General features: G+C 37.9%; 135 protein-coding genes, 1 pseudogene, 2 riboswitches and 1 other annotated feature (1 of these 139 cut by a window edge). Of the genes and pseudogenes, 103 read left to right on the top strand and 33 right to left on the bottom strand.

The window, feature by feature from the left end; translation table 11 throughout:
- A protein-coding gene (locus tag CD31_RS21060; RefSeq protein WP_036080884.1) for an ABC transporter permease crosses the window boundary here: on the top strand, window positions 1-129 show its 3' end. 621 nt of this gene lie to the left of the window's left edge; only the last 129 of its 750 coding nucleotides appear in the window; its start codon lies beyond the left edge, outside the window; the stop codon is at window positions 127-129.
- 79 nt (window positions 130-208) lie between these two features.
- On the opposite strand, the gene CD31_RS21055 is transcribed toward CD31_RS21060, so the two are convergent.
- A complete protein-coding gene (locus CD31_RS21055) occupies window positions 209-445 on the bottom strand; it encodes a DUF362 domain-containing protein (protein ID WP_036080882.1) in 237 nt (78 codons plus the stop codon).
- Between the two features lie 11 nt (window positions 446-456).
- Window positions 457-966, bottom strand: coding sequence for a YwhD family protein (locus tag CD31_RS21050; RefSeq protein ID WP_036080879.1), 510 nt, complete (start codon window positions 964-966; stop codon window positions 457-459).
- A gap of 601 nt (window positions 967-1,567) precedes the next feature.
- On the opposite strand from CD31_RS21050, the gene CD31_RS21045 reads away from it, so the two are divergent.
- From CD31_RS21045 to CD31_RS23625, 3 genes are all read left to right on the top strand, one after another.
- Window positions 1,568-1,918 (top strand): PadR family transcriptional regulator, encoded by a 351-nt coding sequence (locus tag CD31_RS21045; protein ID WP_016994532.1) that lies wholly within the window; start codon window positions 1,568-1,570, stop codon window positions 1,916-1,918.
- Window positions 1,905-2,903 carry an HAAS signaling domain-containing protein gene (locus CD31_RS21040; RefSeq protein ID WP_036080876.1) on the top strand — a complete coding sequence of 333 codons (999 nt, stop codon included), beginning with the start codon at window positions 1,905-1,907 and terminating at the stop codon, window positions 2,901-2,903. The genes CD31_RS21045 and CD31_RS21040 overlap by 14 nt, the downstream gene beginning before the upstream one ends.
- Before the next feature lie 143 nt (window positions 2,904-3,046).
- Complete coding sequence (locus CD31_RS23625; RefSeq protein WP_016994530.1) at window positions 3,047-3,187, top strand: hypothetical protein; 141 nt, start codon at window positions 3,047-3,049, stop codon at window positions 3,185-3,187.
- A 129-nt stretch (window positions 3,188-3,316) separates the two neighbouring features.
- Here CD31_RS23625 and CD31_RS21035 read toward each other — a convergent pair whose 3' ends face one another.
- Window positions 3,317-3,727 carry a DUF3888 domain-containing protein gene (locus CD31_RS21035; RefSeq protein ID WP_036080873.1) on the bottom strand — a complete coding sequence of 137 codons (411 nt, stop codon included), beginning with the start codon at window positions 3,725-3,727 and terminating at the stop codon, window positions 3,317-3,319.
- A 358-nt stretch (window positions 3,728-4,085) separates the two neighbouring features.
- Window positions 4,086-4,724 (bottom strand): hypothetical protein, encoded by a 639-nt coding sequence (locus tag CD31_RS21030; protein ID WP_036080870.1) that lies wholly within the window; start codon window positions 4,722-4,724, stop codon window positions 4,086-4,088.
- A gap of 133 nt (window positions 4,725-4,857) precedes the next feature.
- Here CD31_RS21030 and CD31_RS21025 point away from each other — a divergent pair, with 133 nt between their 5' ends.
- On the top strand, window positions 4,858-5,739 hold the full coding sequence (locus tag CD31_RS21025; protein WP_036080867.1) for a gluzincin family metallopeptidase: 882 nt from the start codon (window positions 4,858-4,860) through the stop codon (window positions 5,737-5,739).
- Here CD31_RS21025 and CD31_RS23620 read toward each other — a convergent pair.
- Both CD31_RS23620 and CD31_RS23125 read right to left on the bottom strand, forming a co-directional pair.
- Entirely contained in the window at window positions 5,729-5,905 is a 177-nt protein-coding gene (locus CD31_RS23620; protein ID WP_167334373.1) for a hypothetical protein, read from the bottom strand. The two genes, CD31_RS21025 and CD31_RS23620, sit on opposite strands and share 11 nt — an antisense overlap.
- Before the next feature lie 159 nt (window positions 5,906-6,064).
- Window positions 6,065-6,187 carry a YjcZ family sporulation protein gene (locus tag CD31_RS23125; RefSeq protein WP_081977540.1) on the bottom strand — a complete coding sequence of 41 codons (123 nt, stop codon included), beginning with the start codon at window positions 6,185-6,187 and terminating at the stop codon, window positions 6,065-6,067.
- A 206-nt stretch (window positions 6,188-6,393) separates the two neighbouring features.
- On the opposite strand from CD31_RS23125, the gene CD31_RS21020 reads away from it, so the two are divergent.
- From CD31_RS21020 to CD31_RS23385, 15 genes are all read left to right on the top strand, one after another.
- Window positions 6,394-6,729 carry a hypothetical protein gene (locus tag CD31_RS21020; RefSeq protein WP_036080863.1) on the top strand — a complete coding sequence of 112 codons (336 nt, stop codon included), beginning with the start codon at window positions 6,394-6,396 and terminating at the stop codon, window positions 6,727-6,729.
- 16 nt (window positions 6,730-6,745) lie between these two features.
- Entirely contained in the window at window positions 6,746-7,168 is a 423-nt protein-coding gene (locus CD31_RS21015; protein WP_036080860.1) for a hypothetical protein, read from the top strand.
- A 293-nt stretch (window positions 7,169-7,461) separates the two neighbouring features.
- Window positions 7,462-8,262: an alpha/beta hydrolase gene (locus tag CD31_RS21010; protein WP_244904995.1), complete on the top strand. Its 801-nt coding sequence runs from the start codon at window positions 7,462-7,464 to the stop codon at window positions 8,260-8,262.
- Window positions 8,263-8,454: 192 nt separating this feature from the next.
- Window positions 8,455-8,718: a hypothetical protein gene (locus CD31_RS21005; protein WP_052125418.1), complete on the top strand. Its 264-nt coding sequence runs from the start codon at window positions 8,455-8,457 to the stop codon at window positions 8,716-8,718.
- Window positions 8,719-8,877: 159 nt separating this feature from the next.
- Window positions 8,878-9,108 (top strand): hypothetical protein, encoded by a 231-nt coding sequence (locus CD31_RS21000; RefSeq protein WP_036080857.1) that lies wholly within the window; start codon window positions 8,878-8,880, stop codon window positions 9,106-9,108.
- Between the two features lie 363 nt (window positions 9,109-9,471).
- Window positions 9,472-9,966 carry an RNA polymerase sigma factor gene (locus CD31_RS20995; RefSeq protein WP_036080854.1) on the top strand — a complete coding sequence of 165 codons (495 nt, stop codon included), beginning with the start codon at window positions 9,472-9,474 and terminating at the stop codon, window positions 9,964-9,966.
- Window positions 9,953-10,612 carry a zf-HC2 domain-containing protein gene (locus tag CD31_RS20990; protein ID WP_036080851.1) on the top strand — a complete coding sequence of 220 codons (660 nt, stop codon included), beginning with the start codon at window positions 9,953-9,955 and terminating at the stop codon, window positions 10,610-10,612. Before CD31_RS20995 ends, CD31_RS20990 begins: the two co-directional genes overlap by 14 nt.
- A 210-nt stretch (window positions 10,613-10,822) precedes the next feature.
- Complete coding sequence (locus CD31_RS20985; protein WP_140423000.1) at window positions 10,823-11,365, top strand: hypothetical protein; 543 nt, start codon at window positions 10,823-10,825, stop codon at window positions 11,363-11,365.
- Window positions 11,366-11,716: 351 nt separating this feature from the next.
- The gene (locus CD31_RS20980; RefSeq protein WP_036080848.1) at window positions 11,717-12,589 is read left to right on the top strand and encodes a hypothetical protein; all 873 of its coding nucleotides are present in this window, start codon (window positions 11,717-11,719) and stop codon (window positions 12,587-12,589) included.
- Between the two features lie 429 nt (window positions 12,590-13,018).
- Window positions 13,019-13,924, top strand: coding sequence for an NAD(P)/FAD-dependent oxidoreductase (locus CD31_RS20975; RefSeq protein ID WP_036080845.1), 906 nt, complete (start codon window positions 13,019-13,021; stop codon window positions 13,922-13,924).
- A 248-nt stretch (window positions 13,925-14,172) separates the two neighbouring features.
- Entirely contained in the window at window positions 14,173-14,670 is a 498-nt protein-coding gene (locus CD31_RS20970; RefSeq protein ID WP_036080842.1) for a P-loop nucleotide/nucleoside kinase family protein, read from the top strand.
- 158 nt (window positions 14,671-14,828) lie between these two features.
- Window positions 14,829-15,080 (top strand) — a binding site (T-box leader).
- Between the two features lie 79 nt (window positions 15,081-15,159).
- Complete coding sequence (locus CD31_RS20965; RefSeq protein WP_036080840.1) at window positions 15,160-16,521, top strand: amino acid permease; 1,362 nt, start codon at window positions 15,160-15,162, stop codon at window positions 16,519-16,521.
- Window positions 16,522-16,672: 151 nt separating this feature from the next.
- Window positions 16,673-17,143, top strand: a complete 471-nt coding sequence (locus CD31_RS20960; RefSeq protein ID WP_036080839.1) for a peptide-methionine (S)-S-oxide reductase — start codon at window positions 16,673-16,675, stop codon at window positions 17,141-17,143.
- Window positions 17,144-17,580: 437 nt separating this feature from the next.
- Window positions 17,581-17,961 carry a DUF4830 domain-containing protein gene (locus CD31_RS20955; protein WP_036080834.1) on the top strand — a complete coding sequence of 127 codons (381 nt, stop codon included), beginning with the start codon at window positions 17,581-17,583 and terminating at the stop codon, window positions 17,959-17,961.
- A 151-nt stretch (window positions 17,962-18,112) separates the two neighbouring features.
- Complete coding sequence (locus CD31_RS23385; protein WP_156113267.1) at window positions 18,113-18,274, top strand: hypothetical protein; 162 nt, start codon at window positions 18,113-18,115, stop codon at window positions 18,272-18,274.
- 186 nt (window positions 18,275-18,460) lie between these two features.
- On the opposite strand, the gene CD31_RS20950 is transcribed toward CD31_RS23385, so the two are convergent.
- A complete protein-coding gene (locus CD31_RS20950; protein WP_036080832.1) occupies window positions 18,461-18,958 on the bottom strand; it encodes an MATE family efflux transporter in 498 nt (165 codons plus the stop codon).
- 173 nt (window positions 18,959-19,131) lie between these two features.
- On the opposite strand from CD31_RS20950, the gene CD31_RS20945 reads away from it, so the two are divergent.
- The 5 genes from CD31_RS20945 (at window position 19,132) to CD31_RS20920 (ending at window position 22,683) form a co-directional block, all read left to right on the top strand.
- Complete coding sequence (locus CD31_RS20945) at window positions 19,132-20,163, top strand: S66 family peptidase (protein ID WP_036080830.1); 1,032 nt, start codon at window positions 19,132-19,134, stop codon at window positions 20,161-20,163.
- A gap of 613 nt (window positions 20,164-20,776) precedes the next feature.
- Window positions 20,777-21,064, top strand: coding sequence for an RNA polymerase alpha subunit C-terminal domain-containing protein (locus CD31_RS20935; RefSeq protein ID WP_036081577.1), 288 nt, complete (start codon window positions 20,777-20,779; stop codon window positions 21,062-21,064).
- A gap of 14 nt (window positions 21,065-21,078) precedes the next feature.
- On the top strand, window positions 21,079-21,639 hold the full coding sequence (locus CD31_RS20930; protein WP_036080825.1) for a DUF4256 domain-containing protein: 561 nt from the start codon (window positions 21,079-21,081) through the stop codon (window positions 21,637-21,639).
- 134 nt (window positions 21,640-21,773) lie between these two features.
- Window positions 21,774-22,007: a DUF3953 domain-containing protein gene (locus CD31_RS24130; protein ID WP_016994512.1), complete on the top strand. Its 234-nt coding sequence runs from the start codon at window positions 21,774-21,776 to the stop codon at window positions 22,005-22,007.
- Window positions 22,008-22,482: 475 nt separating this feature from the next.
- Window positions 22,483-22,683 (top strand): hypothetical protein, encoded by a 201-nt coding sequence (locus tag CD31_RS20920; protein ID WP_036080822.1) that lies wholly within the window; start codon window positions 22,483-22,485, stop codon window positions 22,681-22,683.
- Between the two features lie 168 nt (window positions 22,684-22,851).
- Here CD31_RS20920 and CD31_RS20915 read toward each other — a convergent pair whose 3' ends face one another.
- On the bottom strand, window positions 22,852-23,109 hold the full coding sequence (locus CD31_RS20915) for a hypothetical protein (protein WP_244904994.1): 258 nt from the start codon (window positions 23,107-23,109) through the stop codon (window positions 22,852-22,854).
- A gap of 577 nt (window positions 23,110-23,686) precedes the next feature.
- Between CD31_RS20915 and CD31_RS20910 the strand changes: the two genes are divergently transcribed.
- The 15 genes from CD31_RS20910 to CD31_RS20835 all read left to right on the top strand — a co-directional run bounded on the left by CD31_RS20910 (window position 23,687) and on the right by CD31_RS20835 (window position 33,501).
- Window positions 23,687-24,085, top strand: coding sequence for a hypothetical protein (locus tag CD31_RS20910; RefSeq protein ID WP_036080818.1), 399 nt, complete (start codon window positions 23,687-23,689; stop codon window positions 24,083-24,085).
- A gap of 167 nt (window positions 24,086-24,252) precedes the next feature.
- On the top strand, window positions 24,253-24,441 hold the full coding sequence (locus CD31_RS23615) for a hypothetical protein (RefSeq protein WP_167334372.1): 189 nt from the start codon (window positions 24,253-24,255) through the stop codon (window positions 24,439-24,441).
- Window positions 24,442-24,837: 396 nt separating this feature from the next.
- Window positions 24,838-25,110 carry a hypothetical protein gene (locus CD31_RS20900; protein WP_016995307.1) on the top strand — a complete coding sequence of 91 codons (273 nt, stop codon included), beginning with the start codon at window positions 24,838-24,840 and terminating at the stop codon, window positions 25,108-25,110.
- A 338-nt stretch (window positions 25,111-25,448) separates the two neighbouring features.
- Entirely contained in the window at window positions 25,449-25,739 is a 291-nt protein-coding gene (locus CD31_RS24195) for a hemoblobin-interacting domain-containing protein (RefSeq protein ID WP_128568376.1), read from the top strand.
- 473 nt (window positions 25,740-26,212) lie between these two features.
- On the top strand, window positions 26,213-26,464 hold the full coding sequence (locus tag CD31_RS20890) for a hypothetical protein (protein WP_140422998.1): 252 nt from the start codon (window positions 26,213-26,215) through the stop codon (window positions 26,462-26,464).
- A 147-nt stretch (window positions 26,465-26,611) separates the two neighbouring features.
- Window positions 26,612-26,812 (top strand): hypothetical protein, encoded by a 201-nt coding sequence (locus CD31_RS23900; RefSeq protein ID WP_244904993.1) that lies wholly within the window; start codon window positions 26,612-26,614, stop codon window positions 26,810-26,812.
- A 36-nt stretch (window positions 26,813-26,848) separates the two neighbouring features.
- Window positions 26,849-27,280 carry a BrxA/BrxB family bacilliredoxin gene (locus CD31_RS20880; protein ID WP_004228455.1) on the top strand — a complete coding sequence of 144 codons (432 nt, stop codon included), beginning with the start codon at window positions 26,849-26,851 and terminating at the stop codon, window positions 27,278-27,280.
- Window positions 27,268-28,056 carry a class I SAM-dependent methyltransferase gene (locus CD31_RS20875; RefSeq protein ID WP_036080806.1) on the top strand — a complete coding sequence of 263 codons (789 nt, stop codon included), beginning with the start codon at window positions 27,268-27,270 and terminating at the stop codon, window positions 28,054-28,056. The genes CD31_RS20880 and CD31_RS20875 overlap by 13 nt, the downstream gene beginning before the upstream one ends.
- Before the next feature lie 64 nt (window positions 28,057-28,120).
- Window positions 28,121-28,675, top strand: a complete 555-nt coding sequence (locus CD31_RS20870) for a hypothetical protein (protein ID WP_036080803.1) — start codon at window positions 28,121-28,123, stop codon at window positions 28,673-28,675.
- 4 nt (window positions 28,676-28,679) lie between these two features.
- On the top strand, window positions 28,680-29,171 hold the full coding sequence (locus CD31_RS20865; RefSeq protein ID WP_036080801.1) for an immunity 22 family protein: 492 nt from the start codon (window positions 28,680-28,682) through the stop codon (window positions 29,169-29,171).
- 102 nt (window positions 29,172-29,273) lie between these two features.
- Window positions 29,274-30,035 (top strand): ANT(4')-I family aminoglycoside nucleotidyltransferase, encoded by a 762-nt coding sequence (locus tag CD31_RS20860; protein WP_036080798.1) that lies wholly within the window; start codon window positions 29,274-29,276, stop codon window positions 30,033-30,035.
- A 495-nt stretch (window positions 30,036-30,530) separates the two neighbouring features.
- Entirely contained in the window at window positions 30,531-31,325 is a 795-nt protein-coding gene (locus CD31_RS20850; protein WP_036080796.1) for a nucleotidyl transferase AbiEii/AbiGii toxin family protein, read from the top strand.
- Window positions 31,326-31,487: 162 nt separating this feature from the next.
- Window positions 31,488-31,967, top strand: coding sequence for an RNA polymerase sigma factor (locus tag CD31_RS20845; protein WP_016995320.1), 480 nt, complete (start codon window positions 31,488-31,490; stop codon window positions 31,965-31,967).
- Complete coding sequence (locus CD31_RS20840) at window positions 31,967-32,473, top strand: hypothetical protein (protein ID WP_244904992.1); 507 nt, start codon at window positions 31,967-31,969, stop codon at window positions 32,471-32,473. The genes CD31_RS20845 and CD31_RS20840 overlap by 1 nt, the downstream gene beginning before the upstream one ends.
- Window positions 32,474-32,724: 251 nt before the next feature.
- On the top strand, window positions 32,725-33,501 hold the full coding sequence (locus CD31_RS20835; RefSeq protein WP_036080789.1) for a basic amino acid ABC transporter substrate-binding protein: 777 nt from the start codon (window positions 32,725-32,727) through the stop codon (window positions 33,499-33,501).
- Between the two features lie 60 nt (window positions 33,502-33,561).
- Here CD31_RS20835 and CD31_RS20830 read toward each other — a convergent pair whose 3' ends face one another.
- The gene (locus CD31_RS20830) at window positions 33,562-34,011 is read right to left on the bottom strand and encodes an SRPBCC family protein (RefSeq protein WP_036080787.1); all 450 of its coding nucleotides are present in this window, start codon (window positions 34,009-34,011) and stop codon (window positions 33,562-33,564) included.
- A gap of 200 nt (window positions 34,012-34,211) precedes the next feature.
- Entirely contained in the window at window positions 34,212-34,655 is a 444-nt protein-coding gene (locus CD31_RS20825) for a MarR family winged helix-turn-helix transcriptional regulator (protein ID WP_036080786.1), read from the bottom strand.
- A gap of 150 nt (window positions 34,656-34,805) precedes the next feature.
- On the opposite strand from CD31_RS20825, the gene CD31_RS20820 reads away from it, so the two are divergent.
- From CD31_RS20820 to CD31_RS20810, 3 genes are all read left to right on the top strand, one after another.
- Window positions 34,806-35,210, top strand: coding sequence for an Ohr family peroxiredoxin (locus CD31_RS20820; RefSeq protein WP_004228436.1), 405 nt, complete (start codon window positions 34,806-34,808; stop codon window positions 35,208-35,210).
- 22 nt (window positions 35,211-35,232) lie between these two features.
- Window positions 35,233-35,859 (top strand): nitroreductase family protein, encoded by a 627-nt coding sequence (locus tag CD31_RS20815; protein WP_036080784.1) that lies wholly within the window; start codon window positions 35,233-35,235, stop codon window positions 35,857-35,859.
- Window positions 35,860-35,926: 67 nt separating this feature from the next.
- Window positions 35,927-36,286, top strand: a complete 360-nt coding sequence (locus CD31_RS20810) for a DUF1304 domain-containing protein (RefSeq protein ID WP_036080780.1) — start codon at window positions 35,927-35,929, stop codon at window positions 36,284-36,286.
- A gap of 178 nt (window positions 36,287-36,464) precedes the next feature.
- On the opposite strand, the gene CD31_RS20805 is transcribed toward CD31_RS20810, so the two are convergent.
- The gene (locus CD31_RS20805) at window positions 36,465-36,701 is read right to left on the bottom strand and encodes a hypothetical protein (RefSeq protein WP_036080778.1); all 237 of its coding nucleotides are present in this window, start codon (window positions 36,699-36,701) and stop codon (window positions 36,465-36,467) included.
- A gap of 225 nt (window positions 36,702-36,926) precedes the next feature.
- Here CD31_RS20805 and CD31_RS20800 point away from each other — a divergent pair, with 225 nt between their 5' ends.
- The gene (locus CD31_RS20800) at window positions 36,927-37,646 is read left to right on the top strand and encodes a hypothetical protein (RefSeq protein ID WP_052125417.1); all 720 of its coding nucleotides are present in this window, start codon (window positions 36,927-36,929) and stop codon (window positions 37,644-37,646) included.
- A 726-nt stretch (window positions 37,647-38,372) separates the two neighbouring features.
- Here CD31_RS20800 and CD31_RS20795 read toward each other — a convergent pair.
- From CD31_RS20795 to CD31_RS23115, 4 genes and pseudogenes are all read right to left on the bottom strand, one after another.
- Window positions 38,373-39,509, bottom strand: a complete 1,137-nt coding sequence (locus tag CD31_RS20795; protein ID WP_036080775.1) for a zinc-dependent alcohol dehydrogenase — start codon at window positions 39,507-39,509, stop codon at window positions 38,373-38,375.
- A 22-nt stretch (window positions 39,510-39,531) separates the two neighbouring features.
- A complete protein-coding gene (locus CD31_RS20790) occupies window positions 39,532-39,894 on the bottom strand; it encodes a spore coat protein (RefSeq protein ID WP_016993945.1) in 363 nt (120 codons plus the stop codon).
- A gap of 12 nt (window positions 39,895-39,906) precedes the next feature.
- Window positions 39,907-40,116, bottom strand: coding sequence for a hypothetical protein (locus tag CD31_RS20785; RefSeq protein WP_036080772.1), 210 nt, complete (start codon window positions 40,114-40,116; stop codon window positions 39,907-39,909).
- A 399-nt stretch (window positions 40,117-40,515) separates the two neighbouring features.
- A pseudogene (locus CD31_RS23115) lies at window positions 40,516-40,731 on the bottom strand (DUF3888 domain-containing protein); the annotation flags it as partial.
- Window positions 40,732-40,842: 111 nt separating this feature from the next.
- Between CD31_RS23115 and CD31_RS20780 the strand changes: the two are divergent.
- On the top strand, window positions 40,843-41,529 hold the full coding sequence (locus CD31_RS20780) for a hypothetical protein (protein WP_036080769.1): 687 nt from the start codon (window positions 40,843-40,845) through the stop codon (window positions 41,527-41,529).
- Window positions 41,530-42,275: 746 nt separating this feature from the next.
- A complete protein-coding gene (locus CD31_RS20775) occupies window positions 42,276-42,884 on the top strand; it encodes a YpjP family protein (RefSeq protein WP_036080766.1) in 609 nt (202 codons plus the stop codon).
- 406 nt (window positions 42,885-43,290) lie between these two features.
- Here the strand turns inward: CD31_RS20775 and CD31_RS20770 are convergent, their stop codons facing one another.
- Both CD31_RS20770 and CD31_RS20765 read right to left on the bottom strand, forming a co-directional pair.
- The gene (locus CD31_RS20770) at window positions 43,291-44,784 is read right to left on the bottom strand and encodes an SH3 domain-containing protein (RefSeq protein WP_036080763.1); all 1,494 of its coding nucleotides are present in this window, start codon (window positions 44,782-44,784) and stop codon (window positions 43,291-43,293) included.
- A gap of 1,399 nt (window positions 44,785-46,183) precedes the next feature.
- Window positions 46,184-46,597, bottom strand: coding sequence for a gamma-type small acid-soluble spore protein (locus tag CD31_RS20765; protein ID WP_081977529.1), 414 nt, complete (start codon window positions 46,595-46,597; stop codon window positions 46,184-46,186).
- 182 nt (window positions 46,598-46,779) lie between these two features.
- On the opposite strand from CD31_RS20765, the gene CD31_RS20760 reads away from it, so the two are divergent.
- The 4 genes from CD31_RS20760 (at window position 46,780) to CD31_RS20745 (ending at window position 49,414) form a co-directional block, all read left to right on the top strand.
- Entirely contained in the window at window positions 46,780-47,688 is a 909-nt protein-coding gene (locus CD31_RS20760) for a TetR/AcrR family transcriptional regulator (protein WP_036080760.1), read from the top strand.
- A 381-nt stretch (window positions 47,689-48,069) separates the two neighbouring features.
- Entirely contained in the window at window positions 48,070-48,384 is a 315-nt protein-coding gene (locus tag CD31_RS20755; RefSeq protein ID WP_036081567.1) for a hypothetical protein, read from the top strand.
- A gap of 48 nt (window positions 48,385-48,432) precedes the next feature.
- The gene (locus CD31_RS20750; RefSeq protein ID WP_036080757.1) at window positions 48,433-48,879 is read left to right on the top strand and encodes an HTH domain-containing protein; all 447 of its coding nucleotides are present in this window, start codon (window positions 48,433-48,435) and stop codon (window positions 48,877-48,879) included.
- A 157-nt stretch (window positions 48,880-49,036) separates the two neighbouring features.
- Window positions 49,037-49,414, top strand: coding sequence for a hypothetical protein (locus CD31_RS20745; RefSeq protein WP_036080756.1), 378 nt, complete (start codon window positions 49,037-49,039; stop codon window positions 49,412-49,414).
- Between the two features lie 82 nt (window positions 49,415-49,496).
- On the opposite strand, the gene CD31_RS20740 is transcribed toward CD31_RS20745, so the two are convergent.
- On the bottom strand, window positions 49,497-50,150 hold the full coding sequence (locus CD31_RS20740; protein ID WP_036080754.1) for a FusB/FusC family EF-G-binding protein: 654 nt from the start codon (window positions 50,148-50,150) through the stop codon (window positions 49,497-49,499).
- A gap of 1,069 nt (window positions 50,151-51,219) precedes the next feature.
- Here CD31_RS20740 and CD31_RS20730 point away from each other — a divergent pair.
- The 3 genes from CD31_RS20730 (at window position 51,220) to CD31_RS20720 (ending at window position 54,148) form a co-directional block, all read left to right on the top strand.
- Complete coding sequence (locus CD31_RS20730) at window positions 51,220-51,909, top strand: hypothetical protein (RefSeq protein ID WP_036080748.1); 690 nt, start codon at window positions 51,220-51,222, stop codon at window positions 51,907-51,909.
- Between the two features lie 618 nt (window positions 51,910-52,527).
- The gene (locus CD31_RS20725) at window positions 52,528-53,175 is read left to right on the top strand and encodes a class I SAM-dependent methyltransferase (RefSeq protein WP_036080745.1); all 648 of its coding nucleotides are present in this window, start codon (window positions 52,528-52,530) and stop codon (window positions 53,173-53,175) included.
- Window positions 53,165-54,148, top strand: a complete 984-nt coding sequence (locus CD31_RS20720; protein ID WP_036080742.1) for an HD domain-containing protein — start codon at window positions 53,165-53,167, stop codon at window positions 54,146-54,148. Before CD31_RS20725 ends, CD31_RS20720 begins: the two co-directional genes overlap by 11 nt.
- 15 nt (window positions 54,149-54,163) lie before the next feature.
- On the opposite strand, the gene CD31_RS20715 is transcribed toward CD31_RS20720, so the two are convergent.
- Window positions 54,164-54,460 carry a hypothetical protein gene (locus CD31_RS20715; protein ID WP_081977528.1) on the bottom strand — a complete coding sequence of 99 codons (297 nt, stop codon included), beginning with the start codon at window positions 54,458-54,460 and terminating at the stop codon, window positions 54,164-54,166.
- 181 nt (window positions 54,461-54,641) lie between these two features.
- On the opposite strand from CD31_RS20715, the gene CD31_RS20710 reads away from it, so the two are divergent.
- From CD31_RS20710 to thrS, 11 genes are all read left to right on the top strand, one after another.
- Entirely contained in the window at window positions 54,642-54,827 is a 186-nt protein-coding gene (locus CD31_RS20710; RefSeq protein ID WP_140422997.1) for a hypothetical protein, read from the top strand.
- A gap of 41 nt (window positions 54,828-54,868) precedes the next feature.
- Window positions 54,869-55,084, top strand: coding sequence for a hypothetical protein (locus tag CD31_RS20705; RefSeq protein ID WP_036080731.1), 216 nt, complete (start codon window positions 54,869-54,871; stop codon window positions 55,082-55,084).
- 86 nt (window positions 55,085-55,170) lie between these two features.
- A complete protein-coding gene (locus CD31_RS20700; RefSeq protein WP_016993932.1) occupies window positions 55,171-55,569 on the top strand; it encodes a MarR family winged helix-turn-helix transcriptional regulator in 399 nt (132 codons plus the stop codon).
- The gene (locus CD31_RS20695; protein WP_016993931.1) at window positions 55,569-55,916 is read left to right on the top strand and encodes a DUF3147 family protein; all 348 of its coding nucleotides are present in this window, start codon (window positions 55,569-55,571) and stop codon (window positions 55,914-55,916) included. The genes CD31_RS20700 and CD31_RS20695 overlap by 1 nt, the downstream gene beginning before the upstream one ends.
- Window positions 55,917-55,931: 15 nt before the next feature.
- Window positions 55,932-56,417, top strand: a complete 486-nt coding sequence (locus tag CD31_RS20690; protein ID WP_036080726.1) for a GNAT family N-acetyltransferase — start codon at window positions 55,932-55,934, stop codon at window positions 56,415-56,417.
- 46 nt (window positions 56,418-56,463) lie between these two features.
- The gene (locus CD31_RS20685) at window positions 56,464-56,928 is read left to right on the top strand and encodes a hypothetical protein (RefSeq protein WP_016993929.1); all 465 of its coding nucleotides are present in this window, start codon (window positions 56,464-56,466) and stop codon (window positions 56,926-56,928) included.
- A gap of 123 nt (window positions 56,929-57,051) precedes the next feature.
- Window positions 57,052-57,558: a hypothetical protein gene (locus tag CD31_RS20680; RefSeq protein WP_036080724.1), complete on the top strand. Its 507-nt coding sequence runs from the start codon at window positions 57,052-57,054 to the stop codon at window positions 57,556-57,558.
- A 120-nt stretch (window positions 57,559-57,678) separates the two neighbouring features.
- Entirely contained in the window at window positions 57,679-58,275 is a 597-nt protein-coding gene (locus CD31_RS20675) for a hypothetical protein (protein WP_016993927.1), read from the top strand.
- An 11-nt stretch (window positions 58,276-58,286) separates the two neighbouring features.
- Complete coding sequence (locus CD31_RS20670) at window positions 58,287-58,643, top strand: hypothetical protein (RefSeq protein ID WP_036080721.1); 357 nt, start codon at window positions 58,287-58,289, stop codon at window positions 58,641-58,643.
- Between the two features lie 14 nt (window positions 58,644-58,657).
- Entirely contained in the window at window positions 58,658-58,888 is a 231-nt protein-coding gene (locus CD31_RS20665) for a hypothetical protein (protein ID WP_036080718.1), read from the top strand.
- Between the two features lie 380 nt (window positions 58,889-59,268).
- Window positions 59,269-61,185: a threonine--tRNA ligase gene (gene thrS, locus CD31_RS20660; protein WP_036080715.1), complete on the top strand. Its 1,917-nt coding sequence runs from the start codon at window positions 59,269-59,271 to the stop codon at window positions 61,183-61,185.
- Between the two features lie 124 nt (window positions 61,186-61,309).
- Here the strand turns inward: thrS and CD31_RS20655 are convergent, their stop codons facing one another.
- Together CD31_RS20655 and CD31_RS20650 are read right to left on the bottom strand one after the other, a co-directional pair.
- Window positions 61,310-61,780 carry a hypothetical protein gene (locus CD31_RS20655; protein ID WP_016993924.1) on the bottom strand — a complete coding sequence of 157 codons (471 nt, stop codon included), beginning with the start codon at window positions 61,778-61,780 and terminating at the stop codon, window positions 61,310-61,312.
- A 172-nt stretch (window positions 61,781-61,952) separates the two neighbouring features.
- Window positions 61,953-62,123 carry an aspartyl-phosphate phosphatase Spo0E family protein gene (locus CD31_RS20650; protein ID WP_004230265.1) on the bottom strand — a complete coding sequence of 57 codons (171 nt, stop codon included), beginning with the start codon at window positions 62,121-62,123 and terminating at the stop codon, window positions 61,953-61,955.
- 944 nt (window positions 62,124-63,067) lie between these two features.
- Here CD31_RS20650 and CD31_RS20645 point away from each other — a divergent pair.
- Complete coding sequence (locus CD31_RS20645; protein ID WP_036080711.1) at window positions 63,068-63,625, top strand: histidine phosphatase family protein; 558 nt, start codon at window positions 63,068-63,070, stop codon at window positions 63,623-63,625.
- Between the two features lie 53 nt (window positions 63,626-63,678).
- Here the strand turns inward: CD31_RS20645 and CD31_RS20640 are convergent, their stop codons facing one another.
- Window positions 63,679-64,230 carry a GNAT family N-acetyltransferase gene (locus tag CD31_RS20640; protein ID WP_036080708.1) on the bottom strand — a complete coding sequence of 184 codons (552 nt, stop codon included), beginning with the start codon at window positions 64,228-64,230 and terminating at the stop codon, window positions 63,679-63,681.
- Between the two features lie 200 nt (window positions 64,231-64,430).
- Between CD31_RS20640 and CD31_RS20635 the strand changes: the two genes are divergently transcribed.
- The 3 genes from CD31_RS20635 to CD31_RS20625 are packed head-to-tail and all read left to right on the top strand — an operon-like array spanning window position 64,431 to window position 65,934.
- Window positions 64,431-65,018, top strand: a complete 588-nt coding sequence (locus tag CD31_RS20635; protein ID WP_036080705.1) for an SMI1/KNR4 family protein — start codon at window positions 64,431-64,433, stop codon at window positions 65,016-65,018.
- Window positions 65,019-65,020: 2 nt separating this feature from the next.
- Window positions 65,021-65,503, top strand: a complete 483-nt coding sequence (locus tag CD31_RS20630) for a GNAT family N-acetyltransferase (protein WP_036081564.1) — start codon at window positions 65,021-65,023, stop codon at window positions 65,501-65,503.
- Complete coding sequence (locus tag CD31_RS20625) at window positions 65,500-65,934, top strand: GNAT family N-acetyltransferase (RefSeq protein ID WP_036080702.1); 435 nt, start codon at window positions 65,500-65,502, stop codon at window positions 65,932-65,934. The genes CD31_RS20630 and CD31_RS20625 overlap by 4 nt, the downstream gene beginning before the upstream one ends.
- Window positions 65,935-65,948: 14 nt before the next feature.
- On the opposite strand, the gene CD31_RS20620 is transcribed toward CD31_RS20625, so the two are convergent.
- Window positions 65,949-66,686: a class I SAM-dependent methyltransferase gene (locus tag CD31_RS20620; protein WP_036080699.1), complete on the bottom strand. Its 738-nt coding sequence runs from the start codon at window positions 66,684-66,686 to the stop codon at window positions 65,949-65,951.
- Between the two features lie 342 nt (window positions 66,687-67,028).
- On the opposite strand from CD31_RS20620, the gene ccsB reads away from it, so the two are divergent.
- Complete coding sequence (gene ccsB, locus CD31_RS20615) at window positions 67,029-68,198, top strand: c-type cytochrome biogenesis protein CcsB (RefSeq protein WP_036080696.1); 1,170 nt, start codon at window positions 67,029-67,031, stop codon at window positions 68,196-68,198.
- Between the two features lie 266 nt (window positions 68,199-68,464).
- On the opposite strand, the gene CD31_RS20610 is transcribed toward ccsB, so the two are convergent.
- Window positions 68,465-69,655, bottom strand: a complete 1,191-nt coding sequence (locus CD31_RS20610; RefSeq protein ID WP_036080693.1) for an amidohydrolase — start codon at window positions 69,653-69,655, stop codon at window positions 68,465-68,467.
- Window positions 69,656-69,668: 13 nt separating this feature from the next.
- Entirely contained in the window at window positions 69,669-71,198 is a 1,530-nt protein-coding gene (locus CD31_RS20605; protein WP_016993914.1) for an AbgT family transporter, read from the bottom strand.
- Window positions 71,199-71,348: 150 nt separating this feature from the next.
- On the opposite strand from CD31_RS20605, the gene CD31_RS20600 reads away from it, so the two are divergent.
- Window positions 71,349-72,647, top strand: a complete 1,299-nt coding sequence (locus CD31_RS20600; protein ID WP_036080690.1) for a hypothetical protein — start codon at window positions 71,349-71,351, stop codon at window positions 72,645-72,647.
- Window positions 72,648-72,750: 103 nt separating this feature from the next.
- On the opposite strand, the gene CD31_RS20595 is transcribed toward CD31_RS20600, so the two are convergent.
- From CD31_RS20595 to CD31_RS20585, 3 genes are all read right to left on the bottom strand, one after another.
- Window positions 72,751-72,951 (bottom strand): cold-shock protein, encoded by a 201-nt coding sequence (locus tag CD31_RS20595; RefSeq protein WP_004230248.1) that lies wholly within the window; start codon window positions 72,949-72,951, stop codon window positions 72,751-72,753.
- 228 nt (window positions 72,952-73,179) lie between these two features.
- The gene (locus CD31_RS20590; RefSeq protein WP_036080687.1) at window positions 73,180-73,806 is read right to left on the bottom strand and encodes a response regulator transcription factor; all 627 of its coding nucleotides are present in this window, start codon (window positions 73,804-73,806) and stop codon (window positions 73,180-73,182) included.
- Window positions 73,781-75,973 carry an ATP-binding protein gene (locus tag CD31_RS20585; protein WP_036080684.1) on the bottom strand — a complete coding sequence of 731 codons (2,193 nt, stop codon included), beginning with the start codon at window positions 75,971-75,973 and terminating at the stop codon, window positions 73,781-73,783. The genes CD31_RS20590 and CD31_RS20585 overlap by 26 nt, the downstream gene beginning before the upstream one ends.
- Before the next feature lie 190 nt (window positions 75,974-76,163).
- Between CD31_RS20585 and CD31_RS20580 the strand changes: the two genes are divergently transcribed.
- From CD31_RS20580 to CD31_RS20485, 20 genes are all read left to right on the top strand, one after another.
- A complete protein-coding gene (locus CD31_RS20580; RefSeq protein ID WP_036080681.1) occupies window positions 76,164-77,072 on the top strand; it encodes a hypothetical protein in 909 nt (302 codons plus the stop codon).
- 47 nt (window positions 77,073-77,119) lie between these two features.
- Window positions 77,120-78,097 carry a thymidylate synthase gene (locus CD31_RS20575; RefSeq protein ID WP_036080678.1) on the top strand — a complete coding sequence of 326 codons (978 nt, stop codon included), beginning with the start codon at window positions 77,120-77,122 and terminating at the stop codon, window positions 78,095-78,097.
- Between the two features lie 183 nt (window positions 78,098-78,280).
- Entirely contained in the window at window positions 78,281-78,466 is a 186-nt protein-coding gene (locus CD31_RS20570) for a hypothetical protein (RefSeq protein WP_036080675.1), read from the top strand.
- Window positions 78,467-78,512: 46 nt separating this feature from the next.
- On the top strand, window positions 78,513-78,719 hold the full coding sequence (locus CD31_RS20565) for a hypothetical protein (protein WP_036080672.1): 207 nt from the start codon (window positions 78,513-78,515) through the stop codon (window positions 78,717-78,719).
- Window positions 78,720-78,823: 104 nt separating this feature from the next.
- Window positions 78,824-79,237, top strand: coding sequence for an Rrf2 family transcriptional regulator (locus CD31_RS20560; protein ID WP_016992591.1), 414 nt, complete (start codon window positions 78,824-78,826; stop codon window positions 79,235-79,237).
- Window positions 79,238-79,307: 70 nt separating this feature from the next.
- Window positions 79,308-79,937: an NAD(P)-dependent oxidoreductase gene (locus tag CD31_RS20555; protein WP_036080669.1), complete on the top strand. Its 630-nt coding sequence runs from the start codon at window positions 79,308-79,310 to the stop codon at window positions 79,935-79,937.
- Between the two features lie 350 nt (window positions 79,938-80,287).
- Window positions 80,288-81,706, top strand: coding sequence for an aspartate ammonia-lyase (aspA, locus tag CD31_RS20550; RefSeq protein WP_016992590.1), 1,419 nt, complete (start codon window positions 80,288-80,290; stop codon window positions 81,704-81,706).
- A gap of 161 nt (window positions 81,707-81,867) precedes the next feature.
- On the top strand, window positions 81,868-83,112 hold the full coding sequence (locus CD31_RS20545) for a methyl-accepting chemotaxis protein (protein ID WP_016992589.1): 1,245 nt from the start codon (window positions 81,868-81,870) through the stop codon (window positions 83,110-83,112).
- 468 nt (window positions 83,113-83,580) lie between these two features.
- The gene (gene ureA / locus CD31_RS20540; RefSeq protein WP_036080666.1) at window positions 83,581-83,883 is read left to right on the top strand and encodes an urease subunit gamma; all 303 of its coding nucleotides are present in this window, start codon (window positions 83,581-83,583) and stop codon (window positions 83,881-83,883) included.
- A gap of 15 nt (window positions 83,884-83,898) precedes the next feature.
- A complete protein-coding gene (locus CD31_RS20535; RefSeq protein WP_036080664.1) occupies window positions 83,899-84,267 on the top strand; it encodes an urease subunit beta in 369 nt (122 codons plus the stop codon).
- Window positions 84,264-85,979, top strand: a complete 1,716-nt coding sequence (gene ureC, locus CD31_RS20530; RefSeq protein ID WP_036080661.1) for an urease subunit alpha — start codon at window positions 84,264-84,266, stop codon at window positions 85,977-85,979. Before CD31_RS20535 ends, ureC begins: the two co-directional genes overlap by 4 nt.
- A 53-nt stretch (window positions 85,980-86,032) precedes the next feature.
- Window positions 86,033-86,479, top strand: coding sequence for an urease accessory protein UreE (locus tag CD31_RS20525; protein WP_016992586.1), 447 nt, complete (start codon window positions 86,033-86,035; stop codon window positions 86,477-86,479).
- Window positions 86,421-87,161, top strand: a complete 741-nt coding sequence (locus CD31_RS20520) for an urease accessory protein UreF (protein WP_244904990.1) — start codon at window positions 86,421-86,423, stop codon at window positions 87,159-87,161. Before CD31_RS20525 ends, CD31_RS20520 begins: the two co-directional genes overlap by 59 nt.
- A gap of 17 nt (window positions 87,162-87,178) precedes the next feature.
- Window positions 87,179-87,808, top strand: coding sequence for an urease accessory protein UreG (gene ureG / locus CD31_RS20515; RefSeq protein WP_016992584.1), 630 nt, complete (start codon window positions 87,179-87,181; stop codon window positions 87,806-87,808).
- On the top strand, window positions 87,801-88,607 hold the full coding sequence (locus tag CD31_RS20510) for an urease accessory protein UreD (RefSeq protein WP_036081561.1): 807 nt from the start codon (window positions 87,801-87,803) through the stop codon (window positions 88,605-88,607). Before ureG ends, CD31_RS20510 begins: the two co-directional genes overlap by 8 nt.
- A gap of 28 nt (window positions 88,608-88,635) precedes the next feature.
- A complete protein-coding gene (locus tag CD31_RS20505; RefSeq protein WP_036080656.1) occupies window positions 88,636-90,222 on the top strand; it encodes an ABC transporter substrate-binding protein in 1,587 nt (528 codons plus the stop codon).
- A complete protein-coding gene (locus CD31_RS20500; protein ID WP_036080653.1) occupies window positions 90,212-91,180 on the top strand; it encodes an ABC transporter permease in 969 nt (322 codons plus the stop codon). The genes CD31_RS20505 and CD31_RS20500 overlap by 11 nt, the downstream gene beginning before the upstream one ends.
- On the top strand, window positions 91,177-91,989 hold the full coding sequence (locus CD31_RS20495) for an ABC transporter permease (RefSeq protein ID WP_036080650.1): 813 nt from the start codon (window positions 91,177-91,179) through the stop codon (window positions 91,987-91,989). The genes CD31_RS20500 and CD31_RS20495 overlap by 4 nt, the downstream gene beginning before the upstream one ends.
- Entirely contained in the window at window positions 91,982-92,731 is a 750-nt protein-coding gene (locus tag CD31_RS20490; RefSeq protein ID WP_081977526.1) for an ATP-binding cassette domain-containing protein, read from the top strand. The genes CD31_RS20495 and CD31_RS20490 overlap by 8 nt, the downstream gene beginning before the upstream one ends.
- A gap of 9 nt (window positions 92,732-92,740) precedes the next feature.
- Complete coding sequence (locus tag CD31_RS20485) at window positions 92,741-93,472, top strand: ABC transporter ATP-binding protein (protein WP_245188810.1); 732 nt, start codon at window positions 92,741-92,743, stop codon at window positions 93,470-93,472.
- Between the two features lie 36 nt (window positions 93,473-93,508).
- Here CD31_RS20485 and CD31_RS20480 read toward each other — a convergent pair whose 3' ends face one another.
- Window positions 93,509-93,904, bottom strand: a complete 396-nt coding sequence (locus tag CD31_RS20480) for a YhfM domain-containing protein (RefSeq protein ID WP_036080644.1) — start codon at window positions 93,902-93,904, stop codon at window positions 93,509-93,511.
- 101 nt (window positions 93,905-94,005) lie between these two features.
- Here CD31_RS20480 and CD31_RS20475 point away from each other — a divergent pair, with 101 nt between their 5' ends.
- The 4 genes from CD31_RS20475 to CD31_RS20460 all read left to right on the top strand — a co-directional run bounded on the left by CD31_RS20475 (window position 94,006) and on the right by CD31_RS20460 (window position 97,359).
- On the top strand, window positions 94,006-94,386 hold the full coding sequence (locus tag CD31_RS20475; protein ID WP_036080641.1) for a PH domain-containing protein: 381 nt from the start codon (window positions 94,006-94,008) through the stop codon (window positions 94,384-94,386).
- Window positions 94,387-94,482: 96 nt separating this feature from the next.
- The gene (locus CD31_RS20470) at window positions 94,483-94,833 is read left to right on the top strand and encodes a YkgJ family cysteine cluster protein (protein WP_036080638.1); all 351 of its coding nucleotides are present in this window, start codon (window positions 94,483-94,485) and stop codon (window positions 94,831-94,833) included.
- A gap of 572 nt (window positions 94,834-95,405) precedes the next feature.
- Window positions 95,406-96,017, top strand: coding sequence for a C39 family peptidase (locus tag CD31_RS20465; protein ID WP_036080635.1), 612 nt, complete (start codon window positions 95,406-95,408; stop codon window positions 96,015-96,017).
- A gap of 176 nt (window positions 96,018-96,193) precedes the next feature.
- Window positions 96,194-96,377, top strand: a riboswitch (cobalamin riboswitch).
- Between the two features lie 226 nt (window positions 96,378-96,603).
- Window positions 96,604-97,359 carry a hypothetical protein gene (locus CD31_RS20460; RefSeq protein WP_036080632.1) on the top strand — a complete coding sequence of 252 codons (756 nt, stop codon included), beginning with the start codon at window positions 96,604-96,606 and terminating at the stop codon, window positions 97,357-97,359.
- A 231-nt stretch (window positions 97,360-97,590) separates the two neighbouring features.
- On the opposite strand, the gene CD31_RS20455 is transcribed toward CD31_RS20460, so the two are convergent.
- Complete coding sequence (locus tag CD31_RS20455; RefSeq protein ID WP_036080630.1) at window positions 97,591-99,528, bottom strand: elongation factor G; 1,938 nt, start codon at window positions 99,526-99,528, stop codon at window positions 97,591-97,593.
- A 182-nt stretch (window positions 99,529-99,710) separates the two neighbouring features.
- Window positions 99,711-99,897: riboswitch (cobalamin riboswitch) on the top strand.
- Window positions 99,898-100,060: 163 nt separating this feature from the next.
- Between CD31_RS20455 and CD31_RS20450 the strand changes: the two genes are divergently transcribed.
- The 3 genes from CD31_RS20450 to CD31_RS20440 all read left to right on the top strand — a co-directional run bounded on the left by CD31_RS20450 (window position 100,061) and on the right by CD31_RS20440 (window position 103,842).
- On the top strand, window positions 100,061-101,053 hold the full coding sequence (locus CD31_RS20450; RefSeq protein ID WP_036080627.1) for an ABC transporter substrate-binding protein: 993 nt from the start codon (window positions 100,061-100,063) through the stop codon (window positions 101,051-101,053).
- Window positions 101,054-101,104: 51 nt separating this feature from the next.
- Complete coding sequence (locus tag CD31_RS20445) at window positions 101,105-101,782, top strand: precorrin-3B methylase (protein ID WP_036080624.1); 678 nt, start codon at window positions 101,105-101,107, stop codon at window positions 101,780-101,782.
- A 71-nt stretch (window positions 101,783-101,853) separates the two neighbouring features.
- A complete protein-coding gene (locus tag CD31_RS20440) occupies window positions 101,854-103,842 on the top strand; it encodes a S9 family peptidase (RefSeq protein WP_036080618.1) in 1,989 nt (662 codons plus the stop codon).
- 309 nt (window positions 103,843-104,151) lie between these two features.
- Here the strand turns inward: CD31_RS20440 and CD31_RS20435 are convergent, their stop codons facing one another.
- Both CD31_RS20435 and CD31_RS20430 read right to left on the bottom strand, forming a co-directional pair.
- Window positions 104,152-105,348: a class I SAM-dependent rRNA methyltransferase gene (locus CD31_RS20435; protein ID WP_036080616.1), complete on the bottom strand. Its 1,197-nt coding sequence runs from the start codon at window positions 105,346-105,348 to the stop codon at window positions 104,152-104,154.
- Between the two features lie 61 nt (window positions 105,349-105,409).
- Complete coding sequence (locus CD31_RS20430; RefSeq protein WP_036080614.1) at window positions 105,410-106,327, bottom strand: alpha/beta hydrolase; 918 nt, start codon at window positions 106,325-106,327, stop codon at window positions 105,410-105,412.
- 160 nt (window positions 106,328-106,487) lie between these two features.
- Between CD31_RS20430 and CD31_RS20425 the strand changes: the two genes are divergently transcribed.
- Window positions 106,488-106,964 (top strand): dihydrofolate reductase, encoded by a 477-nt coding sequence (locus CD31_RS20425; protein WP_036080610.1) that lies wholly within the window; start codon window positions 106,488-106,490, stop codon window positions 106,962-106,964.
- A gap of 44 nt (window positions 106,965-107,008) precedes the next feature.
- Here CD31_RS20425 and trhA read toward each other — a convergent pair whose 3' ends face one another.
- Window positions 107,009-107,644, bottom strand: coding sequence for a PAQR family membrane homeostasis protein TrhA (gene trhA / locus CD31_RS20420; protein ID WP_016993322.1), 636 nt, complete (start codon window positions 107,642-107,644; stop codon window positions 107,009-107,011).
- A 275-nt stretch (window positions 107,645-107,919) separates the two neighbouring features.
- Between trhA and CD31_RS20415 the strand changes: the two genes are divergently transcribed.
- From CD31_RS20415 to msrB, 5 genes are all read left to right on the top strand, one after another.
- Complete coding sequence (locus CD31_RS20415; RefSeq protein ID WP_036080608.1) at window positions 107,920-108,762, top strand: DegV family protein; 843 nt, start codon at window positions 107,920-107,922, stop codon at window positions 108,760-108,762.
- Between the two features lie 534 nt (window positions 108,763-109,296).
- Window positions 109,297-110,226, top strand: coding sequence for a GDSL-type esterase/lipase family protein (locus tag CD31_RS20410; protein WP_244904988.1), 930 nt, complete (start codon window positions 109,297-109,299; stop codon window positions 110,224-110,226).
- A gap of 4 nt (window positions 110,227-110,230) precedes the next feature.
- Window positions 110,231-110,812, top strand: a complete 582-nt coding sequence (locus CD31_RS20405; protein ID WP_036080601.1) for a YpmS family protein — start codon at window positions 110,231-110,233, stop codon at window positions 110,810-110,812.
- Window positions 110,813-110,824: 12 nt separating this feature from the next.
- The gene (gene msrA / locus CD31_RS20400) at window positions 110,825-111,358 is read left to right on the top strand and encodes a peptide-methionine (S)-S-oxide reductase MsrA (RefSeq protein ID WP_016993318.1); all 534 of its coding nucleotides are present in this window, start codon (window positions 110,825-110,827) and stop codon (window positions 111,356-111,358) included.
- Window positions 111,351-111,779, top strand: coding sequence for a peptide-methionine (R)-S-oxide reductase MsrB (gene msrB / locus CD31_RS20395; protein WP_036080598.1), 429 nt, complete (start codon window positions 111,351-111,353; stop codon window positions 111,777-111,779). The genes msrA and msrB overlap by 8 nt, the downstream gene beginning before the upstream one ends.
- The last annotated feature ends 1,928 nt before the right edge of the window (window positions 111,780-113,707 follow it).

Raw genomic sequence — 113,707 nt, 5'->3', positions numbered from 1 at the left:
GCGATTCGTGCTCTCTTATATGAAGGCTCTGTTAGTAATGATATCTGGCTCGCTCTTATGTGGTGCATCGGCATCATGGTCATCGCTTATTTTTTCGCCATTAAACAATTTAAACGCCAGTTAGGCTAATACGAACAAGTCGATTTCTTATTGTATAGGAAATCGACTTGTTCTCGCTTCTATTCAATTTATATGGATAAAGACAATGCTAATTTCGAAAATGATTTCGTACTAGAAGGGTTGCTGACTGATATTCAGATGGCAACTCATCCTCAAAATAAATCGCTTCTACTGGACAAACTAATTCACAAGCTCCACAATCAATGCAAAGATCTGGATCAATTACATATTGGGTATCTGTCATAACAATGCAATTTACTGGACAGACATCCAAACAGACAGCCGCTTTTTCATCCCTACATAATTCTGTAATGACAAATGCCATGCTAAATCCTCCTATACAGACAACTGGTGTTTTAATTCTTCGGGTGAGTGTTTCCAATACGCTTCATCAAATTCAGATAAAAACTGATAAAGTAGCTTTTTTGAATGACTATCTATATGCTGCAAGAGAAATTTCCCTTTCAGTGCCTTATCTAAATAATTTACCTGTTCTGGCAAAGATTTATAGCCAAGTTTAATACGGCGTTCTTCTTTTGATACCCGTACTTCACTAGCGGTACATCCCGCATAATAGGGGCCATTTTGATTAACCTGAATCGCTACCCAAACTATCCAGTAACGATAATAATCATTGCTAGCATGAGCTAGGTCAGGAGAAAAACGAACTTTTTTTTCAATTTTACTTCGTCCGTGTAAGGCTTCTAAATCTATAAACACGTGCTCTTTTTCACAATCTATAATAATTGACGTTACATTATTTAGATCAAGGGTACCTACTCCGTAACCGCCATCCCCGTCAGTTGAATCGTTACTTAAAATTGTAAAATGCATTTTCTCTTTCATAGAAGTCACCTCTAGGCTTTTTATACCGATGTACTTTTTTATAATCAACAATAATTGAATCAAAACAATGGTCTGAACATACAGTTTTGCTCCTAGCAAAAATCGCATAAAAAACATCACTGTACGCTACGTTGTACAAGCTGTTATACCTGTTGGTAATTTTTCAAGTACAAATCTAACAAACACATTACGTATAGTTTTATAAATTAAGATACTTGAACGTTTCGTAGTCATTTTTTTCTATACGTAATGGTTGTCTAGGATTTTTCCTCTACTTTTATCGTTAAAAAGTATACATACAATATACCGTGTGACGTCAAAGATTGTCTTCAGACGAATGTCTGAAATGTTATGTATTGGAAATTTGACGCTAATACAGTGATTGGACCTTTAATTAACCGAACATTGTTGCTATCAATTTTGCCTTTCCGATTTAACTGCTTGAAACCAAGCACCTAGCATAATTTCGTGAAATAGGGATGGGACACAAGCTTGACTAGAGGAAAATAAAATTGCTTGTTGTTGTAACAACAATAGTGTATGATACATAGTATAAGTTATACAGTGTATATCATATAGTAAGCGAAATAGAGGTGAACGAATGAGTACGTTACTGAATTCATTAATGACTGAACTTAGGAGAGGAACACTGACATTAGCCGTTTTAAGTCAATTACGAACACCGCAGTATGGATATTCACTTGTTCAATTATTAGAAGATTCGGGCATTAACATCGATCAAAGTACCTTATATCCATTGCTTCGCCGTTTAGAAAAACAAGAGTTAGTGACAAGTAGCTGGGAAACCTCTGAGAGTAGACCCCGCAAATACTATGTATTAAGTGAATATGGATTAGACGTCTTTTTACAATTGAAACGAGAATGGATTAATAATTCAAAAGAACTCTATGAGCTACTAAAAGGAGATGAGGATAAAGATGAATCTGACTGAAATTTATATTCAAGAAGTCACGCGGAGGCTGCCTGAAAAAAATCGTGAGGATATCGCACTTGAGTTACGATCAACCATTGGGGATATGCTGCCTGATGATTACAATGAGCATGATGTAAAGGAAGTGCTGGAAAAGTTAGGGAACCCAGCAGCGTTAGCGAGCGGTTATCGTGATCAACCAATGCATTTAATCGGCCCTCGCTATTTTGATGTATACCTCTCGTTACTAAAAATGATTATACCAATTGCCGCTGTCATTGCGGTAATCTCAATGATTGCTGAATATTTTATTAGTTTTGGTGGGGAAGAAGCGGTTATGAATGCTGTCCTCAATATGATGGGTGAAGGAATATGGAGAATCATCGAAGTAGGCATACATGTCTTCTTCTGGCTAACGGTCGTATTCGTCATTTTGGAACGTACTGATAAAGGAAAAGAGCAGCATCCATTATCAGCAAGCCTAAAAAAATGGACTCCCGAAGATCTGAAAACCGTCATTTATATTCCTAAGAAAAAAGCAATTACGAAGCTTGAAGTATTTGGCTATTTAATGTGGACGGCCATTTGGGCAACTTTTTATTTTTATGCAAATCATCTTTTAGGTATATATGAAGATGGTGGAGAGGGTCTCAAGTTCGTAATGCCAGCTTTAAATCAGGATGTTTTACTTCATTATTGGCCCATTGTAATCGTTGTCATTGCTCTCGAAATAGGGTTAGCTCTCTACAAATTACTGAAAGGACAATGGACGAAAAAAGTGGCAATCTTTAATACAATTGTGGAGCTTTTCGCAACCGTTGTATTCATTGTGATAGTAAGTAATCCGAATTTAATAAACCAAGAAAGTATCACGTACATGAGTGATTTATTTACCACCTCTGCTAAGCAATTTGAAATATGGCTAATTGGCGGCATAATCATTATATTTGTTGTATCTGCGGCAATCAGTATATTCGACGGCTTCCGTAAGGCAAGAATCCGTTAATTCATTATCAACACACTTTACTTCAAGATGGCCTCCATAGTGAGCCATCTTTTTTTCAACTAATGGAGTTTTGTAACTTTCATACTTTTGAAACGTATATAGTATAAAGTGAAATTACATAAATAAGCAGCGGGGGAATTAAAATGGATTTACTAATTGGAATAGCGATTGTACTAATTGTGTTTTTCTCTTCAAACATAATAGAGAGAAAGTTAAAATCGATTGAAAGGCAAAACAATCGCATAATAGAAATACTAGAAGAAATAAGAGATAAAAATAAATAGATAGTCCACGAACAGCGAAGTTTAGTATAACGATCAATACCCCATCAAAGTAAATCTAGCTTTGACGGGGTATTTTTATGATTAAATCTACTACAGATGACAAAAATTATTCAATAAAGGGACAGCATATTATTCAGGCGGATATTTATACGTTTTGAGGTGCGTGTGATGAATCAATTTAACCTCAGGTCCGACAGAAATTTCATAGGTCATTCGATCCTTTCCAATAGGAATCCACTGTCCACCATCCGTAGGTTCAATTTCAAATGTAATTTGCATTTTAAAGCCTCGGAAATGATTTCTTTTTGTTTCAATCACTTCAATTTTCCAAGGCGTAACATGTGGGGAAACATCCTTTATAATCTTTGAATAATAATTGGTCAACTCTTCTTCAATATAAGGAGTAAGCAATAGCATGAGCATATCCTGTAATCTCAGCTCGTTAGAATCCTCTGTTGGTTCGGCTGTTGAAGCGGATATTGTTTGAAATACAGGAACTAGTACAAGGGAAAATATAAAAACGAGTAACATCTTTTTCATTTTCTTCCAAACACCTCTTTGTGATCTTTCCTAATGCATTGTATTGTTACCTTTATGGAATGAAGTATGTATGATTGACGATTGGCAAAAAATAAGCTTAATTTTTCTTGTATGTAAAGTCGGTTGACCAACATAGCTATTGGATAAAAAATTTAAAATAACTTCTAACATAAATCTATGTCCCATCATAATAAAATTTGATCGTAATGGAGGGCGATAAAAATATAGAAGGGCACCGATGGAAGTGCCCCTTAGTAACAAATCGGGAGGTGCCTTGTTAAACGAATTCGCTTAACATTACTATTTATATGATAAGATTACTTGGTTTTATAGACCATCATCTTGAATATGCTAAAATTTATACTTCGTAACGAAGAATGGCTGTTATCCAATCTTTTACTAATAGTTCCCATTGTAGTGGTGAGCTATCTAAGGGAAGTGAAAGACTTTGCAGCTCTTTGGGAAGCAAGTGTATTTTATGGCGTATCATTTCATTGTCAGGTGATTCTGTATCGATAAATAAAAGATAGCGTCCGATTAAATCTTTCTTATACATAGATGGATAATCGAGGGCTTTTAATACACGTGTAGAAAATTCCACACCATTTAGGTTTACTTCAAAATGTCCCCGCACATTAAATTCACAGCGAATATGTGTCCCAGGTAATCGATGTAGCGCTTCGATAAAAGCAGCTAATGTGTTTGCACTGATGAAATAGGTTTCAAAATAGTATTGATTCTCTGTATGAAGCGTTGAATTAGCATCATATGTATCATATCTTATTTCTAATGTTTCTTCTGCTTCGTCCGATTTTTTCCTAGTGAGGTAGTGCCGAGCAATTTTTTTAATGGTGTGATGATCTAAGTCACACCCATAGCTCAGAATAGTTACTTGTCTACGCTGTGCTTTGGCGAATAACCGCATTTCTAAATTTGCATCATTATTTAAATCCCAGCCATAGCGTGGGTTGTAATGAATACATGTACTTTTGTTCATTGCGACCTCCTTTTTTCCTAGTCTAATAACATTATAAATAATTTTGTCTAATTTTCCTTATTTTTCTTTTAAAAATGAAACTTTTGGATTTTAAGTTTCGTATAAACTGGAAAATACTTTTTAGGAGGTAATTATGGCTAAATGGAGAGGCACAATCCTTCTATGTACATTACTGTTAACAGCCTGTACAGCAGAAACCGCTCAACCTAAAGAACAAATACAGGAAGAGAAAAACGATGAAAATATTGTGGTAACAAAGGATGGCAAAGTAACCTTTGAGATTAAGAATGAGATTGGTGTTCCACAAGAAAAAGTAGAGGCTATAAAGGATGAAATTGTGACAGCATACGACCACATAAAGGATTCTATACATACTTCCTACACGCCATCCGAGCACATAAATATATGGTTTAAGGAAGACGGTCTATCCTGGGGGTTTGCATCGAAAATCGAACTAGTTGGCGTTCAAGATGATACCTATCCACTTGTCCATGAAATGACCCATTCTTTACTTGGCTATGGCAACAATTTTGGATCAGACCATGGCTATTTTACGCAAGAGGGTTTTGCGAGTTATATGGAGGGTCAATATGGAAAAAATAAATTATACTTTGAAAAATACATGAAGCATTATTTGGATTCAGATAAGATAATTCCCATTAGTAAGTTAATTGATCCAAATCAAGATGATGTCTATTTTCGCCCAGCACTTTCAAGTGAAGAAGAGAATCAAGTCCTGATGGAGATGAGCTACACGCATGCGGCTTCATTTGTTACATACCTAATTAATACCTATGGACTCGAAAAGTTTGAACAGATCTACAACGAGAAAGAACTAGCAAAAAAATTAGAGGAAGTATACGGAAAGAGTAGTAGTGAGTTAGAAAAGGAATGGTTAGCATTTATTCAAAAGCAACAAGGACTTACTTATGAGGAGAAATTTAAATCGGGAAATTTTTATGATATGAATACGATTCTTCTACAAATAGATCCAAAATATTTTGCTAAGGAATAATATTTCTCTTCGGATGAAACTGTCTATGTAATAATTGCACGCCCAGTAAAAGGCAAAGACCACCAATGATTCTTAAAAATATATTTTTGAAAAATACTGTATCGTCAACCGTAATGACAATCAACATAGGACCAACCATAATCAATGCGATGCCAAGCAATGCCATGTAGAAATCACCTCAATTTCCCATGTCAGATTTGATTATCGCACGATTGTCTGAAAAGGAAAAGGGTCACTAGGCTGGTAAAAGCGACCCTTATAAAATAGCTAGAATGACCTTACATGGCTTTAACAGTCTGTAAAAGGTTAGGTGCTATTGGGATGATTAGTACATGAAAGAAGCGCCAACAATAATTAAAAGAATGAATAGAACAACGATTAATACGAATGTTGAACCGTAATAGCCGCCACCGCCAGAGTTGCCGCCATAATAGCAGCTGTTGTTCATGTTACCTACGTTTCCACTGTATCCCACTGAAAATCCCTCCTTTCTACAACCTATAATATGTCTGCTTGCAGAAAGGAGAAATGGTATTTACCCTATGGTTCTAAAAAATGCTGAAAACATTCTTGTATTTTATTTTTAGGGAGAAGGTTTTTTGAGATTGGTATTTTATTTTTACAAAGAAAGTGAGAAAAGAAAGCGGGGGTTACATGCTAAGGGAAGAGCTAAAGCAAAAAATCATCAGTGAATCGACTGAATGTATTGCTTATTTAACAGAATTAGTGAATTCAAATCGAATTTATGATGGGGAAGTATTGGCAATCATTATAGATGTTATAAAAAATGGACCTGATCAATTAACAAACTCGCAGTGGAATGTCTTGTTAGATAAGGGGTTACTACCTGATTTTTATGTAGAATGTGATCGCTGTGAAGATACCATTCCCTGGTCAGAAATGTACCGTGCGATTTTCATAGCGAGAGATCATTATTGTCCCTTTTGTAGATATATAGAAAATAAAGAGAATACAAGATTATTAGACTAGGATGGTAGAGGCAATAATGAAATGGTTCATGATAATTGCCGAATGGCTATTCTTTTTATATGTGTTTATTTGTCTATTGAGCTTTAACATAATTCACCTTGGGAACCTTCTCTATGTGGATATGCCGCACGAAGAACCGATGATTGTGACAACACCCTTTGTTCAGACCTCACTGTTCATTATAGGAATAGGTGTTGTTTGTTTCTACTATATGAAGTATTTAAGGGGGAGTAATGCTTATAAAAGGTCAAAGGCAGTGATCTGGGGAAGTCTATTTGCCTGCCATGCATTGGCAAGCGGTTTTTATTTGTTCATGCGATTTGGGCTTATATGGAATCAGTATGAAGCAAAGGTGCTTTTATTGTCGACTTTGATTAGTCTCGTTTTAACCATTCAGGCAGTTATGAAATATTACGTGTGTAAAATGACCGACACTTGATTGTGTATAAAATGCAGGAACGATTGATGGTAGTGAAATATTCAAAGTATATGTGTGAATTCATCTGTTAAATTTTAAAAAAAGGAGTGAGCAAATTTGCTATAAAATGAAGAATAGAGGTGAGAAATATGAAAAGAGGATTTAAACGCATTATGGTAATTATATTTACAATTATCTTTTCATTATTTGTGTTGATTCTTACTTTGAGCTTTATTAATCATAAAATACAATTATCAAAAGAAGAGGTATGATTTGTTCCAACTGGGCAACTTGTAGAAGTAAATGGTCATCAAATGCACGTTTATACAGAAGGAAAAGGAGAAGATACCCTTGTTTTTATGTCTGGCGGCGGTACGAGCTCACCTGCATTAGATTTTAAATCACTTTATACTTTGTTAAGCGATAAATATAAAATTGTTGTTGTTGAAAAGGCAGGTTATGGATTTAGCGAAGTCACTGATATTGACCGAGATATTGATACAATTCTAGCTGAAACAAAAGAGGCACTTTTTAAATCAGAAATTGAAGGTCCATATATTTTATTCCCTCATTCGATGTCTGGCATTGAGGCCTTGAGATGGGCGAAAGACTACCCTGATGAAATAAAAGCTATTATTGGATTAGATATGGCTGTTCCTGCTGTATATGAAGAATTAGCTATCAATATGTTCCTCGTTCGATTAGGTGCTTTTACTGCTAAGACTGGTTTGATCAGATGGATTCCAAATCTATCGGAAAGTGACGCAATAAAGTATGGGAATTTAACAGATGAAGAGAAAGAGTTGTATAAAGTAATTTTTTATCGAAGAACATTGACTAAAGATATGGTTAATGAAATAGATCATATAAAAGCAAATGCGCAAAAAGTCAAACAAGCAGGAATCCCGAACATTCCTATACTTTTGTTTTCATCGAATGGTGAGGGGACGGGTTTTGACAATCAAAAGTGGAATGGAATGCAAAATGACTTTATTACTAGGAGTGATAAAGGTAAATTGATAGAGTTAGATTCATCTCACTATGTTCATAGTATTGACTATGAGCGAATAGCCGAGGAATCAGAGGCGTTTATAGAAAGTTTACATCGTTACTAGCAATTATGTAAGGGGTAACTAGTAGTGTGTTGCAAATGCAGCTCTTTTTTTCTTTATTAAACTAACGGTGTAGTTCAGTACTATAATATATGAGGTGGCCACATGCTGAAAAAAATAATATTTGGGCAAAAAACAGAAACGAACTGGTGAAGTAAATATTTTTGAAGACTTTAAAGAAGTTAATCAAAAAAAGTGGAAAAAGCGATTGATATAGTGAAAAATGCTAAAAAAGTAGAAATGGCACGCTATGCTGACTACCAATTTCAATTTCCATTTAAGAACAGTAGCGAAAACAAAATAGCCTCTTATACGCTTTGGGTTAGCCAAAATGGTGAAAATTTAGAAATTGTTACGGATAGCGATAAATATGTGAAATTAACAAAGCAAGATTCAGAATATCTCAATGAAATTTTAACAGGAGAAAAATTAATAAAGTCATCCCCTGTCTTGAGTTGAAGAGCTTTGTTTGACTTGTGTTCAACAAACGGGCCAGATTATGGAATAACACCCTACTTTGAAAGGCTAGTTTTTTTATATTATTGCATGAAGCAATCTGAAATCAATGGAAAACTCAATCGTATATTAAATATTAATTTTTCTGGGGAGATGTTAAAAATGTTAGAAACAATTTTAATAATTTTTTTAACTATTCCATTATATGCGGTATTAATATGGAGTTATTTCTACCCACAAGAGAGCTTATTATGGGGAAAACGGTGGATGTACAAAGAAGAACCTGACATATCGGATGATGCAATCCGTTATATAAAAGTTGCATCATTAATCAGTGTAATAGGATTGACGTTAGTATTCATTATTGTGATACTAACACAATTTATAAGATAATTCTTCAATCCATTTCTTGTTCAAAGAAATTAGGTATAAAGATAAAATGCATACGGGGGATTTTCTAGTAATCCAGAATCTGGCGCTTTTCTGAAATAAGGAAGGCGTCTTTCTTCATAAAAGGCCCATTTAATAGAGGAAGAATATTAAAAGAAATTAACTAATTCTTATAATGATATTGTGCTTAAATGATAGAAGAAGTTAAAGAAGGATGAGGTATATTCTTTTGAATATGCCAATTGTTATTTTTGTGAAAATCACAATATTGCCCCTGAATCATTTATAGATTGGTAATCGAAAATAATATATTTTTGTAACGTAATTAAATTCTAAGAGTTATATAAGTGAAAGGGGTGAAAATAGGTGGACTTTGAGGAAATCTATCACAAATACTTTAAAGAAGTTTATTTATTTATCCTATCATTAAGTCACGATGAGCGCATCGCCGAGGAAATAACACAAGAAGCATTTTTTAAGGCATTAAAAGCAATTGAAAAATTTGACGGATCTAAGGATATTCGAGCATGGCTTTTTACAATTGCGAAAAATACATATTTCTCACACTACAAAAGAAAGAAACGACAAGTAGACTCAGGTGCAATAGAAGAATCAAGTATGGAAGTGCAAATTGTAAAGCATTTGATGAATGAAGAAGATGCCTTCATGGTTCATCAGTTTCTTCACTCGATGAATGAGCCATATAAGGAGGTCTTTTCATTACGTACTTTTGGAGAATTACCTTTTGAAAAGATAGGTCGTCTTTTTGGAAAAAGTGCAGGGTGGGCAAGGGTTACCTTTTACAGAGCGAGAAAACAAATTATCGAGTATATGGAGGCGATGAATTATGAAAGAGATTAAATGCACAATTATTCAAGATGTTTTACCTCTGTATGTTGATGAGGTAGTTAGTCCAGATACAAAAGAAATGGTAGACGAACATTTACTGCATTGTGAAAAATGTCAAAAAGAATATGACGCCATGAAACAAGAACTTTATATCCCGGCAGAAAATAAGGCTTTTCAATTTAAAGAGATCAGTAAAAAATGGCGTAAGAAAAAAGTGATCATTTCCATTACTTCCGTTTTCATAACGGCACTCATTTTATTAGGGACCTATTTGTCTGTTTTCTATTTTGAAACGGTTATTCCTTATTCGGAAGATTTGATCAAAATCGAAAGTCAAAATGATCATCAGTTGGTTTCCCGATATTATGGCAAAAGCCGTGCAGGTGTTCATGGAACGTTTCCTATGGGACTTGAAATTGATGGAGAGAAAAAGATTGTGAGTTTTATTTATTATACAAAAACAATGGCTGATTCGCCTTCGAGAAACCTGATTGGTGATGAAAAGAGGCTTGGACAAGAAGATACCTTCGTCCTACCTGAAAGTGGAAATAACGATGCAGTATATTATGTGGAATTTGATTCAGAAGAGATGATTCCTGGAGGAAAGGATTCTTGGGATTCAGTTTTAGAACGTGCTGTATTAATTTGGGAGAAATAATCTGATTGAAATCATATTTAGTTATTCCATTATTGGGCGCGATTCTCTAATAAGAATCAGCGCTCGTTTTCATTAAAGGGCCATATTATTGAATAACATTCTTTAACGAAAGGTTCCAAACGAAGCTTTGGGAACTTAAAACCGATAAAAACCAATAAAATCCATTTGTGGTATTATTAAAGTAACTTTTTTTGATATGGGGTGGAAATGTTGAAAAGGTATTTTTACATAAGCATTTTATTAGGTTCATTGGCTTTATCAGGTTGTATTAATGATGAAGCTGATAACACAGAAGCTACAGCAGAATCGTTGGCTACTGAACGTTCCAAAACAATTCACAAAGATGATCATACTAAAAAAACAGAAGAAGTAAAAGAAGTTGTAAAAAAGGAACCTTTTATCTTAGATGTCACGGATATAGAGAAAGTAGCACCAATAAGAAGTTTTTATCCTATTGCGATTGATGCAGAGATAACCTCTCCTATAGGTGAAATTAAATCTTCTTTTACTCATTCTGGTGATAGTCCATTTAAAATAACCTTATTAAATATTGGTACTAAAAGTTTTTTATACAAAATCCAAAATCTTGATAAAGAAACAAAAATAGTAAATGGTATTTTAAAAAGTAATGAATGTTATGAGAAGATATTTGACGGCTTCCCTGAAGGCACTTATGTCATATCTTCTGTAATAGAAGAAGAAGGGTTTGCTACGGATATAAAACTAAAGGTAAAGGTAGAGATGCTTCGTTAACTAATTTGGTTTTTAAGGTGAAAACTCAAAACCTTGTTCAACTAACTGTAGCATTAGTGAAACAAGGTTTTTTTAAAGCATAAACAAACCTAATAACGTTCCCAAATGAAAGTTAGAGAAGACATAAAAACCCCAAAAATGTTGTTTTCACAGTATTTTTTAGGTTCTCCTTTGAATTTAGTTAGAAAACTATCTTTTCTGTAATAGGGAAAGCGTCTTTATTCATGGAATGGGCCAGATTATGGAGTGACTTATTAATTGTTTCGTTAAGATTGTGAAGCCAACATGGCAGTTTAGTTGAATAAAAATTGTTAAAAATATTATTAAAATTCAAGAAATGGAGTTTGGAAAATGAAGCGTATTAAAAGATTGATTCAAGTCATCTTAGCAAGTACATCAATCCTAATTCTTAGTGGATGTTTCTCTAAAGAGGATCTGAATCAACCAATACAAGAATATTTAGAAACAAACTATGGAATACAAGGTGAGTTTTCTGTTATTCAGACAAGTAATAATTGGTTTGAAGGGATTGACCATCAAACTTATATAGAAATGAAAAAGCCATATCGTGCTTATCCGTTCCTAATGATTGATAGAGATACTTTGGAAATTTTAAAAGAGGAAAGTGGCGATATCTATCTCGAACAATTCAAGGGTGCATATATTGAACAACACCAAGAAGTAGTTCAAGTAATGAAACAGATCATTAAAAAATATGGGCTAGTGAAATATCCTGATAAAGTTGTCCTAGAAGGGCATAAGCCTATTCGTATATTTCCTTACGATAACATGGAGTTAAATATAAATAATTCTCAAGAGCTACTAGATGATTTTAAAAAGACTCAAAAGATTGATACTACTGGGCTTTTACCTACATTAATACCAAGTGACCCCCGACGTGAAAATTATAATAGCAGGTATGTAGGTGTGGTGAATTTTCTATTTGAATATGACATGAATAAAAATAAACTTCCTATTCCAAAGGCCAAAGATCTAATTGAGGACTTTCAAAAAAGTGGGGTATTAACAAAAGGGATATACAACATAGATATGTTAGTAGATGATTCAAATCCAGATCATTTTGTGGGATGGGAATATAATAATGTAGCTTTGTTTGAAGTCGATGAAAATGGTAAATATACCATAATTGCTACTCCTAAATATGATGATTTAGATAGAACTTACTACTATGGTGATTACGCAGCTGCAAAAAATATAAAATAGAATTTTAGGTTGAAGTACTTAATTGGAATGGATTAAAAATACACATGGTGCTACCCCTCTTAGTAATAAATTTCCTCATATTTACTTATATCGAGAAAAGCTTGAGACAGGAAAGGCGCATAATAGTGAATTAACACAAAGTCCAATCATATATTTAATTATATGGATTAAATAATTATTTCCCAAATTTAAGAATCTTCTTCCACTAATGATAAGTTAGTTAAAGAAGACATGTGCTTATTATCTTCCACAATCGTGCGCATTTCTTTAAAAAGAAATGCGTTTTTTTTATTTAAGGACATTAATGGAATAAACAAAAACTCTGCGTCATGAGTGTGTAAAGAATGGAAATTCATGATGTAGGAAATAATGTAGTTCTCTAATGCAAATTACAATTCAAAAGAAAACCAAATCAATACGGAGGTAAAAATGACTGTTCTTGATTGTATCATTATAGGCGGAGGTCCTTCAGGGTTAAGTGCTGGCTTAACTTTAGGAAGAGCTAGGAGAAATATTGCATTAATGGATGATGGGACAAATAGGAATAGAGTGACACAGGCGTCACATGGATTTATTACGCGTGATGGGATAGAACCACAAGCGTTTAAAGAAATAGCGTTAAAAGAGTTGGGGAATTACCCGTCCGTCTCCTATCTTAATGCGACAGTTACTGAAATTATAAAGGGTATAGGTAATGAGCGATTTACTGTCAAAACATCTACTGGTCAGGAATTTGTTTCAGAAAAAATCATACTCGCCACTGGTGTTCAAGAAATATTTACTATACCAAGTATAAGAAAGTTTTATGGGAAAAGTCTATTTAGTTGTCCTTATTGTGATGGCTGGGAGCAAAAGGATAAGCCATTAGTGGTTATGGCAGAAAAAGAAGAGCATGTACTGCATTTGACCAAATTAATTTATAATTGGTCGCAGGATTTGGTTGTCTTAACGAATGGAGCTCCCTTATCTAACGAAGGTAAAATGGAGTTGCAAAAACACAATATCAGAATAATATTAGAAAAGATAAAAGACCTCATAGGTAATGATGGGTACTTACAAAAAATAGAGTTTGAATCAGGAGCAACCATTTTAAGGTCGGGTGGATTTGTTGCCCCATCTTATTATCGTCCCAATCAGTTTGCTGAGAAGCTTGGCTGTGCTATTGATGAAGATGGAAAAGTGATAACAGATGGTGTTGGTAGAACAACTCAAAAAAATGTCTATATTGCAGGAGAAACCGAAAGATCCAAACCATCCTCTTTAATGATTTCAGCGGCTAAAGGTAATAAAGCTGCTGTTTCAGTAAATACTGATTTAACGATGGAACGCTTTTGATGACGCCATAACACTTGGAATAGAATCTTAGCTAAAACACATCAGCTAATGTGTTCTCACATCTACTGCAAACATTGTGTTAGTGTTACTATAAGAAATGACGAAGAACGGATTTTGATTGTAGAATCCGTTTTTTCTTGTTATAAAGGCACAGCTTTCCTAGCAACCAAATACGAATAACCTGATTGTATAGTATAGTTTTACAAGGTGGGGTAACAACCAATAAAAAAGCTCGGAGGATTAAAAATATGAAGCAAGTGGGGACGCTCTACTTTTTCTGTGGAAAAATGGGAGCAGGCAAATCAACAAAATCAAAACAAATGGCGAAAGAAAAAAATGCGGTACTTTTATCTGAGGATGAATGGCTCGCCTCTCTTTATCCCAATCAGATCACATCATTTGAGGACTATCTAAAATTTTCAGCACAGCTCAAGCCGATGGTGAAAAAGCATGTCCAAAACATATTGAGTGTTGGTACGAATGTAGTAATGGATTTTCCAGGTAACACTCAAAAACAGCGAAAGTGGTTTTTAGATTTAACGTCAGAGGTCAATGCAAACCATCAACTAATTTTCCTTAATTTAAGTAACCAGCAATGCTTACGTCAAATTGCGCAAAGGCGTAACGAACAACCCGAAAGAGCAGCTTTTGACACGGAAGCGACGTTTATTCAAGTCACTAAATTTTTTGAAGCACCAGAAGCTTCCGAGGGTTTAAATATATGTGAGTTAAGTGGAAAAGAATAACACAGATTTATAGTTCTTAAAGTAACAGGGATTTTACTTGAGGAACAGGGAGCTGTTTAGAAATAATTTATGCGGTTTATGAAGAATTTTTTAAAACTATATTGACAAACTATTTTTTTTCTGTAAAATGAAAAACAATTCAAAAATATTTGTATAGAACAAAGGCTATGAAAAGAAGTAGTATCAATTATTTTTACGAACAGAAAGTTACCGGTCGATGAGAGGTGCATGTAAAACAATTGAGAATTCATCTTGGAGCTGTGTACCGAAAGGATTATTCCAAGTAGGCTACGCCGGTAAGCACCCGTAATCATGTGCGAGAGTATCGTCAAATGACCGTACTTCTTAAGGTAAGTAATGTGAATTGCTTATAAATTAAAGGTGGTAACACGAGTTGAATCGTCCTTTTGGTTAATCCAAAAGGGCGTTTTTTTTTATTCCTTTTTTGAACAAGTATTTGAAAATCTAAACGTATGAGGAGTAAGCATTATGAAAGATAATCATCAAGATTCACAACTAAAGCGGGAATTAAGTACGCGTCACATGCAATTAATTGCACTTGGCGGGTCCATTGGGGTCGGTTTATTTTATGGTTCTAGTTCAACCATTCAAATGGCGGGACCATCTATTTTACTAGCTTATTTAATTGGCGGGTTAGTAATTTTCACCATTATGCGTGCATTAGGCGAAATGGCAATAGCGGAACCTGTATCAGGCTCATTCAGTATGTACGCGAATAAATATTTAGGACGCTTTGCTGGATTCTTATCTGGTTGGACATATTGGTTCATGTGGATTGTCGTGGGCATGGCAGAATTAACAGTGGTCGGTGTCTATATTAACTACTGGTTTCCAGATATTCCACAATGGGTAACGGCCCTTGTCGTACTTGTTATGATGACGCTTGTAAACTTAGCAAATGTAAAAGCATATGGAGAATTCGAATTCTGGTTTGCGATGATTAAAGTTGTGGCAATTATCGGTATGATCGTTCTAGGACTAGCGATTATTTTCTTCGGTGTCGGTAACCACGGTGAAGCAATTGGCTTTGATAATTTATGGGCACACGGTGGCTTCATGCCAAACGGTTTCCATGGTATTTTAATGTCACTCGTATTAGTTATGTTCTCATTCGGTGGGGTTGAATTAGTGGGTATTTCTGCAGGGGAAGCAAAAAATCCTAGCAAGTCCATTCCTTCAGCGATTAACAACATCGTTTGGCGTATTTTAATTTTCTACATTGGGGCATTAGGCGTTATGATGGTTATTTATCCTTGGAACGAAGTTGGCTCAGAAGGTAGCCCGTTCGTTCAAATTTTTGATTACGTTGGTATCCCAGCTGCGGCTCACATTATTAACTTTGTCGTCATTACTGCAGCAATGTCTGCATTTAATAGTGGCTTATACGGTTCAGGACGTATGCTACACAACTTATCGGTACAAAAAAATGGTCCAGCGTATTTTAAAGCAGTAAGCAAAAACGGTAGTCCAAGTCGAGGGATTTTATTTTCTTCAGCTATGCTATTAATCGCGGTTGTCTTAAACTATATAGTACCTGAAAAAGTGTTCATCTATATTTCTGCTGTTGCGACGGTTGCAGTAATTACAAGCTGGATGATTATTTTATTAGCACAATTGAAATTTAGGAAGTCAAAAACGAAAGAGGAAGTAGCCAAGCTGAAATTCAAAATACCGCTTTATCCACTTTCTACGTATATTGCGATTGCATTCTTACTAATGGTTATTGTGTTAATGGCCTTTATTCCAGATATGCGTGTTGCGCTATATGTCGCACCTGTTTGGTTTTTCATCTTATTTATTGGCTACAAAGTAATACATGTTAAAAAGTAGTTACATCAATTCATTTAACTAACTTCTACAGCGCAGATAGTTTGTTAAAAAATCCTTTTGGTATACTCGATTCGTTACACTTATCGCCTTCCTTTATGAATAGGTTCATAATAAAATTGATCTGTATTTAGACAAAAAAAGGAGGGTCATGATGGAAGTAGTATATTTGGCAGGTGGATGTTTATGGGGCGTACAAGCTTTTATAAAAACGCTACCAGGAGTTACGTTTACAGAAGCAGGTAGAGCTAATGGGACTAGTCGTACGCTTGAGGGTGATTATGACGGGTACGCTGAATGTGTAAAAACAGGGTTTGATCCAACAGTTGTAACCATTCGAGATTTAATGGGCTATTTATTCGAAATCATTGATCCTTACAGTTTGAATAAACAAGGACAGGATGTTGGCGAGAAATATAGAACGGGCGTATATAGTGAAAATCCTGAGCATTTAAAAGAGGCGAAGGCATTTCTTAGAGAGAGAAGTGATTACGAGCTTATAATGGTTGAAGTGCTGCCCCTTACAAACTATGTCAGAAGTGCAGAGGAGCATCAAGATAGATTAACCAGATGCCCAAATGATTATTGTCATATTCCCGTAGAAATTTTAAATAAATATAAATAACGGAATTTACGAGACCTTTCTATGTTATTAGTGCGTCATTTGGATGATCAGGTTATGTATTTGCTAAAACGCAGAAAATTAGAAGGAAATGATAAGTAGCGTAAAAGGGCTAGTGCGTATGTAGCTAAACCCGTTCTGAAGGCTTTTTCCAAACTGAATCATTCAAGTAAATAAGAGAGACAGCTATTTGTAAAGATTATTCCTATTAATGATAGTTAGAATTAGGAAAATAGTGAATTGGTATATAATGTTGAACAATGTAGTATCAAATCAGTACATCACTAAAATAATAGTGGTGTACTTTTTTTCTGTTATATGCAGAATTTTTTCCATATTGTAGAAAAGTTTTGCCAAACTTCGCTTTGGTAGCTTTTTAGAGGAATAAAAGTCTGTTTTATCGAAATACTTTAGTAGTTAAAAGTGAATAGGAGGGAATTATGAAAAAAATAACGATGATTCTGTGCATTCTGTTTATTTTAACAGCTTGTAACAATGAAAGTATTAACGAAAAACATAGATTATATTTAGAAGAGTTAGGTTGGTCAATTAAATCCTTTGACACAAAGGAAACACGCGAAATATCTAAGGATTCTTTAGCGTTTAATGACTCTTATCAGTTTTCTTTTCTTGAAAAATATGTAGGCAAAGAGTTAGATGTAACTACTTATGTATTAAATGAGAAAGATATTGAAGGCGATAATATTCAAGCTATCTTATACGAGTATAATGGAGAAATCATAGGCTCTGTTGGAAAAACAAAGAATGCGACACCAGGTATAGTAAATCTTGAAGATAAGGACATAATAACCAATGAATAAACCCTATTTATTGCTCTAAAAATGAATGTATAAATAATTCACTAATAATTTTAATAACGTTCCCAATGAAAGTTTGGATAGGATACACACTTAAGAGGGTTTAGTTATTCCATTAAAGGGCGCTTTTCTGAAATAAGGAAAGCGTCTTGATATGTCAACAGATTTATATGCAAAAGAAACCTTACAAAATTTGGCTCAATTAAAGGAACTTGCTCTGGAACAATTAAAAGCTTTTACGTTGGCACTGACGAATAGACTGAACAACAGCACACCGACAAGCATTCCTCCAATTACAAGCTTGAGCAGTGAATGAAGCAAGCGCTGCTTTGACTTTGAAACCGTATGGGTAAGAGTGAGATTCTCCTCCTTTGATTAAATCATTCTTTCCAAAGAGGCCCATTATATCTCGGATTTTGCTATGTGCTACGTACCTATCATCTTAATAAAAAGAGTGTAAGGAGGTCTGAGGCGAACGTTGGTTCATATAATTTCCATTTAGTTAGCGATACCTTCTAAAGCTCCCCCTTCCCCAAAATCGTAGCAGCAAGAATAAGGCAATGCATCCTATAAAAAATAGCATGCTGCCGAGCGATTGCATGGTTCTTGATTCTATACCGATGTAAAACAGAAAGTTTTCGAACGGAACGTTAAGAAAGCCTATTGACGCAAGAAAAGTTAAATATGCCAATAACGTCATTACAGGAAACGCGCCTTTGCATCTTTTTTGTATAATGAGCGCATTCCAGAGGAGGGATGTTATTTCCAAGATAAAAGCGCTAATCGCAACACCTGCATAACCGAATCCCGGTATTGCCGTTAAATGATAAGCGGCGATGGCAGAACAAATAAGGCCTACTAGTAAACCGACTAGGGGAGCCTTTTTTTGATCAGCCGCCCAAAGGATCGTTGTCGTTAGCTCCCGCATGCCGGCAATAAGAGGAGCAAAAGACATGTAGCGTATTGCTTCGGTTGCCTCTTGACTACCCACAATTAGCATAGATAAATATCCTCTATTCCACAATCGGGTGCGATTGTGGAATAAAATCATTTTGTGCAATGTTACCAAACAAGGATTTAATAGCTTATTTCACATAAATGATAGACTATTTAAAAATTTCCATTAATATGTTATTTTTAAATGAAATTAAATCTAATTTGAGGTGTATTTATATGTTATTAAAGCCAAATAAACTCCAGCAAGGAGATTATATCGCCACAATTAGTCCTTCTTGGGGAGGTGCTGGAGAACCAGAATTAAAATGGCGTTATGAACTAGGCGTAAAAAGACTTGAAGAGGTTTTTGGACTGAAAGTTATAGCAATGCCAAATAGCTTGAAAGGTGCAGATTATTTAGACAAAAATCCAAAAGCACGTGCAGAGGACTTAATGATGGCTTTTAAGGACCCCAAGATTAAAGCTATTATTGCAAATATTGGTGGAGATGATAGTGTTCGTTTACTCCCATACATTGATTTTGAGGTTATAACTAAAAATCCTAAAATTTTAATGGGTTACTCAGATGTAACGATTGCTCATTTATTTTGTTTGAAGGCGGGTATATCTTCATTTTATGGACCAGCAATTTTAACCGATTTTGCAGAAAACGTTGAAATGCACTCATATACCGTTCAATCTATTCAGAAAACGCTATTTTCTAATGAAGTAATAGGTGAAATTGTTCCTTCTGTAGAATGGACAAGTGAGCATTTAGAATGGATAGAATCAAATAAAAATCAAAAACGCACAATGCAACCTAATAAAGGATACGAATTGCTGCAAGGTAAAGGTATAGTACAGGGACGTTTAATAGGAGGGTGCATTGAAGTATTAGAGTTTGCTAAAGGTACCGTGCTATGGCCTGAAGAAAAATACTGGGAAAATTGCATCCTTTTCTTTGAAACATCTGAAGATCAACCGGAGCCTAACCTACTTAGATATTGGTTGAGAAACTACGGTGTACAAGGTATTTTACAAAAAGCAAACGGAATTATATTTGGTAAACCACAAGATGAAAAGTATTGCGAAGAATATAAAGAAGAGATTTTAAAAGTGTTGAAAGAATTTAACTTGGAGGATACACCAGTTCTATACAATATGAACTTTGGACATACCGAACCAAAATTCATTTTACCTCTTGGTGCATTAGCAGAAATTAATTGTAATAAAAGCTCTTTTACTATTTTAGAAAACGCTGTACTGTAAGATGTTAGCGGCTTTTTGTGACGAATAAGGATATTCAATAATCGGACGCGATTGTGGAGCAACACAGGTAGAAAATAATCAAACGTTTTTATAATAACCTAATTTAAAACTGCTAAAGAAGAATCCCTTTTGATCAAACTTTTTTCAAAAGGGATTCTTCTTGCTCTTACACATAGCTCTTGGTATAGACACTGAACAAGGCTATGAAGCAAGAGGGTTTAAGCCTTAATTCTCAAAAAGCAAGACATTGGTATGTGACAAATCGAATGAGATTGATTAAGGAAACATCACAATCTGAGGGTCAACTTGCTCAGAAAATGGCTGAGCTTGTTGTATATATGAACATTTTTTTACTGTGGAAGAGGAAAAAAGAATCAAGTCCATACTGTCAAAATTCCTTATTTTGTTATGAAGAAATACAAGAGGGCAAAGATATAGCTGACTTGTTTGAGGCGCTGGAGAACATTAAATGATAGAAACAAGAAGTTGCTAAGTCAGTAAATATGGCACCAACTTCCAAAGAGCGTGAATTGATGAAAAATTCAAGTGTCCCTTTTCAATGCCTTTGAGGAAATATGGTAAAATGAACAAAAGCATAAGGTTTGGAGGGATGATATTGGCAGAAAAAAGGTTAAAAGTTTGTGAAAAAGGACATACATTTTACAAAAGCACAGATTGTCCAAGTTGCCCTACCTGTGATCAGGAAAATAAACCTAGTAGTGGCTTCCTTTCCAAACTGAGTTCACCTGCAAGAAATGCATTAGTGCACGCCGGTATTGATACGTTGGAAAAACTAGCTATGTACACGGAAAAGGACATCTTAAAAATGCATGGTATTGGACCAGCCTCCTTACCGATTATGAGATCATCATTGGAAGAAGAAGGCTTATCATTTAAATAAGAGAGGGATAGACAATGACAACGAAGGAATTATCACAAGAGCAACGCGAGGAACTAATTAATACTTTGCAAGTTCGCTTCGAGAAAAATACATCTCGTCATGAAGGGCTTGACTGGGCAAATGTCCAAGCTAGGCTAGAGGCTAATAAGGAGAAACTATGGTCGCTCCACGAAATGGAAGCAACAGGCGGTGAACCAGATGTAGTTGGCTATGATGCAAACACGGACGAGTTCATTTTCTACGATTGTTCTGCGGAAAGTCCTAAAGGTCGCAGAAGTTTATGTTATGACCGTGAAGCGTGGGAAGCTAGAAAAAATCACAAGCCTGAAAATACGGCTATGGACGTTGCCAAGGAAATGGGCATAGAGCTGTTAACAGAGGAGCAATATCGCCAACTACAGGAGCTTGGCAAGTTCGATTTAAAAACATCAAGTTGGGTACAAACACCTGACAACATTCGCAAACTCGGCGGTGCCATCTTCTGCGATCGTCGCTATGACATGGTCTTTATGTACCACAATGGGGCAGAATCCTACTACGCGGCAAGAGGCTTCCGTGGATCGTTAAGAGTTTAAAAAATAAAGGCATATGTCCGATCTGCGGATGAGCATATGCCTTTTTCTATGGAAATGTAGTTATGCCAATGTCTTTCTAGGTAGCTATAACCTTGAGTTAGTGTATGATAAACTAAAAGTGGAGGTGGAAAGTTATGTTAAATTGTTTAAAAATTATTTTTTCCATCACAGGCATATCTCTCGCAGTTTACGGACTAATCACAAGAGATTTCCAATTGAATTACCTCATGATATTGTTCTTAGGCTTCTTCATGTTCACGCTAGGTATTCAAGAATTTCAAAAACAGCAAACAGTTTATGGTTGGTTTCTAATGGGGGTATCTATATTTTCAATCTATGTGTCCGTTCAAAGCTTTGTCTTGATTTAAAGGAAGTGAAGTCTGTTAATTGTTGTCAATCAGTTTAATGAAAGCTGGAAGCGCTTCTTTGTTCAAAGAATACATATCATTTAGATAAAATCGCCCTCTATTTGAGCTTGTGTAATAAATCACTTCCAACTAATAGAATGGACCTTCATCTGTAAGGGATTCAGTTAAAATTTGCATGGCATTTTTTATTCTGTCAATGTCCTCAGCATGTTCAATTGTTCGTCACTTTACCTCACGATATGCCCCTTGTCCCATCACAATTATTTTTTGGATTTCATCAGGAAATGCAAATGTTTTTTCCTCCGTTTCATTACACCCTATAAGCAATAACAAAATGAATAATAAGAATATCTTCTTCTTCTTCTTCATTATTTTCCTAGATATTTTATAGATTTGATGGGGAGACCCGCTCATCGCTCATACCAGATATTTATATGTTATAATTTACATAAATTACATAAAATGAGGTGATATGATGGAGAATGAAAAAATAGTTTGCAAGGCTTGTGGTCGAGATAAATTTACGATTGGACAGGTGGGTGGTACTACAAGCCAAGGCAATATACGACCTATTGGAGCGATTATGGCAGTAGGGTCACCACTCCAAATGACTTTTTGTAAAAACTGCGGGGAAGTTGCTTCATTTAAAGTGGTAAAACCACAGAATTTTAAATAATCGTTGAAAGGGTCACTGTTATGAAGTGATCCTTTTTATTGGAAGTTTAAAAGGGGATAAGGATTTAAAAGCATACATGATGCTCGACTTTGGTTATTTGAATACCATGATATGAAACCTGTCTTACAAGACAAAACACCCTCTAATAGGTTAAAGGGTGTTTAAAAACTAGATAGAATTTCGATAAGCTCTCAAAGTTGAATGTAAGTTTGAATTCGAACTTGAGATTGATTTTTTATAGTTATACATACCTAATGGGCTTAAATGATTCGAGCTAGATCCTAATAACCCTTGCTTTACAGCACTTTTTAACGTTTCAATTTGTTTGCTAGATAGTTTAGAAGTTTTACTTTCTTCAAGAATTTTATTTACATTATTTATTTTTTCTTGATCTTCTTTTGATGTAGCTTTTACTTCCTTGCTCATTTGTCGCGTCAACCCATAATACTTAGACGAGGACTTTCGTGACATTAAATATTGCATAGTAGAAAATTTCGTCGTCATCATGATACATTATCACCTTCCTATTCACATTTTTTGGTTCTATAGTTGTTATCGTACTGAACTTGAAAAGATTTAGTATATTTACTTTTTTTAGTAATTCGAGATCGGGCTTAGTTAACTTAATGATGAAATCTTAGAGTTGTCAAAACTGAGGTAAAATTTCTCTAGGATTCATCCAAATTATTAATCAAGTTCCTTTCGCATGGGCAAGAATTTATTTACTACATTATTGCTATGCAGCCTATTAAATAATGTGCTATTTTCAAAATTTATTGTTGGTTCACCTTGCAATAGATAGAGTAGTTGACAGCATTTTTGCCGATATGTAGTATTTTGGGTGCGGCAATTACAGGTGTAGGAACTCCATCATCTGTATTACAAATTGGAGAAACTACTAGTAGAACAGTAGGAACAACTGAGTCAGGCAATACTAGCGTTGCAACAGTTAGTTCTAGTACAGGAATAACAAATATTTGGTATCAGGGTAAAAAATGGTAAAATGAATTCTGTGAGTCTCACTGTATATGATGAGGCAACAGCAAAAAGCCCATCATATTCGCAAGTACTGCAGATAGACGAAGTGATAACAGCTTCAATAGGAGCAGGCTTATCTGCAACAGCAACAAACAAAAGCTTTACACCTGAAACAACAAATGTAGCGACAGTAAATGCTACAACTGGTCAAATAACAGCTATAAGTGTCGGTAGCTCTATTATTATTTATGTAGGAATGGATGCTAATGGCGTAGTAATTGAAAGAGGTACGACAACTGTGACGGTTCATCCACAAGCAGCAGTAGCAGCAATACCGACAGTGTCAACACCCTTTTCAGTTATTGGCTGGGGCAAAGTGGTTTTACGCCTCCAGGAGTTGGTCAATACATCATCGGGACTTTAACGAATGGTACTGGATCCGCTACGAATCATCCAAGTACTGGGGCTTTAAGAGGTGTTCCAGCTGGTGATGTAGCAGTAAACTATAAAATAGTGGATAATAATACTAAGGTAGTAGCTTACAAGTCCGCTCCCATACCAGTGACAATTCCAGATACACCAAGAGTGAATATGTCAGTACCTTATGTTGATGGTGGGACAATTGGTGGACCATATTTCATGTCAACTAATGTAAATTTGACAGTTGCCATAATAGGGAAAACAATTCAACTGTCATTTTCAGTAATCCGAGAAGTAATGATGACAATATTGCCACTGCAACGATTACGGGTCCAAATCCTTCTGGACATGTTTTTTTAAATAAACAAATTTTAAAAGTTAAAGGATGCGTCTAGCGACGTGTCCTTTTATAGTGGTGTCCGCATTTGTATTAACTGGACTTATCTGATGAAGAATATACGCAGTCATTAACAAATATGAACGCACAATAAATGCAAACATAGGTTTAACGTTATAATAAGATGTTAAGTTTTCTTAACCTTGTCTGAAACATATTGATATTCTTTATTACTGGAATTAAGATGATGTTAGGGGGAGTAAGTACAAAGATCTATTGCTGACGGATCGCCGTATGCGATGAAAGTCGCTTGTACGGTGAAGGCTCGTTATAAAACTGAGATATATATGGTATAAGACGAGAATAGCGTAACGTTAGATAGCACAGTTACAGTATCATCAGGAGTTATAATACCACCTTTGGATTTATCAGCATATGATATTGATCAAGAAAATGGGATAATATTAAGTGAGTTTGTGAATATTACGGACACTATGACAGTTCAGGATTTTTTAGGAAACATAGTAAAAGGTCATCAGGCTCAAACATTAAAAATATTCAGAGCAGGTAAAAGTTCAACTGGAGGAGATACTCCTAAAACAGGAACTGAAACATTAACAGACAATGATGTGTTAGAAGTGACTGCTGAAAATGGAAATGTCAAGCAATATACAATTAAATTAAATCAGTAGTTATTTATACCTCACCTTTTTAGGTGAGGTCTTCTTTTTTACATGTATTCCCGAAATATTTGTTGAATGACCATTTTACACAACAGATCTAAGTATATACACTGTGCCAACCAGTGCTATTTTTAATGCAAAAGGTTAAGATTTCTTTACCTTGCTATAATCCTATTGCTTAACCTTCTATCTGGAATTATGATGACAATAGGGGAAATAAGTATTAAGATCTATCGCTGACGGATCGCCGTATGCGATGAAAGTCGCCTGTGCGGTGAAGGCTCGTTATAATACTTTAAGAAGGATAAGACGAGAATAGTGAACCAACTTTAGCACCTGGGCCTACAATTAAAGGGCAAAATTTATCTTTCCAAACACCGACTTTATATTACTCTTACAACAACTATAGTACTAGTTATCAAAGTTCAATTACATCAATTACTTTGGATGGTATAACAATGGTAGAGGGTACTGACTTTGATCTTGAGGTAAGAAATATAGGGTATAATATGTACTTCTATAAATTTAAAGGAACTAAAGTACAAAACCAATTGTCATTACCTGGAACTCATTCAGTTACGTTTAAATCGACTGGATACCAAGATCTAGTTATTGATATTGTAGCAGATTGGAACTAAAAATATAATTTAACCTCACCTTTTTGGTGGGGTTTCTTTATGTACTGTAACTCGCAGGTGCTTTTTATGAACTGGGGGTGAAATCGAGATGTGCAACGCTATATATGCTGCTTTGGCATTTTACTTTAGGATAAAGGATTGGTGATGATAAGATGGTCATGTGTAAGTTTTACTGTACACAATATGTTAGAGGAAAAAATAAATGCTAATAAATTAGGGTTAAGATTTCTTTACCTTGCCCTGATTCTATTGATTAACTTTAAATTTGTAATTATGATGACGGTAGGGGAAATAAGTATTAAGATCTATCGCTGACGGATCGCCGTATGCGATGAAAGTCGCCTGTATGGTGAAGGCTCGTTATAAAACTTAGAGATAAAGAGGTATAAAACGAGAATAGCAATAACTTACAAACTGTTACAAATATAGCGGGTTCAAGTATGGATGTGTTACCAACTTTCCCAGGAGTTGGTTTGAAGGCTTTTCTTACGTGGAATGATAGTGTGTCAGATAACGGTACATTCACATATGCTGTAAAACGAAATACGGTTAACGATAGTACTACTGCCACTACAATTGCAAGTGATATAGCTAGTGGAATTCAAACTTTTACTGACAATAACGTAAGCTCTAATACCACTTACTATTATTTTATAGAAGTCTCAGATGGAGTAAGTAGCGTTATTTCAATAGGGTATGAATTGCATACTGTTTATGATATCTAATATAAAAAATTCATAATTCGAGTAACCTCACCTTTTGGGTGGGGTTCCTTTTTGCCTTTCACTTTCGTGGAGGGTTTTTATTATACTACAAGACCTAAGCAACGCACTGTCCCTGGCAGTGCTATTTTTATTTGTGAGGTGATTCCTATGGAGCAACGAGTTGAAAGATTAGAAAATGATAGATGTAAAACATGTCTGGCAGTTGCTAAATCAAATATCAAAGAAATTCGAGAGGCTTTAGGCAGGATTAAAGTCACCAAAATCACAAAAAAGTCACATTCCCCCCAAAAACCCACGAAATCAAGCAAAAAGCATGTCTTTGTACATTCACACAAAACCTTGCTATAATAAGGTTTGCGAATACATACGAAAGAGGGTAAAAGCATGAACGCTTATGATGAATATATGAAGCAGGTTGTGAAGCCGATGCGTGAGGAGCTTGTGGAGGCTGGTTTTACGGAGCTAACGACTGCGGATGCGGTGAATGAATTTATGGCGGAGACGAAGGGAACATCGTTAGTGGTGATTAACTCGGTTTGTGGTTGTGCGGCAGGGCTTGCTCGTCCAGCGGCGCGTGAGGCGATTGCAGCGGTGAAGCCAGATCATCTTGTGACGGTGTTTGCGGGGCAGGATCCAGAGGCGACTGCGGCGATGCGTGGTTATTTTGAGGATGTGCCACCTAGCTCACCATCTATGGCAATTTTAAAGGATGGGGAGTTGGCTTACTTTATCCCACGTGAACAAATTGAGGGATTCCCTGTGGAGCAGATTGTCTCTCATTTAACTGGCGTGTTAGAGCAAACATGCGAGAATTAAAAACGATTGTGACGACAGCGGGGAGACCAGACGATGTATCGATGGCGCTCGCTGCTTTTGCGTGTCAAGAATTAGGTGCTGCGTTTGAGCCACGAAACAAGCGCTCTGTTCGCAAGATTTCACAGGAGTTACAAGCACATGTGATCGTGGCGGGCAAGAATCGCTTCGAGTATTATGCCTATGGGGCGCAGGAGCCGTTTTTCTTTCACCCCAATTCTGCGGCGTTTCGATTAAAGCGTGTGGCCCGAGGTGAGGCAGAGCCTTTTTTGGAAGCGGCACAGCTTCAACTGGGGGATTCGGTGTTGGATTGTACATTAGGTTTAGCTGCAGATGCCATGTTAGCGGCTTATACAGTGGGTGAAGCAGGTCGTGTTGTGGGACTGGAAGCGAATCCAAATGTAGCGTTTATTGTTAGACAGGGGATGCAAGCCTATGATACATCCGAGCTACCGTTAACTGCCTGTATGCGACACATCGAAATAATACAGTCTGAGGCTGTTCGCTATTTGAAAACCCTACCAGACAATGCATTTGATGTAGTCTATATGGACCCGATGTTTGAGAAGGTTATTGAAGAGGCCAATAATTTTCAGGCACTACGGCTAGCAGGGGAGCATGTCACATTAACCGATGAATGGGTTTATGAAGCCAAGCGTGTAGCGAAAAAGCGTGTGGTGTTAAAGGCACATTTTCGCTCAGAGTGGTTTGCGACCTATGGCTTTCAGCAGCATGAACGGATAACTGCAAAATTTCATTATGGTGTGTTAGAGGTATAGAGGCTTGTTCTTGAGACAAGCCTTTTTTTAGTATATGGTAATAAAAGAGGAGGGGTGGAATAATATGGTGAACAATGATAGACGAACTCCCTTTGAGCTAGAGTTGCTGGCGAATGCACAATCGTTGATCTGCACAAAACCTCCTATTCCATGGGCGTATGAAACGATCATTACTGCCAATGGTGTTTTGGCTTGCGGTTGGGATGATGAGGAAAACATCGTGCTAATTAGTGGCTCTGGCTATAGTGTCACTGAGCCTATAACAGGTCGTCGTCTTCATCGAGAACGAGATGCGGATGAAACCTACGACAGAATGAGTGATGACCGTTTAACATTTCAATTGCCTCAGCGGACAATATCTATTTTCGGCTTTGAAGCTGGGGATGGGATTCATATGACAGCAGATGGTTGGCAGGTTGAAGTTATTTATCCTTGGTGGCCACGTGCAACAGTAGTACTCGATTATCTTTATATAACTAATTATACTTATTTAAAAAATGCGACAGCTATTGATTTACAGCGATTGGATGGCATGATTAAATGTGGATTTTCTCCATCTGGCAAGCATTTAATAATAATGGGCTCAGGCGGTGCATTGATTTATTCGAGAAAGGGATGAGGTCATGGATGATGAACAGAATGGCTATGTTTCCATATGGGCTGGTAATTTTACAAGCGAAGAACAGTTACATACATATCTTGCCACTGTCTATCAGGGAGAAGATGAAACGGACGAAGCCTTTTCACAAAAATTAGCAAAGCTTTTTTTACCAGAAAATCAGCACCGTACTTATGAGGAAGAGTTTAAAGCACTTTATGATGAATTCTACAATCAATTTGAATACGATTTCGGCTTAACCTTCGACGAGGATTTTTGTGAAGCGCTATTTTACGAAGCAGCTTCAAACCAACTTAAGCAACTACTTTGTGATGAATTCTCCTATTCGCAGCAATTTAAACATCAAGTGCTAGCCAAAATGGGGAATGAACTACAGAAAGCTTATAATACAATGATTTTACTATATGACATGAAATATAAGGGTCACATTCAATCTGTAAGCCATGAAGCATTTCATATCGATTTTGTATGCTCTATTAAATTGCAGGAAATGTGATGAAAGGAGATTTTGATAATGTTACCAGCAAAAATTCCTCGTTAAGCCCGTGGTCCACCTTGGTTCAATAACAACGATCTTATGATAAAAGGAGCGATGTAAATGATTGGACCAAGAAAAAAGACAAGTGATGAACGTATGCAGATTGCCCATTCGATTGCGCAACAAGTAATCGCAAAATATGGGGCAAATGTTCGAGCAATTGGTATTTATGGCTCGTTGGCTAGAAAAACGGATGGTCCGTTTTCCGACATTGAGCTTAAGTGTGTCTGTCATCAATTAGAGCACAGCTATAGCTATGAATGGACAGCAGGAGATTGGAAGGCAGAGGTCAATTTCGATCAGGCAGAAGTGATTATTCAAGAGGCGATAACAGTTGAGGAAGATTGGCCATTAACCAATGGGAAGTTTTTCGATTTACAGCCACTTTACGATCCTTCTGGCTTTTTTCTAGAACTCAAAGACAAAGCGGCCACTGTGGAGAATGCCCGATTTAAGGAAGCAATTTGCAAAACCATTGTAGAAGAAATGTATGAATACATGGGGAAATTAAGGAACATAACTGTTCAGGGGCCGACCACATTTTTGCCGATATTGGCAATGAAAATAGCGATGACAGGTGCTATGATAGTAGGATTACACCATAAGCAGTGCTATACAACATCTGCACAAGTATTACCTGAGGCTTTAGCGATGGATGATCAGCCACACGGGTTAAAAGCATTAGCTGAAATGGTCATGACGGGCAATCTTACGAATTCTCAGCAAATCATAGCGGCCTGTGAAAACTTTTGGCAAACACTTCTCCAATGGACAGCTGAAAAGGGCTATCAGATTAAATGTTTTGAGGAGATTCCTTGGTGATTTTTTATAGACCTTTACTTTTATAGTATAAGGTGCTATAATAGAACACGTGCTATTTTAGGTGGCATATTTCCGTAATCTGGCATTCTGCTTTTTGTTTTTGTAGATACTTATTCACACTGGCGCATGCTTTGGGGCTGCAAGGACGCAAAAGATGGTAGGGTTTGCGTTGCTTAAGTTAGAAGGCACACAGTGGAATTTTACCGCGGTGATGAAACGAATTTGGTTTCAAGATAATATTCCCCAGACGATTGGGTTGAGACTTTTACAATTTACGAGAATGTTACCTATAAATACTAAAGGGGTAGTTTCGCAATAGCGAGGCTGCCCCTTGTCTAATTTTAAAGCCTGTCAGGTCCAACCATGACAGGCCTTTTTGGTATACATTACCGTTTACTCTCTTCCATAAATAAGTGATAATAAAAGCATGAATTTTAGTAAAAATCTAAATTCTACATTAAAAAATCAGAAAAATCAAAAAGGTGAGGGATGTCAATGGGAAATATCGACACGCTATCTACGAATGTAGTGACACAACTAGAAGAAATGGCTACACGGCAAGACAATATGGAGCAGCTAGTATCACGCTATTGCCAAGAAAGACTGCTTTATCGTCTATCCGTATCCTCCTATGAAGATCAATTTTATCTAGATGGGGATCTACTATTATTTGCTTTAACAAATGGATTGGTGAAGCCTTCCAAAGAAGTCACGCTGACAGCGCAAGCAAGCGTTCATCAACATGATATAGTGAAACAGGCCTTTAAAGAAATTTGCTCACTAGCAATACCAGCGGATGGCATTGAATGGGATGCACAGAAGATCGAATCGTCCGTATCGAATGATAATATTCAACTAAGCATTCCCGCTACATTGGGTAAAATGACAGTATACATAGAAGTAAGGATTACCTTTAAAGAAAACATGCGAATAACACCAAAGACTATTAATTTTCCTAGCTTGCTAGACAATAAGGTGGCGGTGGTTTATACATATCCAACAGAATTCGTGCTTGCACAAAAATTTATCGAAATTTACCAATATCCAGCATTAGAAAAGACAGAAAAAACAATAAATGAAGTACAACAATTGCTACAAACGCAAACTATTGAAGGACGAAGATTGCAGGCGTATATTGTGGAATTATTTGATCGCCATCATTTTACAATCGAGCTAACTTCTACACTCGAGATGACAGGGATTCTGAAGCAATTCTTTATCCCTATATATGAAGCTATTTTGGCTGAGGACGAATTTTTCAAGCAATGGAACAATCGAGCTTGGCAATGAAGAGAGGGACCCGCAAATCATCTACGGTTTGCGGGTTTTTGCATGTCTATTTGCAGCTAAAAAGGGTCTCTTTTTTTATTAAAATGTAAGCTAAAGTGTATCTGTTGCACGAATAGCTGAAGTTGAATCGTATTATGTCATGAAGGAGGTTAGGTGAAAAATATGATAAAGTTTGCTGGCTTAAGTGTGCAAGAAATTGTTCAAACATATAGTGACACCCTCATACGAATTGCTGTGCAACAGACCAAAAATATGGCTGAGGCGGAGGACATTGTGCAGGAGGTTTATATGACACTGATGAGGCAGAACAAGCCCTTCGCTCATGAAGCTCATTTAAAGGCTTGGCTCATAAAGGTGACATTTAATAAGTGCAAGGATTATTTTAAGTCTTCACGTGTGAAGAAGACAGTGCCCATTACAGAAGAAATGGCCTTTATTGCAAAAGAGGAGCAGATGGTTCTTACTGAAATTTTTGAGCTTCCTTCAGAAGAGAGAGTCATTGTTTATTTACATTATTACGAGGGCTATACAACGGCAGAAATGGCTGATTTATTAGAGATCAACGTCAATACAGTAGGCTCAAAGCTCAGAAGGGCACGAATGAAGCTGAAAACGATTCTAGAAGAGGGGAGCAAAGGATGATGAATGCTTATAAAAATGTGATGAAGCAGATTCATGCTTCTGAGGAATTTAAGCGTAAGATACAGGAAGAGATGATGGAATATAAAAAGAGGTCCTTTATGAAAAAAATAAGAATTAGTGTGGGAAGCTTAATAGCCTGTGCAGTGATTGCTATCCTTGCTATGGTAAATATAAATCATGATACACCAATTGATTTGACGGAGAGAATTGTTGCGGACCATTCAGCTCCTGCGGCAAGTGCGCTAGTAAATATCGAAGGGACCATTACAGAAGTCGGAGAAGATGGGCTGAGCTTTACATTGGATAACGGTATGGAAGTAGTCGTGACAGACAAAACCAAAATAGGAATAGATGGACCGACAGCACCACCTAAGGAGGAACAGCTATTTGAGCCTACTTTTAGAGTAGGTAATTTAATTGGTGGCTATACAGAAGATACCTCCTCACACCCAGTTCAGGCTGCTGCCATTTATACAAATTGGAATTTTGAAAATCCAATACGATAAAGATTAGATGCTCAAAAAAGAATTTCCTAAGGGAGATTCTTTTTTTGTATAGCTTCCGGTTAACTATTTATTCCTTTTTATCCTAAAAACGAGATTGAATAATACTATTTATAAAGAAATGATTATTTTTATACAAAAAAGTATTGTCTAAAGAGAATATTGTCACTATAATTTACGTAATAGTCTTACATTTCCGAATTGCGAAAAATAATACGCATTATGGAAAAAATATCATACTAGGGGGATGGGCTATGAAACGAAATTTAATGGTGTTGCTTACAATTATGGCAGCTTTCACGCTAGTTTTAGCGGGTTGCGGCTCGAAAGACAATACATCATCAGGTGATGGAGATAGTAAAAAAGTTTATAAGGTAGGTACTGAGGCTACATTTGCCCCTATCGTATCACTCGATGATAAAGGGAAAATTGTAGGGATTGATGTGGATGTGCTACAAGCAATCGCAGATGAAATGGATTTTGAAGTGAAGTGGGAAAGTATTGGATGGGAGCCTGTATTCCAAACAATTAAAAATGGCGAAACAGATATTGGTGGGGCAGGGATTACAATTACGGACGAGCGTAAGGAAACATTTGATTTTACTGAGCCGTATTACGAATCTCAATTATTAATCGTAGTGAAAGAAGATTCAAAGATCCAATCATTGGATGAATTAAAAGATAAAAAGATTTCTGTACAAATTAATGCTACTGGTCATATGGCTGCCAAAAAGCTACAGGGTGAATCTAGTCCCAACATTTTTGCTTTCGAAAATCAACCAATTGCTATTCAAGAGATGCTAAATGGCAACGTAGAAGCGGCGATTGGTGATAATTCAGTTGTGTATGAATATATCAAGGCACATCCAAATGACAAAATCAAAGTAATTAAAGATGATTCCTTCGAAAAAGAATACTATGGTTTCATGGTTCAAAAGGGGAACAAAGAGCTTTTAGATAAGTTAAATGAAGGCCTTAAAAAGATTAAAGAAAACGGTAAGTTAAAAGAAATTACAGGTTCAGACTTTTAGTAATAAATAAACCGTAGAAGCTCACCTCATGGGAAGTTCTACGGTTTATTTTTTTAGGTGCTAGTCTTGCGCTTCAGCAACTGTCTTGACCCGTTCTAAAAATTCAACGACTACTTTGTCCGAAGCAAACAATAAAAATAATTTGACGAACCATTTTAACGCATTATTTGTTACGGAATAAGTAAAGGAGGTCTCTGTTTCATTTATTTTATTTAATTCATAGTAAGCCGTAATTGCAAACATATGAGCGAGTACAAAGCCTACTTTCAATATTTTTTTATCAGGTGTATTCGAATATTCCAATGTTTCTACATCATACGCTTCGATACGTTTTCCTTCTTTATATTTTTGGCGATAAATACTGCCAACCCCTTCTTCCGTTACTTTTACAGGCTTGTTTTCAATTACCTGTGGCATAATCTTCTGCATATCAGCTAAAGAGCCATCAAGTAATTTCCAAACATTTTCGATGGGGGCACTTATGTTTATAGTCTTTGTCCATGTTTTCATCCAAACACCTCTACTTTCAATTACTTATCTATACTGTAAATGAAACTAATAAAAAAATATATTTTAAGTGTAGTCACATGATGATTTGATGATGTTTTAACATTTGAAGAGTCATAAAGGAGGTAGGGAAAAACAAAAAGATCGAAGCCTATGTAGCTCCAATCCTTCTTATTGACATATTCATCCTATTAATAAAATAGCTATACGTTAATTTCATCTTTTATTTTCCAGTCATTGAATACGATATCTTGCAGTACATTTTTCAGTTGTACAAATTGCTGCTCTGAGATATTAGATTGCTTCATCACTTGGCGGGACACTTCAGGTAGTTTCCTTCTTACATTTACGCCTTCCTTGGTTAAATATATTTTCATTAATCGTTCGTCCTCCTTAGAACGTTCACGACAAATGTAATTCTTTGCCTCTAATTTTTTTAACAACGGTGTTAATGTTCCTGAATCTAAAAATAAACGTTGGCCCAATTCTTTCACCGTTATCTGTTCGTTTTCCTCTAAAGCTAATAAAGTGATATAGCCTGTATAAGTAAGATCGTAAGGCTTCAATAATAATGTATATTGCCGAGTGATTTCCTTTGATGTTGCATACAAAAGAAAGCACAGCTGATTATCTAAATGATTAGGCATAAAAATCCCCTCTTAAAGTTCTTCTACTACCATTTATATTAAAAATAAAGTTCCTACTTGTCAAACACAATTAAATTGTGTACAATTCAATTTGTAAAAATTAGATTGTATACAATTTAATTAATAACAAAAGATAAGGGGTTTTTAGTTATGAAAGAATTATACGCAACTACAATGATTAATGAAGGTGGCCGTAGTGGCACATCCTATGCAGAAGATCAATCTTTATCGTTAAAAATTGCACCACCAGGCTCCAAATTAGCGGATGTTACAAACCCAGAGCAATTATTTGCGGCTGGCTATAGTGCTTGCTTTAATAGTGCATTAGATTTAATCAAACGCCAAAAGAAACTAAAAAATGCATCAACCATTAAAGTAACAGTGAAATTAATGGAGCAAGCTTCTTTTGACTATGTGCTTGCAGTGGAAATCGAAGGGCATATTGAAGGACTAGCAGTGGAGGAAGCACAGGAATTATTAGAGGTCACACATACGGTGTGCCCATATTCAAAAGCCACAATGGGCAATATTAATGTAACAATAAAAGCAGTTTAAATTACGAAAAGAGGGAAAGTACATGTTATCCACTACACCATTAAAACAAATTATGCAAATGCGTAAATCTGTTCGTAAATACAATCCAGAGACTAAAATTCCGCGTGAAACAATCATGCAGCTGTTGCAGGATGCTACTACAGCACCTTCTTCAAGTAATATGCAGCCATGGCGCTTTCTTGTCATTGATGATAAGGAAATTCAGAAGAATATCAACTTCTTTTCATTTAATCAAGAGCAAATCGAAACAGCCTCTGCCATTATTGCAGTCATTGGTGATATAGAGATGTATGTAAATGCTGAGGAAATCTATGCAAAAAATGTGGAGCTAGGCTATATGCCAGAACCAATTGCCAATAAGCTTGCACAAGATGCGCTGACAATGTACGGTTCAGCACCAACAGAAACATTAGAAAATATCGTACACTTTGATGCTGGCTTAGTATCGATGCAAATCATGCTATTAGCGAAGGAAATGGGCTATGATACTGTTCCGATGGGTGGGTTTGATAAGGCAAAATTCGCTGAATATATGGAATTACCAGCAAATGAAATTCCTATTTTATTATTAGCCATTGGTGAAGCGGTAGCCCCAGCATATGGTTCTTCACGCCTACCAATAGACCGCATTGTTCGTTTTAATAAATAGTTTCAAGCAATGTCCTTGATTCACGTGAGGACATTGCTTTTTTAAAGATTTTTTAGGAGTGAATAGGATGTCTTCATTAACTTTTATTTTGTGCTTAGTCGTAGCTGCTGAGCATTTGTATATTATGTATTTAGAAACGTTTGCAACTACTTCTAAAAGAACAGCAAAAACATTTAATCTGTCTGAGGAAGCATTAGAAAATGCAAATGTTCAAGTTCTTTTCAAAAATCAAGGCGTTTATAATGGTCTGATTGCGATCGCCTTATTATATGGATTATTTTTGTCACCTCAGCAAACTGAAATGGTCGCCATTTTTTTAATCCTTGTAATCATTGTCGCTTTGTATGGTAGCTTAACAAGCTCTAAATCGATTCTATTAAAACAAGGCGGACCTGCTATTCTAGCACTTATTAGTTTATTTTTCTAAAGGAATCTCTACAGTCTGAAGCTTTCATATGAATGAGAGCTTAGAAAGGTATAACTATATGTGTCTAAAAAAACCAAATGGATTTTATGCATCTACAGGAGAGTATCTTAAATCTAACGAGTCAGCTTCATTCCTTATTAGCTAACTGTAGCTTAGCTTTTAGTCACTTGAATATTAATTAATCGTAGAAAGCCACTAGGTAGCCACTACTAGTATGAGCTAGCTTTTCCATATAGAATTCAGCTAGGCCATTATCTCCATCGCAATAACGTGAAAGGTCTCTATATGTTAAATTAATAGATTTTTTACCAGAAACACTGATTGGGCTTCCTATACTATCATCAGTATTTGTTTCATCATATTCTTTTAGTTGATAAAAAACTAGACCGTAATCTATTTGAGATACGTCTACCATAAAACTTCCACCATCAGAATAACCAACACTGGATTAGGTACCATGGTTTCAATCTTGCTGTCCTTTTTAAATGGATGTCATGTTTTAGTTATTCCATTATAGGGCGCGATTGTGATTGCGTACCAGCCCAAGTTCCGATAATAAGAATGTAAGATTTAATAATCACCTTTTACTGATATATACGTATTAATTTTACATACTATATAAAAAGAGAAGGTGAATCTTATGAATTGGCTATTAATTAAATTCGTATTAATGGCTGCTATATCAGTAATTCCGTTAGATGCAAATGCTCTTAATGAGAATCAGGATTTAATTCCTATTAATAGTGAAAAGGAGCAAGTTGTAGGAAATTTGCCAGAAGCTAAAATCACTTTATATGCTATCCAAAAAGGAGGGAATTTAACAAAATTCAGATTAGAATCAAACGGTAACGTTTGGAACTTTCCTAATTGGAGAAACGTATCAAATCCAGCATATAATCCGAAAATGTATTATAAAGATATAAATTCAGATGGAAGTAAAGAAATAATTATTGTTTTAACAACTGATTATGGGACTGGTATTTTAGAACAAAATGTGCACGTATTTCATAACAATAAAACAAATACTGAAGAAGCTTTTAAGGAAGTTCTTGCAGACAATCCAATAGCTATTATTCAAAAAAACGTTGAAACAACTTTAAATGAATCAGAAGCCACTATAACGATAGGCAATGAAAAAACTGTTATTAAAATTGGGAAAACGGGTATTAATCCCAAACAGTTATTTTCAGAAATATTTATAGGGAATTTAATTGAATACAAAGTATTGGATGATGAATTGACTGCAATTATAGGAGCTCAAATAGCACCAGTTGGTGGTGACATCGGTAGTTTTTTTATTACTTATACCTTTAAAGATAATATGTATCAATTAAAAAAAATAAAATTTATTCCCAATTAAGGGGCTTTTTTTATCAAAAGTTCTCAGCTGAATAATTAACTACTCCGCTTTTTTAGCTTTCCATACAATTCCAATTCACTATTTCTAAGATCATAGTAAGAGAGAATGCTTTCTTTATTTACAGAATATTTTATTACCCAATAGAAAAATCATTACAACAACCAATACAAAGAGTATAGTAATTATTATTGTTGGTATACTTTTTTCGAAGCGAGATCATGAGAAGTTTTTAATAGGATACGAATCAAGTTCGGCCAGCGTAAATGAAAATATAATGGGGGCAGCTCTTTATTTCTTATTAGGATTGATTCTATCGATTTCACCCTGGTATACATTTAAAATATTATTGATGGGATTAGGAATATTTTTCATGAGTTTATCTATATTTTATATGTAATAAAGCACTTAATAGCGTATTAAACAAAGGACTGGCCAAGAGATGATGAGGACAGTCTTTTCTTAATCGTATTTTAGTGTTGTAAATAAAGTGAAACTTGTAGAGTTTATTAAAATGCTACACTTGCAAAAAGTATATATTTATAACAATATCAAAGGATGATCAGAAAAGGAAAGAAACTCGCCAGTCGAAGAGGCTTGAATATGTAAGCAGGTACTAAGGATGTACTTGCATATAGAACAGAAATATATTATTAAAAGTTAGAAGTAACTAGTACCCCTAGAGTCAATGGAAAAAGGTACTTTTGCAAGTACCTAAACACTTCTATTTTAGGGTTTTAAAACCACTTTAATGCAATCTTCTTGCTTTGTATCGAATATTTCATATGCATGTTTTGCTTTTTCAAGAGGGAGGACATGTGTAATGATATCACCGACATTCACTTTTCCTTCAGCCATTAGGTTATAGACATGAGGCATGATATGAACAACTGGGGCTTGTCCAGTACGAATCGCTACATTGCGCTGGAATATATCTCCGAGTGGGAAGGCGTTGTATCGACCGCCGTATACACCGGTAATTTGGATTGTTCCTCCTTTACGTACAGCTTGACTAGCAATGACAAGGGCTCCCATAGCACCACCTTGAAGTTTTACGCCACTTGCAAGAAATTCTAGAGGCGTCATTTTTCCGCTCATCCCTACACAATCAATGACAACGTCTGCACCGCCCTTGGTAATCTCTTTCAAGTATTCACCACAATTTTCATGGTCTTCAAAATTAACGATTTCAACGTTATTTGTCTTCTTTGCATGTTTAAGACGATAGCCGATGTAGTCAACTGCGATTACTCTTTCTGCTCCTTTCAACCAAGCAAATTTTTGTGCTAGCAGTCCAACAGGTCCGCAGCCAAGAATAATAACAGTATCTCCTTTCTTTACACCTGCATTATCTACACTCCAAAAAGCAGTAGAGGCGGCATCGGCAAGGAGAACAAGACTTTCATCAGGAACTTCTGATTTTTCTGGAATTTTAAAAGGGATAAAATTGCCATAGGGCACGCGCATAAACTCTGCCTGTCCTCCAGGAAAACCGCCTGTTGTGTCTGAATAACCAAAGTAGGCACCCATTTCGCCATTATCGTTTGCATTATCACATTGACTTTCCAGATCATGATTGCAGTACCAGCATTCCCCGCATGCAATATTAAAAGGAATGACAATCCGGTCGCCCTTTTTAACCTTCGTCACATCTTTTCCAACCTCTTCTACGATACCCATTGGTTCGTGACCAATGACATAATCTTGTCCAATATTCGGAATCATACCATGAATCAAATGCAAGTCGGATCCGCAAATGGCAGTAGTGGTTAAACGAACAATAATATCATCGGCTTTTTTTATTTTAGGATCTTGTACTTCTTTAACCTCAACATTTTTTACACCTTGAAAAGTGACAGCTTTCATTAAAAAAATCCCTCATTTTCGTTTATTTTTTCGGTGGGGTAGGGAACATTCCTTTTCGATTCATATCTTTAGGGAATAAATCCAACTGGGCAATACTAATCGCATTTTCTGCAGATTTAATATCCAGTTCCTTTTGACCTGCAAGATCATAAGGTTTCAGCCATTCTTTTTTTACCATCAGTTCAGAAATTTCGAAATATAAATCGAACATGACATCCAGCTGAGTTCTCAAGATTTTCTGAAGAGCAGGAGAAGCTGTTTCTGTTAGGGCAATTGAAAGATTCCGAATACCTGTTTTGGTTGTAAGTAAAAACTCAAGAGCAAGCCCCGAATCAGTTAGTTCAGGCATTCCAACTGAATTTATAGGATCTAAATAGTCTTTCATACAATTTTCCTCCTAATATTCTAATTCTGATTTCGAGTAGAGCTTAACCATAGCAATGAGTGCTGGGGTAGATAATTTTACATTTTTATCCAACAATGCTCTTAAATCATCATCAAAGACCACACCTTGACTCAGCTTCGATTTAAGTAAACTAGTTGTCATAAAGTTAATGACTTCATGAAATTCCATTGTTTCATGAAGTGCTAATTTTTTCTCAAACACGTAATTCGCACCTCCATAATTTTCTTTAAAAAGTCTTCCCTGTAGCAAGTCTATTTATGCAAATTCGCCTTGGATTAAATCTAAAACTATATTGATAGCTGGAATCTTATTTAAAATTGAATTTCCTCCATATTAACTATGTGAAAATCGTAATACCAAAATTCAAGACGAGTGTGGAATGTCATTTGCAAAGCGTAGGTTAATTTTTTTCTTTGTCTAAAGAAAATGCGGGATGTATCCTAAAGTGCGCTTTTCTGAAATAAGGGAAGCTTCTTTTTTCATAAATGGGTCATTTAATGGAAGAAGGGAGCAACACTTTTTCTAGATAAATTTATATAAAATTGGATATAAAAAAAGGACCTTCAGTCTCTATAGCTGGCAGGTCCTTATTTTTTATACTATTTCATAGGTCATTCTATCCTTTCCTACGGGATTATACTGAATGCCTGTAGGTTCAATTTCAAAAGTAATTTGCAATATAAAGCCCCGAAAATCATTTACTCTTTTAGTTTCAATAACTTCAATTTTCCATGGAGTAACCTGAGGCGAAAAATCCTTTAAAATCTTTGGATAATAATAGTTAGTCAAATCTTTTTCAATATAAGGAGTAAGAAGGCGGCTTTATTCTTAAAATTTAGTGTTTCATGATTTTACTTTAAAAAGTTGATTAAGACGAAAAAGGTCGAATACATTATAATATCTGCTCATATCGTAAAATAAGAGGAGATGGGATTTATTAGAAAGAAATTCCTTATTGTAGTCTTAAGCATCATAGGGGTACTATTATTAAGCTTCGGATTAGCTTCTTTAAATGGTTGTGCTGAAAAAAACATTAGTGCACCACCAAAAAGTGCTGAAATTCAAATGTTAGAAAAGATAGAAGTAAAATTAGTGGGGAAATATAAAATAGGTACCTATAGTATTAATACTCATGTTGATAACAATTCACAGGATATAGATATTGATGTTCTTGGAAGCCAAGAGTATTATGATTCAGTAAAACATGAAATCAAAGATGTTGTGAGAAATTTGATTAAGTCAACTAAATTTGAAGAATATAATGTTAATGTAAAAAAAGGTGAAATTCGTCAAAGGATAACAGAAGAAGAGTTGGAAAGAAATAATTTATTGGTTGAGATCGCCAAAAAAATTAATAACGAATTATCTAATGCTTATCCAAACAAAATTGATGGAGGAGTAGATTTGAGAATTCCTCCACCGGAAGCTCCCCAAGAACTAATTGTGGAAGTAAGTACATTGTTAGATGGGGAAAAACAAGAAGCTCTTGGTAGGGAAATAGAAAGGACAATATATACTACATTAGAGAAAAAGTTAGCCTCTAATAAACTTTTAAAAGAAAGTACCGTGAAAATATACATTTATAATAAGAATAAAGAAAAAATAAAAACTTAATATAAACTCCCTTATCAACTAAAATAGAGAATTGTACTCTATCACTTGCATTAGAATTACCAAGTTGAACAGTTCCCTTACTAGATGAAATACCCAATTATCTCCTAAACAATAATCAATCTTTATTATAAAATTCAAACTAGATAAATCAAGTACCAACTGTTTTGATCAAACTTTGTTTTTTACTACCGTGCATCTGCTACTGTATGCAGCTATTAATCTTATGACAATTATTTGCAACCAGTAAACTAATAGTCATTCGCATGAATGTATTTTATTACAGGCACAATAATAAACAGCATAATTTTAAATTATCAAATTGAGTTAATATTTATTACTAAATTTGAAATTTTGCTTACACGCCACCAAGAATTAATAATATTATAGTGGCCACAACAAGCCCCAAAACTAGCCCCAACTTTGTGCATTATTTTGCGTTACTATGTAATGTAAAGAAAAATAAAAAACCCCAAAAGCTGCATATAACAGGCTTTTAGGGCTTTGTAGGGTACATATTACAAAATATAAAAATTAGTCCGTGAAACATAAAGATGATAAGTAACCTAACATTAATAAAAGACCAATACCCATTGCGATGCTCATGCTTTGTACCTCCTTTAAAAAAACGACACATTATTCATAAATATTGTACAATGAATTATAGAAATATGAAACCTTTTAATGGCGAGAACGTATATAATAATAGGAGAATTACCAATTTGTACATAAAGAGTAGGTGACAATAAATGAAAACGTGGGTTAAGAAAAGTATAGTCATCATGGTTGCGTTTTTAACATTTGGTTTAATAACGCCTACACATGAGATTTGGGAAGCATTTGATCAAAATCCTTCGAACCGTGCATCCATCGGCCCTTCATCAGGGACAAGCACTGCTTTAGCTGCTGAGCATGATGATAGCAGTGACGAGCAGCTACAGATACAAGAGGAAGCGATTGATTATAATGCCTTACTTGTGGATGCGGCTAGAGAACAATCGTACATAAAATTTGGCACAAAAATTGGTCCGAAAATTAGCAATGAATTTGACAGCATCATCTTCCCGAAAATGGAGGAAGCCATTGCAATGACAGTGGCTAATCTTGATGATCAAACTGCTGCATCTTTAACCATCTCTGAAAGGCCAAGTGGTAATTACGGTGAGAAAATTTTCAATGTCATCAACAATGAAACAGGCACAGATTTAATTCGTTTCCATGTGCGCACAGAAAAAAGACCGCAGGAAGGCTACTACTACAACTTCCATTACCACAGTGTCGAGGACAACTTCATGGCACACAACAACCTTGGCGATATCTATTGGGAAAAAAACACACCACCTAAGTGGTTGTCATAATAAGTACGATACACTCGTTTACATGACGAGTGTTTTTTTGTGAATATCTCAGCGTTTGTAAAAAGTCATTGAGTTATAACTTTTAATTTTTCAGAGTGGGGGAGGTAGGGGAAAGCATGTACCCTAAAAAGTACCCCAAATTCTTAATTTTTTGATTTTCTTAGATTTATCAATTGAATTGTAGCGATAGCTGATATCAATAGCTACATTGAGCACTCTCGATTGAAGGTGCTTTCCATCAAGATGAACAGGACTTGTGTTTATGATTAATTATCCTATATGCAAGTCCTTTTGTTATACTTTCATAGCCTCTCCCTTAACTACACATAGGGCTTTATAGCACCATTTAGACAACAATATAAAAGAAAGGTGACTTTTATAGTCACCTTTTCACTTATATAGCCATTTATTTATTGAATATTTGCTCATAACGGTGGAAGAATGCCACTGCGTGCGCTCTTGTTAGAGAATCATTTGGTTTAAACTCTGCATCCGTTTTAGTAGTTGTTAAGTCGAAGTCACGTAGAAACTGGATGGCTTCTGGCTGAGATACTGTTTTTCCATAATGCATAGATGCTAGGATACGAGCAAAATTACCACGTGTGATGTCTTTGACTGCATATACCTGTTTAGACGCTGATATACCACCAAGCGTTGGTAGAGCGTACTTACTAGCTAGTTGATAGTTTACATCTGCACTCCATGAAGAACTAGGTTTTGTTGAAGCTAATTCATCAGACTTAAAGTAACGGAAAAGAACAGTTAACATCTGATTTTCTGTTAAATTCGTGTTTGGTTTCAGTAAGTTTTCGTATTTCTTTGTTGCAGGGTTGTATACGTTTGGATAACCGCTGATAAGTCCTTTGTTTACTGCCCATTGAAAATCCTCTGCCCAGTACTGGTCTGCCTTGTAATCAGCGAACTTTGATACATCTATACTACCTACTGGAGTTGTAGGTGTTGAAGCTGAGTAGTTTAAATAACTTGATGCTACATACCCCTCTGTCCCGTCATTTCTTTTCACAGGATACCAAACAAAATGGTTTTTCTTCGTTGATACGGCTTCATATTCAAAAGGGCCCGTAATGGTAACAATTTCGCCTGTACGTAAAGTACCCATAGAAGGACTATCCGTAGTAGGTCTTGTCCTAACTGTTACATTAGTTGTTGCACTAACTTTTTGATTTGTTTTAAAAAAGTACTTTGATTTTGTTAATGGTAAATCAAAATCATAGTTCATCGCTGAAAATTTAATATTTTCCCTGCTGTTAGAGTCATATTGAAAATGTTCGCGTGTAAAAGGCAGCTTTGTTAAGTCTATTAATTCTAATTTCTCAATAATTCGGAGAATTCTTTCTTGATAGGCATTTGCATTTCTTTCACCAGTTGCTTGGACAAATGGACTATTTACTGGCTTAGTACCGTTATAAGCCATGATAGCGAAGTACCAATGTTCCAATATATCTCTTTCCCCACTGTTGATGCTAGGCAAATCCTTCCGCTTAAACATATCATCTAGAGTCTCCACACCAGCTCGAATATTATAGACAATATCGCTTTTTAGTCTATCTTGATTGTAGCCAGCTTGATTTGTAATTTGCATAATGCCAATTCCATTATCAGCTGTCACAATCGCTTTACCATTCATATCAAAATGGCGCCAATTTCCACTTTCACCTTCCGCTATTGCCTTCACAATTTCAGGAGGAACATTATAACGCAGTGCTGTTTCGGTTAACAAACAGTTCATTGTGGAATAATCAGGGTTGACCTTCGATGCCGAATCATACTTACATGTATTTGCAATATCATTAGCTAATACATTTTTATCTATATTTATAGTTAGAGAGAGGGCACCAATGACAATACCACTAATCAATGGTTTCAATATCTTTTTCATATCTGGTTATTACACTTCCTTTCATATTTTCCAAAGTTAAAAGATTCAGATATATGTTATCATAAACCCAATATTTGGGATAGGGGTAATATTCAATGTTTCTTTCATTTAACAGGGGAGAGTGATAAATGATAGCCCTAACATATATTGATTTGGTGAAAGGGTTGTAAATAGTGAGTTCATTGAAACAAGCCCAAGCCAAATCTATATCTACGCCGCATATGCGGAAGATGTATTTGGTCTGAGAACCGACCTTAGAGGAGTCCATGTAACCAAGTAGTACGTCTATCTAATACTCGATTCGTCTGAGGGCTGTTCTGAGAAGGTAGACAAGAGAACAAGCACACCAACTAATGATGTGCTACCACAATCTCATCATAACTTTTTTATAAGCTTACACTTCTCTACACCAACATTTGTAAACATGTTACACTATACCAAACAACGGATTGTTCAGTTTTTTAACTAACAGATGCTTTAGTAAATGAAGAAAAGGTTCTACATATTAGTCATATCTAATATGTAGAACCCTTTAACTTTCTATCTTTATTAAAATTAGATCTTGATAAATCGAATTATTGGATAAATATAAGCACTTTAAAATCACAGATGCAGTTATCTAAGGTTAAAAGAAAACCCGTTTACTATGCTGGTGGGCAAACAATTAAGTAACGATAAGTATCAACCACTCGCAAATGTAGAATTTGGATTCAAGCCAGAGGAAAAAACTGCATTCAGTAAAATGAATTTAAGTTAAGTTCCCCAAAGGAATATTAAAAAATATACAAAAATATTATAATCTAAAAAGCACGATAAGCTATGAATACTTGATATTAAAGTAATCTAAAAAATAAAAACTATAAGATACCAACCCACTTAGACTCTGGGAAAAAACACACCACCTAAGTGGTTGTCATAATAAGTACGATACACTCGTTTACATGACGAGTGTTTTTTGGTGCGAAAACGCAATTCTGAAAGCCGAAATTTCGAGATGATGGGGAAATATCAAGGCTTACTTGGTATTGAAGGTATTCAAAATCAACAGGAAATAATTATAGTCCCATCCCAAAATGCCTTCTGCCAATATTTCAATAGGCAAGGAAAATGAAGAAATCAGTCGCTTGATGGAGGAATGTAGGATTAAATTTGTCTTTTCTTGCGCTTACCCGGGAAATTTTTTTATTTCCTCAACTTACATTTGAATTTGTTAAAGGGAAATAAGGGGATATGAAAGTACGACTCAAATTGATTTCAAACAGATATAAGAAAAATAGCTACCTGCCAGAATTAAAAGCTAAAGCGAAGATTTTATCCTGAAGGAATCCTAAAAAATTTGCTGTTATTGTGAGAAACAAAAAAACCGGCAAGGATGCCGGCTGCGGATGTTGAAGGAAAGCTATTTTTGATTGTTTTCGTTAGCAAATTTACCAGAAGCAAATTTTTTGTTTGCTTCAGCTTGTTGAATTTGTTGTCTGATTTGGTTCACATAAGTTTCATTTCCAAATTCAACGTTCGTTGATCTCATTGCATTCATAGAACCAGAAGCCTGTTGCTTTTTAGCTTCAGCTTGTTGAATTTGTTGTCTGATTTGGTTCACATCAGTTTCATTCCCGAATTCAACGTTCGTTGACTTCATTGCGTTCATAGTACCAGAAGCCTGTTGCTTTTTAGCTTCAGCTTGTTGAATTTGTTGTCTGATTTGATTTACGTCAGTCTCATTCCCGAATTCAACATTCATTGAATTCATTGCGTTTGGAGCTGCATTAGGAATTTTTGAGTTGAAATTTTGATTGTTGTTTTTATTCGCCATTAAAAATCACCTCCTGAAAAGTAGTTTGTACAGAAGGTTTTTTACTATCCATACATTTTTGAAAAAACTAACCGATTTGTGTTGAAGAGACATCTAGCTTTCCAATTACATAGTTTAAGAAATCTTGTTTTCCTGTATAATTGTAGTAAGTTCGTACTTGTGCTTAGAGATTGGAGAAATGTATGAAAGATCGTAAACAAATCGTTATCGAATCCACATTGCAATTATTTACAGAAAAAGGATATCAGCATACATCTGTTCAGGATATTTTAGATAAGGCGAATATTTCCAAGGGTACATTTTATAATTATTTTTCATCTAAAAATGAATGTCTGAAAGCCGTATTAGAGCAAAATCGCCTAGAACGAAATGTTTTAAAAGAGGAAATTTTAGTTGGTAAGAAAAAAGATGATGTAAATGTTTTGATTGAACAATTAATCGCCACATTAAAAATTAAAGAAAAATATAATTTAATGCCTTTATTTCGAGAAATCTCCTTCTTGCATGATGAAGAGCTGCAAGAAATTCTTGCGGAACATCGCTTTCATGAAATCACATGGTTAAAAAACAGATTCTATGATATTTATGGAGAAGAAGGAAAGCCCTATTATTATGAGTGTGCGGTCGTCTTTTTTGGCACATTCCAATATTTGTCTTTTTATTGGAATCTGGCTACTAATATGACGATAGATCTAAAAAAAGTGGTTACTCGGTCATTGAAATATGTAGAAAGTTTTCTGCCAGAAATGATTAAGAGTGGAGAAATTTTATTAGAACCACAGGAAATGTTTTTGTTAGAAAAGGATTTAGCCTATAAGTCCATCACCAGCAAGCAAATACAAGAGAAATTAGAGAAATTTTGTAAAAAAATCTCGACAATCGAACTTCCACAAAAATCACTCGAACTTTCTAGCTTGCTTTTGGATGAAATAAAGAGAGAAACACCCCGCATGAGTGTTTTAGAGATCATGCTACAGCCATTTCGTGCTTCTTTCGCTGAAACGATTTATAAATATGAAGCTGAAGAAATAGCCAACCTTTTCTGGCTCTTTATAAAGATGCAAAACAAACAGCAAGGCATAAATAAATGATTGAATGACGAGACCAGCTTTTTATCATAAAGTTGGTTTTTTCTTTTGAATTCGTTGTCTAACAATTCTAGTGAGGGCATTGAATCTTTTCCTTCTTCTGTCAGTGAATTTTGGAATCTCGGGAAATTGCGTATTGGTAATCCCATCGACATTACGTTGTATTGTAACGTGTCATTTTTCATAAAGCGGAAATAATAAAAGTCTCTCCCAATTATACTTTGATCTATAATTTCCGCTTTTACTCGATTCATGGTGAAACCCATAAGCTCACTATAGAAGACAATACTCTCTCGGTTCAGGTGAATTGCTAATTCAGGAAGTGTTATAATAATTTTACAGATTGTAGAGGTGGAGCTTGTGAAGGAAATAAGAGTACTATGGATGACTACATTTAAAATATTTTTAGAATTAATAAGAATTATTATCCTTTTTTTCATTATTGGATGCGTAATGTGGGGATGCGTCAAGTTAATTTATACCTCTTTAGGAATAAATGTTGATGGTTCATACGCTGGATGGCTGGGCGGAATCGCAATATATAGTTTATTGTTTGTCCTCTATCGTAATAAACTGCAATTTTCGGGATTTTATAATGGTCCATATCGCCAAAAATTATCCCCTAAAAGCACTACCACTTTTATTACGATTTCCTTTTTTTTATTACTACTGCCACTTTTTTGGCGTCCTGATTTTTAATAGAGTTTCATTTGATACATAAAAAAGAATGAAAAGAGGGTTACTACTGTGAAAGAATGGAAGGATAGGGCAGAAGTATCTTTTGTCACGAATATTTCCCGATTCGATTACCTGAAACAGCAAATTCAAGAAGTGGCTGAAAAGTTTAGTTTCAATCATCAGCAACTTGCGAAAATATTTGATTTACCAATGACTGAGCTAGATGGTTTATTGAATAACAAGGCCAGTATCACGACGGAGCAGCTGGATAAGATTGAACGAAAAATAGCGATGTTATTTGCTGGCTTTGAAGGCATTGATGCAAGGGAAAGAGCCGCATTGCTTTTGAATGACCTCATTAAGGATTACATGTTTTCAACGGCTAGTGTCGCGAAAATGATTCATGTAGAGGAAAAGGACTTAAATGATTTTAGACAAGCCTTATTGATGGATAAAAACGTAGAATTGAAAATTTGCGTGAATAGTATCATGCTTCATTTTGTATTACATGACTAATGACAAGCCCTGGTATTTTGGACTAAATCATTCATAAAGGAAGAATAAAAAATCTTCTCTTCTTCGTTGGCATTCTTCATGACTTCCACGTTTTCCTTCATACATAGTAATGAGGAGAACCTCACACATTAACCTCAAAAAGTATGGAGGTTCCTAAATGAAAAATGCCAATAGAGTGTATGTGCTTTTATTTATCGTAGTCTTCTCATTTTCTACAACCGTATATGCAGAAGAAAATAAAGAGGGTATTCTTGTATACCATGTGAAATATGATTATGAAGCTATAAGTAAATTTTTGGACATGACAATGCAGGAATACGACCAAGAGTGGGGGAAAGGTCTTTCGATTGCAGAGATGGCGGAGAAAAAAGGAATTGCTAGAAGAGATGTAGAAGGCTATTTTTATCAATTTCATTATGAAGAGATGCAAAAATGGCGAAAAAAGGGTGTCATGACGGAAAAACACTATTTCCATCTTGTGTACGGATTAGCGGATGAAATAGAGGAATTTATTGATCGTAATCCCAACCGATAACATTTTTCTAAACCCGAAAAGTTAATCTTTTAAAGTTAAAAGGCAGAAATGTTGCTTGCACAACATTTCTGCCTTCGTTCATTTATTTTTGTGTAATACGCTCGAAAAATTCCAGTGTTCTGTTCATATCCGTAACATGTTCATTGCATGTTTGACTATCTGCACAAATGTAATTACTGTGGTTGGTAAACGTGCCAACCACCTGTCCTTTAATAGACGTAGTAAATAAGCCTACATCTGAATGGCGATTACAGATAGCGCAAATGCCGCGAACCGTGTTATTGGCAAATATCCCTTTGATCCCTTTTAGCTGCCCATTTTGCTCAAGGACAACATATTTTCGATGTGTGCCAGCATCATCCCAGGCAAGATAACAAATTTGCTGAAAATCGAGTGCTTCTAGATTTGGTAGCTTGAGCTTCTTTTCCTTTTTAAATAAGGCTTTAAGCGTACTAGCGGTCACCGGCTTGAACGGGATGACATATGGTTTTAATTGCTCTAAAAATGCATCACCTTGTGCACGATCTGTGACAGTAAAAAGCTGGTCAATCAGCTTTGTTTCTGCTGCTGATAATGCTAATTTTGTCGTTACCTCCGTATCAACAAGGCCACGTACTGCTAGGATAACGTTTTTATCCTTTGTTGTTGTCAGTGCATGTAAAATTTTATTTAATTGCTGTTCTAGTAAATGATAGTTGGCAACCGTTAAAAACGGCTGAATTGTTTGTTGTTCCATTTGAAATCTCTCCTGTTTATTAGGCTATTTGATTACTTTTTGGCCTAAAGAGATCATTCAATTTCTGTTAGTTTATAACTTAATCTTGACCTCTTTGACCTAAAGAAGTCGTTCTAGAGCATGCATTACAAGTGAATGCTATCATTTAGATCCCTCCTTTAAAGGAAACGTTGATTTATATGGGTTTTACATGAGGTTTTATAATAGGTTGAATTAAACAGGCAACCAATTTACATTAATTTGTTAAAAATTATAAGTGTCTATAGATATATTAACATGTGATTGCCTTAATTGCTCTTGAATTGTTTTGAAATTTACTCCCTTTACAATAAGATGCAATGCGAAGGTCATGATCAACATTTCCATCTTCATTATATGTAGGACACTATGCATTTTTCTTTTGTTAGGCTAATTTTGGTAATCTATTGGGTATCTCGTATTCTTTCATTTCATACATAAACAATTCAAGCAAAATGATAGTTTCTCAAATTTTTATTTTTTAGTGGCTAAATTTTAGATTTATCATTTAAGTGCAATTGTATTAATATAAATTTTATTTAACTCATAATTTAAAGAATCATGTTTTAGCCAAGCGATATCGGAGCGTCTGAAGAGAAAAATTAGGATTGTTTGCTTAATTTTAATGAACTTATTATTTTTCTACCATACAAAAGAATAAAGTAAATAATTGTAACATTTATAAAGAAATAAAGTATATTAAATTGAATTTGAGTAATACCGTTTTTGGTAAATAAAGCAAATGCGGATGATAACTCAATATCTCCGATGTAACTTATAAAATGAAAAGGGGCACCAAATTTGTTAGTACCATAAGATACAAAGAAAATGGACAATAAAGTCACTAGAATGCTAATCCATAATAACCCCTTTTTGTTTATAACTTGCATTAAGTCATCTCCTTTTATATTTTATTAACCCAATATAATTATATCATAAAAAAAAAAAATGGTAATATTTTGGATATTAATATTGAAATATTATCCAATATGGTTTATTGTTGTATATGTAATTTGAGTAAATATAAGTAAAAAGGAGAATTTTTTGCCATATGAAAAAATCACTATTAGTAGCAGTAGCTTCATTTTCAGTATTAAGTTTTGCTTCCACACAGAGCGTTAATGCACAGGAGCTAATAACACAGGAAGAAGAAGTGTCTACAGCTGAACAAGAGCTAAGAGAAATTCAACAAAAGTATAATATTGAAGAAGTGGATATAAATAAAATTCCTGAAGAGCATATTATTAAGTTCGATTCTGTAGAAGACTTAGAAGTTTTTATTAAAGAATTGCAGCTAGTAGAGAGCGAAGAAGTTGTTAATCCTTCTAATTTTTCAACAATTTCTCAAGATCAATTTGTTAATTCTTTAGCTGCTGCGGCTGCCACTAAATATTATGACGATTCTGCTAAAATGGATTGGTATTCGCCTTTCACAGGGTGGGGTGCTACATCTTTGCTACAGTTTAAACGCATAACTTTTGATTATAAGTATTATTATGCTGGTAAAGTAAAACGATTTAAAGCAGATAGTATAACTAATATTGTATCTGAGATTTATGGAGTAAGTGCTTGGACATGGACTCAATCAGGAAAAGGAAAATCAAAAATAAGTAACACGCCAAGTGCATCTTCTGCGACAATAGAAACAGACGGATTCTACACTTTAGGTGTATCTTTAAATGGATTTACTATTGGAGCGAAATTACCAGGCACTATTAAGAGAACTTATGATTTATCATAAATTTTAGAAATTTATTCAATAAAAAGCCCAGACCCTCGGGACTGACCCAAATAGTATAGACAGATACAAAAGCATCTTCGATTGAAATCGGGTTTAGAAACCTAAACTTCAGTTAGGAGGTGCTTTTTCTATGAGTACAAGAGTTAGTTATCTATATGAGATAAAAATGAAAGAAATTAAACTGCAACTAGCAGATATAACAATGAGACCGGTTATATTGTTATAAATTTAGCAAATTTGAAAATCAATTTTGGGTTTACTTAATATTTCGATTTATGTTTGATGCCTTATATTTAGCGACAAAAAATGAGAGCAACCAAAAAGAATTATACGATTTTAAAAAAGAACACAAATTTATGCTGAAATAATCAGCCTAAATAGTTTTAATACCTTCAAGAAACCACTAATGAGCATTACAAGTGAATGCGATCATCATTATTATTACAGCTTTTTACAATTTGATAAATGATAAAGCACTGTTTATTTTCTGAATTGTTGGAAAGGTAATAAATTGGTATAATGGACTGAATTGGTTAATGAAGGGGGATTTATGATGAAACAGATGACTGAACGTAAATTAATGAATGCTTGGAGAATTTATACATTGTAGGAGGCACTATGCTATTAAATAAACAAGGTTTTGATTTATGGGCCGATGGATACGACCAAACGGTACAACACAGTGAGGAAAAGTATCAGTACCCATTTGCAGGCTATAAAGCGATTTTAAATAAAATTTTCAATGAAGTGATGGCTGTTCCCGCTTCCACTGTTTTAGATATTGGCTTTGGAACAGGGGTATTAACGGCAAAGCTTTATGAACAGGGGCATTCGATTTATGGCTTTGATTTTTCAGCGAACATGATTGCCATTGCAAAGGAAAAAATGCCAGAGGCTCACCTAATGGAGTGGGATTTAATGAATGGCTTGCCACAGGAGCTATTACAGCAGCCCTATGATGCGATTATTAGTACGTATGCGCTCCATCATTTTACAGATGAGCAAAAGGCTTTGTATATCACACAATTATTACAGCACCTATCACCAACAGGGAAAATTTTAATTGGCGATGTAGCTTTCCAGACAAGAGAGCAGCTGGAGCAATGTCGTCAAGATAGCAAGGGATACTGGGATGAGGATGAATTTTACTTTGTCCATGAGGAGCTAAAGGTCGCCTTACAGGAAATATGTGAGTTAGCATTTTACCCACTATCGCATTGTGGTGGAGTCTTTGTGATTAGTCGGAAGAATATAAATGCTGATTAGTGACCCCTTATATGGAGAGTTTGAAATAGATGGTTTGTTAGAGGAATTGATTGTAAGTAAGCCAGTTCAACGCTTAAAAAAAATTCATCAGGCTGGGGCAGGCTTTCTAGTAAATAGCAGGTGGACTATTTCAAGATTTGAGCATTCTGTAGGTGTTATGCTGCTTATTAGACAGCTTGGTGGTTCCTTGCAGGAGCAGGTGGCAGGCTTATTACATGATGTGTCCCATACCGCTTTTTCTCATGTGGTGGATGTTGTCCTTGAAAATGAGGTGGAAGATTACCATGAAGCGATATTCATGGATGTTATCAAACAGTCTTCGATACCTGCGATTCTTGAAAAATATGGCTACGAGGTAGAGAACATACTTGATACATCCGGATGGTCGTTACTTGAACAACCTGCTCCAGCATTGTGTGCGGACCGAATCGATTATACATTAAGAGATAGGTATTTTTATGGAAATTTAGCCTTGGAAGATATCCAAAAATTTTTACAGGACTTATTCGTTTTTCAGGGGAAACTGTGTGTTAAAACGATTGAGCGTGCAGAATGGTTTGTAAAAATTTATTATCAGGAAGTGTTAGATTTTTTCTTGCACCCTTTAAATATCTATGCGACTAGTTCGTTAGCAAATGTATTAAAACTGTCGCTAGCAAAACAAATTCTAACGCTTGAAGATTTCCTAAAAACTGATCATGAGGTATTGCAGCAAATGAAGGCTTCACATGATCAAGACGTTCTTGCTCTTTTACAACAATTACATGAAAATGTAGAGGCAAGAGAGGAACAAGAGAATTATGACATTCATTTTCGCAATAAAGTGCGACTCATCGACCCAGCTATCTATCATCAACAGCGACTATGGAAGGCGAGCGAGATATCTAACCATGTCAAAGCAATGAATGTCTCTGCTTTGGAAAGGTTTGAGCAGGGTGTTTACGTGAAAATAATCAATGAGGAGCTGTCATAGGGCAGCTCCTTTTCTTTAGGCAAACATGGATAAAATATATTTGCCAGAAAGCATAAATACGGCATAGACAGCGAGCGCACTCATAACGGAAATGCCTGGTTTAAACCAGCTTGTTAGGAGGAACGCGAGCACGGTAAATAACAGCATGCCAACCGCTCCAAATACCGTGTTTTGTAGGACCGTATGAAAGGTATCTTCTTTCATATTTTTCATTTGCATGCCCATATTAATGAGCGTCAAAATCGGTAAGGCTGTAATGATGCCTGATAAAAATAAATACTTCGATTGGCTAAGTAGTAGTGCTAGCACCATGATTGTGCCACCTACTAAAAAATAGAGAAAGTATAACATGGGATGCCCTCAATTAAATTCAGAATAGAGTAATAATACTGTAGAAAATAAGTGTCCACAAGTACCCATTGATAATAGTTAGCAAGATGTGCAGAAAGATAGATGTTTATGAAAAATAGATAGAATATTTGGGAGGGGGTAAGTGGTGATGTCCATTTTATCCTTTCTGCTTTTATATGCAGTTGGCATACCAATCTCCACGCTGTTGCATGAAATAGGGCATGCAATAAGCGTTATAGTTTGTTCAAAGGAACGAGCCCATGTTTATTTAGGAGCAAAAAATCTTCCTGAAAGCTTTCGTGTACGCCGCAAAACGGAAGTAGCTTAACCCGCAAGCAGTCGCTTGTATTTATGGCGGGTGGACCTATTATGACTTTATTGCTGTTGCTTATAGCCAGCTATCTAGCCCGATATTTTGCTGCTTATGCAGGGATACACTATTTTTTCAATGGCCTTTTTTATTTGAATACTTTTCAATTTCTTGCAACAGCAGTACCGCTAATTTATCCAAACTGGTATAAACCCTATGCAGGATTACCATCAGATGGCTATCAGATGCTAAGCTTACTGAAGAAAAATATCTGAAAATAAAAACTTTAACGAGGTCGCTTTTAATATATCGTTATATACGATATAATCGTTTTGAACGATATATTAAAGGAGTTATTACAATGATTAAAGATATAAATGATTATTTTACAACGATATTCTATCATCTACATACAACCCATGAAGATGTTATTTCCCATCAAAGCGTGCGTATTTTGCAAATGATTCAAAAGGAAGCCGAAGTGACGGTGCGTGATATTGCAGGGTTATTAAACATTTCTCCTAATACGGCGTCAGAGCATGTGAAAAAGCTAGAGCGCCATGGCTGGGTGATGAAGGAGCGAGCAAGTGACGATCAGCGTAAGGTCATGTTGCATTTAACAGAAGAGGGGCTACAAGTGCTGAAGAAAAACTCGGAGCTAGATGATGATAAGCTACAGCATGCCCTTAATCAGCTAACTGAGCAGGAGCAGCAAGCCATTCTACAGGCGTTTCGACGTCTAAGTGAGGTGGCAAAATAATGTATACATTCTTTAAAATTTTGAGTTCAGCAGCTATCATTGGCGTTGTGACGGAGGTTGCACGACGATTTCCTACCTATGGAGGCATTATTGCTGCGTTGCCCTTGGTGAGTATTTTAAGCATTATCTGGCTGACAGTGCAAAGTGAGTCGAGTGAGCATATTCAGCGCTTTACGGTGGGCGTTATCGTTGGCTTGCCCGCAACGATGTGCATGCTATTTGTGATTTACATGGCGATGAAATCCTCCGTGCATATTGTACTAGCTATTGGTCTTGGTGTGCTGTCCTGGGCTGTATTTTTAGGCATACAAAAGGCGATTGCAGGGGTTTTTCATATTTCCATTTAAGAAGGAGTTTAGAGAATGACGATTATTACCATACATCAAGTACCAAAACAAACTGTACATGATTTTTTTCAGGAGCATTGGGGTTCAACGGAAATGGTCATCTCCAGTGGCATTTATGACTGTAGTAATTTAGCAGGCTTTGCTTTTATGAATGAGCAAGAAATGATGATCGGTTTAATCACCTATATCGTGCGGGAAGAGGACTGTGAAATCATTTCGTTAGATAGTACGGTCGAGGGAAGAGGTATTGGTTCTGCGCTTGTGAAAGCGGTAGAACAAGTAGCACTGGAGCAGGGTTGTACAAGCATATCACTCATTACAACAAACGATAATTTACATGCATTGAAATTCTATCAAAAACGTGGCTATTGTTTAATAGAAATACTGCGTAATGCAGTTGAAAAAGCGAGAGCCTATAAGCCTTCTATCCCACTCATCGGCGATGACGGTATTCCAATACGAGATGAAATACGTTTACAAAAACAACTTGACTGTCAATAAGTCAGGTTGTTTTTTGTTATACTGGTGAAGGAAAGAGAGGGAAAGTATGAAAAAAATACTATTTATTTTAATGCTGAGTGTGCTTTTGGTCGGAGCAATCTTTATGATTTATCTCAAAAGCAATCCACCACTTGTTATTCAAAGCTATACCAGCAAACAAGGCAATGAAGCAGTTAAAATCATCGCACTTGAAAATACTGGGCTGCGTGAAATAAAGCTGAAGCAAATACTGGTGAATGAGCAGCGATCTAATAACGCTAAACTTATAATAAGTAAGGCAGAACCTTTTGAGGCGGAAACAAAGCTAGAGGGAAATGACCAACTATCTTTTCATAACTTAGCACAGCGGACGATCGTACCTCGAAGATACATAAATCAACAAGCTATTGGCGAGCAGCCACAGCATTATGCTGTTCAAGTTCAAGCATCTAACAACCAAAAAGTAACAATTTACTATGAATATTTAAAAATACCTTTTACACTAACAGTTGAGCTTCAAGCCAACAAATAATCACTTTTTGTCTTATCCTTTATGCCTGTGTCATTTTCTAAGATTGTTTGGTGAAAAGCTCCTATCCCTCCTAGAACATGGTAATATTGTAATAACAGCAATTGTGATACTAGGAGGGACCTAATGGCATTTATCATCTTGTGTATAGTACTAATTATCTGTGTTATCACTGTGGCTTTAGGGTTTATGAAAAAGCTTTCGAAAAATGATATTATGCTTGAAGTGACAGCCACTTGTGAAGGGAAAAATGAAGACAATCAAGCGATTATGAAGATATATTTTAGGTATTCCATTGGACGTCTTGCAAGAAGGAAAAGAGAAATGATAGGCAGTATTGAATGGTCTGAAGGATGGATGCCTGTCAGCTATAATTTAAAAGAACATGGCGTGTATGATGAAGAACGACTTCTGTATGCAACGAATGAGCAAACGTATTCCACCTTTGAAATCAATGCGACGAATGCGCTTGATGAGCAAGGACGGGGAGAGGGCTACGTGGTCCTTGTATTGGAAAAGCCAAATACCTCTCATATGTCCCGAGCGGGTGTTATTCTCGCTGTGACAGCCAATATGGTTACATATCAATTATCAGACTCGACAAGCTGGCACAATGATATGCTAGCGAACTAGCTATCCAATGGATTGGATAGCTTTTTTGTATTTACAAGTAAAAATAGGTTGTATATGGAACCAATTGGGGAAAATAACGTATAGAAAGAAGAAGGACTTGCAGGAGGAAGGAGGATGTAGATGTCCGAACAACATAGCAAAAACTATGATTCAAGGCTCGTCACACTAGATGAGCAAATATGTGCACTTTTGCAGCAACGAAAAGAGCAATCAGCTCATACTCCAGGCTTTCCATCGGATGATACCATTTCAAAATGGGCAAAGCAATATGGATTTGATGACACTTTTTTAGCGATGTTCTTCCAATTGATTAAATCAGAAAAATACTATACATCAAACGTAGAACCAACAGGCTTCCGTCACTATATCCCTGTGTTGAAAACGGTAGAAGGGGGAGAGCGTTTGTATACGGTTTCTTATGTTCGTCAATATGACAATGCAAGTGTAGTGCAATTATTAATCGATTGGGATGAGCAGCAAGAACCACAGCTAACGATTCAGCAAAAATTACAACGAAATCATTTTGGCCTATACATCGATGAGTCCTATGAATGTCGAAGTAAAGGTACAGGCGGCTCAAATGGTCATGAAAGCAGTACGTACGTGGTGACACCACCCTTGCCAGATGATTTAAGGGGACTGCATTTTGTTTTTACAGAATACGAAGATGTCTTTGAAGAAAAGCCTACAGGATGGGCTGTTACCATACAAGGTTAGGGGGATGTTGAATGAAAAAATGGATGCTTCCACTTGTCCTCGTCATCCTATTGACGGCTTGTCAAAGCCCTGAGCAGGAGATACATTATATCGCTAAAAGTGAGCATTGGAAAGCCATCTATCATAGTAATGGCGAGGTGGGCTTGCGCTTATTTTATCTGGGAGATGATGATGATTTAGGGCCTTTAGAAATTACGATTGAGGGGACAAAAGAATCCAAAAATTTAAGTGATGTTCAGTTAAATAAAGATGGCTATTATTCCTTCACAAAAAAAGAAAGTGAGAAAATCTTTAAACGAGAAACAAAGCCTTTGATCCATGTAGAATGGCAAGCTGGAGATGAGACCTTAGAGGTGAAAAATCATTAGGAGGTAATAATAAAATGCGAATTGAACAGCCCGAGGATATAGTGGTAATTGATGGCCTTGAAATCAGCGGAACGATTCAAAAAAATCAACAATGCTCGAGTTGTCAAAATGCCATCATCTATGATGACACGTTCGATAGTTATTTTTGTGCGATGTGTAATGAGTGGCAAGAGGCGGCATGTGATGACCCGCATTGTCACTACTGTGTACATCGTCCAGAACGCCCATTGCCAATCCATCGCTAAATTCTTTCTTATTTTAGGGTTTGACAAAGAATTCGCTATTCGTTATAGTAATTAACAATTTCATACAAAAATGAAATGGGCAATGATAAGGACAATAGATTCGATTAACCATTTTTAGAGAGGGAGGCCTTGGCTGCAAGCTTCCTAATGTCGTAATCCTATCTTACTACCTTGGAGCCGTGCTTGGAAACTTGCACCGTTTTTTTGCGACGTTATAGCAAAATCAATGAGCCACTAGCTAATAAACTAGTGGGAATTTGGGTGGAACCACGGGTAAACAACACATACTCGTCCCTTAGTAGGGACGGATATGTGTTTTTTTATCTACACAATTATGCTGAGGTGTAATTGATTTTATTACTAAAAAAGGAGTAGAGAACATGTCAAATCAACGTATTCACATTCAATTTCCAGATGGTCAACAGCAAGCATTTCCAAAAGGTGTGACACTAACCGATATTGCACAAGCGATTCGTCCAGCGCTTCGTAAAAAGGCAGTCGCAGGGAGTGTTAACGGAACCATCATTGATTTGACGCGCCCGATTATGGAAGATGCACAAATTACATTGTACGATGCAAGCTCAAAGGAAGGCATCGAGGTCATTCGCCATTCTACAGCCCATTTATTAGCTCAGGCAATTAAACGACTTTATCCACATGCACAATTTGGAGTAGGACCAGTCATTGAAAATGGCTTTTATTATGATATAGATATTGCTGATACACTGACACCGAGTGATTTGCAGGAAATTGAAAAGAAAATGAAACAAATTGTACAGGCAAATATTCCAATTCATAGACGTGAGGTTTCACGTGAAGCAGCGAAGCAATTATTCGCCCATGATGCGTTAAAGCTAGAGCTGTTAGAGGCCATACCTGCTAATGAGCTTGTTACGATATATGAGCAGGGGGAGTTTTACGATTTATGTCGTGGCCCACATGTCCCGTCTACAGGCAAATTACAGCATTTTAAATTAATGCATGTGTCGGGCGCTTACTGGCGAGGTGATAGCAATAATCAAATGCTTCAACGTATTTATGGCGTTGCCTTTGCGACAAAGGAAGAACTTCACGATCATTTTGTCTTTTTGGAGGAAGCAGAAAAGCGGAATCATCGCAAGCTGGGAAAAGAGCTGTCTTTATTTATGTTTTCAGAGGAAGCACCTGGCATGCCCTTCTATTTAGCAAACGGTCAAATTTTACGTAATGAACTGGAATCGTATTTGCGACATTTACAAGCGAAATATGACTATAGAGAAGTACGGACACCACTCATGATGAACCAACGCCTATGGGAGCAATCGGGCCACTGGGATCATTATAAGGACAATATGTATTTCACACAGGTGGATGACCAAAGCTTTGCCTTAAAGCCGATGAACTGTCCAGGGCATATGCTGATTTTCAAAAATGCCTTACATTCCTATCGAGATTTACCAATACGTATGGCGGAATTTGGGCAAGTGCATCGACATGAATTTAGTGGTGCCTTGAATGGTCTATTACGTGTACGAACTTTTTGTCAGGATGATGCCCATATTTTTGCAACACCACAGCAAATTGAGGATGAAATTGCGTTGGCCTTAAAGATTATAGATGAAGTGTACAACGTCTTTGGATTTGCTTATACGATTGAATTATCGACACGACCAGATGATTATATGGGTGATTTGGCACTGTGGGATCAAGCAGAAGCAGCACTTGAAAATGTCCTAAACAATTTAGGTATTGCCTATACAATTAATGCAGGGGACGGAGCTTTCTATGGACCGAAAATTGACATCCATATTAAAGATGCAATTCAGCGCAGTCATCAATGTGCAACGGTTCAGCTTGATTTCCAGCTACCAGAGAAATTTGATTTAACATATATTAATGAACACAACGAAAGGGTGAGACCTGTTGTCATTCATCGTGCAGTGTTTGGCTCAATTGATCGCTTCTTAGGTATTTTAATCGAGCATTTTGGCGGTGCATTCCCAACTTGGCTGGCACCACAGCAAGTGCAAGTTATTGGGGTAGCAGAGGCACATCAAGGCTATGCCAAGCAAGTTGTTGAAGCTTTACAACAGGCACAAATCCGTGTGCAATTAGATGATCGCGAAGAAAAGCTCGGTAAAAAGATACGGGAAGCCCAATTGCAAAAAATACCCTATATTGTGGTTATCGGGGATCGTGAGGTTGCCAGCCAAACTGTAGCTGTTCGCAGACATGGTCAGCAAAACTCTATTGATAAGTCACTACAGCAATTAATAGAAGAAGTCACAGCAGCCATTCAACAAAAAAGTTTAACTTAATTCAAGTAAAGAAAGCTTGCGATGAATATTCGTCATTCATCGCAAGCTTTTCAATTGTTAAAAAATTTTTACTTCTATTTTTTTGAAATGACTACTAGAATCTACATGGTGTGCATACAATGAATTAAAGGTGCTTGGAACTTTCTTGAAAAAGCGAATGTCCCAGTATTACTTCTTCTGTTTCAGCGTCGATGACAAGAAATTTGCGATAGGATTCATCGGTATTGTGCTGAAAGGATGCTAAAAAATAAACTTGTCGATTGGGATGAATAAAAGTATGTTGAGAGAGGTCTATTGTTTCCTGTTTACCATCTGTTTGTAAATAAAAACGTTTTGTCGCATTTGCTACATCTTTAAAAGCCATCTTTTGACGAATATTCAATGAAGCATTGGCATATTCCTCATAAATCGCACGATTAAGCTGCTGATAAAATTTGTCCTCATCACGAAACGATTGAAATTGGTTGTTTGGGTATTGATATAGTGTATTTATTTCAGTTGGTGTGCAAAGTGTGGGTGTTGTATGGTCTACTGAATGTTGAGGTGGCAATAATATTTTGGAAACAACCATAAAAGTTAAGATGAATACGTGCATCATTCAACCTCCAAATGTTTTCTTATCAAAAACATCGCCTACTTTTTCATTCTCTATACATTTTGAGAAATGGCTAGGTGAATGCATGTATCATCCCCGATAAAACCAGCCAATAAAACATGGCCTGGCTTTATCATATCTATTCTTTCTTCTATTATATGCCTCGTTATGATTAGGAAGCTTGTGCTTGCTTTAAATATCTATTAAGTAAGACATCCAATTCTTGACTGTAATCTACTACAATAGGGTGGGTGAAACCAAGATCCTTTGCTTTTTTATACATAATTCTTCGTTTGATCTCAATTTCCGCCTTCAAGAATTGTTTAAGTAATAAGTTAACCAAGATATTTTCCTCCTAATTTTTTATCCATATTCTTGAAATAAATTTCTATGACCTCGATTCAACTTTTTCATTGTATATCACTTATATTAAAAAAAATGTCATATTGTGTATCGTTTCTCAAATTCGTAATTTAGTCATAGATAAGGTACTTCATCCTAATAAGCTTGATTAAAAATATTTGATGATTATAGATAAAAAATACTGTTAAATTTCCCTTTTATTGAATTTAATACATGACTTAAAACCCTATTCATGCGCTGGATAGGGTTATTCACTTTCTTAGTTTTAGAAAATATTAAGGGGAAAAAAGAGAAGTGTTAAGTCTTTTATACTAAGAAAAAAGTTGTGATTATAGATTGAATTTTTCGATAATTAAGCATGGCATTCATATCTTGTCACATTTTAGCAAATTCCCTTTTTTGTTGTTTAGAAATGGGGACATTTCATTGTCTATGGTGAAATGTTGAGAATTTTTGAAATTAATGGAATAATGGATAAGAGGGGATGAAGCAAAAGGTGAAAATAATTGATTCGATCATTGCTTGAGACGACATCAACTGAACTTAGCCATGTAGCGAATTTATCTTTGGAAAAAAGAGAGGACGATCAAGCTTTTTTAAACGATGGAGAGATTCATCATTTGCAGATTTTTTCGCCAGAGGAAATGCTGCTCATTCTGATTGAGTTAGTGGGAACCTCGTATGGATGCATGATATGCAATGACTGATAGCCATGATGCATTCCCCAGAAAAGAATTGTTTGAGCGAATTCACTTACGTATTTCATTATAGATTTTTTGATCGAATAGCTCTATTAATGAATCGAGCATCTCTGATTTACAGGGCGTTCAACTGGAAATTTCCATTGGGAGTCAGCGCTATATCAAAACATATGCCCTGCAATTTGGAAGGTTCATTTAGCTAAACATTAAAGAGGAGAAGCAGATGACTGAAATTTATTTTGTTAGACATGCACATGCCCATTATTCAGAGGATGAATATCATCGTCCACTATCTGCTCAGGGACAAAGGGATACAGAGCGTGTCACAAATCTTTTGAAGCATCAACGAATCGATGCGGTTTATGCTAGCCCCTATCGAAGAGCCATTCAAACAGTGGAGGGGATTGCACAGGCTCGTCACTTACCCGTCCAAACGATAGATGGCTTAAAAGAGCGACAGCTTTCTACTGGGAAGCTGGAGGATTTTCATGCAGCAGTTCTACGGGTGTGGCATGAGCCAAGCTTTGCATGGGCGGGTGGAGAGTCCAATCAACAGGCGACGGCTCGCGCTATTCCAAGTTTGCGCAACATCCTTCTTGCTCATCCAGAGGAGTCTGTCGTTATCGGTACACATGGCAATATCATGGCATTGATGATGCACTATTTTGATGCCCAGTATGATTATGCATTTTGGCAAACGTTAAGTATGCCAGATATCTATCGATTAACCTTTCAAGGGCTATCCTTACAGGAAGTAGTACGCGTGTGGCAAGAGGACTGAACAAAAGAAAAGAGATACTACAGTAATCATAGTATCTCTGTTGTGCTATTCAGTTATTTCCTCTCCCATTCGGAGCGTAAGAGGCCAAATAATACCACGTCATGGAATGTACCGAAGCGGAAAATTTCTTGGCGTAAAATGCCTTCTTTTGTGAAACCACATTTTTCATAGGAGCGGATAGCTGCTGGGTTAAAGCTAAAAACCTGAAGCTTGATTTTCTGAACAGCGATATATTGGAAGATAAAATCAATGAGCGTTTTCATTGCATCCGTGCCATAGCCCTTGCCGTGCCACTCTTTCCCAATTGATATGCCCACAGAGCAAGTGCTATTTTGCCAATTCACTGCATAAACACCACAGGAGCCTATTAACTGATGTGACGTTTTTTCATAGATGCCAAAAAAGTATTCCTCCTTCTTCCCACTGATACTGTTAAAGAATGCGGTGTGATCCTCTATAGTTTGTGGAAAGGGAATTTCATCATTAGCAAGTAGCAAAGAGGTGATTTCGCTTTCGATTGCTATAAAAGCCTCTAGGTCAGTAGCAGTCATTTGCTGTAAAGTGATCGATTGACCTGTTAAAAATGTTTTCAAATAGTGTTCCATTATTGTATTCTCCCTTGTTTAAGGGCTGCAAGTAGCGTTACAACCCTACGATTGTTCGTAATACTTTCACGTCTACTGCATCTTTCACACTCATAAACCCACCCCTTTTTTGTGAATACTACCATAGTAGCATGAAGGACGAAGAGAATGGAAGAAATTATGTTAAAATATGTCATAGTTAAAGAGAGAGAGGGATTAAGATGCGCACACCTTACTTCGCGAATTTATTACAATACTTACCACAAGAAGAGCAGCAACAATTACAACAGGCTTTTGGTGCTTCAGATGCACAAATTCAGGCCTTGTTAGAAGTATTTCCGAAGTGCCCGCAAGCTTTGATTGAGCTATTACAGGATGTCAATGGTACATATTATTGTCAGCATGGGCAAGAAACGATATGTGTTCTAGTGCTGGGCTCTGATTTAGGGGATTACCCGTATTATCTTAAATCGGTGGAGCAAATCGTGAAAGATTACCATGACCAACGTGAAACGATTTATGAACGCTATCAGGAATTTTTAGCGTATGTTGAAGTAGATGAAAAGATTAATATGCATGTCCCGTTAAATGACCGGCTATGCTTTGCGGATTGTATGAATAATGGTGGCACATCAAGCCTATATATTGATTTTACGCCAAATGAAGCGGGGCAAGTTGGTCAGGTGGTTCGTTATGTGCATGATCCTGATAGCTTTGAGGTGATTGCCGCTTCGTTTGAGGATTATTTACAGCAACTTATAGAGGGAGACTATGAATTTACCGCTATATACGAGGAGGAATTTGAGTGACGATGCTACTGGTGTTCTATGAGGACAAAGCACAAAATTTAGTAGAACAATACACGTTAACAGAAGAGCAGCTACGCTATACAAAGTCTCCAAAGGAAAGCATTGCACTTGCTAAGCAGGATAATAGTAGGCACGCCATTTTAGCAATGGACGGCAACAAGCTAGTCACTTTCTTTGTCTTACATGAAAAAGAAGGGGTGACGCCTTACTCCTCCAATGAACAGGCGCTATTAATCCGTTCCTTTTCCACTGATTTTTATGAGCAGGGCAAAGGCTATGCCAAGACAGCGCTCCAATTATTGCTTGACTTTGTGCGCAAGCATTTCCCACACATCAATGAGCTGGTGCTTGGGGTCAATGTGCCAAATAGAGCGGCTCAAGAACTTTATAAGCGATGTGGCTTTGTCGATGAAGGCAGACAGGCAATGGGACTTCGAGAGGAGCTAAAGGTGATGAGCTATTATATGAAGGAGGTTGAAAATTGAGCCATCATATAATCGAAGCAAGAATGGAGCATTTACAAGCACTTTGTACAATCGATCAAGAAGTGATTGGAGATTCATCCAGAGCGGAAGAAATTCAGCAAGCTATCAAAGAGAAACGCTGTTTGCTCTACCAATCCGCCGATACCATTTTAGGGTTTCTGCTATTTAGCAATGACTTTTTTGGCTATAGCTTTATTTCCTTAGTCATTGTCAGGCCGTCCGAGCGCAGAAAGGGGATTGCATCTGCCTTAATGACCACTTATATCCAAAGGGCTCAAACAGCAAAGGTTTTCTCCTCTACAAATCAATCCAATAGGCGTATGCACCAGCTTTTTCATAACCTAGGCTTTGTCAAAAGCGGTTTTATTGACAACTTGGATGAGGGAGACCCAGAAATTATTTATATGAAACAAGCCTCACCACAGAAGTAGGGTGAGGCTTTCGTTTATTTTTTTGCTTTGATGAATATAAAGGATGGCCTGCGTAGTTCCTTTTCAATAGAAGGAAGCTGTTGAATGGCTTCTTGGGTTGGAATTGGTTCTACGATTTTCTCAATCGTTAACCCATGGGCAATCAATGTATTGACCAGCGTCGCTATGGTGCGATGGTATTTGACAACACCCTCCACCAACCATGTTTGCTTACGCGAGCCTTCATCCTGATAATGATCCACAGCATAGTGCAAACGGTGATGATTGTCATCATATACCCAATTACCATCCGTTGTATGACGAGCTGTAGCAATAGGATGCTCCACAGAGAAAATAAATACACCATTAGGACGTAGCATACGAGCAATTTGACCAATGACCGCATCGAAATCTTTGACATAATGAAGAGATAGGGAGCTGGTTATACAATCAAAGCTATCCGTAGGGGCTTCATAATCCTCGATTGCCTGTAGCTGATAGTCAATTTGTTGGTGGGCATGCTCCTGTTTGGCGATGGACAGCATATTCTTCGAAACATCTAATGCGGTTACATGCTTGGCTTGATGGTCGATACAATACTTGGCGAAATCCCCCATACCACAGCCAATATCGAGTATCTGTAAATTTGTCAAAGGTGGAAGTAAAGCCTTCATCGTGGGCTGCTCCAAAAGATGGTTATAATTAGATGCTTTTTGTCTCAATGTCTTGTAGTGATGAAAAAATATCGGATTATCATAAATATTTTGTTTCATTAAAAGCCTCCAGTTTATGAAACATAACGTTATGTCATTTGTGCGCATCATTATTGTCCCATGTAGAGATAAAAAGAAATAGACTTTTATTACAATTTTTTGTAAGATGTAGATAGAGGCATACCATTTTTAGATAAAGTAATTTTCCACTTAATGGTTTTTTTATATTCTTCTACATCATGATTAGCACTTCCTTATCCCCATCATCATTTCCATGTCATAAAAATGTAACAATTCGAATAAATAAAAATATTTAAAGGGAAAACATGGCACTTCTTACCCGCTATAACGTTCTTAGTATTTGGAAGCTTATTCCGAAAAAGAGACGTTGGAGGGATTCTATTGAATCAAGAAAGTTTATTATCCATTAGTAGCAATGCCTTATTTATTGCCTTTATTCTACTACTGATTGCGATTGTGCCATTAGGGCTAGCAGTCAAATCGAAGAGGAAAATATTCGGTAAGCTAGGATTACTCTTCACTTATATAGCCTTTGCTTTACAGCTCGTGTACTTTGTTGTCAGATGGGTGGCGGTTGACCATGCACCTGTCAGTAATATGTATGAGTTTATGACGTTCTTTGGCATCATGCTTACAGGAAGTTACTTAATTATACATTTCTTATATAAGCAAATCGTGGTTGGCTTATTTACTATTCCTGTGTCCTTAATTATCCTTGGTTATGGAAGCGTTTTCGCAAAGGAAGTATCGCCGCTTGTTCCATCACTGCAAAGTCACTGGTTAACGATTCATGTCATGACAGTGGCCTTTTCTAGTGCCATTTTATCCGTGTCCTTTGCCACAGGCTTAATATATTTATTAAGAACGCTGGATGTTTCAAAAAAATCTATCAGTACATACGGGCTTGAGTTTGTGTTGTATTGTTTGGTGGTTGTCATTGGCTTTATTGGCGTATCGACTTTTTTCAGCCTTGCCACAGAAGAGGTGCAGGTACAATTCGATAATGCACAGGGACAGCAAGAAAAAGCCACTTACGCCATGATGCCCCTGATTGTAAGTAAAGGAGCAGTCACTGAGAAGGGTGACGCAATCGGTGTAGTCGAAATCACAAATAAAATAGATGCCAAGAAATTAAATTCGATTGTCTGGGCATTTATCGTAGGTACTATTTTATATGGTGTCATTCGATTCATTACAAGAAAATCAATCAGTGCCTTGTTAAAGCCATGGACAAGCCGTGTACAGCCACAATTAATGGATGAAATATCCTATCGTGCTGTTGTTATTGGATTTCCATTATTTGCATTAGGTGGCCTACTATTCGCCATGATTTGGGCGCAAATTGCCTGGAGTCGCTATTGGGGCTGGGACCCGAAAGAGGTTTGGGCATTAATTACCTTTTTATTCTACGCAGCCTTCCTCCATTTCCGACTATCCAAAGGCTGGGAAGGAGAAAAAACAGCCTGGTTGGCCATTATCGGCTTCGGCATTATTGTGTTCAACCAAGTATTTGTCAATCTAGTTATTGCGGGCTTACATTCCTATGCCTAGCTAAAGGTGGGGGATTCGTGACTCCAAAATGATCCTGAGTGAGGGAGCCGCTCTAAAGTGAGGAGAGAGCGCTCAAACTAGTCAGGAACCCGCTCCAAAGTGAGAGGAATGTGCTCAATCCAGCAAGGAAGCCGCTCTAAAATAAGTGAAAAGTGACTGATGAATCGCACCAACGAGTGAGAGAACCTCTTAGCCTTTTCTTCTTATTAACTAATCAACCGAAAAAAGCATTACGAAATGCATTTAGCACTTCGTAATGCTCTTTTTTAATTATTCTTTGCGAAATAGTCTAGCGTTGCTTGGCCTAAAACGTTGGCAGCGATTCGTAATGAGCGCTCGTCGATGTCGAATTTCGGATGATGGTGTGGATAGACTTCCTCCCAATCAGGGTTTTTCGCCCCTGTGAAGAAAAACGCACCGGGGATTTCCTCTAAGAAATAGGCAAAGTCCTCGCCGCCCATATTCGGATCAACTATTTCAACAGTCTCAACATCTGCAATTTTCTCTGCGGACGCCATTATATGCTCGGTCTCTGCTTCATGGTTCACAACAGGTGGATAGCCTCGCACGTACTCATACTCATAGTCTGCTTTTGTCAAATAACAAGTTGCCTTTAAGAGCTCTTCGATTTCATGCTCTAACAAACTACGCTCCTCCTCGTGAAAAGTGCGCACCGTACCCTTCATGTACACTTGATCAGCAATGACGTTGAATGGATTTAATGCCTCAATATGCCCAATTGATACTACTGCTGGACGTAATGGGTTGATGCGACGTGCGACGAGCTGCTGTAAGTTCGTAATAAATTGTGCTGCAAGGACAATGGAATCCTTGGTGTCACTTGGGTTTGAACCGTGACCACCTTTACCTTTGATTGTAATATAGATACCATCTGCTGCAGCCATTAAGGGTCCTTTAGCTGTTTGCACTTTGCCAAGATCAGTGGGTGCCCATAAATGTGTACCGAAAATCACATCTACACCTTCTAAGCAGCCATCCCTAATCATCGAAATAGCTCCACCTGGGGCAAGCTCCTCAGCATGTTGATGGATAAAGACAATTGTTCCTTCTAGGTCATCCTTCATTTGGTTGAATGCCTTCGCTAAAATTAAGAGGGAAGCTGTGTGTCCATCATGGCCGCAAGCATGCATACGCCCTTTAATTTTCGACTGGAAAGGTAAGCCGGTTTCTTCTGTAATGGCTAAAGCGTCAAAATCTGCACGTAACGCTACTGTTTTACCTGGTTTCCCACCAACGAGCTTTGCCACAACTCCATTGCCACCTACACCTTCACGAACCTCATGACCTAATGCGCGATGAAAGGCAGCAATTGTCTTCGGCGTTTCTACTTCCTCAAAGGAAAGCTCAGGATTTTCATGGAAATGACGACGAAGCTGTATCGTCTCTTCTTCATAGTGCTTTAATAAATCTGCTAACTGTTGTTGTAATGTTGTCATTCAATAACACTCCTTATTTTAAGTAAATATAATCTCCAGGACCAAGCGGTAAACCTAGTAGGAACCAAATGGCGAAGAGGATAATCCAACCGATTGCGAAAAACACCGAGAACGGTAATAAAGAAGAGATAAGCGTCCCAATACCGATATTTTTATCATAGCGCTTTGCAAACGACAGTAAAATCGCGAAATACGGTAACATAGGGGTAATTGGATTTGTAATCGAATCACCTACACGATAGGCCATTTGTGTAACCGCTGGGGAATAGCCTAAATAGAGGAACATTGGTACGAAAATTGGTGCAAGTAAAGCCCATTTTGCAGAAGCACTGGCGATTAATAGGTTGACAAAGGCACAAATTAAAACAAATCCTATCATCATTGGTAAACCTGTAAAATTCAATGCTTGTAAAAGCTCTGCACCTTTAATGGCTAAAATAGAACCAATATTGCTCCAGTTGAAAAAGGCAATCATTTGTGAAGCGGCAAACGCTAATACAATAAATGGCGCCATATCTGCAATGGATTTAAAAATTTTCTCTGCAACTTCCTTATCGTTTTTAACCTCCTTGGCTGCAATACCATAGGCAAGACCAGGTAAGAGGAAGAAGAATAGCATGATGGGTACAATGCCTGCCATGAAAGGTGAGTTTAAAAAGCCACCTGTGGCAGGATCACGTAAAAGACCGTTCGACGGTATGACTGTAAAAGCAATGACAAGAATATAAACAAGCGTTACGATTCCAGCCCACTTTAAACCTCTCTTCTCTAAAGCTGTCAATGGCTCTAGCTTTTCAATTTCACCATGAAACGAACCAAAGCGAGGTTCTGTAAACTTCTTTGCAACCCATGTACCTATAATGACTAATAAAAACGTCGAAGCAATTAAGAAATAATAGTTCATCGTTGCGCGACCAGTGTACGCGGGGTCAGCTATTTGTGCTGCTGATTCTGTAATCCCTAATAATAATACATCTAGAGAGCTAATTAATATGTTCGCACTGAAGCCTCCAGCTACAGCTGCATATGTAATAATTAAGCCTGCTAATGGATTTCGACCAATACTCATAAAAATCATGGCTGCAATTGGTGGTAAAATGATAAATGCCGCATCAGCAGCTAAGTTACCAACTAAACCTGTAAAAATGATAAAAGGTACAATTAATTTTGTAGGAGCTGACATCACAATTTTCTTCATGACAGCTGAAATTAAGCCTGTTTGCTCAGCTAAACCAATACCAATCATTGTCACGATTACTAGCCCTAATGGAGCGAAGCCTGTAAATGTTGAAACCATCTGCGTTAAAATTAAGATAAGCCCTTCTTGACTTAGCAGATTTTTTACCTGAATGACATCTTCTGTCCCAGGTTGAACTGCTGAAATACCGAGCATGGATAAAACCCATGATAAAACTAGTACTACACCTGCTAGAATAATAAATAACGTGATAGGGTCTGGTAGCTTATTACCTGCACGCTCGATTTTATCTAACATATTGTCAATCCAAGATTTTTTCTTAATTGTTTGTGAATTCCCTTGCATAAATTTCATCTCCTTTTATACTTTATTAGACTTAACCTTTAAAAATCCAATGTCTCTATTTTAAGACATTGAAAATCTATGTCCTTTATACAAAGAAACCATATTTTCTGACTATTTTCAATATTTATTTTTTATTAAGGAGCTATCTGTATGTATAAAATTAATGTTTTTACCGCAAAACGCTCACTTTCATGGGTTCAGCAGCTTGAAAAAATTAAACCCTCTTTTTGCGAATTTCATTACTATGCTTATACTGATTTTGAACATTTAAATGAGCTTTTGGAAAAGTATCTGGAAGGGGGAGATGGGGCGCTTTTTAGCGGGCAAATTCCCTATTTCTATGCGCAAAAGCATTTTCAAGAAGCAACGGTACCCATGCATTATTTTGATATTTCAGAGCGGGATTTTTACCGTACCGTTACAGAGCTTTTTTATGAGAAAAAGATGGCTATGAATCGCATTGCCATCGACTTTTGCTATGAAGAAAACGGCTATTTGGGTATTCATGAATGGTCGATTGGAAAAAAACCTTATCTTTTTAGCCAAACGATGAGCGAGTATGCAAGTAGTGATATTATCGACAAAGCTGCTGAATGGCACATACAATTGCATAACGAAAACAAGGTTGATTTAAGCTTTACCCGCATTGCAGAAATACGTGAGCGCTTAGCTGATCAAAATATACCGTTTATCGCTTTTTACCCGTCTCAATATGCCATGCAATTAACATTAGATCATTTTCTCAATCAACTGCAAATTCAACAGCTTAACCAAAATAAAGTAGTGGTAGTGCATATTTTAATTCCGATAGATAAATCGAATATAGAAGACCTAGAATATCGGCAAATTGCCTTATATAAAACTATATTAGACTTTAAACAACTGTATGCTAGCTCATTTATCGTCCATCGTGAGGCATCCTTTATTGCAATTATCACGACCTATAAGCAATTTTTAAGTACAACGAATCGTTATTCACATTGTCACCTAGTTGATTTTTTAAATGAGAAGCTATCGTTTCCTGTCAGAATAGGGTGGGGAATAGGTGACTCTCTAATTGAAAGTCAGGAGTTTGCTAAAAAAGCCGCAACCCTCTGCTCTTCAAAGGAAACACAGGGATACATTATTGAAAATACACGAGAAATCGGGCCTTTATTATATGGAACGATGCTACAGTTTGACGATGAAAAACAACAGCACTTAAAAAATTTAAGTACGACATATGATATTCCCTTATTACAATTACAAAAAATTGAAGCGATGCTGGAAAAACTAACGACAACCATCGTCAGTGGGGAACTGCTCAGCACACATCTCGGCATTACTGTACGCTCTGCAAATCGCATTTTAAAGCAGCTCCATGAAAAAAATTTAGCACACGAATTACCAAGCAACACGTCTACCACGCGTGGACGCCCTAAAAAGTATTATCAAATTCATTTATATTAGTTAAAATGTGATGGATAATACGGGGGACTACCTACGCAACAGGAAAAAGAGACATCCGTAAATGGATGTCTCTTTTTCTATGCACGTCTATGTTAAGTGAAGATTATAGTTTCACTACATTCGTTGCTTGAGGTCCGCGGCTGCCTTCTTCTACGCCGAATTCAACTTTTTGGCCCTCTTCTAAAGTTTTGAAGCCATCAGATTGGATAGCTGAGAAATGTACGAATACATCATTGCCACCTTCAACTGCGATGAAGCCAAAACCTTTTTCTGCGTTAAACCATTTTACTGTACCTTGTGTCATGTAAACACCCTCCCAAAAAAATTCAACAATCAATTGCTTCTATCACATATAAAAAACGTATTCAAAAGCTCGTATTACTTTTGAATACGCGTTTTAATCATAGCAATGAAGTAATGTAATTATTACCCTTATTATAGTACAGAATTGTTTGTATATCCAGTAAATTCCGTTTTTAGTAAGGAAAAATTTACATTTGTAATCTAATAGTAAAGAAACGCTATTTCCTCATTAATTAATCCATGCTTTTTCCTTAGCAACGATGACAGCCTCTGCTCGCGATTCTACATTCAGCTTGACGAATAGCTTGGATAAATAGTTCTCCACCGTACGCTGGGTGACCCCTATTGCAGAGGCGATCGCTTTATTTGTACAGCCTTGGGCAACGAGCTGTAGAATTTCCTGTTCCTTGTCGCTCAGTAGAACCTCCTGTTGCACATTCGGCAGATTAGTGCGTTGCTGAACAAAGTCTAAGAAATCGGCTGCAAGTAAAATCTCACCTCTTATGGCTGCTTGAATGGTTTGGATCACTTGCTCCTTTGTCGCAAGCTTCGATAATAGGCCGTCAATTTTTTTCTCAATCAATAGCTCATAATAATCGGAAAGTTCGTAGCCTGTATAAAGAATGATTAGTGCATCTGGTTGTTTTTTCTTAATCATCTCTGATAGTTGAATGCCGTTGATTGGCTTCATATTGATATCAATGAGAAATAACTGAAAGGTATCTGTATCCATTCTTGATAAAACGGCCGCGCTATCCTGCTCTGTTTCGATGTGAACATTGGCTAAATCTTGTAACAATGTTTTCGTACCATCTAAAACGACAGGATGGTCATCTATAATAAGTATGTTCATCATATGAATCCCCGTCCTCTTGTATTTGTATATAAATATGCATGCCCTCGTTAAGGCTCGATTGAATGGTAATGTCACCATTAAAAGCACGGACACGTTCACGAATGCCATTAATGCCCATTGATGCAGAGGACTGTATTAAATCGTCAATATCGCAGCCTATGCCGTTATCATCGTATCGAAGGATAAAGCCTTGAGGGATTGCTTGTAATTGAAGCGAAACCTCAGTTGCTTCGGCATGCTTGATTGCATTATTTAACAGCTCCTGAACGAGACGATAGACAACGAGATGCAGGGTGACATCCTGAAATTCTACACGATCAATTTGTGCGCTTAATAAAAAATCAGCCCTTATTTTTACCTTTTGAATGAGTTTTTTTAATGCCATTTGTAAACCAAAGGTATCCAATAGTGGGGGACTTAAGTTCTCACAATATTCTCGTAAGTCCTTCGTTGCATTTAATAGCTGCTCGCGTATAGCTAGCACGGTTTCCTTTTGAATAGTAGGAGAGCCTGCAAGAACATCAAGCTCTCTGGCTAAATGAAGCTGCTCCTGCAAAATGGTATCATGTAATTCCTGTGCTAAAATGCTCTTTTCTTTCTCAATAATGTTCCATAGCAATTTATCGAGCCAAGGAAGCGGTGTATCACTGGTATTTTTTATATGCTGAATTTCACGTACTAAATCCTCAATTTGCCGTAAGTTATTGATAAACATCGACACATACAGAGCAAGCAATTCTAACCAAAGTAGTTCTTCCTTTTGAAGCGCATGGCGTATTTCTAACATGATCTTTTCCTCTCCAGCATCATGTAGCAATAATTGGGGATAGTGGCTTACATGCTTTGGAGATTCGTCTGTTATTGTACGGATATGAAACGCAGTTGTTCCAAGCTTCTCGGTGATTTCATATTTAAAACGATCCAATAATTCTTGTTGGTTTTTTGCTTTGCCCATGCGCTGAACGGCTGCATATAAATTATGTACATAATTTCCAGTAGAGGAGAAGATAATTTTCCGATACTTAAAATCAATGCGTTCTTTTATATAGAAGCTCGCAATGATCACCATAAAGACAAGTAAAAAAATACTTGTGACATGGACGATGGATAGCTGCCCCATAAATAACAGGGCAATTCCTGCTGTTAATAGAAGCGCACTAAAAAAGGCTAATGTTGAATAATAGCGTAATCGTGATAATTGATATTCAATATCGAATAATCGTTCGTTCACCTGAATGAACAGAAAAGAGAACGGAATAAATAATAAAAACAATGCGGCAATTTCAGCGTGTAATATCGGCTTATGTCCTAATATTTCAGGTGTAACGAAGAATAATAAAAAGGGTAAAAACGGCACGATAAAGGCAAGCGCAATTAAACGAATTTTCGCCAATTTTGTGCGTAAATAACTCGTTAATAAAATATAAATTGCATAGACTACCAGGACAGCAAATAAACTTAGGTTCAATATAGGTGTGAACTCACGTAATGATGGCTCAACTTCCTCCATTACATAACAGCCAGGGATGAACAGTATTAATAAGTACAGCCATTTGCTGTGAGGGTAGGTCCACTTAATTTGTAGGTACTTGAAAAAGTGTTGTAAAAAGTGAATAAAGAGAACCAGACATAAAATAATACAAATGCCAATGACAAACATTCCGATCATATTTCCTCTTGCTGATGCGCCAGTACTGATATAGGCCATCGAGCAGGTTAATAAAAATAGGATCAATAAAAACATTGAAAGATTATTTTGATTGCGTCGACACACATAAAGTGCGACACCAAAAGCTAGGAGAAAATAAAAGATTGGGAACAAAATTTGCAAATATAATTCTTCTGGCATATCTCGATGCTTGACAGCAATGGTATGGATGCTTTTATCGGCCTTTTGAATCGTTAATGAATTAGCACTTCTAACGACCATTTGTAGCTGAACGTAGCGATTCTCCATGGCTGGCTGCCCATCGATAGCCACAATCACATCTCCTTTTTCAATATTTTTTTGCTCTGCCCATTGCAGGTAATAGCTGTCCATAATAACAGGCTGACCGTTTGTCGTATTAAGAGTGAGACTAATAAAGGGTGTTTTGATGGTAATACCTAATACATAAATTCCAAGTATTAAATAAGTAAGAAAAATACAATATGTCCATTTTTTCATTGTGAAACCTCGAATTTGCTTATGATCTTAATCTCCTATATATTATCGCTAATAATTGATAAATTTGGAATACCGAAATAACGGGTTTCGGAAAACCACTATTGTTTTTTCGGAATAACGAAATAGTGTTTTCGGACATGGCTATGATAGGGTAAATTTAATCATTAGTGACGAATAGGGGGACTTTTGCGTGAAAAAAGGCATTTTAACACTTATTCTTTTTTTTCTCATCGCTATGATCACCATTCCATTGACCACGAAGGCCAAAACGGTGAATCAGGATAAAGTTGAGGTAGAAATCGGTCTCATTGGGAGCGATCATCATTTTGTTTATAAGATTCCGAAGCATTTACATAAGGATATGCCCTATACAGAAATGAAAAATGGCATTCAAGCCTCCTTAGCTAATCATTGGAAAATTGGAGAGACTCGTTACGAGGCCAATAAATCCGATGTTGCCTATACCTTCTATATTCAGGATTTATTTCAAGAAAAGCAGGATGGTCAGCTAAAGGTAGCCATTCCCTATCGTCATCTAGTAGGGATGTTTGGCGAGCAAGATCCTATTCAATTGCGTATTTTAGCAAGTAAATTGTCCAAGTGGACTGTTAATACAAAGGATTGGACAGCGCTTGGCTTTATGGAGCCATTTACTTTTTTAAGTGAACGTGAATATGTCTATGAGGGAGCAGTCCAAGAGTTATTAAACCAAAGAGTGGGTCATTTTGATGGCACCATTCAAAAAAGTCAGCTGCTTGTATACAGTGTTATCTATTTTAGCTTTATGGCTATTCAACTGCTTGCTTGTCTTATTTTATCCAGACGGTTAAAAAGGAAAGTCATTAAAAACCCAGACAATCTGCATCAGTTCCGTAAACTCAATTACCTGTATCAATTGGTGCCAATTTTAATCATTGTCGCACAAATCGTGTTCCTTGTATTATCGGGTCTAATTACAGCATTTGGATTATATTTTAGTCCTGGTATTGATTTATTAGTGATCGTTGGACCTGTTTTATTAAATATCATCTTGCTGCCCACTTTTTTCGTCACAACGGAGAGTGAAATTTCAAGGGAGCTCAACAATAATTCGTTGTGAAATGGTATAATGGTCAACAGCAAACTTGAAGGAGCTGTTGAAGAAAAATGACGCATCCAGAATTCGCGTACTTAAATTTACTACAACATATATTAGAAAATGGCACAAAGAAAGAGGATCGAACAGGGACAGGTACATACAGTGTCTTTGGGTATCAAATGCGTTTTGATTTAAGCAAAGGTTTCCCTCTTCTAACGACAAAGCGTGTGCCCTTTAAGCTTGTAGCAAGTGAATTACTATGGTTCATTAAAGGGGATACCAATATCCGTTACCTATTGCAGCATAATAACCACATCTGGGATGAATGGGCATTTAAAAAATGGGTAGAATCTGATGAGTATACAGGCCCTGATATGACAGATTTTGGTCGACGCTGTTTAGTTGACGAGTCATTTAATGCATTGTATCAAAAAGAGCTTGCTTCATTTTGTGAACGTGTCTTAACAGATGATGACTTTGCACAGCAATATGGAGATCTCGGAAATGTCTATGGCAAACAATGGCGCCATTGGACAACCTCTGATGGCGAAAGCCTTGATCAGCTACAGGATGTCATTCATCAGATTAAGCATCAGCCTGATTCACGCCGTATCATTGTCAATGCATGGAATCCTGAGGATGTCATTAATGCGGGCGCAAAGGGCAGTAAGGCTGCATTACCACCGTGCCATGTGATGTTCCAATTTTATGTAGCAAATGGTCAATTAAGCTGCCAGTTAATGCAACGTAGCCTAGATACATTATTAGGCTGTCCATTCAATATTGCATCTTACGCCTTATTAACACATTTGATCGCACATGAGTGTGGCCTAGAGGTTGGCGAATTTATTCATAGCATTGGGGATGCCCATATTTATGCAAACCATGTGGAGCAAGTAAAAGAACAGCTATCACGTGAGCCAAGAAACCTACCAACATTGCACATCAATCCAAATAAAGCATCCATCTTTGATATAGAGCTTGAGGATTTATCGATTGAAGGATATGATCCACATCCTGCGATTAAAGCACCGATTGCCGTATAATGCTAACAGCAGCCATTTTGGTTGCTGTTTTTTTAAACGAATAGCTAGGTCTACCTATTTATTTTGCTAAATAGGTAAGTAGATGGATGACTGGATGAAAAGAAATTGATTATAGTTATTATGGTATAATTAGCATTATTTGGTATAATAGGAATAGTCCATTATATTGTAGGGGTGATAGTTGTGAAAAATACAATGGTACTTCTAGTAGAAGAATATGATCGACAGCAAAGTGAGCCAGAACAAAGCATGGGTTCTGATCAACATGCATATTCTTGTAACAAGATCGAATTGTCGCAGCAGCAAATTCAAGAAATGATGCAAATCATCGAAAAGATTCGTTTGAAAGGTTATAAAGATACACTATAAATGTAAGCGCCTTCTAAGCTATAATGGCTGTGGAGGTGTTTTTTTTATGAATGTTATTTTTATCGATTCTTATTCTGGGGAAGAGCTGCTACATATGGTGTCACAAGATGTAGCAGGTATTTTGGCAGCAGCACAAGGAGAAAGTGTGACATTTCCAGTAGGTCACTTTAAATATGAATTTCATAATTTAGATTTTTATGAGGACAACGGTCAAATACGTCAGGAATTAGTCATTTACGTAAAAAAAATATAAGTGATACATTAGCAACAGCATAACGGGAACAATACATACAGGTGACAGTGCTTGACTTTTTTCTGCACCTGTAACTATAATAGTTACAACAGGTGGTGATACATATGGTGAACAGTCGATTTTCGGTGGCGATCCATATTCTTTCGCTCATTGCTACAACATCTGATAAAAGTCTCCTTACGTCCGATTTTATAGCTGGAAGTGTGAATACCAATCCAGTAGTCGTAAGAAGAATGATTGGTGTGCTAAAAAAAGCAGGGTTACTTTCTTCTCATACTGGCATGGCGGGCTATGAGCTATTAGTAGAGCCAAAGGATTTAACACTGTTAGCTATTTATCAGGCAATTGATGGGCCAGAGCAGCTATTTGCCATTCATGATGAGCCAAATCCAGCGTGTGCAGTAGGTCAAAAAATCCAGCATACATTGGAGGGAGTCTATACATCTGTTTGGCTGGCAATGGAAGAGCAATTACAGGCACAGACGCTACAGGATGTGCTAGATCAGCTTCGTGCTTAGACGGAGATGGTCTTCTTGTATCTAACCTGTAACTAAAATGGTTACAACTAAACCTTAGGAGGAATAAATCATGAAAATTGCCGTAATTGGTGCAACAGGAAAAGCTGGACAAAAAATAGTAGAGGAAGCGGTACAACGTGGGCATGAGGTCACAGCCATCGTTCGTTCAGCAGCAAAAGTGACAGCAGCTATTCCAGTAATTGAAAAAGATGTGTTTGATGTGACGCAAGAGGATGTAAAAGGCTTCGATGTCGTTGTCAATGCATTTGGTGCTCCAGCTGGACAAGAAGATTTACACGTCAAAGCGGGTCGTCATTTGATCTCGATTTTCCAAGGTATTTCCACAAAATTAGTGGTTGTAGGGGGAGCGGGCAGTCTATTTGTGGACCCAGAGAAAAAAGTACGTGTGATGGATACACCAGATTTCCCAGCCATGTATTTAGCAACAGCGCAAAATCAAGGACAAAACCTACAGGATTTACAACAATCATCCATTACTTGGACATTTATTAGTCCATCTGCATTTTTCGATCCAGAAGGTCCACGTACAGGTCACTATACAGCAGGAGTCGACCACTTATTAGTAAATGATGCGGGGGAAAGCTATGTCAGCTATGCCGATTACGCAGTGGCTGTCGTCGATGAATTAGAAAACCCACAGCACGTTAATAGCCGTTTCACAGTAACGTCGAATAAATAATAAATGCAACCGAGCGTTTCTATCAATTTCGCCTCGGCGTAATTGCGTCCAGATTTGGGGCAACACGAAGTTGGTCACACCGTCAATGCCACAGGACGTGGCGCTTTTGACGGTGTTCTTCTATTATTTCAGTGGAATTTTGAGCAAATAGTATGAGCGAGTCATAAATACCTTACATTGGCGTTCATTGCACAAAACATTTGCTGAATCAAGATAAAATGCGCTCGGTTTTTTGTGTTTTTTTTGCTTTTTTGAAGGATTTTTTTCGTTTACAGAAAAATGACTGTTTACAATACGACTTTTATTAGCTACTATCAAGTGTGAGTATTACATAAAAGGAGACGACAATAATGTCAACACAACGAATAGAAAAAGATTTTTTAGGTGAGCGCGTATTACCAGCAGAGGCGTATTACGGAATTCAAACACTACGTGCTACGGAAAACTTCCCAATTACAGGCTACACAATTCACTCTTCCCTTATTAAAGCAATGGGGATTGTGAAGAAGGCAGCTGCATTAAGTAATATGGAAGTACACCTATTATCAAAAGAAATTGGTGAGGCAATTGTCGAAGCAGCACAAGAAGTGATTGATGGCAAATGGGATGCTGAATTTATCGTAGACCCAATTCAAGGTGGAGCAGGTACATCCATCAATATGAATGCCAATGAAGTCATCGCTAACCGTGCCCTAGAAATTTTAGGGAAAGAAAAGGGTGACTATCACACAGTAAGCCCAAACAGTCATGTCAATATGTCACAATCAACAAATGATGCTTTCCCAACAGCTATTCATATCGCTGTGTTAAATTTAATAGATGAATTATTAATTACGATGGATTATATGCAATCGGTTTTCCATCAAAAAGCAGAGCAATTTGCTCATGTCATTAAAATGGGACGTACGCATTTACAGGATGCCGTGCCAATCCGCTTAGGACAAGAGTTTGAAGCTTATTGCCGCGTGATCAACCGTGACATCGTACGCATTCGTCAAACACGTCCAAATTTATATGATGTGAACATGGGTGCAACGGCTGTCGGAACAGGATTAAATGCCTTCCCAGACTACATTAAATCTGTTGATGAGCATCTTGCTGAAATTTCTGGTTTACCATTAAAAGGGGCAACGCATTTAGTGGATGCTACACAAAATACAGATGCCTACACAGAAGTATCAGGCGCTTTAAAAATCTGTATGATTAATATGTCTAAAATTGCTAATGACTTGCGCTTAATGGCCTCTGGTCCACGCGCAGGCTTAGGAGAAATCCTGTTACCAGCTCGTCAACCAGGTTCTTCAATTATGCCAGGTAAAGTCAACCCAGTAATGCCAGAGGTACTGAACCAAGTAGCCTTCCAAGTAATTGGGAATGACCATACGATTTCTCTAGCATCAGAAGCTGGTCAATTAGAATTAAACGTAATGGAGCCTGTATTAGTGTTTAACCTAATCCAATCCATTAGTATTATGAATAATGTCTTCCGCGCGTTTACTGAAAACTGCTTAAAAGATATTGAAGCAAATGAAGAGCGCATGAAAGAATATGTAGAAAAAAGTGTAGGAGTGCTAACAGCAGTTAACCCTCACATTGGTTATGAAGTAGCTGCTCGTCTAGCACGTGAAGCCATTTTAACAGGTCGTTCTATTCGTGAGCTTTGCCTTGAAGAAGGTGTCCTAACAAAAGAACAACTTGACTTAATTTTAGATCCATATGAAATGACACACCCAGGTATTGCGGGTTCTAGTATTATGAAATTAAAATAAAACGAGCACTAATGGACTGTAGACATGCCCTAGGAGGCTGTCTCCAGTCTTTTTTTTGTAGACCTTTCCTCATATAAAAATAGAGCGTATCCTTATGCGTTTTAGGATAATTCAACTATAATAATGGTATAGAAGACATATTTTAGTTGGGGGAATTTGTAATGAGTTTACGAAAAAAGAGTTTACTTGGCTTTTCCGTTTTAAACGTCTTAATGATCATTATTTTATTCATCGATTTAGCCAATGTAACGACATTAGATTGGTTTTCTACCGTGTTAACGATTGTAGGAATTGCTATTACATTATCTTACACAGTGTATGTCCACTACAAAGTGATACAGCCCATCAAACAATTAACAGAGGCTGCGCAAGGAATTACGGCAGGCCAATTAGATACAGTTGTCATTGAGGTTCGTGACAATGGTGAAATTTCTCAACTAGCACAATCCTTTTTAGAGATGCAGGAACAATTACGAACAATGACACAAAAAATTGCGCACAGTTCTACGAATTTATCAGCAAGCATAGAGGAACTATCTGCGAGTACGAATGAAATTACGCTTGCTGTGGAAGAAGTAGATCAACAAATGGAGAAGACGTCCGAGGGCTTGAAGCAAGCAGCGCAATCGGCTAATGATAGTGCTAAATCTATGCAAGAAACCGTTGATGGCATTGAGCGAATTACAGTAGCCACACAAGATGTGTTTGTGCATGCGAAAGATGCTAGCGAGATAGCAGGAAATGGTGCAAATATTTTACATGTGGCAAAGGAACAAATGCAATTTATTTCCTCTTCAACAGAAAAAACAAGTGGATTGATGCAGCAATTATCCCTTAAAATGTCAGATATTAAATCAATGACAGATATGATTACAGCTATTACAGATCAAACAAATCTATTAGCATTAAATGCGGCCATAGAAGCAGCTCGCGCTGGAGAGCATGGTAAAGGCTTCGCCGTTGTAGCTGAGGAAGTGCGTCAATTAGCAGAGCAATCAAAGCACTCTGCAACGCAAATTGTGGATTTAGTTGTAGGAATAGAAAGTGATACAAAACAAGTAGCTTCATCAGTAGAAGATGATTTAAAAAATGTTCAACAAGGCGTTTATGTCATTGACGAGGCGACAAAATCCTTTGGCACGATTTCACAGCATGTTAGTCAAATGACGAGTCAGCTTGAGGATATTTCGACGACAGCAGAGCAGCTTTCAAGTAGCGCCAATGAAGTGGCATCCACTGTAACAACCATCGCTGCTGGTATGGACAAGCTATCGAATTATACAGAAGCTGTTTTACATTCAATGGATGAGCAAACAGCCTCAATGCAAGCAGTTAATCATGTCACACAGGATTTAAGTGTCCAAGCGGATAACTTACAAAAGTTAACAAATCAATTTCATGTCTAGGTAAGAAATTGATATTTTCAAGATTTTTTAGCCCTGAAATAACTATCACATATTAATAATTTTACAAGTTTTTTAGTATAATTTTTATCTTCCTTTCAGACAATCGAGAAGAGGCTTTTTTACAGACGACCAATTTTCTGTAAAATATGCCTCTTTTTTTATTATTTATTTCATAAACTTGTAAATTAACAGATAAATAAAAATGTTGAATTTTCTAATCGAGTTTCTTATAATGGACTAGCTGTTACCTCTATTACTCACTTCAACTATTGCAACCCGCACTCGCCGGGTCAACAAGTCATTTCTATTTCTCTTCGCATATCCCTTGCGAAATCATAATTTGTAAGACAACAACTAAATGTAACTAAAACTGAATCGTAAGACCATTACAAAAAACTGAAAGGAAGTCATGCCTCGAAAAAATATTATTGAAAGATAATTCTGAATAAAAGAAAGAGAGAGATTGGATTGAAGCTATCACCAGTTGAACAAGAAAAATTACTCCTCCATGTGGCAGGAGAACTTGCGCTGAAAAGAAAAGCTCGTGGCTTAAAGCTAAATTATCCAGAAGCTGTCGCTCTAATTAGCAGTTTTATTATGGAAGGTGCTCGAGATGGTAAAACGGTAGCACAGCTTATGAGTGATGCCAAGCATGTACTGACAGCGGAAGATGTGATGGAAGGTGTCGGGGACATGATTTCAGATGTGCAGGTTGAATGTACATTCCCAGATGGGACGAAACTTGTCACAGTTCACCGTCCAATTCAGTAAAAGGAGTGTTTGTGGATGATTCCTGGAGAAATTCGACCGAAAAACGAAGTGATTGAAATCAATGTGGGACGAGCAACGAAAAAGGTATTGGTGGCGAATACAGGTGACCGCCCGATACAAGTAGGTTCCCATTTTCATTTTATTGAGGTTAATAGATTTCTAGCGTTTAATCGACAAGATGCGATTGGTATGCATCTCAATATTCCATCAGGAACAGCCGTGCGTTTTGAACCTGGGGAAGAAAAAGAGGTGGAGCTTGTCGAATTTGGTGGTAAACAACATGTCTTTGGCTTAAATATGTTAACAGAGGGCTCTACCCACCATAAGGACGAAATTTTAGACAAGGCAATTGAAGGTGGCTTTAAAGGAGCGGAAGAAAAATGAAGGTAACACATGAAGCTTACGCGAAAATGTTTGGCCCCACTGTGGGCGATAAAGTCCGTTTAGCCGATACGGATTTATGGATTGAAATTGAGAAGGACTATACTTCATACGGTGATGAGGGGGTCTTTGGTGGTGGTAAATCACTACGTGTCTCAATGGGGCAAAATGGTAAAAACACACGCAATGAAGGTGTCCTGGATACCGTTATTACCAATGTGATGATTATCGACTATACAGGCATTGTGAAAGCAGATATTGGTATCAAAGATGGTCGCATTATCGGTATAGGGAAAGCAGGTAATCCAAACAGCATGGATGGTGTCGATCAGGACATGATCATTGGTGTTGGAACAGAGGTTTATGCAGGCGAAGGGCTTATTGCAACGGCAGGAGCAATTGACACGCATATCCATTTCATCAGTCCCGATCAGGTGGAAACAGCATTATTAGCAGGGACAACGACATTTATTGGCGGTGGAACAGGTCCTGCAGCAGGCTCAAAGGCGACAAGCTTAACGGCAGGTGAATGGCATCTGCATCGCATGCTACAGGCTGTAGAGGGATTCCCCATCAATGTTGGTTTGCTTGGAAAGGGTAGTGCATCTGATCCTGCGCCTATTATTGAGCAGGTTCGTGCAGGCGCAATCGGTTTAAAAATCCATGAGGACTGGGGTGCAACACCAGCTGCACTCGATCAAAGTCTATCGGTGGCAGATGAATATGATATTCAAGTTGCCCTACACTCCGATACATTGAATGAAGCAGGATTTGTAGAAGATACAATCAATGCGATTGATGGCCGTGTCATTCATATTTTTCATACGGAAGGGGCGGGTGGCGGTCATGCACCAGACCAATTAGTGATGGCATCCTTACCTAATATTTTGCCAGCATCGACGAATCCTACCAAACCGTTTACGACAAACACGATTGATGAGCATTTAGATATGCTGATGGTTTGTCACCATCTAAAGCATGATGTACCAGAGGATGTGGCATTTGCAGATTCACGCATACGCCCAGAAACAATTGCAGCGGAAGATATTATGCAGGATTTAGGGATTTTGAGCATCATGTCTTCCGATTCACAAGCGATGGGACGTGTTGGTGAGGTCACAATACGAACGTTCCAAACAGCAGACAAAATGAAAAAACAGCGTGGTCCATTACCACAGGATGAAGGCAAGGATCACGATAATTATCGCGTTAAGCGTTATATAGCAAAACTAAATATTAACCCAGCTATTGCCCATGGCATAAGCCATGAAGTAGGCTCGCTGGAAGAAGGTAAATTAGCAGATATCGTCTTATGGGACCCAGCGTTCTTTGGGGTGAAGGCGGAGGTTGTCATTAAGGCTGGAATTGCCGTGTATGGTATAACAGGCGATCCAAATGCATCGATTCCTACACCACAGCCAATGAAAGGTCGTCGGACATATGGCTTCTACGGTCAAGGACCCCAGCATTGTGGCATGACATTTTTACCGAAAATCGCTGTGGAAGAAGGCTTGCCAGAAAAATTAGGCTTAAAACGAATGATTGGCACGGTTTCAAATTGCCGAAATATTCGTAAAGCTGACATGAAGCTTAACAATGCCACGCCGCAGATTGATGTCAATCCAGAAACCTATGAAGTGAAAATTGATGGGGAGCTAGCAACATGTGAACCAGTGGATGTACTTCCAATGGCACAACGCTATTTCTTATTCTAAGCACATTATATGAGTGTAACAGCGAATACAAAGAAAACGAGGAGCTAAACCATATGTTAATAGAAAAAATAATTGGCAACATAGCGAATGAAGAAGAACATCCACAAAAGGCAACGGAATGGATTGAGCTAGAGTGGGAGGAATTAAGCAAACGCATTCTTCGCACAGCAACGGATCAAGGAACAGATATCGCTTTACGTATAGAGGGTGAAGAGCCTCTACAATATGGTGACCTATTATTCGAGGATGAGCAACGACGAATTGCAATCCGTACAAAATTGGAGCCAGTTCTTGTGATTACACCAAAAGATATGTACGAAATGGGGAAAGCTGCCTTTGAATTAGGCAATCGCCATACTCCTTGCTTAATTGAAAACAATGAAATCATCGTACGAGCAGATCATACGATTAATCCATTATTAGATGAAATTGGGGTGCACTATGAAACGACTGAACGACGCTTCAAGCAACCGTTCAAATACCGCGGACACGCTCACTAATTTATCCTTATTACAATTATTGCAAATCCATGACTCCGCATTTCCAATTGGTTCCTATACGCATTCCTATGGTATGGAAACGTATATTCAGGAAGATATCATTCGCACAAAGGAACAATTAGTTGAATTTTGTCAGGTCTATTTATTTCAAAATCTAGTCTATGGGGACGCCATCCTCATTCAAGAGGCGTTCCATGCAGCTAAAAGGAGAGATGTTGCCCATCTTATGGAGCTCGACGAAATCTGTGGGGCAATGAAGCTAGCGAAAGAATCTAGAGACGCTAGTGTCAATGTAGGGAAGCAATTTATGCGAACGGTAGCCCCTCTAATGGAGAGTCCTTTTTTATTGCAATGGAAAGAGCAGATTGACCGTGAAGAAGTAAAAGGCCATTATGCAATTCTCTATGGGCTTTATTGTGAAGCACTAGGTGTGAATGTTTTTCACGCAGTCATGACCTTTATGTACGCATCAATTAGTGGTTTAGTACAAAATGCTGTCCGTGCTGTACCGTTTGGTCAAAATACAGGTGTGCAAGCATTACATACCTTACTACCCTCTGTGGAGGAAGCAGCTACAACAGTGATGACATTAACAATGGATGATCTAGCGAATAATGCATTAGGTATTGAACTAGCTTCCATGAAGCATGAGTTTTTATTTTCGAGATTATTTATTTCATAGAAAGCGAGAGGATCTATATGAAACCAGTACGCATTGGTATCGGTGGACCTGTTGGTTCAGGCAAAACATCTTTAGTCGATCAATTAACACGGGTAATGCATGAACACTACAACGTAGCCGTGATTACCAACGATATTTATACAAGAGAAGATGCACAGTATTTAATCACAAACGGCGTGTTAGCAGAGGAGCGAATTATTGGGGTAGAAACAGGTGGTTGTCCACATACAGCCATTCGAGAGGATGCCTCGATGAATTTTGCTGCGATTGATGATTTGAATAAAAGCTTTCCAGATTTAGATATTATTTTTATTGAAAGCGGTGGCGATAATCTATCGGCAACATTTAGTCCTGAGCTCGTGCATGGCTATATTTATGTCATTGATGTGGCAGAGGGACAGGACATCCCACGTAAGGGTGGTCCAGCGCTAACACGTTCAGATTTATTGCTTATTAATAAAACATCACTAGCTCCTCATGTTGGGGTTGATCTTGAGCTAATGGATCAGGACGTGAAAAAAATGCGTGCTGGACGTCCATATATTTTTGCGGATGTTCGCTCTCAAACGAATGTAGATAAGGTGGTTGAATGGATTCAGCACCATTTGCTACTTGAAGGTGCCGAAGCAGTTGAAAAAGATGTTTAACCCCAGCAAAGTTAATCATTTTGGCAAATTAGAGATGGTCTTTGAACCAAGACGGGGCTATACACGACTTGTCCATGTGTACCAGCAGCCCCCATTAAAGGCTAGTCGTGAGCTATACGAGGGCAATCATCCAGCAGCTACCATTTTTATCATGGAATCCTCAGGGGGCATGGTTGCAGGCGATCGCAATGAAATGACGATTACACTTGCACCAGATAGTCAGGTAAAGCTCAAGCAACAATCAGCATTAAAAATTTACCCTTCACACAATGGTGAGTTCTGTACACAAGCCATAACGGTGGAACTTGCAGAGCAGGCGAGATTAGAATGGCTTCCTGAGGTGATTATCCCATTTGAACGAGCACAATTTCAGGTGAATACGACCATACGTATGAAGGAAAGCTCAACATTGATCTGGGGAGAGATTGTCGCTCCAGGGAGAGAAATGCGAGGGGAAATCTTTGACTATCAAGCATTTCAATCCAAATACAAGCTCTATGTAGAGGATACTTTGATTGCTTTTGATTCCTTGCAATTCAAGCCGCAGGAGTTGAGCTTTACCAAAATCGGCTTGCTTGAAAAGGCACGCTATATTGGTTCTTTGTGGATTGTCTCTCCATTGGTGCGCAATCTGCAAATAAGGGATTTACAGAATCAAATCCAACAGGAGCAGTCCCTTCAGGCAAGTGTGACAAAATTGACAGATCAAGCCATTCATTGTAGATGGCTTGCCAAGGAGCAACGAACACTTCACAAGGAAATAAACCGCATGTTCGAGTACATCTCAGCTATGCTGTAATTTCTGTTGTGATAAAGGAGATAGTAAATTGAAAAAGTTTTCCGTATTGATGCTTTTGATGGTGCTAGCGGTAGTTCTTGTGGGCTGCGCGTCCAATCAAGGAGGAGAAAAACAGCCGATAGCTACATCATCTGCCCAAGCAAATGAGCTTATCTTTGCCTCAGAGTCTGAGTTTGCGGGCTTAAACCCTCTTTTGGAGGAAACCAATTTAGATGCCTTTTTATTTAGAGGTCTGATGCGCTTTGATGAGCATAATATACCCATTAACGATATTGCTCAAAGTATTAAAATATCTGATGACCAGATGACTTATACCATTTCAATTCACAATGATGTGACTTTTCATGATGGGCATCCATTAACGGTGGACGATATTATGTTTACCATTAACAGTATTTTGGATGATGCAAATGGTTCTTATTTAAAGTCTGATTTTATCCATGTTGCGTCAATGGAAAAGGTCAATGACACGACGATGACTATCCAATTAGATGAGCCGTTTACACCACTTTTGGACAAATTAACGGTACCGATTTTACCAAAGCATGCCTTTGAGGGGCAAGAGCTGAGAACCGCTACATTTAACCAACAGCCAATCGGTGCTGGTCCATATATGTTTGAGCAATGGGACAAAGGGACAAGCCTGACACTAAAGGCATATCCATCTTTCTTTGGCACAAAAGCTTCTATTGAGAAAGTAATTTTTAAATTTATCCCCGATAGTAATGTGAGGGCGCTCCAGCTAAAGTCGGGTGAGGTTGATATAGCGTTACTAGACCCCAATCAGGTGGAGGAGCTATCGAAGGTTGAGCATTTAAAGCTATACGAGGTGGAATCAGCAGATTATCGCGGTGTGCTCTTTAATATGAAGTATCCAATTTGGCAGGACGTTGCTGTTCGAAAGGCCATTAGCTATGGAACAGATCGTGCAGGTATTGTCAAAGGCATTTTACATGGATACGGTACAGAAGCATACTCACCACTACAAAAGCATGCCTTTGCGAACACCAACATCGAGCATTATACGTATGACCTTGATAAGGCAAACGAGCTACTTGACCAAGCGGGCTGGCAAATAGCTGATGATGGTTTCCGCTATAAGGATGGTCAAAAATTAGCGTTTACTATTACGGCACCCATTACTGACACAGTGCGTGTGAACATGGCTAACTATGTGGCTGAGGGCTATAAAGAAATTGGGGCAGATGTGCAAGTAGCTGCACTCGATTGGAGCAATATTGTCATTGAAGACACAGAAGCCTTTATGGTTGGCTGGGGAAGCCCGTATGATGCAGATCATCATACGTATAGCCTCTTCCATTCTGGTGAATCCAGTCTCACAAGTGCTGGCTACAATTACGGTAGCTACAGCAATCCGAAGGTAGATGCGTTACTAGAAGAGGGGCGTACAGCTGTCGATCCTGAAAAACGTAAGGAAATCTATAGGGCATTACAGGAGGAGCTAGCACAAGATCCACCGTTCGCATACTTTGCCTATGTGGATGCTGTCTATGGTATTAATCAGCAGATTAGTGGTGTCAAAGAGCGCATTTTAGGTCATCACGGGGCAGGCTTCCTCTGGAATGTCGAGGAGTGGAAATGGCATGATCGCTAAATGGATCGGGAAGCGCGTGATAATGGGGACAATTGTCCTCATTATCGTGAGCTTCCTCTCTTTTTTCATGATGCATGCTGCTCCTGGTAATCCAGCCGCAGCGTATTATGGTGGCAATGCCCAAACATTATCAACTGCCGAAAAAGAACGTATTGAAACAGCTTTTGGTCTGGATCAACCGATACTCTATCAATATGGTGTGTGGCTCCAGGAAGCGCTGCAAGGAAATTTAGGCTACTCAGCAAAAGAGGGCAGACCTGTAGCGACAATTATACAAGAACGTTTACCAAATACACTACAGCTCGTTGTCCTAACATTAGGCATCGTAGCCATTGCCTCAACATGGCTTGGTATCCAGGCAGGCATGAAGGAGGGTTCGTTATTAGATCGCGGACTTTCCTTTGTAAGTATTGCTAGCTCAGCCATCCCTCCATTTTGGCTTGGCATTTTATTTATCATGGTGTTCTCCGTACAGCTAGGCTGGTTTCCTACATCAGGGATGAAGGATGTACGAGGAGATGGCGGCCTTGTGGACCGACTATACCATATGGTTCTTCCTTTATCGGTTCTTGTACTGTCGCATGTCGGGGTATTCGCACGTTTTTTACAGGAAAATGTGAAGGCAGAGAATCATCGTTATTATGTACAGGTGGCACGTGCCAACGGAGTACCTGAACGAGCCATTCGTAAGATGGTTTTACGCAATGCCATTATTCCATATATCAATTATGTCGGTGTGACCATCCCATCATTTTTTGGAGGGTCCATCGTGGTTGAAACATTATTTGGCTGGTCTGGCTTAGGTCAGCTTTTGGTGAAAGCAGTGATGGTAAAGGACTTTCCTGTGCTGATGGGCGCCATTTTAATCATTGGCGTAGTAGTCGTTTTCTGTTTATTTGTGATTGATGTCCTTATGATTTTTCTCAATCCCCGCTTAAGAAGAGGGGGAATTGTATGAGAAAAGAGCGAAAAATGCCCATCTTTTGGCTAGTGATTCTTGGTATTCTAGTGGGCTTGACCCTATTTTCCTCATGGCTAGTGCCTTTTGAGCCAAACGCGATGGATATGAATCATATTTATGAAGCTCCTAATGGTACACACCTCCTTGGTACAGATCAGCTAGGTAGAGATGTTCTTTCCCGCCTACTAATAGGTGGTAGAGTGACCCTTTTTATCGCTACGTTATCAGTTGTTCTATCCAGCATAATGGGCATTATCTATGGCGGTATAAGTGGCTATTTCGGTGGAGCTATTGATGCAGTGATGATGCGTATACTAGAGGCATTTTTAACCATTCCCTCTTTAGTGATTGTGCTTGCTCTTCAAGCGATTATGCAAGGGAGTGTATGGCGCATGGCAATAATTATGGGGTGCACCGGTTGGTTTGTCACTGCCCGTATCGTGCGCTCTGAATTTATCCGTTTGAAGGAAATCGAGTTTATCCACATGGCGAAGATGTTCCGCACTCCGTTGTGGAAAATTCTTTTTCATCACTTATTGCGCAATAGTCTTCCCGCCATTTTTGTCGTGACGATATTTAATTTTGCTGGGGCTATTTTCACGGAAGTATCCTTAAGCTTTTTAGGTATTGGTGTTCCACCATCCATTCCATCATGGGGGACGATGCTCTATACAGCACAAAATGATTTACTCGTCGGTGCATGGTGGATGGGCCTTTTTCCTGGGGTGTTCATCTTCGTAACGATTTTATGCGTGCAAGCCATTGGTAGTAGAGTTAAGCAGGTAGGAGGACAGACACATGTTTAAGATGGAAAATGTTACTGTACAAATAAATGAAAAATTCATATTGAACAATCTCTCGTTTACGGTGCCAAAAGGACAGATTTCCGTAATTATTGGAGAAAGCGGTAGTGGAAAAAGCACCACGCTCTCTGCCATCCTTGGCATACTTCCAGCGCTAGCAACTGTTGAAGGCTCAATCTTTTTTAATGGAAGAAATTTAGTGGCGTTAGCGAAACAGGATCAAGCCGCGCTACGCCAAAGGCACTTTTTTACGATTTTTCAGGATGCTGCTAATAGCTTTTCGCCAACGCAAAAAATGAAACAGCAATTGTATGGATTAACGGCTTTACGGATGGGGCAGACAATGGCAGTATTTCTCGCTAAAATGAAGCGTATTGTACAAGACTTACATTTACCAGATGATGTGTTGGAGCGCTATCCCTTCGAGCTTTCAGGAGGGATGCTACAGCGCTGTATGCTTGCCTGTGCTCTCTATCTGGAGCCAGCTGTTTTGTTAGCGGATGAACCTACCTCTTCCTTAGATATGCTGCATCAACAGGAATTTATTCAACAATTGAAAAGGCTTCATAGCCAGCTAGAAACAACCGTACTCTTAATTATCCATGATTTAGATGTAGCTGCTTCCATCGCAGATTTTATACTCGTCATGAAAAATGGAGAAATTGTGGAGCGAGGGCAAGTAACAGAAATTTTTGAGCAGCCGAAGCATCCATACACTAGGCAGCTAGTTGCGCATCATTTTTAGGAGGAGGTGTTGGCTTTGTTACTTCAGGTACACAATATCTGTAAAAGCTACCGAAAGGGACGCCCAATATTAAATCAAATTCATCTTACTGTAGGAAAAGGTGAAATAGTCGGCTTAGTAGGAGAAAGTGGCAGTGGCAAAAGCACATTGGCCAAGGTGATTATGCAGCTAGAAGCTCCTGATAAAGGGGCAGTATATTTTCAACAGCAACCAATTACCAAGCATCATCGCCCCAACTTTTATGACAACTGCCAGATCATTTTTCAAAATGCTACAGCCGCTTTAAATCCCATGTGGACTGTAAGGGACCTATTAAGAGAGCCACTTCAGCATAAGCAACCTGTAACGGACAGCTATTTACAGACCATGCTGGAGAAGGTCAAGTTACCAACAGATCTATTACATGCCTTGCCCTCTGAGCTAAGTGGCGGAGAAAAACAGCGAGTCAATTTATTACGATCCATTTTAGTCGAGCCACAATTAATCGTATGTGATGAAATTATTTCAAGCCTAGATCGCTTGATTCAACGAGAGATCGTCGATTTATTAAAGACATTGAATAAAGAAAGGGCTATGGCCATTCTCTTTATCTCCCATGACTTAAAGGCTGTTTCCTATTTATGCGACCGCATTTATGTGATGAAGGCTGGAACCATTGTTGATGAGAGCAACAAAGAGAATGATGGCTTTACCTTCACGGACAGCTATGCAAAAATGCTGTTTCAGGCAATGGATAATTGATTTGGCAAAACACTTCCTTTGAATGGAAGTGTTTTTTTATGGGTGAACGAGCGCAGCTAATTTTTCAGTGAACTCCTCAGAGATGGTATAGATCGTATGCGTATCCTTGACATGCATCAAACTACTGTTTTGTCCTTTATCCCCTAGCCAAAGATGATAGCCATAGTTGTTTCCTGCCTTGTCTATTATTTGTACATCATATTCAGGTGAAGCCATATTGACAATCCCCTCGTTTTTGACAGCTGTTACAATGGCCTGTTGGAATAATGTAAGTGATTCTTCATCCTGATATTTTTTAATAAAATCAGGGTTTATCTTGCCAAATTCAGCGCCAATGGAAATGCTGACCTTAGCTAATGCATCTGTCTTTTCATTACATCCTAATAAAACAACGGCTAATAGCGACAATAAAGCAACTTTAAATATTCGCAACCTCTCACCCCCTCAATAAGTTAAATAATACCACCATTTCCTGTCGTAGCTCTCACTTCTTTGTAATACATTAAATAAACGAGAGCGAAAGGGGACAGATAGTGGGCTTATTTGATGGATTGATCGGCAATGCAAGTGAGGTGAATTTAGAAAAATTACAGCAGGAAGTAAAGGATTTATTAATTCCAAACGAGACAGTCAAGAATGCCTATAAAATTATTAGAGATACGTTTATTTTTACCAATAAGCGATTGATCCTCATTGATAAGCAAGGAGTGACTGGCAAGAAAACGGAGTATCATTCCATTCCCTATAAAAATATCGTTCATTTTTCAGTAGAGACAGCTGGGACATTTGATTTAGATGCAGAGCTCAAAATATGGGTGTCTGGTAGTCCATTACCGATTCAAAAAAACTTCAATAAGGCGACAAATATTTATAAGGTGCAAAGTGTCTTAGCGCAGTATGTATTGGGGACGTAATGTATGCTATAATAATAGTAACATTTACAAAACACATCTTCTAAAGCCCGCATGTATGCGAGGCTTTTTTTGTTGTGTAATAAAAGGAGAATAAAGATGGGGAATTTACCATGTGAAGGGTGTAAGGGGTTATGCTGTGGTCCAGTTCCAATCACAGAGAAGGAATTAAGGAACATTAAAAAGAAGCTCAAATCAATGCCAACTAAAATGCGTTTAGAGCTTAAAAATCAACAACGTTTTATGGGCACTTGTATTTTTTACGATTTACAAAAGGATCGATGTGGCATCCATGCCGTACGACCAGAAATTTGTAGGATGTTTGGCTATTATAAGGAGCTAGTTTGTTTTCGAAAACCAGCAGTCGCAACTAAAACGATGGATACTTCGACAATAGCAAAGCCTATAGGTATCCTATCGTTAGATTATACGTGGAAGGATTTTGAGTAGTTATTTTTATGAGAGAAACTAGGCTGCCAAGAATATCCTGTAACAATTACTCAGGAGTTTTCCTGAATAATGGATGGTTTTTAGTTATTATGGTAAAATAAACCATTGGAGTTGGCGAAGATAATTGCTTTGATAGGAGGTTAAACAGATGGAGGATATTAGCGAAAGAAAGAGTAGTTTAGAGGAGAAAGCAATAGGAAGAACCTTTAATTGGAGTCACACTACATTTTTCAAAATTCAGACATAGTGAAAACATTTTTATGAACGTTAAGGCTGTACTATTTGGATGCAAATGATCTAACAGACAAAATGTAATGCTGAATAGGGAACGATATGGCTTTAGGTACGATGCTTACTTTATGACAAAAAATCAAGAGGAACTTCAAGAAGAGTTAATTAACTCTAATGCGAAGATCGTAGGTACTTTAGATAATACTGATTACAATAATAAAGAATGAAGATCTCTTTAACAGGTCCGTTTGTTTAATAAGAGCAGGAGCTTCTTGTGCGAACGATGCAAGTAAAAGGATTTTGAATATTGTTGTAATTGGACAAAAGCATGGGGGGATAATATGTTTATCGTTAAAACCGCTATTTTATGGATAGTTATATCAACAATCATTAATGGATATTTAATGACATTCCCTATACCAAATTTTCGAAAAAGAGAGTATCCGGCTAAGTATCAAATTAAACGAAATAATAGGATCGATATACAAAACAACAGGGAATGTGCAGGATTTTCAACAGCGTATGTGTTGCGACATTTTGGAATAGAGGCCGATGGAGAATCGTTATATTCAAATTTCCCTAGTAAGATGAGTTCAGGTAATGTGTATCCAAAGGGAATCCGGACTGTGCTAAGGAAAAAGGGATTGAAAACAAGCTATTATAAAGGAACAATAAATACATTAAAGTATGAGGTTAGTAAAGGGACGCCCGTAATTGTTTTCATTAAAGTACATAAGGATTATCCTAATTTGCATTTTGTCCCTGTTGTTGGATATGACGAGCAGTATGTCTACCTTTCAGAGTCATTAAGGCAACTGGTGAATTGTAATGATGCTAACTATAGCTATAATCGAAAAGTGGCTATTAATGAATTTAAAAAATTGTGGAATGTAAAAAACATTACGATGCCTCTTTATAGCAATACTTATATAACAGTAGAACCTTTATCTTAATTGACAGGTGCGGTTATTCAATAAAGTTATCGATTTAAAAGGGTTGCGGGTAGAGGTTTCATAGGTAAATGATAGTTTGTAAAATATTGCGAAAATTGACTTTTAATTCACAAGGATTTACAATTGATTTTAATAGTTTAAAGGAATGTGGAGTACACTCCATTCCTATGACAATTGAATAGCGTGTAGTAATAGGTGTAAATTGCGTGCAATTTGCTTAAAAGGGAAGTCGGTGAGAATCCGACACTGTCCCGCAACTGTAAATGTGAGCGACTTTTCAGTATCCACTGTCTTTGGACGGGAAGGAGAAAAGAAGCGATGACCATGAGTCAGGATACCTGCCTGTTACGAGTACACACCATAAACCTACGAGGAATAGGAGGTGGCATGTTGACAAAACAGAATGCTCTGTTCGTCACAGTACGTCAAACGCCCATAGTAAATGAAAGGGTTCACAATCGAACTCGTTCACACATACTTAGGGTTTGTTTGGCATTGTGTGATGAAAGAAGATAAAATGAAGGATTTCCTCAAAAGTAGGGAGTCCTTTTTGTTTTGAAAATATGTACGCAAAGGGGATGCACGTATGACAAATATTCATGGAACGACAACGCTGGAAACGCCTTATGAAGATCTGAACATTTGTAAGCAACCACGCACAGAAGTTGCCAAGAAAGCAAAAACAAGAATGGTGGTCGAATCGCTAATCGATCAATTATTAGCAACGAAGCTGATACGCAACGATCGCTTCTTTGAGCAAATCTTATATAATAAAGAAATTATTTGGATACAAAATGGGGATGTGGACGGTCATCTTTTAGCGAAAGCAGCCATAGCAGATGAACTCAAAACAAAGACCAATAGTTTTATGATGTACATGCCGACCAATCCGATTGTTTATGAGGTCAACGGAGAAGCGTATCACTTAATTACGCGCATTGATTCTACACGCGCAAAGCCCAAACTTGACCGTCTATCATTGGAGCCAAAGCCTGTTTTAAGTGCTGCGCGTGTCAATGACTTATTATGCTCGATTGTCATGCGCTTTTATGAAACATATTTACAAGATTTAGCACCTCACCATGATAAACTCATCGCATTTGTGCAGCAGGAATATGCCCAATTTATTGAAGCAGTGCAAGCGTTAAATGATTATCATTTCAACTGGCATCCACGTGGCAACGGTCACGAGCTTTTGCTGCAATTAATTGACCATCTCCAACTATTAAAAAGTCGACCAGGTAAGGTACTGATTGATTTTACGAACAAGCATGACTACGTGGTAGTGGAACCCGCTTATTTGATGGACAAACCAACAAAGAAAGCAGTCGGTGCACTATAAAAAACAAGCCCTCCATTTCTGGAGGGCTTGTAATCATTTTATTGCAGGGTAGAGATATATTTACGCCCAAGCAAGAAATACCCGCGCTAGAGCGACGAATACCCGCGGAAGTAAGTGAAATACCCGCGCTAGAGCGATGAATACCCGCGGAAGCAAGTGAAATACCCGCGCTCGAGCGACGAATACTCGCGGAAGCAAGCAAAGCCTTCACGCGAACAAAATCACCCCATTTTACAGGCAGTGCATGGCTGCCTGTGCTTCTTGCCACGGAACCGTATATCCTTTGCCCTTTGCACAAAAGATACTGGAGGAACTATACTCAGGGTCGGCATTTTTATCATAGCCAATCTGTGCAATCACCTCCTCTGTATTATGGCACACATCATAGCCATCAAATTGGAGTGTGAGTGCACCTTTCCCATTTGTATAGGCGGCAAAGGTTGCACTGTAGCTCATTAAAGTGGCAACAGGCGCACGACCTGTTAGGATAACATCCGCTTCAGATAAAATCGGGTCATCGAATGTGCCTGCTGCTTGCTGAATATCAGTCATCATACGGCCAATATAGTCGTTTGAAGCCTTCATTTTAAAGCGATAATAGGGTTCTAGTAGTACATTTTGTGCCTGCTCCAGCCCCTGGCGCAGGGCACGGAAACTGGCTTCACGGAAATCTCCCCCTGATGTATGCTCGTTGTGCCCGCGACCTGTTAGAAGTGTAAAATGAATATCTGTTACAGGGAAGCCTGTCAGTAGCCCATGATGGTCACGCTCAAACAGGTGCTTTTCAACAAGGCGCTGATTGCCTATGGATAAATGATCTGCATGACAGGCATTGCTGAAGGTATTACCTGTTCCACGTGGATTTGGCTCCATTAATAAATGCACTTCTGCATAATGCTTGAGGGGCTCGAAATGACCATAGCCCGTTACGGTTGTCGCAATGGTTTCCATATATAAAATTTGCGGCTCACCAAAGGAGACAGCTATTGAAAAACGCGTCATTAATACCTCTGTCAGGACCTCCAATTGAATGACACCCATAATATGCACATGGATTTCCTGAAATTTTTCCTGCCAGACCACACGCAAGGACGGCTCTTCTGCTTCGAGTAAACGGAAAATCTGTAGCACTTCCTTGATATGCTGATCGCCCTCATATTGAACCTTTGCCTGTAAGGTTGGGACAAGCTCATAGGGCTGGGATAGCATCGTTGTACCGATTCGATCTCCAATATTTGCCTGACTCAGCCCTTTGACAGCGAAAATCTCTCCTGCCTCAACCTGTTGAATGGTTTCAAAGCGACTGCCATTATAAAGGCGAATTTCGGTCACTTTTTCTGTTATTTCGCCAAATGAAAATTCATCCCGCACATGCAACGAGCCCTTGATCGCCTTCATAAAGGTTAAACGTTGGTGCCCATCATGACGAATTTTAAAAACCTCGCCCTCAAACGGTGCATCCTTGTCAAAATGGGTACATGTTAACAGTGGGAGCTGGTCAAGAAATTCCTGAATGCCCTCATCCTTTAAGGCTGAGCCAGCAAAGCAGGGGAAGGCACATTCATGTTTAATCATTTCCTGTAACTGAGCAAGACACTGTTCATGCTCCAATGACTCATTCAGAAAGGCATCAAGCAATTCTTCGTCGCGCTCCGCCAGCCATTCCATGATGCTATTTGATACATAATCTGCTCGCAGCGGCTCATCGACGAACAATACTTGCTGAGAGCAATCTTTGTGAAGCTGACTCATGACAGCCTCCACATTGGCACCTTCACGATCAATCTTATTAATAAAGAAAAAGGTAGGAACATGGTATTGACGTAAAAGTTGCCACACTGTTTCTGTATGGCCTTGTATCCCTTCGACAGCGCTAATGATAATAATGGCATAATCCATTACTCGAATGGCACGCTCCATCTCAGGGGAGAAATCGACATGCCCTGGCGTATCAATCAATGTGTATGTATCGTCGCCAATGCTCATGCGCCCCTGCTCAGCAAATATTGTAATGCCTCGTCTGCGCTCTAGCTCATGATGATCAAGAAAGGTATCCTGATGATCGACTCGACCACGGGCTTGAATACTATTTGTATGAAAAAGTACTTGCTCAGAGAAGGTCGTTTTCCCTGCATCCACATGCGCAAGTACACCGATTGTTTTGTACATAGGAAATCCTCGTTTCTATAGATTGCTATCTTTTTATTGTAACAGAATACTAGCTCCTTTATTTCTTGTAAAATAGTTCGTCTTTATGTCGAAATAGTGTTAATATAATGATGATTATACTATTAGCATCATACTACTGATTGCGCGATAAATTTTCTTCTGCTAGTCTATCAATAGTATTGAACTTTATAGAACGTATTGGTGCAAATGGCATTTGTCATTTGCTTAAAAGGGAAATCGGTGCAATTCCGATGCTGTCCCGCAACTGTAAATGGGGAGTCTATACAGCATGCCACTGTAGTGAAACTATGGGAAGGCGTATAGATGATGAACCTAAGCCAGGATACCTGCCAATATGTATTTTTTGACTAAGAACCACGAGGATGGGGATAGTGATATAGGTAATGATACCGTTATTTCACTATGCTACTCTCTTGGCGACAAGAGGGTTTTTTTATGCCCTTCCAACCACCTGGGTAGTAAAGAAGTCTCTGATTTCTTTCTATATTTTAACAACAAAGGAGAAAAGGACATGAAGAAATGGAAAAGTATCTGGCTGATGATAATCATTGCCTTGGTCGCTGTTTTAGGGGCTTGTAACGCAAAGGACAAAACAGAATCAGCAGCACAAGGTGAAAAGGTTGAGCCATCCGAGGCAGCAGCAGAAGTAACCATTGAAAATAATGACACAACACAAACATATAAGGAAGCACCGACAAAAGCGATTAGCTTAAATCAACATGTAACAGAAATCATGCTAGCGCTTGGCTTAGAGGATTCTATGGTAGGGACGGCTTACTTGGATGATAAAATTTACGAGCCACTGCAAGAGGCATACGATAAAGTCCCTGTCCTTTCCGATCAATACCCAACGAAGGAGCAAGTCATTGATGCCGAGGCAGATTTCCTATATGCGGGCTGGAAAAGTGGCTTCGGGGAAAAGGGTGTTGGCACACCAGAAGAGCTTGAAGAATTAGGCATTCATACGTATTTACATACGGCTTCCAACATGACAAAGCCAACATTAGAGGATATTTTTACCGATATTCGTAATATCGCGAAGATTTTCCGTATTGAGGATCGTGGTGAAGCTTTAATTGAGCAGATGACGAAAGATGTAGAGGCAGTACAAGCTAAATTACCAAAAGATAGCGAAAAATTACGGATTCTTGTGTTTGATAGCGGTGAAAAGGATGTATTTACAGCGGGTCAAAACTTTATGAATGAGCTAGTGACAATCGCGGGTGGACAAAATATCTTTGGTGATGTGGAATCAGGCTGGACAACTGTGTCGAAGGAAGATGCAGTGGACCGCAATCCAGAGGTAGTTGTCGTAATTGATTACGGTGAAACAACAGCAGAACAAAAGATCCAATTCTTAAAAAATGATCCAGCATTGAAGGAGATGGAAGCTGTTAAAAATGAGCGCTTTGTTATTCTACCACTTTCAGCAGCGTCTGAAGGGGTTCGTGCGGCAGAGGCGATTGAAATTTTAGCAAAGGGTTTCTATCCTGAAAACTTTTAATCCATTCGAGCTAGCGTTTTGCTATCTCCTTTTTTATAAGGAGCGATAAAAATGAACGCATTTCAAAAAAATGTACCAGATCAAACTTTTGAAACATTAAACCGTCATGGTGAATTCACACGTCTTGCAGTCAGCCCTGGCATTATCAATAAGCATTATACGCCTGCACAATTTCAAAAAATAGCCGAAATTGCAGGCGAAAAGGGAGCGATAAAGTATTCGGCCTCCTACAGTATTCTCGTATCCATTCCAATAAGTGATGCGTCAGAAGCGGTACAAGCCTTACAGGAAGCGGGTCTTTATGTTGTGCCCTCAGGTCCTATCATTGCCATGAGGGCCTGTGATTTTTGTGATGGTGAGAAAATGGAGGCTGCCCCGATAACCGAACAGCTCTATCATGCCATGGTGGGGATGACGGTACCTGCAAGAGTCCGTGTCAATATTAATGGCTGTGCATCAGCTTGCTACAATGCAGTCTATGATGATATTGGGCTCGTTTACCAACAAGAAAGCTTTGATGTCTATTTAGGGGCAGTACCGATGGGAGCAAAGGCACAGGCTGGCAATTTATTCGCTAAGAGGGTAGACGTCACACAAATTGAAGATGTTTTACTGCACCTGATAAACCTTTATAAGGAGCATGCTCGCCCAAATGAACCCTTCTATAAATTTTACCGCAGAACAAAGTCCGCAGAATATTGGGAACTAGTAAAAAATTCGATTAAATAGCAGGAATATTACTTAGGGTGTCGAAGTATTGTAGTAAGGCACAGAATATTACAATACAAAGGAGCAAGAACATGACATCGAAACAAGGGATTCAACCAGAAGATCTTTATCACTTAAAATCAGTAGCAGATCCACAGCTTTCACCAGATGGGACAGAGGTAGTTTATGTAGAGACACGTATGGACGAGAAGAAAAACGACTATATATCGAATTTGTTTTACATAAACTTGAAGGACAAAACACCACAGCAATGGACATTTGGTGAAGATAGAACGAGTTCCCCTGTTTGGTCACCAGATGGCAGTCAAATTGCATTTTTGTCAACGAGAACAGGTAAGTCGCAAATTTATGTTCTTTCGAAAGCAGGTGGAGAGGCAAAACAGGTGACACATTGTAAAAATGGAGCGACATCCCCTGTCTGGTCACCATGCGGCAAGAAAATTGCTTTTTCAGTCGTGCTAGGGAAAGATGAAACCATCCTAGATAAAGCGGAGGATGAGAAGAAAAAGGATAAAGAGCTAAAGCCACTAGAAATCGAGAAAATGAAACACAAATCGGATGCTGGTGGATTTATTGATATGGAGCAGTTTACCCATATTGCCATTGTCAATGTGGAATCAGGAGAGCTAGAGCAAGTGACAGAAGGCAAAGAGTACTTCCATCTGAGTACTTGGTCGCCAGATGGCAAATACCTTACGTACTTAGCAGATAAGGCGGAGGATTTAGATTTCTCATTTAATGTGGATATCTATTTATTGGATTTAGAATCTAAACAGAGTCACAAGCTAACAGAAGGTTCGGGTGCATATTACCAAACGGCTTGGTCTCCGAATAGTCGCTACCTTTCTTTTGTAGGCGGAGAACGTGAATTTGAAAATGCCACACAAGCGAAGCTATGGATTTATGACATGGAGCAAAAACTACTAAACTGTGTAACAAGTGAATTTGATGCGCCTGTTGGTGATTTTGTCATCGGTGATTTCCTGCAAGGTGTAGCGTCACCACGTGTGCAATGGATGAATGATAACCATAGCTTCTACTTCCAAGTCACAGATCACGGCAATGCGGCGATTTATTACGGAAATGTAGATAGCGAAATTTACCCAGCTATCCATGATGATCAATATGTCTATGGCTTCTCGCTTGATCCGCAAAATGATCAGGCTATTGCGGCTATTAGCACAACGACCAATCCAGGCGATCTGTTTTATGTGAACCTAAAAACGGGTGACAAAGAACAGTTGACGTCAATTAATGAAGAATTTCTAAAGACCAAAACATTAGCTGTCCCAGAAAGTATTGAATTTGAAGGTGCAGAAGGCTGGCAGGTCAATGGCTGGATCATGAAGCCAGTTGGCTATGAAGCAGGGAAGAAGTATCCTCTCATTCTTGAAATCCATGGTGGTCCGCATGCAATGTATGGCAATACCTACTTTAATGAATTCCAAATCCTTGCTGCACAAGGCTTTGCAGTGCTTTATACTAATCCGCGTGGTAGTCATGGCTATGGTCAAAAATTTGTGGATGCAGTACGTGGCGATTACGGTGGTAATGATTATGCGGACTTAATGGCAGCAATAGACTACGCTCTGGAGCACTATGATTTTATTGATCAAGATCGTCTAGGTGTAACAGGTGGAAGCTACGGTGGTTTTATGACCAACTGGATTGTGGGCCATACAAATCGCTTTAAAGCAGCTGTGACGCAGCGCTCCATTTCGAACTGGATTAGCTTTGCTGGTGTCAGTGATATCGGCTATTACTTTACAGACTGGCAAATTCAAGCAGGACTCGATGATATTGAGAAGCTATGGCATCATTCACCGCTGAAGTATGTAGACAAAGTGGAGACACCATTATTGATTTTACATGGTGAAAAAGACTATCGATGTCCAATTGAGCAGGCAGAGCAATTGTTTATCGCCTTAAAGTATCGTAAAAAAGAAACAAAATTCGTGCGTTTCCCTGAGGCGAATCATGAACTGTCAAGAAGCGGCAAGCCCACATTGCGAATTAATCGACTTGAATATATTCGAGATTGGTTTGTGAAATATCTATAATCGGGTGGCCTAAGAAGAGGATTTCTTCTTAGGTCACTTTTACTATATAGGACGTCTTTTGAAAAAGCTCTTTGGTGTATCCTGACAGCATCAAAATTTGCGGAAATCTTTACTGAAATCATCGAATGAAATGGTTTCGAAATGCATTTTTTTCGTTATTTAATGTAGGAATAGTACCAACTAAAGCAATTTTTAAGTGCGCCCTCAGGAATAAACCTTTTTTCAGGTTTATCTACCTTATGTTCATTATTTGGTGGAAGCCTCTCCGCCCCATAAAAAAGAATCACCACAGGTGTGATTCTACATTGCTTAGTCGATTTTCTGGATGAACACGACCTTCAGATAATTAAATTCAGGGTATTCACGTGGTACACGGAAATCCTTTGGTAAACCATATTCCTCGACGATTTTATAGCGTGTACGGGTCTCTTTAAAGGCTTGGTCGATAAAGCCTTTGAACTTTTTCATGCCGAAGCTGGCATTATTTGTGGAAGCCACAATAATGCCGTTTTTAGCGGTAATGGCAATCGTATCCTTCAGTAATTTTGGGTAGTCCTTTGCCGTTGAAAAGGTCATTTGCTTTGTACGTGCAAAGCTAGGTGGGTCTAATACAACAAGGTCAAACTGTAAAGCATGGCGCTGCGCATATTTAAAATAATGAAAGACATCCATGACTTTTATATCCTGTGCCTCATAATCAATATGATTGACACTAAATTGCTCAATTGTTTTGGCTAGACTGCGCTTGGCTACATCTACACTCGTTGTTTTGATGGCACCTCCTAGAGCAGCTGCCACAGAAAATGCTCCTGTATAGGAGAACGTATTTAGCATGTCAGTATTGTTTGCATAACGCTCACGAATAGCCAATCGCACCTCACGTTGATCGAGGAAAATGCCTGTCATGGCACCATCGTTTAAATGCACCGCAAAGGTCATGCCATTTTCTTTTACCATGATAGGAAATTCACCTGGTGTGCCCATCACAAAATCATCCTGCTCGATATACTGTCCTTTGCTATCAAAACGTTTTTTCTCATAAATCACTTGGTAGTTCACTGTCTCAGCAAGCGCCTCATAAACGACTTCTTTAAATGAGTAAATGCCCTCACTATACCAGCTCACCATGTAATAGCCGTTAAAAAAGTCAATTGTGAGACCGCCGATGCCATCTCCCTCACCGTTAAACACACGAAAGGCTGTTGTGTTTTCATCGCTGAAGAATGCAGCACGATTGTCGATGGCCTTTTTGAATTTCTTCGTAAAAAAAGTTTGATCGATGGTTTCATTCGCATCGGTCGTTAGCACCCAGCCAATCCCTTTATTTTGGATTCCGTAGTAACCTGTTCCGATAAAACGATTATGGTGATCCAAGAGCTTTAGGAGCGTTCCTTGCTCAGCAGGTAAATGTCGTGCATCAACTGCATCCTTTGAAATAAGTGGGTAGCCTTTTTTTAATTGATCAGAAAAGGGCTGTTGTATTTGTAGTGCCATTGTTTGTGTCATAGTGTCATCCTTTAAAAACGTTTTGCTCTATTATCGCACTGTTTGAGCGGGATAGCCAAACTTATTTCAGGAATTGCGCAATTTTTGTCACGGTTTCAATCGTTGCGTCTTCAAAATAATTCATTTTACTGAAATAGCTATGGATTAATCCTGGCATTGTGATATGTTCGACTGTCACACCTGTAGCCGATAACTTTTGTGCATAACTTAGTCCCTCATCAAAGAGAACATCTGCCTCTGCTGCTAAAATGAGTGTTTTTGGCATTTTACGGACATCCTCTAGCTGAAGGGGGGATACAAGCGGATTGGTGAAGTTTGCTTCCTCTGTATAATGATGAAAGAACCACTGCATGGCTTGTGTATCTAAGCCATAATTTTCACCATATGCTAGATAAGATACTGTTGAAAAATCAACATTTGTAACGGGATAGATCAGTGCTTGAGCTTGTAGCGTTGGACCCTCCAGTATAGTAGCTAAGTGCGCAACGACTGTAGCCAAATTTCCACCTGCACTATCCCCAGCAACCGACAATCGACTTGCATCTCCACCCAAGGCTTCAATATGGTCATGTACCCACACTAGGCTATCGTAGGCATCATATAAGGGCGTTGGGAAGGGATATTCAGGTGCTAAGCGGTAATCCACTGATACCACAATTGCCTGTGCCTGATCTGCTAATAGCTGACAGCCTGCATCGACAGATTCTAAATTGCCATAAACCCAGCCTCCACCATGGTAATAAACAATAACAGGTAAAGTTTTGCCGAGGACGGGCGTATAAAGCCGTACTGTAATTTGCGCTCCATCTCGCACCGTAATGTTGTAATTCTCAATCGATGCTAGCTTCGGTTTGTGCACGGATTGCCATTGCGTAACCGTCCGCATGGCTCTCGCTTCCTGCGGTGTAACTTTGTAATAAGGTGTAGCAGTACGCTGAGCTTCTAGATAATGAACAGCTTCTTTTCTTAAAGTTGTCATCTTCATCATTCCTTTATTGTGAGTTTGTTATCCTTATTATAAACTATTCATATAATTTTACTAGGATTTAATTGTCGCATAAGCTTTTTTATTTATAAATGAGGTGAAATAAGCACATTATGTTTATAATAAAAGGGACGAAAGTATTTGGAGGGACAGTATGATTTCTTTAATTGTGGCACATGATGACAATCACGTCATCGGTTATAACAATGGGATGCCTTGGCATTTACCTGGGGATTTGCAGTATTTTAAACAAAAAACAATGGGCAAGCCTATGGTTATGGGACGTAAAACATTTGAATCCATCGGTCGACCACTTCCAGGGCGACGCAACATTGTCATTACGCGTGATGAAAACTATCAGGCAGAGGGCATTGAAACTGTGACAAGTTTGGAAGAGGCATTAGCGCTAGCTGGAGATGTACCTGAGGTGATGATTATTGGTGGCGAGCAGATTTTCCGCTTAGTGATGGAGATGGCTGATCGCTTGTATATCACAAAAATTAATCACGCCTTTCAGGGAGATACTTATTTCCCGAGCTATGAGCAGGATTTTGTTCAAGTCTCTTCAGAAACGCCTGAAACAGCACCAGAAGGCTATACATTTCAATATCAAATTTTTGAACGTAAATAAACGAAAAAAGCAATCGCTCATTGTGAAGGGAGCGATTGCTTTTATTATAGATAAAAATAAACACAAGCATACATAGAGGCACAGCCAGCTAATACAAAGAGATGCCAGATTGCATGGTTAAAGGGCAGTGAGCGCCATGCATAAAAGATGGCCCCAATCGTATAGAACAGCCCACCTGCTAGCAGTAAAGCAAAGCCATGTAAACCTAAATAGAGATAAACGGGCTTAATGGCAAATATAATTAACCAGCCCATGCCGATATAAAAAATCAATGAAAGTACTTCAAAGCGATTAATAAAGAAACATTTAAACAACACACCAAGCACAGCCAGTGACCAAATAATACATAATAGCGTCAATCCTAGCGTACCACCAACGGCAATTAATAAAAACGGCGTATAGGTGCCGGCAATTAAAATATAAATGGACGAATGGTCCAAAATAGCGAAAAAGTGTTTATATTTTTCTGGCATACTGTGCAGTAATGTAGACATTAAAAACAGAATGATGACAGACGCACCGAAAATGCTGAAAGTTGTAATATGTAGTGCATTTCCTGTTTGGACGGCTGCTAACAGTAGAACAACCAGTGCTGGAATACTTGCGATGAAACCAATACCATGTGTAATGGCATTCCACAGCTCTTCCCTCCATGATTTATAGTCAAATGAATCAACCATTTGAAACACTCCTTTCGTTCATACATTTACTATACCCCAATAATTTAGAGATGAACATTTACATTTGTCATATAGTTCATATCAAAAATGTCATAAGCCTGTCATATTCTTTGAGGGGCATTGATAGACAAGAGGTAGGCGAAAACGCTATAGTATCCAAGGTAGCGTTTACATGCAAGCTAGGACAAGGTTTTGCCTAATGACAAATGTCATGTTTACATAATGATTCATTAGTCTATATAATAAATTTTAATGAAGTAAAAGGATGTGTCGAAGTGAGACGAATTCATATAGTAACGGACTCAACTTGTGATTTAACAAAAGAAGAAGTAGCACAACATGGCATACATATCGTGCCTTTAACGATTCAAATTGATGGTCAAACATATACGGATGGTGTGGACTTGGAGCCACAGTCATTTTTAGGCTTAATGAAAAATGCGAAAAATTTACCGAAAAGTTCGCAACCAGCTCCAGGGAAATTTAAGGAATTATATGATGAGCTCGGTAAAGATGGCGATCAAATTATCTCCATCCACATGACAGGCGGTATGAGTGGAACAGTAGAATCAGCACGCCAAGCGGCACAAATGACAGATGCCGATGTGACAGTCATTGACTCTCGGTTTATCGCGATTGGCTTGGCTATCCAACTACGTGAGGCAATCCGCATGCGTGATGAAGGGGCAACAGTAGAGGACATCGTAGCACGTTTGGAAAAGGTACGAGACAATACGCATTTATATGTGATTGTAGACACGCTCGAAAACTTAATTAAAGGCGGTCGAATCGGTAAAGGAACAGGCTTTATCGGTTCCCTTCTAAACATCAAAGTGATTGCCAACCTTGAAGGTGGCGTATACAACCCAGTGTCAAAGGTACGTAGTCATAAACAAGTAGTTAATTTTTTATTTAAACAATTCCAAGCAGATACAGCTGGAAAAACAGTTAAGGCAGTCGGCATTTCCCATGCAGATGGCCTAGTAACGATGGGCAATCCATTAAAAGCGTTAATCGAAGAAACTGGCTTTAACGATGTTGAAATTGCCTTTACATCTCCAATCATCTCGACACACACAGGTCCAGGAGCAATCGGTTTTATTTATTTTGCAGAATAACAGGAAGGAGCTACTACATAAGTAATTGTAGTGGCTTTTTTATACTGTAACACTTTGAAGACATGAATGAGCGTTTTAATCAAACAACGATCAATTTGCTCCTAAGAAAGAGCGACTTCGATTATATGGTGACTACTTTGCCGCCAAGCAAGAGCGGCTCCAATCAAATTGTGAGCGTTTTCCCACAAAGTATGAGCGGCTTCAATCAGAGTGTGATCGCTTTCTCACATGAATTGAGCGAGTTTAATCCAAAGAAGAGCGGTTAACCATTAAGTATGAGCGGCTTCAAATAAATAGTGAGCGTTTTGTCAGCAAGTAAGAATAGCTTCAATCAAATAGTGATGCTTTACCACCAAAAATAATCAGAAATCCTCTAATTATCATCACTTCTGCATAAAACCATACATTCATCAAAAATTTGTGAAGAAATTTGGCAAGAGCACAAAATTATGGAGAACTAAGGGTAAGTCACTTTTCATTGAAGCATGAACTATTCTATAATAGAAGTAATAGAAAGGGATGGAAGGTGGTCAAATGGACATTTGGCGATTTATGTTGTCATGTTTGACCGTCTTAGTACTAAGTGGTTGTGCAATATCAATCGATGAACCGAATCCGCAAGCAGAGCCAGAAGGTGAGCAAGCAGGAACGGAGCAAGATATGCCGCAGGATGAGCAACAAACAGAAGATGAGGAAAAAGCATCTAAGAATATGTTGACGCAAATTTTTGAACATTTTTTTGAGCCATCAGCAGAGGATTTATCGCAAATTGATGAAGAACAAGCAAAGCAACTACATTACTTGGCACTGGGAGATTCGTTGACAGATGGTGTCGGTGATGAGTATAGTCAAGACGGTTATGTTGGAAGATTAGCAGATTCATTGCTCGCATGGCCTTCGATATCGGATGTAGAGGTCGATAATCGGGGCAAACGTGGTAGACGCAGCGATCAGCTACTAAAATTAGTGAAAAAAGGGCATTATGATGAAGAGCTGCAGGAAGCACAGTTAATTTCCTTAACAATGGGTGGCAATGATGTCATGAAGGTCGTCAGGCAGGATTTATTTAACTTAAAGCGTGACGCTTTTGATAAGGAACTGCTGGCTTATAAAGAACGTTACAGCAAAATCGTAGAAGGCATTCGCGCAAAAAATCCGACAGTGCCCTTATTACTCATTGGTTTTTATAATCCATTTTCAATTGTGACCAATGAGGCGAATGAATTTGATACCATTATCACAGAATGGAATAATGTGATTGAGGATGTAGCCAGCAAGGATTCCAATGCTTGTTACGTATCAGTAGAAGATTTATTTGATTCTAATGAAGAGCTCGTCTATCATACAGACTTTTTCCACCCAAATGCAAAGGGGTATGAAAAAATGACAGAGCGTATACTTGCAGCAATGGAGCAGTGTGGTATGGAAAAAAAGATTAACAAGGCAATAGGCTTCGAGGAGTGACAAAATGAATAAATGGAAAGTCGCGTTTTTCGCCTTAGCAGGCACAGTGCTTTTTGCAATCCTCCTCGTCGTTTTTTTAGCAACTAGACCAGTGGATGGCGGCCATGTTGCGAAGAGTTCAGCAGGTGAAAGTGAAAGCAAAGGAAATGTACTCGTGGTACAAACCACAACAAAGGAATTAGAATCGATATCAAAAAAATACTTAAAGGATGCAGCGAAAGGTTCACCTTTACCACTTGATTTTACAATTGGGGATGATATTCAATTACGTAGCACACTCACGGTATTTTATACGGAAATCCCCATTTCCATGAATTTTGACCCCATTGTGGATGACAAGGGGAATATTATTTTAAAACAGACGGGCATGAATGTAGGTTTATTAAACATTCCACCGGAGACGACGATGAAAATCATGCGCGATTCGGTGGAATTTCCCTCATGGATTACCGTGAATCCGAATAAAGCTGAAATTTATATTGATTTATCGCGCATTAACATTGCTTCTGGATCACGTGTACGTGCTAAAGAGTTGGACTTACCAAAGGATAAAATTTTATTGGAAATTATTGTTCCTGGTGAATAAGGAGTGAAATGAATGGCAAAGCAATATGCAACATTTGCGGGAGGCTGTTTTTGGTGTATGGTCAAGCCCTTTGACGAAACACCAGGCATTGATTCTGTGATTTCAGGCTATACAGGTGGACATGTTGTGAATCCTACCTATGAACAGGTTTGCTCGGAAACAACAGGGCATGTAGAAGCTGTACAAATTACATTTGATGATGAATTATATAGCTACGAGCAGCTACTTGCGATTTATTGGACATTGATTGACCCAACAGATGCAGGGGGACAATTTTATGACCGTGGAGAATCCTACACAACGGCCATTTTTTATCATGACGAAGAACAGCGTGAGCTTGCTGAACGTTCAAAGGCGGATTTACAAGCATCTGGCAAGTTTGATAAACCAATTATGGTAAAAATCTTACCAGCCACTACGTTTTATCCGGCTGAGGATTATCATCAGCAGTATTATAAGAAAAATCCAATGCACTATGAGCGCTATTCGATTGGATCAGGTCGTCGAGCGTTTCAGGAGCAACACTGGGGGAACAAACATGAATAAAGAACAACGTTTAAAAGAATTAACAGAGATGCAATACTATGTGACACAGGAAAATGGCACAGAGCCACCATTCCGTAATGAGTACGATGACCATTTTGCAGAAGGCATCTACGTAGATATTGTTTCTGGCAAGCCTTTATTTAGCTCACTCGATAAATACAACTCTGGTTGTGGCTGGCCAGCCTTCACAAAGCCGATTGAAAAAGAACAGGTGACCGAGCATTTCGATACATCTCACGGTATGCGTCGTGTGGAAGTACGCAGTAAAGAAGCGGATTCGCATCTAGGACATGTCTTCCCAGACGGCCCAAGTGAGCAAGGCGGCTTACGCTACTGCATCAACTCAGCAGCGCTTCGATTTATCGCAAAAGAGGATTTAGAAAAAGAAGGCTATGGCGAATACCTAGCACTATTTAAATAGTGCTAGGTTTTTTTGTGGTTATGAGACACTGGAGATTAGAAGGATAGAAATCCGAAAGTGGAGGATAAAATTGAAAAAGTAGCGGATAGAATGCTCAAAGTGAAGGATAGCCCCGCAAATTAGAGGGATAGCCCTCAAATAATTGGATAGAAATCTGAAAGTGAAGGATAAACCAGAAAAAGTAGCGGATAGAATGCTTAAAGTGAAGGAAAGCCCCGCAAATTAGAGGGATAGCTCTCAAATAATTGGATAGAAATCTGAAAGTGAAGGATAAACCAGAAAAAGTAGCGGATAAAATGTTCAAAGTGGAGGATAGCCTAGCAAATTAGAGGGATAGCCCTCAAATAATTGGATAGAAATCTGAAAGTGAAGGATAAACCAGAAAAAGTAGCGGATAGAATGCTTAAAGTGAAGGAAAGCCCCGCAAATTAGAGGGATAGCTCTCAAATAATTGGATAGAAATCTGAAAGTGAAGGATAAACCAGAAAAAGTAGCGGATAGAATGCTCAAAGTGGAGGAAAGCCCGCAAATTAAGGGGATAGCCCTCAAATAATTGAATAGAAATCTAAAAGTGAGGGATAAACCAGAAAAAGTAGCGGATAGAATGCTCAAAGTGGAGGATAGCCCTGCAAATTAGGGGGATAGCTCTCAAATAATTGGATAGAAATCTGAAAGTGAAGGATAAACCAGAAAAAGTAGCGGATAAAATGTTCAAAGTGGAGGATAGCCCCGCAAATTAGAGGGATAGCCCTCAAATAATTGGATAGAAATCTGAAAGTGAAGGATAAACCAGAAAAAGTAGCGGATAGAATGCTCAAAGTGAAGGATAGCCCCGCAAATTAGAGGGATAGCCCTCAAATAATTGGATAGAAATCTGAAAGTGAAGGATAAACCAGAAAAAGTAGCGGATAGAATGCTCAAAGTGAAGGATAGCCCCGCAAATTAGAGGGATAGCCCTCAAATAATTGGATAGAAATCTGAAAGTGAAGGATAAACCAGAAAAAGTAGCGGATAGAATGCTCAAAGTGAAGGATAGCCCCGCAAATTAGAGGGATAGCCCTCAAATAATTGGATAGAAATCTGAAAGTGAAGGATAAACCAGAAAAAGTAGCGGATAGAATGCTCAAAGTGAAGGATAGCCCCGCAAATTAGAGGGATAGCCCTCAAATAATTGGATAGAAATCTGAAAGTGAAGGATAAACCAGAAAAAGTAGCGGATAGAATGCTTAAAGTGAAGGAAAGCCCCGCAAATTAGAGGGATAGCCCTCAAATAATTGGATAGAAATCTGAAAGTGAAGGATAAACCAGAAAAAGTAGCGGATAGAATGCTCAAAGTGAAGGATAGCCCCGCAAATTAGAGGGATAGCCCTCAAATAATTGGATAGAAATCTGAAAGTGAAGGATAAACCAGAAAAAGTAGCGGATAGAATGCTCAAAGTGAAGGAAAGCCCCGCAAATTAGGGGGATAGCCCTCAAATAATTGGATAGAAATCTGAAAGTGAAGGATAAACCAGAAAAAGTAGCGGATAGAATGCTCAAAGTGAAGGAAAGCCCCGCAAATTAGGGGGATAGCCCTCAAATAATTGGATAGAAATCTGAAAGTGAAGGATAAACCAGAAAAAGTAGCGGATAGAATGCTCAAAGTGAAGGAAAGCCCCGCAAATTAGAGGGATAGCCCTCAAATAATTGGATAGAAATCTGAAAGTGAAGGATAGACCAGAAAAAGTAGCGGATAGAATGCTTAAAGTGGAGGAAAGCCCCGCAAATTAGAGGGATAGCTCTCAAATAATTGGATAGAAATCTGAAAGTGGAGGATAAACCAGAAAAAGTAGCGGATAGAATGCTCAAAGTGGAGGAAAGCCCCGCAAATTAAGGGGAAAGCCCTCAAATAATTGGATAGAAATCTGAAAGTGAAGGATAAACCAGAA

It is taken from the genome of Lysinibacillus boronitolerans JCM 21713 = 10a = NBRC 103108, from assembly GCF_000772935.1.
Classification (GTDB): domain Bacteria; phylum Bacillota; class Bacilli; order Bacillales_A; family Planococcaceae; genus Lysinibacillus; species Lysinibacillus boronitolerans.
The sequence above is the reverse complement of the archived record's forward strand: the minus strand, read 5'-3'. Positions and strand labels throughout refer to the sequence as shown.

Bases quoted from the DNA above. Each gene is read 5' to 3' on its own strand.
- CD31_RS20965 (WP_036080840.1), top strand. From the start codon at position 15,160: ATGAAAGATAATCATCAAGATTCACAACTAAAGCGGGAATTAAGTACG.
- CD31_RS20495 (WP_036080650.1), top strand. From the start codon at position 91,177: ATGAGAAAAGAGCGAAAAATGCCCATCTTTTGGCTAGTGATTCTTGGT.
- CD31_RS20825 (WP_036080786.1), bottom strand. From the start codon at position 34,655: ATGCCTAATCATTTAGATAATCAGCTGTGCTTTCTTTTGTATGCAACA.
- CD31_RS20600 (WP_036080690.1), top strand. From the start codon at position 71,349: ATGTATAAAATTAATGTTTTTACCGCAAAACGCTCACTTTCATGGGTT.
- CD31_RS20545 (WP_016992589.1), top strand. From the start codon at position 81,868: ATGAGTTTACGAAAAAAGAGTTTACTTGGCTTTTCCGTTTTAAACGTC.
- CD31_RS20795 (WP_036080775.1), bottom strand. From the start codon at position 39,509: ATGAAAGCTGTCACTTTTCAAGGTGTAAAAAATGTTGAGGTTAAAGAA.
- CD31_RS20665 (WP_036080718.1), top strand. From the start codon at position 58,658: ATGCGAATTGAACAGCCCGAGGATATAGTGGTAATTGATGGCCTTGAA.
- CD31_RS20860 (WP_036080798.1), top strand. From the start codon at position 29,274: ATGATTGGACCAAGAAAAAAGACAAGTGATGAACGTATGCAGATTGCC.
- CD31_RS23385 (WP_156113267.1), top strand. From the start codon at position 18,113: ATGTCAACAGATTTATATGCAAAAGAAACCTTACAAAATTTGGCTCAA.
- CD31_RS23615 (WP_167334372.1), top strand. From the start codon at position 24,253: ATGTCAGTACCTTATGTTGATGGTGGGACAATTGGTGGACCATATTTC.
- CD31_RS20405 (WP_036080601.1), top strand. From the start codon at position 110,231: ATGAATAAATGGAAAGTCGCGTTTTTCGCCTTAGCAGGCACAGTGCTT.
- CD31_RS20980 (WP_036080848.1), top strand. From the start codon at position 11,717: ATGAAGCGTATTAAAAGATTGATTCAAGTCATCTTAGCAAGTACATCA.
- CD31_RS24130 (WP_016994512.1), top strand. From the start codon at position 21,774: ATGTTAAATTGTTTAAAAATTATTTTTTCCATCACAGGCATATCTCTC.
- CD31_RS20590 (WP_036080687.1), bottom strand. From the start codon at position 73,806: ATGATGAACATACTTATTATAGATGACCATCCTGTCGTTTTAGATGGT.
- CD31_RS20490 (WP_081977526.1), top strand. From the start codon at position 91,982: ATGTTTAAGATGGAAAATGTTACTGTACAAATAAATGAAAAATTCATA.
- msrB (WP_036080598.1), top strand. From the start codon at position 111,351: ATGAATAAAGAACAACGTTTAAAAGAATTAACAGAGATGCAATACTAT.
- CD31_RS20775 (WP_036080766.1), top strand. From the start codon at position 42,276: ATGAAAACGTGGGTTAAGAAAAGTATAGTCATCATGGTTGCGTTTTTA.
- CD31_RS20845 (WP_016995320.1), top strand. From the start codon at position 31,488: ATGATAAAGTTTGCTGGCTTAAGTGTGCAAGAAATTGTTCAAACATAT.
- CD31_RS20655 (WP_016993924.1), bottom strand. From the start codon at position 61,780: ATGCACGTATTCATCTTAACTTTTATGGTTGTTTCCAAAATATTATTG.
- CD31_RS20510 (WP_036081561.1), top strand. From the start codon at position 87,801: ATGTTTAACCCCAGCAAAGTTAATCATTTTGGCAAATTAGAGATGGTC.
- CD31_RS20870 (WP_036080803.1), top strand. From the start codon at position 28,121: ATGGTGAACAATGATAGACGAACTCCCTTTGAGCTAGAGTTGCTGGCG.
- CD31_RS20555 (WP_036080669.1), top strand. From the start codon at position 79,308: ATGAAAATTGCCGTAATTGGTGCAACAGGAAAAGCTGGACAAAAAATA.
- CD31_RS20460 (WP_036080632.1), top strand. From the start codon at position 96,604: ATGACAAATATTCATGGAACGACAACGCTGGAAACGCCTTATGAAGAT.
- CD31_RS20840 (WP_244904992.1), top strand. From the start codon at position 31,967: ATGAATGCTTATAAAAATGTGATGAAGCAGATTCATGCTTCTGAGGAA.
- CD31_RS21025 (WP_036080867.1), top strand. From the start codon at position 4,858: ATGGCTAAATGGAGAGGCACAATCCTTCTATGTACATTACTGTTAACA.
- CD31_RS20745 (WP_036080756.1), top strand. From the start codon at position 49,037: ATGAAAAATGCCAATAGAGTGTATGTGCTTTTATTTATCGTAGTCTTC.
- CD31_RS20955 (WP_036080834.1), top strand. From the start codon at position 17,581: ATGAAAAAAATAACGATGATTCTGTGCATTCTGTTTATTTTAACAGCT.
- ureG (WP_016992584.1), top strand. From the start codon at position 87,179: ATGAAACCAGTACGCATTGGTATCGGTGGACCTGTTGGTTCAGGCAAA.
- CD31_RS20535 (WP_036080664.1), top strand. From the start codon at position 83,899: ATGATTCCTGGAGAAATTCGACCGAAAAACGAAGTGATTGAAATCAAT.
- CD31_RS20630 (WP_036081564.1), top strand. From the start codon at position 65,021: ATGCTACTGGTGTTCTATGAGGACAAAGCACAAAATTTAGTAGAACAA.
- CD31_RS20960 (WP_036080839.1), top strand. From the start codon at position 16,673: ATGGAAGTAGTATATTTGGCAGGTGGATGTTTATGGGGCGTACAAGCT.
- thrS (WP_036080715.1), top strand. From the start codon at position 59,269: ATGTCAAATCAACGTATTCACATTCAATTTCCAGATGGTCAACAGCAA.
- CD31_RS20865 (WP_036080801.1), top strand. From the start codon at position 28,680: ATGGATGATGAACAGAATGGCTATGTTTCCATATGGGCTGGTAATTTT.
- CD31_RS20425 (WP_036080610.1), top strand. From the start codon at position 106,488: ATGATTTCTTTAATTGTGGCACATGATGACAATCACGTCATCGGTTAT.
- CD31_RS20575 (WP_036080678.1), top strand. From the start codon at position 77,120: ATGACGCATCCAGAATTCGCGTACTTAAATTTACTACAACATATATTA.
- CD31_RS20850 (WP_036080796.1), top strand. From the start codon at position 30,531: ATGGGAAATATCGACACGCTATCTACGAATGTAGTGACACAACTAGAA.
- CD31_RS20595 (WP_004230248.1), bottom strand. From the start codon at position 72,951: ATGACACAAGGTACAGTAAAATGGTTTAACGCAGAAAAAGGTTTTGGC.
- CD31_RS21035 (WP_036080873.1), bottom strand. From the start codon at position 3,727: ATGAAAAAGATGTTACTCGTTTTTATATTTTCCCTTGTACTAGTTCCT.
- CD31_RS20815 (WP_036080784.1), top strand. From the start codon at position 35,233: ATGTTATCCACTACACCATTAAAACAAATTATGCAAATGCGTAAATCT.
- CD31_RS20910 (WP_036080818.1), top strand. From the start codon at position 23,687: ATGAATTCTGTGAGTCTCACTGTATATGATGAGGCAACAGCAAAAAGC.
- CD31_RS20875 (WP_036080806.1), top strand. From the start codon at position 27,268: ATGCGAGAATTAAAAACGATTGTGACGACAGCGGGGAGACCAGACGAT.
- CD31_RS20435 (WP_036080616.1), bottom strand. From the start codon at position 105,348: ATGACACAAACAATGGCACTACAAATACAACAGCCCTTTTCTGATCAA.
- CD31_RS20690 (WP_036080726.1), top strand. From the start codon at position 55,932: ATGACGATTATTACCATACATCAAGTACCAAAACAAACTGTACATGAT.
- CD31_RS20440 (WP_036080618.1), top strand. From the start codon at position 101,854: ATGACATCGAAACAAGGGATTCAACCAGAAGATCTTTATCACTTAAAA.
- CD31_RS20765 (WP_081977529.1), bottom strand. From the start codon at position 46,597: ATGGCGAATAAAAACAACAATCAAAATTTCAACTCAAAAATTCCTAAT.
- CD31_RS20835 (WP_036080789.1), top strand. From the start codon at position 32,725: ATGAAACGAAATTTAATGGTGTTGCTTACAATTATGGCAGCTTTCACG.
- CD31_RS20410 (WP_244904988.1), top strand. From the start codon at position 109,297: ATGGACATTTGGCGATTTATGTTGTCATGTTTGACCGTCTTAGTACTA.
- CD31_RS20930 (WP_036080825.1), top strand. From the start codon at position 21,079: ATGACAACGAAGGAATTATCACAAGAGCAACGCGAGGAACTAATTAAT.
- CD31_RS21020 (WP_036080863.1), top strand. From the start codon at position 6,394: ATGCTAAGGGAAGAGCTAAAGCAAAAAATCATCAGTGAATCGACTGAA.
- CD31_RS20445 (WP_036080624.1), top strand. From the start codon at position 101,105: ATGAACGCATTTCAAAAAAATGTACCAGATCAAACTTTTGAAACATTA.
- CD31_RS23620 (WP_167334373.1), bottom strand. From the start codon at position 5,905: ATGGCATTGCTTGGCATCGCATTGATTATGGTTGGTCCTATGTTGATT.
- CD31_RS20805 (WP_036080778.1), bottom strand. From the start codon at position 36,701: ATGGTAGACGTATCTCAAATAGATTACGGTCTAGTTTTTTATCAACTA.
- CD31_RS20620 (WP_036080699.1), bottom strand. From the start codon at position 66,686: ATGAAACAAAATATTTATGATAATCCGATATTTTTTCATCACTACAAG.
- CD31_RS20780 (WP_036080769.1), top strand. From the start codon at position 40,843: ATGGGATTTATTAGAAAGAAATTCCTTATTGTAGTCTTAAGCATCATA.
- CD31_RS20970 (WP_036080842.1), top strand. From the start codon at position 14,173: ATGAAGCAAGTGGGGACGCTCTACTTTTTCTGTGGAAAAATGGGAGCA.
- CD31_RS20915 (WP_244904994.1), bottom strand. From the start codon at position 23,109: ATGAGCAAGGAAGTAAAAGCTACATCAAAAGAAGATCAAGAAAAAATA.
- CD31_RS20635 (WP_036080705.1), top strand. From the start codon at position 64,431: ATGCGCACACCTTACTTCGCGAATTTATTACAATACTTACCACAAGAA.
- CD31_RS20880 (WP_004228455.1), top strand. From the start codon at position 26,849: ATGAACGCTTATGATGAATATATGAAGCAGGTTGTGAAGCCGATGCGT.
- CD31_RS20565 (WP_036080672.1), top strand. From the start codon at position 78,513: ATGAATGTTATTTTTATCGATTCTTATTCTGGGGAAGAGCTGCTACAT.
- CD31_RS21010 (WP_244904995.1), top strand. From the start codon at position 7,462: ATGCACGTTTATACAGAAGGAAAAGGAGAAGATACCCTTGTTTTTATG.
- CD31_RS20730 (WP_036080748.1), top strand. From the start codon at position 51,220: ATGAAAAAATCACTATTAGTAGCAGTAGCTTCATTTTCAGTATTAAGT.
- CD31_RS21015 (WP_036080860.1), top strand. From the start codon at position 6,746: ATGAAATGGTTCATGATAATTGCCGAATGGCTATTCTTTTTATATGTG.
- CD31_RS20725 (WP_036080745.1), top strand. From the start codon at position 52,528: ATGCTATTAAATAAACAAGGTTTTGATTTATGGGCCGATGGATACGAC.
- CD31_RS20810 (WP_036080780.1), top strand. From the start codon at position 35,927: ATGTCTTCATTAACTTTTATTTTGTGCTTAGTCGTAGCTGCTGAGCAT.
- CD31_RS23125 (WP_081977540.1), bottom strand. From the start codon at position 6,187: ATGAACAACAGCTGCTATTATGGCGGCAACTCTGGCGGTGGCGGCTAT.
- CD31_RS20705 (WP_036080731.1), top strand. From the start codon at position 54,869: ATGACTTTATTGCTGTTGCTTATAGCCAGCTATCTAGCCCGATATTTT.
- CD31_RS20430 (WP_036080614.1), bottom strand. From the start codon at position 106,327: ATGACAACTTTAAGAAAAGAAGCTGTTCATTATCTAGAAGCTCAGCGT.
- CD31_RS23625 (WP_016994530.1), top strand. From the start codon at position 3,047: ATGGATTTACTAATTGGAATAGCGATTGTACTAATTGTGTTTTTCTCT.
- CD31_RS20605 (WP_016993914.1), bottom strand. From the start codon at position 71,198: ATGCAAGGGAATTCACAAACAATTAAGAAAAAATCTTGGATTGACAAT.
- CD31_RS20760 (WP_036080760.1), top strand. From the start codon at position 46,780: ATGAAAGATCGTAAACAAATCGTTATCGAATCCACATTGCAATTATTT.
- CD31_RS20820 (WP_004228436.1), top strand. From the start codon at position 34,806: ATGAAAGAATTATACGCAACTACAATGATTAATGAAGGTGGCCGTAGT.
- CD31_RS20790 (WP_016993945.1), bottom strand. From the start codon at position 39,894: ATGAAAGACTATTTAGATCCTATAAATTCAGTTGGAATGCCTGAACTA.
- CD31_RS20640 (WP_036080708.1), bottom strand. From the start codon at position 64,230: ATGGAACACTATTTGAAAACATTTTTAACAGGTCAATCGATCACTTTA.
- CD31_RS20920 (WP_036080822.1), top strand. From the start codon at position 22,483: ATGGAGAATGAAAAAATAGTTTGCAAGGCTTGTGGTCGAGATAAATTT.
- msrA (WP_016993318.1), top strand. From the start codon at position 110,825: ATGGCAAAGCAATATGCAACATTTGCGGGAGGCTGTTTTTGGTGTATG.
- CD31_RS20700 (WP_016993932.1), top strand. From the start codon at position 55,171: ATGATTAAAGATATAAATGATTATTTTACAACGATATTCTATCATCTA.
- aspA (WP_016992590.1), top strand. From the start codon at position 80,288: ATGTCAACACAACGAATAGAAAAAGATTTTTTAGGTGAGCGCGTATTA.
- CD31_RS20715 (WP_081977528.1), bottom strand. From the start codon at position 54,460: ATGGTGCTAGCACTACTACTTAGCCAATCGAAGTATTTATTTTTATCA.
- CD31_RS20455 (WP_036080630.1), bottom strand. From the start codon at position 99,528: ATGTACAAAACAATCGGTGTACTTGCGCATGTGGATGCAGGGAAAACG.
- CD31_RS20950 (WP_036080832.1), bottom strand. From the start codon at position 18,958: ATGCTAATTGTGGGTAGTCAAGAGGCAACCGAAGCAATACGCTACATG.
- CD31_RS20990 (WP_036080851.1), top strand. From the start codon at position 9,953: ATGAAAGAGATTAAATGCACAATTATTCAAGATGTTTTACCTCTGTAT.
- CD31_RS20525 (WP_016992586.1), top strand. From the start codon at position 86,033: ATGTTAATAGAAAAAATAATTGGCAACATAGCGAATGAAGAAGAACAT.
- CD31_RS23900 (WP_244904993.1), top strand. From the start codon at position 26,612: ATGGAGCAACGAGTTGAAAGATTAGAAAATGATAGATGTAAAACATGT.
- CD31_RS20975 (WP_036080845.1), top strand. From the start codon at position 13,019: ATGACTGTTCTTGATTGTATCATTATAGGCGGAGGTCCTTCAGGGTTA.
- CD31_RS20670 (WP_036080721.1), top strand. From the start codon at position 58,287: ATGAAAAAATGGATGCTTCCACTTGTCCTCGTCATCCTATTGACGGCT.
- CD31_RS21000 (WP_036080857.1), top strand. From the start codon at position 8,878: ATGTTAGAAACAATTTTAATAATTTTTTTAACTATTCCATTATATGCG.
- CD31_RS20830 (WP_036080787.1), bottom strand. From the start codon at position 34,011: ATGAAAACATGGACAAAGACTATAAACATAAGTGCCCCCATCGAAAAT.
- CD31_RS20720 (WP_036080742.1), top strand. From the start codon at position 53,165: ATGCTGATTAGTGACCCCTTATATGGAGAGTTTGAAATAGATGGTTTG.
- trhA (WP_016993322.1), bottom strand. From the start codon at position 107,644: ATGGTTGATTCATTTGACTATAAATCATGGAGGGAAGAGCTGTGGAAT.
- CD31_RS20560 (WP_016992591.1), top strand. From the start codon at position 78,824: ATGGTGAACAGTCGATTTTCGGTGGCGATCCATATTCTTTCGCTCATT.
- CD31_RS20585 (WP_036080684.1), bottom strand. From the start codon at position 75,973: ATGAAAAAATGGACATATTGTATTTTTCTTACTTATTTAATACTTGGA.
- CD31_RS20520 (WP_244904990.1), top strand. From the start codon at position 86,421: ATGAAACGACTGAACGACGCTTCAAGCAACCGTTCAAATACCGCGGAC.
- CD31_RS20680 (WP_036080724.1), top strand. From the start codon at position 57,052: ATGGCATTTATCATCTTGTGTATAGTACTAATTATCTGTGTTATCACT.
- CD31_RS20465 (WP_036080635.1), top strand. From the start codon at position 95,406: ATGTTTATCGTTAAAACCGCTATTTTATGGATAGTTATATCAACAATC.
- CD31_RS20800 (WP_052125417.1), top strand. From the start codon at position 36,927: ATGAATTGGCTATTAATTAAATTCGTATTAATGGCTGCTATATCAGTA.
- CD31_RS20675 (WP_016993927.1), top strand. From the start codon at position 57,679: ATGTCCGAACAACATAGCAAAAACTATGATTCAAGGCTCGTCACACTA.
- CD31_RS20945 (WP_036080830.1), top strand. From the start codon at position 19,132: ATGTTATTAAAGCCAAATAAACTCCAGCAAGGAGATTATATCGCCACA.
- CD31_RS20740 (WP_036080754.1), bottom strand. From the start codon at position 50,150: ATGGAACAACAAACAATTCAGCCGTTTTTAACGGTTGCCAACTATCAT.
- CD31_RS21045 (WP_016994532.1), top strand. From the start codon at position 1,568: ATGAGTACGTTACTGAATTCATTAATGACTGAACTTAGGAGAGGAACA.
- CD31_RS20695 (WP_016993931.1), top strand. From the start codon at position 55,569: ATGTATACATTCTTTAAAATTTTGAGTTCAGCAGCTATCATTGGCGTT.
- CD31_RS21030 (WP_036080870.1), bottom strand. From the start codon at position 4,724: ATGAACAAAAGTACATGTATTCATTACAACCCACGCTATGGCTGGGAT.
- CD31_RS20645 (WP_036080711.1), top strand. From the start codon at position 63,068: ATGACTGAAATTTATTTTGTTAGACATGCACATGCCCATTATTCAGAG.
- CD31_RS20500 (WP_036080653.1), top strand. From the start codon at position 90,212: ATGATCGCTAAATGGATCGGGAAGCGCGTGATAATGGGGACAATTGTC.
- CD31_RS21055 (WP_036080882.1), bottom strand. From the start codon at position 445: ATGGCATTTGTCATTACAGAATTATGTAGGGATGAAAAAGCGGCTGTC.
- ureC (WP_036080661.1), top strand. From the start codon at position 84,264: ATGAAGGTAACACATGAAGCTTACGCGAAAATGTTTGGCCCCACTGTG.
- CD31_RS20685 (WP_016993929.1), top strand. From the start codon at position 56,464: ATGAAAAAAATACTATTTATTTTAATGCTGAGTGTGCTTTTGGTCGGA.
- CD31_RS21050 (WP_036080879.1), bottom strand. From the start codon at position 966: ATGAAAGAGAAAATGCATTTTACAATTTTAAGTAACGATTCAACTGAC.
- CD31_RS20755 (WP_036081567.1), top strand. From the start codon at position 48,070: ATGACTACATTTAAAATATTTTTAGAATTAATAAGAATTATTATCCTT.
- CD31_RS20470 (WP_036080638.1), top strand. From the start codon at position 94,483: ATGGGGAATTTACCATGTGAAGGGTGTAAGGGGTTATGCTGTGGTCCA.
- CD31_RS20450 (WP_036080627.1), top strand. From the start codon at position 100,061: ATGAAGAAATGGAAAAGTATCTGGCTGATGATAATCATTGCCTTGGTC.
- CD31_RS21040 (WP_036080876.1), top strand. From the start codon at position 1,905: ATGAATCTGACTGAAATTTATATTCAAGAAGTCACGCGGAGGCTGCCT.
- CD31_RS20770 (WP_036080763.1), bottom strand. From the start codon at position 44,784: ATGAAAAAGATATTGAAACCATTGATTAGTGGTATTGTCATTGGTGCC.
- CD31_RS20610 (WP_036080693.1), bottom strand. From the start codon at position 69,655: ATGACAACATTACAACAACAGTTAGCAGATTTATTAAAGCACTATGAA.